This window comes from Bradyrhizobium brasilense (assembly GCF_029714345.1).
Taxonomy (GTDB): domain Bacteria; phylum Pseudomonadota; class Alphaproteobacteria; order Rhizobiales; family Xanthobacteraceae; genus Bradyrhizobium; species Bradyrhizobium australafricanum.
On record NZ_CP121669.1, the window covers coordinates 1,254,852 to 1,337,500 of the forward strand.

Genomic DNA, 82,649 nt, shown 5'->3' on the forward strand with positions numbered 1-82,649 from the left:
CAGACGGCGCGCATCCGACAGCCAGCTCCTGATGCGGCCGCCGACCGCCGGCGCGACGCTGCGGGGAAACACCACCGTCGACACCAGGCTCGCACAGATGATGCCGAGCGAGATCTCCTCGACCCGTGCCAGCGCTACATCGAAGATGCTGCCCGGCTCGGCCACCGACGGAAAGCCGATCAGTGCGACGGTATATCCGCCCAGCATGAAGACATAGCTGCGCGGCGTGCCGTCGAGCAGCGACAGATAAAGGCAGAGTCCGACCCAGAGCGCGATCGCGAGGCACAGCAGCTCCGGCGCGTTGACGAGGTTCGGCACCATGGCGACCGTGACGCTCGCGCCGACCAGCGTACCGATCACGCGGAAGAACGCCTTCGAGCTGGTCGCGCCGGCCAGCGGCTGCGAGGTGATGTAGACCGTCGCCATCGCCCAATAGGGACGCGGCAGATCGATCGCCAGGGCGATGACAAGCGCCAGCATCGACGCCGCGAACGTCTTCAACGCGAAGATGAGATCCGCGTGGCGGACCAGGAACGGCTCTTCCGCGCGCATGACTATTTCGCCTCTGGAGCAGTCCTGGCTGGCGCAGTCCTGGCGTCCTGCAGGCGGCTCGCCCGCTGCTCGATGAGCTGCAGCGTCTCGAAGGTTACCGCAAGTTCCGCGCTGCCGATATCCTTCAGCAGGCTGGCCCGTACGCGACGCAGCACCCGGTTGATCTCCTCGACCTTGGCTCCGCCGGCCGCGGTGAGATGCAGCGTCTTGGCGCGCCGGTCGGTCGGGTCCTCGCGACGCTCGACCAGGCCTTCGGACTGCAGCAGATCGATCAGCCGCACCAGTGAAGGCCCTTCGATCCCCAGTTCATCGGCCAGCACGCCTTGCCGGACGTTCTCTCCCTGGCGCGACAACACCAGCAGCGGAATCGCCGTCGCGTAGGACAGTCCGTGGTCGGACAAGGCCTGATCCGACTCGCGGCGCCAGATCCGGGCCAGCCTGGTCACCAGGCGGCCGATCTCGGCGTGGATATGGGGCTGCGAAGGCGGCATGCAAATTAGATAGGATGCGAACTATTAGGATGCAATGATATACTGCGAACATCGCGGACGATCACGCGAATGCGATCCTGCGTGAGGAAGCGTCAATACTGCTGCGGATCGACCTCGATGCGCTGGTTATGCTCGGTTGCGGGCGGACCTTGAGCGCGGCGGGTTAGGAACACATCGGGATACAGATGCTTCTGTCCTTGAGGAGATTGTCATGAACAGAAAGCCTGTAACGCAGGATTCCGGACGCTCGAGCGACTGGGGTTCCCACGCGCAAACCGACAAGCCGTGGAAGGGAAACCCGGAGAAGGAGCAGCGCTCTGGGGATGCGAAGCGCTCAGGAGACGCGAAGCGCTCCGGAGACGAGAAGCCGGACCTGGAAAAGTGGCATGAATCGAACACGCATTGATGCGCGGAGATAGTGAATGTCCGCCTTTCACTTCGCGATCGTGAATGATGAGCGTGTGATCGATGCAACCGGTCAGCCGGTTACCGACCGCGATGAAGCCATTGCCGTCGCCAAGCGGCTCGCCATCGACCTTGCCGAGACGCGACAGGAATATCTGGGACGCGGCTACTTCATCTCGGTGATCGGCAGCGACGCGCGCGAAATTCACCGCGAAAGCATCGACAGCGCCGCGAAGAGCGGATGAACGATGCCGCCCCGGCGGGCGGCAAGAGAGCAAGGCTTTAAGAGCAAGGCTTTGAGAACAAGGCTTGGAGAGACCGAATGGATATGGGCCTTGAAATCATCTACGGCATCGGAGCGCTCGTGCTGCTGACCGCTTTGATCTTCGGCGTGCTTCAACACCATTTTCGCAGCAGGCGCGCGGTGCAGGCCGGCGAGGATGTCGTCCGCGACAGATACAAGCGGAACGAGACCTGACGCGGCGCCGCCAGCGTAAGGAGGAGACGATGGGATTGGCTCAATATGCGGTGATTGCGGCCGGCGAGGAATGGGGCGTCCTGCACGACGGCAATCTCAACGGCGGATACGCCACCAAGGAAGCTGCATTCGAATCGGCGGCGGCCGCCGCAGCATTGGCGATCAGGATGGGGCACGAGGTCCACGTCAGCGTTCCCGGACGCGAGGAGGGCGAGGCAGCCCTCACCAAGCGACCCGCCTGATCCAAATCACAGCCGTACGGCTTGCATTCGGTGGAAGGACGGCGCGCGCCAGCGCGCTCTACGGATCGAGCTCAGTATCCCAGTAGAGATAATCGAGCCAGCTCTCGTGCAGATAGTTCGGCGGAAACAGCCGGCCGTTGCGATGCAGCTGATGCACGGTCGGGGCGTAGGGCGTCTGCTTCGGAAACATCTTGGCCTGCTGCGGCGTCAGATTGCCCTTGCGCAAATTGCAGGGCGAGCAGGCGGCGACGACGTTTTCCCAGGTGGTCTGGCCACCCTTGCTGCGCGGAATGATGTGATCGAAGGTGAGATCGTCGCCCGACAGGCAATACTGGCAGCTGAATCGGTCGCGCAGGAAAACGTTGAACCGGGTGAAGGCGGGGTGGGTGGTCGGCTTGACGAAGGACTTGAGGGATACGACGCTCGGCAGCTGGATTTCGAAGGAAGGACTTCGTACCGCCCGGTCGTAATATTCGACGATGTTGACACGATCGAGGAACACCGCCTTGATCGCGTCCTGCCAGGACCAGAGCGACAGCGGGTAATAACTCAGCGGCCGGAAGTCCGCATTCAAGACCAGCACCGGCCAACCGCCTTGCGAGACATGTGCGTTCAAATAACGCTCCTGACTCCCATTAGCTGCGAAGCAGCATGCACTCACATACTACAGGCAGCGTGACGGGATTGTGAAGAGCAATGAGCGGCTTATCCGCCGCGCCCTGCCATGTTCCTGCCCCGATTGCCTCCCGCCCGCGAGGCCCGTAAAGGGAGCCGCAAGGCCCTGTCGGCCAGTGACGGACCCTGCCGATGACCACGACCTCAAGCTATCTCGAGGCGCCGCGCCGGTTGCGCGCGTTCGTGCGCGCGCACGAGACGAGCCTTGTGGTGCTGGCGGTGCTGATCGGCGCCATTGGCGGCCTCGTGGTGGCGGTCATGAGCGGCCTCGTCACGGTGCTGCATTCGGTGCTGTTCAATCTGCCGCTCGGCGACCGGTTGTCGAGCCAGCCCAGCATCGATCCCGTGCGCGCGCTCGTGGTTCCCACGATCGGCGGCCTGCTGCTTGGATTTGCGTTCCTTCTGTTGCTCCGGGTCCGGCCGGCCCGCGAAATCGACCCGATCGAGGCCAACGCGCTTTATGGCGGGCGGATGTCGTTCCGCGGCAGCGTGATCGTGGCGCTGCAGACGATCTGGTCGAGCGGCGTCGGCGGCTCGGTCGGGCTCGAGGCCGGCTACACCCAGCTCTCCAGCGGCCTCGCCGCCTCGCTCGGGCGCGGCTTTCACCTCCGCCGCAACGACCAGCGAATCATGGTGGGCTGCGGTGCGGCGGCGGCGATCGCCGGCGCCTTCAGCGCGCCGCTTGCGGGTGCGTTCTACGCTTTCGAGCTTGTGATCGGCGGCTATACGCCGGCCAGCCTGACCCCGGTCGGCGTGGCGGCGGTGACCGGCTACTTCGTCGCTCATGCCTTCGAGCCGCTGCCGCTCGGCGTCGGCGTCGGAACCGTGGGCGATGTGCTCGGCCGGGATCTTGCGATTGCCGCGCTGCTCGGCATGGTCGCAGCCCTGACCGGCATTGCGATCATGCGCGGGGTGACGCTGTGCGAGGCGCTGCTGACCAAGAGCCGGCTCTGGCCGCCGCTGCGGCCGGCGCTCGGCGGGCTTGCGGTCGGCGCGATGGCGCTATTGACGCCGCAGGTGATGTCGTCGGGCCATGGCGCGCTGCGCTTCGCGGGCATCGTGGCGATGCCGCTTGCCTTCATCGCCGGCGTGTTCGCGCTGAAGGCGGTTGCCTCGATCATCTCGCTTGGCTCCGGCTTTCGCGGCGGATTGTTCTTCGCCACGCTGTTCATGGGCGCGCTCGGCGGCCGGCTGTTCGCCGCCGGCGTCGACATCGTGTGGCCGGGGCTGAACCTCGACCCCAACGCCTATGCGGTGATCGGCATGAGCGCGCTGTCGGCCTCGGTGATCGGCGGCCCGCTCACGATGTCGTTCATCGCGCTGGAATCCACCGGCAACCTCTGGCTCACCACCGCGGTGCTGGTCGCGGTCATCATCTCGACCACGATCACGCGCGAGCTGTTCGGCTATTCGTTCGCGACCTGGCGATTGCATCTGCGCGGCGAGACCATCCGCAGCGCCGCCGATATCGGCTGGATTCGCGATCTCACGGTCGGCAAGATGATGCGGCAGGACATGACGACGGTGAACGCCGCGATGCCGATCGAGGCGTTCCGCGAGGAATTCCCCCCGGGCTCGAAGACCCAGGTCGTCGCGGTCGACGGCGAGGGGCATTACGCCGGGCTCGCGCTGGTCGCCGAAGCGCATGCGCCCGATCTCGAGGCCGACAAGGGGCTTGCCGCGATTCTGCGCTACGCCGATGTGGTGCTGCATCCCGGCATGAACGTGCAGGAGGCGATCGCGGTGTTCGACGCGGCCGAAGCGGAATCGCTCGCCGTGGTCGAAGGCGACGGCGACCGCCGGCCGATCGGCCTGCTCACCGAAGCGCACGCCATGCGGCGCTACGCGGAAGAATCCGAGCAGCGCCGCCGCGAGGTGATCGGCGAGATTTGATTGCGCGGGAACGCTTTTCGACCCGTCATCCTGAGGAGCCGCGAAGCGGCGTCTCGAAGGATGCACGGCCACCAGCCGGGGGCCGTCGACCCTTCGAGACGCGCGCGATGCGCGCTCCTCAGGGTGACGGAGTTAGGTTATTCGACGCTACGTCCGAATCCGCTCCAGCTTCTGCAGGCATCGCGTCACGCGCACCGCGGCCGGCATCTCGGTGTCCGGAAAGCTGGTCTTCCAGTCGGTGACGCCGACCTCGCCGACATAGATGTCGCCGCGGGAATCCAGCGCGATGCCGTGCGGCGCCAGGAACTTTCCGGTCTCGACGCCGGGGCCTTGCTCGCCGCCGAGGCGCGCGATGCGCTTTCCGGTGTGATCCACGATCGACAGCCTCGGGCCGAGATTGGGCACCTTGCGATTCACCGCCATGCCGGGGCCGAGCTCGCCGATCACGAAGTTCGGCTGCTTGCCGCCGCCGCAGCAGCACAGCGCGCAGGGCCGATGCAAATTGTTCCATTGCGTCTCGTATTTGCCGTTGCCGTCGAACACCTGGACGCGGTGATTCTCGCGGTCGGCGACATAGACCCAGCCGTCGGCGTCGGTCGCGATGTTGTGCACGATGTTGAACTGGCCGGGGTCGGTGCCGGGCTCGCCCCAGGTTTTGATCAGCTTGCCATCCGGCGTGTATTTGTGGACGCAGGCATTGCCGTAGCCATCGGAGACATAGATCTCACCCTTCGGCGACAGCGCGGTATGGGTGCAGCGGTGGAATGGCTCGCCGCACATGAACGGCGCCGGCCTGTTCGGGATGCCGATCGTCAGCAGCACCTTGCCGTCGGTCGAGCATTTGCGCACGGTGTGGTCGCCGTCATCGGTGCAATAGAGATTGTCGTCGGCGTCGATATGCAGGCCGTGGGCGCGCGAGAACACGCCTTCGCCCCAGCTCTTCATAAAATTCCCCTCGCGGTCGAGCACCACCATCGGATGGTCGCCGCGGTTGAAAACGTAGACGCGGTCCTTGCTGTCGACCGCGACGGAGGCGACATCGGTCAGGCTCCAGCCGTCGGGCAGTTTTGCGAAGTTCTCCACCACGCGATAGCGATGTTCGCCGGTGCCGAGGGTGGTTGGCATAAGATGTCTCCCCAAGATCGTCATTCCGGGGCGATGCGCAGCATCGAACCCGGAATCTCGAGGTTCCGGGTCTGCGCTTCGCGCATCCCGGAACGACGGCAGGTTTCTACGAAAGATCCGCCCTTGGCCCGACGTCGCGCGGCAACAGGCCTTCCTCGATCGCCTTGATCTGCAATGCGAGATAGCGCGAGTTGATGCGGCATTGCGCGAGGCTGCCGGCGATGAACCACAGGCCGGGCTGCGGCGTGCGGGTGTACATGTTGCGCAGCTCCTGGCCGTCGCCAAAGCCCCAGATCGGGCCGACGCGCGCGGCCATCGCCTCGCCGAACAGTTTCTTGACCAGCTCTTCCTGCGGCCGGTAGCCGGTCGCGAGCACGATCAGGTCGGCCTCAACCGTCTCGCCGTTCTTCAGCCGCGCGCCCTCGCTGACCAAGGTGTCGATGTCGGTGAATTGCTGCAGGGCGACCGCGCCGCTCGCGACGAGATCGGAGCAGCCGACATTGAAGTAATAGCCGCCGCCGCGGGTCAGGTATTTGAACTGCCAGCCGGTGCCGCCATCGCCGAAATCGAGCTTGAAGCCCTTGCGCGCGAGGCCGTCGAGCAGCGGCTTGTCGAGCTGCTTCGACTGCTCGGTTATCAGCACATGGCTGCGTTTGGCGAGCGCGAGCGGCATCGAGGTCGCGATCAAATCGTTGTCCTCGAGCGTACCTTCATTGTAGGCGGCATAGGCCAGCTGCGCCGACGGCTCGATATTGGTGATCAGCGTCGAGGAGCGCTGTACCAGCGTGACCTCGGCGCCCGAGGAATGCAGGTCCTGTGCGATGTCGTGGCCGCTGTTGCCGGTGCCGATCACGAGCGCGCGCTTGCCGGTCCAGTTCTCGCCGTCCTCGTAGCGGCTGGAATGCATCACCTTGCCGCCAAAATCCTTCAAGCCGGGGACGTCGGGCAGATTGGGAATGCCGCTGACGCCGGTCGCCATCACGACATGGCGCGGCTGCATTGTCCGTGTCGTGCCGTCGGCGCGGCGCAGCTCGACGGTCCAACGCCCCGTTGCGTCGTCATAGCTGCCGCCGACAAATTCCGTGCCGGTCCAGAAGTTCAGCTCCATGGCGTCGACATAGGCTTCGAACCAGTTGGCGAGCTTGTCCTTCGGGATATAGGTCGGCCAGTTCGGCGGGAATGGCATGTAGGGCAAATGATTGACCTGTACCTGGTTGTGCAGGGTCAGCGCGTGATAGCGCTTGCGCCAATTGTCGCCGACGCGTGCTTCGCGGTCGACGATCAGCGCGTCGATCTTGAGCTGTTGCAGCCTCGCGGCGATCGCAAGCCCGGCCTGTCCGCCGCCGACCACCAGCACATCAGGGTCGCGGTCGGCATATTCGGCGGATGCCTTGCGCAGGTCGAGCCAGTTGGGGCCGCGGAAGTCGCGCGAATAGGACTTCCCGCGCGGCCTGGTGTGGCCCTGCTGCTCCTCAAAACCCTTCAGCTCCTCGAGCGCCGTCAGCAAGGTCCAGGCCTTCAGGCGATCGTCGTCGGCGGCATCAGGGATCAGCCGCACGATGCCGTGGCCGCGGCCAACCGCCGTCTCGAATTTGAAGATCGCCTCGATCGCATGGGTACCAGCGCGCGTCACCCGTCGGGGCGGGGCGCGATCGGCATCGATGCGGAAGTCATGCGGCGCGCTGTGACGCGCATGCGCCGGCAGCTCCTCGATGATTGCGAAGGCCCGGTTGACGGTCTGGATGTTCCAGCTCAGCGCCAGCACGTCGCGCCAGTAGCTGTCGGGATGGAACAGTGGCTTCAGCAGCACATCGTCGGGGCTGGCCAGCGCATCTTCGAACTGCACGAGCCAATTGTCGGCGGCGACCGAAATATCGTCCGTCTTGTCGAGCATTGAGCGTTTCTCGCCATCGGCCGCCTTGCTGATATTTTCGTGGCGGCGTTCCCTTTGCGCAAAGCCTATACCTATTCGAAGGCATGCAGAAAGGGCGCGACGGGATAGCGCCTATTCGGCCAGCGACAGGATCAGGCCTTGATCCGGCGGAACGCGGCCCTGCAGGGTATCGAGATAGGCCTCGCGCACCGCGGCCGGGCCGCGCAGCTCAACCACGTCAAGCCAATTCGGCAGATGCGGCACGAGCTCGGCCCAGGCGGCGCCAAAACGCTGGTCGATGCCGCCCGGTCCCCATTCCTTGGCGCGCTTGCGGATCTGGTCCGGGGCGAAGAACCACACCGGCTTGGCGCCGGGCAGCGTGGGTTCCTCCGGCTCGCTGGCGCGATGCGTCAGCCCGACCCGGCCGGAATAGACCATCTGCGCGCCGAAGTGCCGGTGCAGGGCCTCGCGCAGCGCACTGTTGCCGGCCATGTCGACATAGGCTGTAGGTTCGGCCGACGGGATCGCGGTGACCTGGTCATAGGTGACGACCTCGTCGTAGCAGCCGAGCGAGCTGACGAAATCGACATTGCCTCTGGAGGTCAGCCCGATCACCGGGATACCCCGTTTGTGCACGAGATGGGCTAGCCCGAACGCGGTCTTGCTCGAGGCCGATGACAGGATGACGCGGCGTGCGCCGTAGAACGCATTCTCGGCCAGGAAGTCGTCGACCAGGAACGACAGCATGAACAAGGGCAGCAGCAGCGCGCGGAAGTCGCCCTGCTGGCCCGCATAGGTCGGATCGCCGGAGACGCGGGCGTAAGCGTTGTAGACCGGCGAGACCTCCTGCCGGTGCGCGGCGCCGTCGCGCAGGCCGCGCTTGCTGACGTCGGTCGCCTCGATCACCAGATGGGTCGCCATCGGGAAATAGCCGAACAGCATTTCGCCGGCTGCGATCATCGGATGTTTCGATACCAGCACCTCGCCGAAGCCCCACACCGGGATGATGCCGTAGCCTTCGGGCGCCGGGAACAGCTGCCAGTATTTCAGCTGCTCGCCGATCACGGCGTAGGTGATGTTGTTGGCGGTGAAGGCGAAGCGGGTCACCTTCACCAGCAGCGCATCGGCCGGCAGCGCCGCTTCATCGGGCAACGGCGTCTCGATCACCTTGCACTGCTGCAGATCGTTGCGGATGACGATGAAGTCGGTCGAGTTCATGGCGATGATCCGGGCTCAGGATGCAGGCGCATCGTTGCGTCGATTGCCGGCCGTTTGCAACAGCAACTAAGTTTCAAACGCCGTTCGCTTCGCCGTCAGATCGTTCAGCCGAGCTGTCCTTCGCGGTAGAGGTCGCGCAGCTTGCGCTTGAAGATCTTGCCGGTGGCCTCCCGCGGCAGCGCGTCCATGAAGCGGATATCCTTGGGCACCTTAAAGTTGGCGAGCTTGCCGCGGAGAAAATCCTGGATCGCGCTGATCGACAGGGGCGCGTCGGCTTCCGGCTCGACGCAGGCGAACAGCCGCTCGCCGTACTCGTCGTCGGGGACGCCGAACACCGCGCAGTCGCGGACGCCTGCCATGCCGATCAGGGCGTTCTCGATCTCGGCGGGATAGATGTTGACGCCGCCCGAGATCACCATGTCGCGCTTGCGGTCGCACAGGAACAGATAGCCGTCCGCGTCGAGATAGCCGACATCGCCGACGCTGATCAGGCCGTCGTGATCGGCCTCGGCGCGCGCCTTGGCGTTGCCGTGGTAATCGAAATCCGAGGTCGCGGTCTGGCGCATGAAGATCTCGCCGGGCTCGCCGACGTCGCATGGCGTCCCGTCGGGCCGGAAGATCTTGACGATGCCGCCTTCGATCGCGCGGCCGACGGTGCCGGGCTTGGCCAGCGCTTCGGCTGACGAATGCCAGACCGGGATGCCGGTCTCGGTCGAGCCGAGATATTCGTTGATGACCGGTCCCCACCACTCGATCATCGCGCGCTTGACGTCGACAGGGCAGGGCGCCGCGCCGTGGACGATGAAGCGCAGCGACGACAGGTCGTAGCGGCGCCGCGTCTCCTCGGGCAGGCGCAGCAGCCGCACGAACATCGTCGGCACCATATGCATGTGGGTGACATGGTGGCGCTCGATCAGTTGCAGCAGATCCTCCGGATCGAAGCGCGGCTCGAGCACGATCACGCAGCCGTTGCGGAACGCGAGCATTCCATAGGAGTGCGGCGCCGAATGGTACATCGGGCCGTTCATCAGGATCACCTGATCCTCGTTCGGCTTGACGCCATAGGTGATGGCGCCGACCCGCGCGGCCGCCGCCTGCTGCTCGGGCCGCATCGGCTTGCGCTTGACGCCCTTCGGCAGTCCGGTGGTGCCCGACGTGTAGAACATCGGCGCCGCGCCGATCGGTGCGTCGGTCAGTGGTTGGTGCGTCTCCCGCCAGACGTCCCAGTCGGTCGTGCCGTCGGGCACGCGGGTGAGCGCCGGCGCCACGCCATAGGCCGCAGCGATCTCCGGCGGCGTCGTCACCACCAGCGGCTTGATTGCCGGCGGCAGGCCGTCGCGGATCTGCGGCAGCAGATCGGCGTGGCAGACCAGCGTGTCGGCGCCGCTGTCGGACAGGATGTAGGCGACCTCGTCGGCCTTCAGATGCCAGTTGATCGGTACCACCGGGCTGCCGAGCGCGGCCGAGGCTGCGACCACCTCGAACAGCGCGAAATCGTTGCGCAGCATCATGCCGACCGGTTTGCCGCCCTGCACGCCAAGCGCCCGGAAGCCGCTGGCCGCCCGCGCGATGCGGGTGTGAATGTCGCCGTAGCTGATCTGTCTGTCGCCGCTGATGATCATGTCGCGCCTCGTCTCCTAGCGATCGTCCAGGATCTCGCCGAAGCTGATCCAGCTCTTGCCGTTGAACCGGCGCAGCCGCAACTGCTGGAACGGCAGATAGTCGTCCGGCCCGGTCGACACCGTCATGCCCGGCAACAATAGCGGCAGCGGAACGTCGCGCAATGACGCCGCCTGGCGCATGATGTTTTCGCGGCTGAAATCGTTCTTGCAGGCCTTCAGCACGGCCATCAGCAGCGTCGCATAATGATAGCCCGCCGAGTAGTTCGAGTTGCTGAGGTCCGCATTGGGCAGGTACTGCTTCATGAAGGCAAGATAGTCCTTCACGGCGGGATCATCGGCCCATTGCGCGTCCATCGTGTCCTTCTGGTTGCTGGACGAGATCAGGCCGACCGCGTTCTCGAGCCCGGCGGGCTCCAGGAACGAGATCGACGACGCGGAGGTCGGTACGAAGAACAGGTCCGGCTTCCAGCCGATCTCGGCGACGCCCTTGATCATCTGCGGCGTGAACTTGCCGAGCACGACGCCGAACAGCACGTCGGCACCGGACGCTTTCAGGGTTGCGAGCTGCGAGCTGATGGTTGGCGCCGAGGTCTCGTAGCTCGCTTCCGCGACGATCATGCTCGCGGCCTTGCCGCCGAGCGCGCGCTTGAAGCCGGCGACATAGTCGCGGCCGAAATCGTCGTTCTGCGCAAGGATCGCGATCTTTGCGTCAGGCTTGGCCTGTAGCACGTACTTCGCATAGACCACGCCCTCGGATTCGTAGGACGCCATGCCCGGCATGGTCCACGGATAATTCTTCGGGTCGGCCCATTTGGTCGCGCCGCTCAGCACGAACAATTGCGGGATCTTCTTGCTGTTGAGATAGCGGTGCACGGCGTTGTTGGTGGCGGTTCCGAGCGAGCCGAACATCATCAGCACCTCCTCCTGCTCCACCAGCTTGCGGGTCTGCTCGACGGTCTTCGGCGGCGAATAGGCGTCGTCCAGCGTGATGAACTTCACCTGCCGGCCGTTGATGCCGCCCTCCGCGTTGACCTTCGCGAAAAACGCTTCCTGGGCGCGGCCGATGGTGCCGAAGCCGGAGACCGGTCCGCTATAGGGCAGCGTCTGGCCGATCCGGATCGCTTCGCTGCCGTTGTCGGCGGCGGCCGTGCTGGCGATCGCGCAGACCGCCAACGCGGCTGCCAGCGCGTGTTGCGCTCGTTTCATGGTTCGCTCCCGGACTTTGTGAAACAGCGTCAGGCGCTGGCGCGCAGGAAGTCGCTGCGCGCCGCGGCGAACTCGGACTTGAGCCGCGCCACCAGTTCGGCGACCGGCGGGGCGTCGGTGATCTGGCCGATGCCCTGGCCCGAGCCCCAGATGTCGCGCCAAGCCTTGGCCTTCATGTTGCCGCCGGAGCCGAAGTTCAAGCTGGATTTGTCGGCGACCGGCAGGTTGCCCGGATCGAGGCCTGCCGCCGCGATCGACGGTCCGAGATAGTTGCCGTGCACGCCGGTGAACAGGTTCGAATAGATGATGTCGTGCGCGGCGTATTCGGTCAGCGCCTGCTTGTACCTGATATCCGCGTTGGCTTCCGCGGTCGCGATGAAGCGGGTGCCGATATAGGCGAGGTCGGCGCCGAGCGCGAGCGCGGATGCGATGCTCCAGCCGTCGGAGATCGCGCCCGACAGCAGGATCGTGCCCTTGAACCATTGCTTGACCTCGCGCACCAGCGCGAACGGCGACAGCGTGCCGGCATGGCCGCCTGCGCCGGCGCAGACCAGGATCAGGCCGTCGACGCCCTGCTCGGCGGCCTTGCGCGCGTGCTTCACGTTGATGACGTCGTGGAACACCACGCCGCCATAGGAGTGCGCGGCCTCGACGATTTCGGACGGCGGGCGCAGCGAGGTGATGATCACGGGCACCTTGTGCTTCACGCAGGTTTCCATGTCGCGCATCAGGCGGTCGTTGGAGGCGTGGCAGATCTGGTTGACGGCGTAGGGCGCGACCTTCTTCTCCGGATGCAGCGCCTGGTACTCGCCGAGCTCGTTCTCGATCTGGGTCAGCCATTCGTCGAGCTTTTCGGCCGGACGGGCGTTCAGCGCAGGGAATGAGCCGACGATGCCGGCCTTGCACTGCGCGATCACGAGCTCGGGCCCCGAGACGATGAACAGCGGGGAGCCGACGACCGGCAGTTCAAGCCTGTTGGCGAGCGAAACGGGCAGCGTCATTTTCGGATCCTCCATGCGCGTCGCCCGGCCGGCAGCCGGGGCGGATCGCGATCGATTGTGATGGCTGGAGCGGTGGCGCTCTTGGCGCGGCAATATAAGGCTGGACGGTCCGGTCATGACGTTCAATATTGAACATCGGACCAACCAGAAATGAACGATGTCGCAGGGAGGGGAGCGGCATGGACTGGGAGCTTTGCAAGACATTCGTCGCGGTGGCGGAGACGCGCAGCCTTGCCGGGGCGGCACGGCGGCTGCGCATCAGCCATCCCACCGTTGGTCGCAACGTCGCGGCGCTCGAGCGGCAACTCGGGACCCGCCTGTTCGCGCGTTCCAATGACGGCCTGTCGCTGACGTCGCATGGCCGCAAATTCCGCGAGCACGCCGAAGCGATGGCCGCGGCGGCGCTCCGCGCGGAGGCGGCCGCGTCCGCCACCGGCGAGCAGGCGCGCGGCGTCGTGAAGCTGTCGATAGGCGCGACGCTGGCCGCGCACTGGCTGATGCCGCGCCTCGGCCCGTTCCTGCGCGATCACGCCAACATCCAGCTCGAGATCATCACCCATCCGTTCCCGGCCAGCGTGCGCCGCCGCGAGGCCGACGTGGTGCTACGGCCGGTCGATGCGGGCGAGGAGAACCTGATCGGGCGCAAGATCGGGCGGCTCGGCACCGGCTTCTACGCTTCCCGTGACTATGCGGCAGGGCGCAAGCTGCCGGAGCGGCGGGACGAGTGGCGGGGCCACCATGTGATCGGCTTTGCCGACCAGGCCTCGAACGCGCATCTGGCGCGCTGGAGCGACGTCATCACCCGGCAGGGCACGCTGGTGATGCGCTGTTCATCGCAGGGCGACATGCTCGCGGCGGCGCGGGCCGGGCTCGGGATTTGCGTGCTGTCCTGCCTGGTCGGGGCCGACTACCCCGATCTGGTGCGGGTCGCGCCGCAAAAGCTCTCGAGCCTCTCCGATCTCTGGCTGCTCGCCCATCCCGATCTGGTCGAACTTCCCGCGGTGCGCGCCGTCATCGGCTTCGTCACCGACTGCGCGCGCGAGGATCGCGTCAGGCTGCGCGGCTAGAGCGCGTTGTCAGGCACGCGCCCGCAACAGCGTCACTGCGAGCAGAAGGAAGGCCGCGCAGGTCCACAGCGACTGCCAGTTCTCCGCCCCTTCGTTGAATCCTGTGTAGATCGCCGTTGCAATGAAAATGCCGGCAAAGATCGACTCCGCCAGTGGTCGGATTCCCTTCGTGGGAGGATTGAGCAGCGTCACGGCAGCAAAGGGCACCGCCGCCATGGTGAGAGGCGCGAAGGGAAAGTCAATGAAGCGCGGGTCGAACACGAGGCCGATTGCGGTCGCCGTGCCGATCACGACGGTGATCATCAAGGCCAGTCCGTGCAGGGTCGCCAGCACCGATTCAGTGTGATGGCCCTTCGGACCCAACACTTCGAAAAAGCTGGGCGGTGCGCGGCCCGACATCAGGGCGTTGGCGCTCAACACGGGCGAAGCCGTGGCCGCCACCAGCAGCGAGCCCCAGACCAGCCAGCCTCCCGTTCCGTAGCTTTCATAGACCAATCTTTGCTCGGCGACGCCAAACAGGATTCCAGCCGTGGTCGCCGATAGCGCGACCGCAAGCCATGACGCGAATGCGGGCTTTCTCGGCTTGCGGCGCAAGGTCAGCCATGCCGCGCCGAATACCAGGATCGCCAGCGCCAATCCGCTGACCATTTGCAGCTTCCAGAGCGGAAAATTGCTGACCGGCTGGCCCGGCGGATATTTCGGCATGCGCTGCTCGGAATCGAACAGGCCCCAGGAGCCGCCGACCGTGCCCTCGATCTCCCGCTTCCATCCTTCATCATAGGCCTCGAACAGGTTGACGCGGAAATGCTCGCGCCGGGCAAGATCGAGGACCTCCGAAACCACTCGCGCCTGATTGATGCGGGACGGCAGCGCGGACTCGCGCATGCGCCCCTCGCTCGGCCAACCGATTTCCCCGATAAAGATTTCCTTGCCTGGAAAAGCCGCTGCGATCTGCCGGCGCATCTCGTCGGCATGAGCAGCGGCATCTTCCGCCCGGATTGGAACATTTTCCCAATACGGCAGGATGTGAACCGTGACGAAGTCGACGGCGTCGGAAAGCTCGCGATTGCTCAGCCAGAATTCCCAGACGTCGGCGTAAGTGACGGGCACGGAGACCTGCGCCTTGATCGAGCGGATCGTGGCGGCAAGGTCGGAAGCCGACATTTCCTTGCGCAGCAAGACCTCGTTGCCGACCACGAGCGCGATGATGGTTTCCGGATATTCCTGGGCGAGGCGGATCGCGGTGGCGACCTGCGTTGCATTCTTCTTGCGGTCCCGATCGAGGAAGATGCCCTGGATGACCTTCAGCCCCGCCTTGGCCGCGAGTGCGGGAATCTGATCGAGACCAAGATCGGTCGCATAGGTGCGGATGCAGTCGGATATCTTCGCGAGTTGCGCGAGGTCTTCCGCGATCTGTTCCGGCGAGACCTGCGTCGCCGGCGAAAGCGATGTCTGATTGTTACGGAACGGCGCGTACGAGATGCATTGCACCTTGTCGTTCGGATCGATCGGCGCCCGCGGCAGGTTGACCGGGATGCCGAGCCACCACCACGCCGCGGCGATCGCGCCCAGGGATAACGAGAGAAGCGTCAGCGGGATACGGAGAGAAATCAGGTCCGTCTCCTTGCAATAAGGACGTGCTGCGCGTGCAAAATGGGCGAGGCCGGCAAATTGAAAAACTATATGTCTGCTGATTCTATATCACGCGATCACGCAGTTGGTGTGTTTTTCTCCACGACTACTTTGCACCGGCGATCACGCCCTCGCGATTTCTGAGCACGCGATAATATGCCCACCACAGATGCGCTGCGGCGCCGCGCAGCGGACGCCACGGCTCCGCAAGCGGCGCCATCTGCTTCGGCGTCGGCCGCTCCTTCAAGCCGAGCCCGACCTTGACCGCTTCCTGTACGGCGAGGTCGCCCGCGGGCCAGGCATCGCCATGGCCGAGGCAGAACAGCAGATAGACATCGGCGGTCCACGGGCCGATTCCGGGTAGCGCGGTCAGCGTGTTGTGCGCCGCATCGGCCTCCTCATTGGCAAGGACGTCGAGGTTCAGCCGCTCCTCGGCGAGCTCGCGCGCGATGTGCTTCAGCGTCTTGATCTTGGCCGCCGACAGCCCGAGCCGGCCGAGCCGGTCGGCCCGCGCCTTGCGGATCGCGTCATGGTGGAACGGGTCGAACGCCGTGCTGACGCGCCCCCAGATCGCCGCCGCACTCGCGGTCGAGAGCTGCTGGCCGCAGATGATCGCGGCAAGCCCGGCAAATCCGGGCTCGCGCTGCCGGATCGCCGGCATGCCGGTCAGCTCCAGGATCGGGCGCAGGCGGCGGTCCTGGTCGACCAGTTTGTGGATCGCGTCGTCGAGGTCGGCCTGGGTTTCGAGGTGAATCAGCATTTGCGGGGTCTGCATCGGCTTGTCAGGCGCGGGCTTGACCCGCGCATCGATCTCCTATCGTAACAGAGTCTTGTCCGGGCGCATGAACCAGAGTCGCCGGGGCAAGTCCGGCAATGACGCGTGACCGATCACCATGCCACCCGTTTTCCGCTTCGCGCCGAGTCCGAACGGCTACCTGCATCTCGGCCACGCCTATTCGGCGCTGCTCAACCACGACCTCGCGCGGCAGTCGGGCGGACGCCTGCTGCTGCGGATCGAGGACATCGACGCGACGCGCTGCCGGCCGGAATTCGAGCAGGCGATTTATGAGGATCTGGCCTGGCTCGGCATCGCCTGGGAGACCCCGGTGCGGCGGCAGTCCGAGCATTTCGGCGCCTATGGCGCGGCGCTCGACCGCCTGTCGGCCCAGCCGCTGGTCTACCCGAGCTTCGAAAGCCGGGCCGAGATCGCGCGGCTGGTCGCGGAGCGCGAGGCCAGCGGCGCGTGGCCGCGCGATCCGGACGGCGCGCCGCTTTATCCGGGGCTAGCCAAATCGCTGTCGGCCGAGGCGCGCGACCGGCTGATCGGGCAGGGCGTGCCGTTCGCGTTGCGGCTCGACATGGCCTCAGCCCGCGCGCACGCCGGCGAGCTGCGCTGGCAGGAAGCGGGCGAGGGGCCGGCTGGCGAGAGCGGAGACGTCGTGGCCCGGCCTGAGGCCTGGGGCGACGTGATCCTAGCGCGCAAGGAGACCCCAACCAGCTACCATCTCTCGGTCGTGATCGATGACACCCTGCAGGGCGTTACCGATGTCGTCAGGGGCGTTGACCTGTTCTGGTCGACCAGCGTGCATCGGCTGTTGCAGGAACTGCTCGGCCTGCCCGTGCCAAACTACCGGCACCACCGGCTGATCCGAAACGCGGCCGGCCAAAAGCTGTCGAAATCGACCCAGGCGACCGGACTGCGCGAATTGCGGGCGGCTGGGGCGAGCCCGGCCGATATCCGCCGCTGGGTCGGCTTGCCGTAGATCTTGCAGTAGATTTTGGCCATTTGATCGCATCATGGCGTTTTGCGCGGGCGCGCCGTAAACGTCGCCGTGACTCCGGCCCGCCTGGCATGCCATGTTGTTGACCGGGGCGGGGATCACGGAGACCATGGCGTCAAAATCGCGCGCACGGCGCAGCAAGCGGCCATCCAAAGGGACGCCGCCGAAGACACGCGCCGCCAAAACGGGTGCTGCCAAGACATCGACTGCCAAGACACGAACGGCCAAGGCCCGCGCCGCCAAGGTGGCCGCCAGGCCGCGCCGCAAGCGGGCCGGGCCAAAGCCGGCCCCGAAGGCCGGTCCCGGCATGGTCGATACTGCACTTGCCGCCTTTGCCCATGAGGTGCGGACGCCGCTCACCGGAATCCTCGCGATCAGCAATCTGCTCGCGACATCCGATCTCGGCGAGCGCGAGCGGCGCTGGGTCGATACCATCAAGGCCGGCGCCGAGCATCTGGCGAGCCTTGCGACCCTGTTCGTCGACGCCGCCCGGAGCGAGGGGCCGGGGCTCGAGATCCGGCAGGATTTCTTCGACCTGCGCACGCTGGCGCGCCACGCAGCCGATTCGCTGGCCGGCCGCGCGGCAGCCAAGGGGCTGCAAGCTTCCGTCGAGGTCTCGGACCAGCTGCCTGCCTTCGCGGTCGGCGATCCCGTCCGCCTGCGCGCAGCGCTGGAAAATCTGATCGACAACGCGGTGAAGTTCACCGAGCAGGGCAGCATCGAGCTGCGTATCGCGCCGGTGGGCGCGGCCAAGGCAAGGTCGGGCGACAAGATCGGTGTCGCGTTCGCGATCTCCGACAGCGGCATCGGCCTGACGCTATCGGAGGTCAAGCGCCTGTTCCGGCCGTTCTCGCAGGCCAACGTCTCGATCGCCGCGCGGTTCGGCGGCGCCGGGCTCGGCCTGTCGTCCGTCAGGCAGCTCGCGCGCGCCATGGGCGGTGACATCGTCGCGGACCGGCGCGCCGGCGGGGGCACCACCTTCACGCTCAAGGTGGAGCTGGCGCCCGCCGAAGGGCTGGCCGGCACCGCCTCCGGCGAGAGCGCGGCGGCGCTGCTGTCGCAAGGGCTGCGGCTGCTCAGTGTCGAGGACAATCCGTTCGGCCGCGTCGTGCTCAACACGATCCTGACCGAGCTCGGCCACCACGCCGAATTCGTCGGTCAGGGCGAGGCCGCGCCCGACCGGCTCGTGCAGGGCGCCTTCGACGCCGTGCTGATGGACATGGTGCTGCCCGGCATCGGCGGCATCGAGGCGATCAAGCGCATCCGCGCGCTGCCGCCGCCGCACGGTCGCATCATGATTGTCGGGATTTCCGGCCGGGCCGAGGACGAAGCCGCTGCGCGCGCTGCCGGCGCAGACGGCTTCCTGGTCAAGCCTGTGTCCCCGCGGGCGCTCGCGACTGCGCTGCATGAAGCGACACGCCGTGCGGCAACCGCGACTTGATGATCGCCGCGTTCAACTCGCCGCCGAACACGAAGATCGCGGCGATGAAATACAGGAACACCAGTGCGATCACCACCGAGGCCAGCCCCGCATACATCGTGACGTAGTTGTTGGCGAAGCGCGCGAGGTACATGCCGAAGCCGATGCCCGAGAGCAGCGAGGCCACCATGGTGAAGATGATGCCAGGCAGGATTTGCGTGAAGCTGCGACGGCCCGCCGGCAGCCAGGCGTGCAGGATGAAAAGCGCGACGACCAGCGCCAGGATCGTGACGCCGTAACGGGCGGTGTTGAGCAGGCTCTCGTTCGATTCGACGAAGAACGGGATATAGCGCCGCGCCGCCTCGATGATCAGCGGTCCGAGCACGATCAGGAAAGCCATCGCGAGCGAGGTGAACGCCGCGACCAGCGTGTAGCCGATCGACTCCAGCCGCAGCCAGTACCAGCGCCGCGGCTCGATCACGGCATAGGCGCGGTTCAGCGCCACCCGCAGCGCCTCGACGCCGTTGGAGGCGAAGTAGACCGCGAGCACCGCGCCGATGGTCAGGATATCGCCGCGGGTGTTGGTCAGCACGTCGTGGATCTGGCCGGACAGCGCCTCGGCGACCTGCTGCGGCCAGACCTGCAGCATCAGCCCGACCGCCTGGTCGGCGAGTTGCTTGGAGCCGAAGAAGCCGGCCACCGAGGTCAGCACGATCAGGAACGGAAACAGCGCCATCAGCGTCGACAGCGCGATGTGGCTCGCGATCGCCCAGCCGTCGTCGGCGAGGAACGTGTAAAAGGCATCCATCACGACGTGGGTGACGTAACGAAGCTGCTTCACATTCCACCCGGCATTGTCGAAAACCGCTCGGCCCGAGAACCGACCCAGCATCTGATATTACGCGCTGAAAAGCCAGTTGGTTGCATGGCCGGGCTGTGTGGAAGTCCGCGTCCTGCGGTGTTATGTACCGCAAATGACATCTCTCCTCAGCACGATCATTCTTCCCATCGCCGTCGGCGCCGTCGCGCTGGTGCTCCTGCTCGGCCTCATCAATATGATGAAGGGCGGCTCGCCGAACACGTCGCAGAAGCTGATGCGGCTGCGCGTGCTGCTGCAGTTCGTCGCCATCGTCATCGCAATGCTCGCGGTCTGGGCGATGGGGCGCTAGGTGAGGTAGATTTGTCGGGCTATTCTCCACCTCTCCCGATCGGAGGGGTGGACTCGAACATCGAACACCGGAGCCTGCCATGGTTGTTCTCAATCGGATCTACACGCGCACCGGCGATGACGGCACCACCGCGCTCGGGTCCGGCGAGCGGCGGCCGAAATACGATCTGCGCATTGCCGCCTATGGCACGGTCGACGAGACCAATGCCGCGATCGGCGTGGTGCGGCTGCATCTTGCCGGCAGCCCCGCGGTCGATGCGATGCTGGGCCGGATCCAGAATGATCTGTTCGATCTCGGCGCCGACCTCGCGGTGCCCGAACGCGAGGGCAAGGCCGAACGTCTGCGGATGCTGGCAAGCCAGGTCGAGCGGCTCGAGCGCGATATCGACAGCCTGAACGACCAGCTCGCACCGCTGACCTCGTTCGTGCTGCCCGGCGGCGCGCCTGCTTCTGCCTATCTGCATCTCGCCCGGACGATATGTCGCCGCGCGGAACGGTTGATGGTGGAACTCGCCGCCCAACCCGATGAGCCGGTCAATCAGGCTGGCATCCAGTATATGAACCGCCTGTCGGATTTCCTATTCGTTGCCAGCCGCTTCCAGAACAATAAAGGAGCGGGAGACGTGTTGTGGGTGCCGGGCCAGAACCGCTAAACTGGTTCAAAACCGGGGGACGGTTTTTTGGCTTTGGCGCGTTGACCGGGAGAAACGGGACCTTTAGGTTCCGCGCCAGCCAACCGAAACCCATAAAATCAAAGCGAAAGAGGATCGATGAAGGTTCTTGTGCCGGTAAAGCGGGTCGTCGACTACAACGTCAAGGTCCGCGTCAAGAGTGACGGGACGGGCGTGGAACTCGCCAACGTCAAGATGTCGATGAACCCGTTCGACGAAATCGCCGTCGAGGAAGCGCTGCGGCTGAAGGAAGCCGGCAAGGCGACCGAAGTGGTGGTGGTGTCGATCGGACCCGCGCAGGCCTCCGAGACCATTCGCACCGGACTGGCGATGGGCGCCGACCGCGGAATCCTGGTCAAGGCCGAAGGCAATGTCGAACCGCTCGCGGTTGCCAAGATCCTGAAGGCGGTGGTTGAAGCGGAGCAGCCCGGCCTCGTCATTCTCGGCAAGCAGGCGATCGACGACGACTCGAACCAGACCGGCCAGATGCTGGCTGCGCTGCTCGGCTGGTCGCAGGCTACCTTCGCTTCCAAGCTCGAAGTCGAAGGATCCGACTTCAAGGTCACCCGCGAAGTCGACGGCGGCCTGCAGACCATCAAGCTCAAGGGCCCGGCGATCGTCACCACCGACCTCCGCCTCAACGAGCCGCGCTATGCGTCGCTGCCCAACATCATGAAGGCGAAGAAGAAGCCGATCGACGACAAGAGCGTCGCCGACTACGGCGTCGATGTGACGCCGCGTCTGGAAGTGCTGAAGACCGCGGAACCGGCAGGCCGCAAGGCGGGCGTCAAGGTCAAGGACGTCGCCGAACTCGTGAACAAGCTCAAGACCGAAGCCGGGGTTCTCTGATGACGACGCTGTTGATTGCTGAACACGACCACGAGACGCTGAAGGACGCGACCAACAAGGCGCTGACCGCGGCGAGCCAGCTCGGCGGCGATGTCCATGTGCTGGTTGCCGGTGGCGGTCAGGGCACCAAGGCGGCGGCGGAAGCAGCCGCCAAGCTTGCCGGCGTCACCAAGGTGCTGGTGGCCGAAGGCCCCGCCTACGAGCACGACCTTGCCGAGCCGCTGGCTGCGCTGATCGTCGCGCTGGCTCCCGGCTATGACGCGTTCGTCGCGCCCGCGACCTCGCGCTTCAAGAATGTGATGCCGCGCGTCGCGGCCTTGCTCGACGTCATGCAGGTCTCCGAGATCATCAAGGTCGTCGCCCCCGACACCTTCGAGCGGCCGATCTATGCCGGCAACGCGATCCAGACCGTGAAGTCGAAGGACGCCAAGAAGGTGATTACGGTGCGCACCTCGACCTTCGCCGCCGCAGGCGAAGGCGGCAGCGCTGCGATCGATAACGCCGCTGCGGCCGCCGATCCCGGCCTGTCGACGTTCGTCGGCGAGGAAGTCGCCAAGAGCGACCGTCCCGAGCTGACCTCGGCCAAGATCATCGTCTCGGGCGGCCGCGCCATGCAGAGCCGCGAGAACTTCGCCAAGTATATCGAGCCGCTCGCTGACAAGCTCGGGGCCGGCGTCGGCGCCTCGCGCGCCGCGGTCGATGCCGGCTATGCGCCGAACGACTGGCAGGTTGGCCAGACCGGCAAGGTGGTGGCCCCGGAACTTTATGTCGCGGTCGGCATCTCCGGCGCGATCCAGCATCTGGCCGGCATGAAGGACTCCAAGGTGATCGTCGCCATCAACAAGGATGAGGACGCGCCGATCTTCCAGGTCGCCGATTACGGCCTGGTCGCCGACCTCTACCAGGCGGTTCCGGAGCTCACCGAAGCGCTCGGCAAGCTCGGAAAGTAAGCGACAAGACACCGGCCGGGTGGGTAAGCTCCGGCCGGTGTTATTATTTTCGAGGCAATGATCCGGAAACGTTTTTCCGAAAGGATCATGCTCGACAGGGGAAAATGGGACCCGGGTGTGATGACCTGTCATCACATCATGGTCCCGGGAAACGTTTTCCGGCGGATTGGGCAACCCGGAAGGCTTTACTTCGGGTATCGTTGGAATTGGGCAGGCGCGATGTGCGCGCCGTTCCGGTGGATGACAAGATGACGGTGGCAATCAAAAAGGTCGGCGTGATCGGTTCGGGCCAGATGGGCAATGGCATTGCCCATGTGGCGGCGCTGGCCGGCTTCGACGTGGTGCTCAACGACGTGTCCGGCGACCGGCTGAAGTCGGCGCTGGCGACCATCAACGGCAATCTGACCCGCCAGGTCGCCAAGAAGGCGATCAGCGAGAGCGAGCGCAAGCAGGCGCTCGACCGCATCGCCTCCGCCGAGTCGCTCGACGCGCTCGCCGATTGCGATCTCGTGATCGAGACCGCGATCGAGAAGGAAGAGACCAAGCGCAAGATCTTCCACGAGGTCTGCGCGGTGCTGAAGCCGGAGGCGATCGTCGCGACCAACTCGTCGTCGATCTCGATCACAAGGCTCGCCGCCTCGACCGACCGCCCGGAGAAATTCATCGGCATTCATTTCATGAATCCGGTGCCGGCGATGGAACTGGTCGAGTTGATCCGCGGCATCGCCACCGACGACATGACCTTCGACACCGCCAAGTCGTTCGTCGCCAAGCTCGGCAAACAGGTCGCGGTGTCGGAAGATTTCCCCGCCTTCATCGTCAACCGCATCCTGTTGCCGATGATCAACGAGGCGATCTACACGCTGTATGAAGGCGTCGGTAACGTCGAGGCGATCGATGCCGCGATGAAGCTCGGCGCGCACCATCCGATGGGCCCGCTCGAGCTCGCCGATTTCATCGGCCTCGACACCTGCCTGTCGATCATGCAGGTGCTGCATGAGGGGCTGGCCGACTCCAAGTACCGGCCGTGTCCGCTGCTGGTGAAGTATGTCGAGGCCGGCTGGCTCGGACGCAAGAGCCAGCGCGGCTTCTACGACTATCGCGGCGACAAGCCGATCCCGACGCGGTAATCATCGCTTCTTCAGGTCAGTGCCCGCAGCAGCGCAAGCGCCGCGGGCACCAGACCGATAATCATCGTCACACCCGTTCCAAGTCCGAGCAGATGCGCCGCCAGTGCGAGGCGCTGGCTCTGCGCGTGAGACGTCATTGCAGCGCCGCGCAGGCGCGCTTCAGCCGTCTTGCGGCCTCCTCGATGGTCTGTGACGGGTTGGCGAAGCTGAGGCGGATATAGGGCGACAGCCCGAGATCCTCGCCGGGAAACACCACCACATCGGCCGCCTCGAGCAGATAGGCCGAGAAATCGCGGTCGGTCCGGATCACTCTGCCGTCGGGCGCGCGCTTGCCGATCGCACCGGCGCAGCCGACCAGCAGATAGAACGTGCCTTCCGGCGGCGTGCAGGACAGCCCGGCGCATTCGTTCACGAGTTCTGCAAAGCGGTCACGCTTGGCGTGAAGGATGGCGGCGCGCGGAAGCAGCACATCCTGCGCGCCGTCGAGCGCGGCAACCGCCGCGGCCTGGCTGATCGACGACGCGCCGGACGTGGTCTGCGACTGGATCGTGATCATCTCGCGGATCAGCGCCGCGGGTCCGGCGGCATAGCCGATGCGCCATCCCATCATTGCATAAGTCTTGGCGAGGCCGCTGACGGTCAGTGTCCGCGGCTTCAGGCGCGGCTCGATTTCCGCAAGCGTCGGCGCGGGTGCGCCATTGAACACGATGTGTTCGTAGAGCCCGTCGGCCAGCACCCAGATGTCCGGATGCCGTAGCAGGACCGTGGCGATCTCGGACAGATCATCACGCGAATACAGCGCGCCGGATGGGTTGACCGGATTGTTGACGATGATCCAGCGGGTTCGCGCCGAGATCGCCGCCTGCAAATCCTCCGCGCGCAGCTTGAAGCCGTTGTTCTGCGCACACAGCACCACCACCGGCGCCGCGCCGGCCAGCCGCACCTGATCGAGATAGGGCGCCCAATACGGCGCGGGGATGATCACCTCGTCGTCGGGCGCCAGGGTCGCCAGCAGCGCGTTGAACAGCGCCTGCGTCGAGCCGTTGGTGATGACGATCTCGTCCAGACCATAGTCGAGATGATGGTCGCGCAGCAGCGCGGCCTGCACCGCCCGCTTCAGCTCCGGCGTGCCGTCGACATCGGTGTAACGGGTTTCGCCGCGCAATGCTGCGTCATGCGCCGCCGCGATCACATGCTCCGGTGTCGGGAAGTCCAGATTGCCCGACGACAGCTCGATGATGTCGCGCCCGGCGGCGCGCAGTTCGCGGGCTCGGCGCCGCAGCACCGATGCGGGCGATGCCTTGATGTCGCTCATGCGCGGCGAGAGGGTCGGTGCAGCGGTCATCGGACGTACTGCGCCTCACCGTTGCCGAACGACCAGTTCTCGGGGAGCACCTCGACCAGGTTGATGAAGATGTCCTCGGCGCGCAGGCCGGGGCTTTCGGTCAGCCGTTCGGCGATCCGTCGATAGAGCTTCTGCTTCTGCGCCACCGGGCGCGTATTGCTGACAGTAATCTGGATGATGATCAGGTCAGCGCCGCGCCTGATGCCGAGATAGTCGGCGCCATAGATGAAATCGCCGTCGTCGTGCTCGGAGATCGTCATGAAACGATCGCCTTCCGGCACGTCGAAGGTCTCGCGCATGGCGCGATAAAGGCTTTCGAGAACGGCCTTGCGGTAGGCGGCGGGCTTGCCCCGTCGCAATGAAACGCGGGTCAGCGGCATGATGGTGGCTCTCCTGGTGGCGTCACGGGCCGCCGATCCTAGGGGCTCCTTGTTTATTGAAAAACGGTATGATAAAGCGTTTCAATGATTTCATACTTAAATTAATGACCGTGAAGGCACTCGACGTCGAGGCAGTCCAGGCCTTCGTCCTGGTGGCGGATCTCAGCAGCTTCACGCGCGCGGCGCAGGCGATGGAGACCACGCAGTCCGCGGTCAGCCTGAAGATCAAGCGTCTGGAAGACGGCCTCGGCCGACGGTTGCTGGAGCGAACGCCGCGGCTGGTTCGGCTGTCAGCTGAAGGTGCCGCCTTCCTCGGCGCCGCGCGCAATCTGGTGGCCGCGCATCAATCGGCGATCAGCTCGTTTGCCGTCGAGCATAGGCGGCTGGTCGTCGGCATCAGCCACCACATCGTCGGATCGGAGCTCGCCTCGCTTTTGAAGCGGATGAACAGCACCGATCCCGGGCTGGTGATCCAGCTGCACGTCGACACGTCGCGTTCGGTGCTCAGCGCATTCGACGACGGCAAGCTCGATGCTGCGATCGTGCTCCGCCACGACGCCAAGCGCCGCGATGGCGACGTGCTGTTCGAAGAGTCTTTCGGCTGGATGGCCGCGCCTTATTTTCACCATCGGCCGGGCGAGCCGTTGCGCCTCGCCACACAAGCCGAGCCGTGCAGCGTGCGTGCCATGGCGGTTGAAGCGCTCGACGTCGCCGGTATCGCCTGGACCGAGGCGTTCGTCGGCGGCGGGCTGTCGACGATCGGAGCTGCGATCTCCGCAGGCCTTGCGGTCGCAGCGCTGGCGCGCCGCGTCGCGCCCGCGGATACCGTCGACCTCGGGCCAAAGCTTGGCCTGCCGCCACTGCCGTCTCGCGACGTCATGCTTCACTCAAAACTGTCCGATGCGCGGACACGGCAGGCGCTGCGCACCCTCGGCGCGGCCTTCGCGGCGAACGCAGCCTGAGACGCGGATCATCGCGCTAGCGGGAGTTTCGAGGCCGATGCGTCAGCCTGACGCGGCCATCGATTACCCAAGCATTAACTTTCGCGCGTTACCTCAAACCCCAGTTTTGGGAGTGCCGCGTATGGACATGATGAGCATGGTCACCAGCATCCTGTCGATGCAGCAGGGTAATCTGCAGGGTGAGATCGCGACCCGCGTGACCAAGCAGAACCTCGACGCCGAGAAGTTCGCGGTTCAGACCCTGCTCGGCACGCCCTCCACCGCGAATTTGTCGCCTGGCATCGGCGACAACCTCAACGCCGTCGCCTGATCAGAACCCGGCTGCGGCTGGCTGCAGCGCGGCCTTCACCAGCTTGATCGCGTCGTCGCTCGCCCATTCGGCGGGACCGGCGATATTGGCGATTTCGCAGCCCTTGCCGTCGACCAGCACCGAGGTCGGCATGCCCAGCGCCTTGCCTATGTTCTTAAGGTCTTGAAAAACCTTGGCTTTCTGATCCGAAAAATAGCCGAGATTGGTCAGGTTGGCCTCTTTCAGGAAGTTTTTCGGCTTGTCCGGGTCGCGGGTGTCGATGTTGATCGCGACCACCTCGAAATCCTTGCCGCCGAGCTTGGTCTGCAGGCTGTCGAGCGCCGGCATTTCCTTGCGGCAGGGCACGCACCAGGTCGCCCACAAATTGACCAGCACGGTCTTGCCGCGCCAGTCCGAGAGCTTCTTCGGCTGGCCGTTGGCATCCTCGAAGGTGAGGTCGGGCAGCATCAAGGGGGTGGTCGCCATGGTTAGCGCCGCGACCTCGCCATGGGCAAGCGGGGCGATCTTCTTCGCAAGAGCCACCGCGCTGTTGCAGGCGATATCGCCGCCAGCGGGATGCTTGAGGCTGGAGACCCCGACATAGCCGATCACGGCCCCGGCCAGCACGGCGCCGATCACCAGCGGGATACGCCACTTGGCGGTCGGCCTGGCGGTCGGATTGGATGGGGTCGTCTCGGGCATATCGTTTGTCATCCTGGGTCGATGTGGCTAAGCAGTGCCGGGAATACGATCGGAACTGCGGTGCTGTTTCGCCGCCTCCGGCCATGAAACCGCAAGGCTGAAATACGAATTCGTGAGCGAGATGTCATGAGCAACAAGATGTGGGGCGGCCGGTTCTCGGAACGTCCCGACGCGATCATGGAGGAAATCAACGTCTCCATCGACGTCGATCGTCACCTTTATGCCCAGGACATTGCCGCGTCCAAGGCCCACGCCGCGATGCTCGCCGCGCAGGGCATCATCACGTCCGCTGATGCGAAAAATATCGGCAAAGGTCTAGACACGATTTTGTCAGAGATCGGCAAGGGCGATTTCGATTTCAAGCGCGCGCTCGAGGACATTCATATGAATGTCGAGTCGCGGCTGTCCGAATTGATCGGGCCCGCGGCGGGCCGGCTGCACACCGCGCGCTCCCGCAACGACCAGGTCGCGACCGATTTCCGGCTCTATGTCCGTGACACCATCGATGAGACCAATGCGGCGCTGGCCGCGTTCCAGCAGGCGCTGGTCGCCCGCGCGCTGGAGCATGCCGGCACTGTGATGCCGGGCTTCACCCATCTGCAGACCGCGCAGCCCGTGACCTTCGGTCATCATCTCCTGGCCTATGTCGAGATGGTCGGCCGCGACCGCGGCCGCTTCGCCGACGCGCGCAAGCGGCTGAACGAATCGCCGCTCGGAGCGGCCGCGCTCGCCGGCACCTCGTTTCCGATCGACCGCGCCGCGACCGCGAAGGCGCTTGGCTTCGACCGTCCGATGGCCAATTCGCTCGACGCGGTATCCGACCGCGATTTCGTGCTGGAGACGCTGTCGGCGGCCGCGATCTGCGCAGTGCATATGTCGCGCTTCGCCGAGGAGATCGTGATCTGGACCTCGCCCTTGGTGGGCCTCGTCAAGCTCAGCGACAAGTTCACCACCGGCTCCTCGATCATGCCGCAGAAGCGCAATCCGGACGCGGCCGAGTTGGTCCGCGCCAAGACCGGCCGCGTGATCGGCGCGCTCACCGCGCTCCTGATCGTGATGAAGGGCCTGCCGCTCGCCTATCAAAAGGACATGCAGGAGGACAAGCAGGGCGCGATGGAGGCTTTCGAGGCGCTGTCGCTGGCAATCCGCGCCATGACCGGCATGGTCGAGGACTTGGTGCCGGACGAGGCCAGGATGAAGGCCGCCGCCGGCGAGGGCTACGCCACCGCCACCGACCTCGCCGACTGGCTGGTGCGCACCCTGAAAATGCCGTTCCGTGACGCCCACCACGTTACCGGGCGCATCGTCGGCATGGCCTCGAAGCAGGGTGTGGCGCTGCACGAGCTGCCGCTCAAGGCCATGCAGGAGGTAGAGCCGAAGATCACGGCCGACGCGCTGAAAGTGCTCAGCGTCGAATCCTCGGTGCAGAGCCGGACCTCGTTTGGCGGCACGGCGCCGAAGAATGTGATGGCGCAGGCCAAGGCCTGGGCCAAGCGGCTGGAAAAAGAGCGAAAATTGGGCTGAACCGGAAAATTTGGCCGTGATTTCATGGCGCTCCGCCTCTCGCCAGAGCACGCCAATGTTTGTATGGTGCCGCCCGAATTGGGGAATTCGTCGTGATTAGCAAGAACCGCCTGACCCCCTCGGGATGGGCCATCATTGTGCTGGGCGTATCAGCGCTGGCGCTCGGCGGCTGCGGCCGCAAGGGACCGCTCGACCTGCCGCCGACCGCGAACGTCGCGCCGGGCGCGGCACCGAGCGACACCGAGAGCGAGCGGGCAGCGCAGCCCAGCGTGTTCAATCCGACCTATGGTTCGGAGGCCGCGCCAGCCGCGCCGCGAGGCAATAAACGGCCCTTCATCCTCGATCCGCTGCTCGGCAATTAGTATTTAAAAGCGTGTCATGAACCATTTCGACTATCGCAACGGCGTGCTGCATGCCGAGGCGGTCAATCTCATTGAGCTGGCGGAGGCCGTCGGCACGCCGTTCTATTGCTATTCGACCGCGACGCTGGAGCGCCACTACCGCGTCTTCACCGAAGCCTTCGCCGGTGAGAAGGCGCTGGTCTGCTACGCCATGAAGGCGAACTCCAATCAGTCGGTGCTGCGCACGCTGGCCAAGCTCGGCGCCGGCGCCGACGTGGTGTCCGGCGGCGAGTTGAAGCGAGCGCTGGCGGCCGGGATTCCGCCGTCGAAGATCGTGTTCTCCGGGGTCGGCAAGACCGAGGGCGAGCTGCGCGCCGCGCTTGCCACCGACATCCTCTGCATCAATATCGAGTCCGAGCCGGAGCTCGAGATGCTGTCGCGTCTCGCGGTCGAGATGAAAAAGACGGCCCGCATCTCGGTGCGGGTCAATCCCGATGTCGATGCCGGCACCCATGCCAAGATCTCGACCGGCAAGTCCGAGAACAAGTTCGGCATTCCGATCGCGCGCGCCCGCGAGGTCTATGCCCGCGCGGCAAAGCTGCCGGGCATCAAGGTCACCGGTACCGACGTGCATATCGGCAGCCAGATCACCGATCTCGGCCCGCTGGAGGTCGCTTTCCGGCTGCTCGCCGAATTCGTGCAGACGCTGCGCGCCGACGGCCACGACATCTCGCATATCGATTTCGGCGGCGGCCTCGGCATCCCCTACTACATGGATCGCGCCGCGCCGCCGGCGCCGGACGCCTATGCGGCGATGGTCAAGCGCGTCACGCACAATCTCGGCTGCACGCTGATGTTCGAGCCGGGCCGCATGATCGTCGGCAATGCCGGCATCCTCGTCGCCCGCGTGATCCATGTGAAGCCGGGCGATGCCAAGAACTTCGTCATCATCGACGCCGCGATGAACGATCTGATCCGGCCGACGCTGTATGAAGCGCATCACGACATTCTGCCGGTGCGCCAGCCCGCGCCCGGCACCCCGACCATGGTCGCGGATGTAGTCGGCCCGGTCTGCGAGACCGGCGATTACCTCGCGCTCGACCGCTCGCTGCCGCAGCCGAAGGCCGGCGATCTGCTGGCGATCATGACCGCCGGCGCCTACGGCGCGGTGCAGTCCGGCACCTACAACACGCGGCCTCTGGTGCCCGAAGTGCTGGTCAAGGACGACCAGTACGCCGTGGTCCGCCCGCGCATCGACGTCGACGCCCTGATCGCGATGGACAGGCCGGCGCCGTGGCTGTGATCTTGTAGGATGGGTAGAGCGCAGCGAAACCCATCATCTGCTGCGCGGACGCAATTGATGGGTTTCGCTTCGCTCTACCCATCCTACGCAGTCGTTACTTCGCGGCGTGCGCGCCGCCTTTACCGCCGCCGACGATCACGCCCGCGGCCTTCTCGATCGGCTTGATCGCCGCGGTGAAGTCCGACTCCGGTCCCTCGTCGCGGATGATGACTTCCCAGAGCCGGCCGACCGCTTCGGCGACTTCCATCGACAGCCCGAGCGAACGCATTTCCTCGACCGCAAGCCGCACGTCCTTCACCATCAGCCCGGTAGCGAAGCCGAAGTCGAAGCTGCGCGGCAACACCGAGCGCGGAAACTTGTCGCGGCTTGCAGTGTTCAGCCCGGAGCCGGCATTGATGACGTCGATCATCACGGCCGGATCGAGCCCGGACTTCACGCCCATCACAACGGCCTCCGAGGTCGCCACCATCGCGGTCGCCGACAGGAAGTTGTTGGCGAGCTTCATGGTCTGGCCGGAGCCCGGCTTGGTGCCGATGAAGAACACCTTGCCGATGACGTCGAGCGCGCCCTTCACCAGTTCGAAATCGGCGCGCGGGCCCGACACCATCACCGCGAGCGTGCCCTTCTCGGCGCCGGCGACGCCGCCGGAGACCGGGCTGTCGATCTGCACGATGTTCTTCTTGCCCAACAGCTCGTGGATCTTCACCGCCATCCGCGAGCCGACGGTGGAGAGGTCGACGAAGCGTTTGACGCGCGTGCCCTCGATCACGCCGCCCGCGCCGGTCGCCACCTCGAGCGAGGCCTGCAGCGAAGGCAGGCTCGCCATCACGGTCTCGACGCGGTCGGCGATGTCCTTGGGCGAGGTTGCGGCCACCGCGCCGAGTGCGACCAGCCTGTCGAGCGCGTCCTTGCTGGTGTCGAACACGGTGAGCTTGTGGCCTGCCTCGATCAGCCGGCGCGCCATCGGGAAGCCCATCTTCCCGAGGCCGATGAATCCGATTTCCATGAGTCGTTTCCTCTATGTCGTTATGTGCGATATGCGCGCCCACATTCGCTGTCGTCCCGGCGAAGGCCGGGACCCATTACCACCGCGGTTGATTGTTGTGCTCCGCTGGAGCCACAGCGTGTTCCCACCACGAAGGCCTGTGGTTATGGGTCCTGGCTTTCGCCAGGACGACATTGCGGGTGAGGCAGCAGCGTCTCACGCCTTGTTGTCGAGTTCGGCGAACACCTCGCGCGCGATGCGGAAGCTGTCGACGCCGGCCGGGATGCCGGCATAGATCGAGACCTGCATGAAGATCTCGCGGATTTCGTCGCGGGACACGCCGTTGGTCAGCGCGCCCTTGATGTGGGCCTTCAATTCGTGCGGCCGGTTCAGGATCGAGATCATGGCGAGGTTGAGCATGCTGCGGGTCTTGCGCGGCAATTCCTCGCGGCCCCAGACCGCGCCCCAGCAATATTCGGTGACGAGTTCCTGGAATGGCTTGTTGAAGCCGTCCGAATTCTTCAGCGCATTGTTGACATAGGCTTCGCCCAGCACCGCCTTGCGGATTTCGAGCCCCTTGTCGTGCGTTTTTTGGTCCATATCGCGTTCCTCATGCGTTAATGCGATGGTTCGGCCGGGACGTTACGGGGTCGAACCGCCGCAGTCACGCCTTCGTGTTATGCGTATTTCCCGGTGTGGGTTACTGCCTGGAACGGGTGCCTCAAAGCCGCCGCCGTGCTAGGCTGACCTGCCGGCTACCCCGGAGATTTTATTGAGCGGAGCCAACATCGACCCCTCTGACCCGTCACGCGCCGTCCGCGACAGCGATGCGATCGCGCGGCTGAAACTGACAGAGGCTCTGCAGCGGGCAAGGTTCGCGATTGGGTGGGAACGGGCCTGGCCGCATCTGGCCCGGTTCCTGACGGTCGCAGGATTGTTCCTGGTCGCGTCCTGGGCCGGGCTGTGGCTGGTGCTGCCGTTTGTCGCACGCGTGGCCGGCGCCGGCCTGTTCGCGATTGCCGCGCTCGCGGCGCTGTCGCCGCTGGTGCGCTTCCGCTGGCCGAGCCGCGAGGAGGGCCTGAGCCGGCTCGACCGCGGCGCCGGCATTCGCCATCGCCCGGCGACCACGCTCTCCGACACTCTCACCAATAAGGATCCGTTTGCGCTGGCGCTGTGGCAGGCGCAGCGCGAGCGCACGCTGGCCTCGATCAAGCGCATCCGCGCCGGGCTGCCGCGGCCGCGCGTGTCGCTGCACGACCCCTGGGCGCTGCGCGCGCTGGTCATCGTGATGCTGGTTGCGAGCTATGTCGCCGCCGGCGACGAGCGTGGCCTGCGGGTCGCCTCCGCATTCGACTGGAACGGCATCATGGCGCCGGCCAATGTCCGGGTCGATGCCTGGGTGACGCCGCCCAACTACACCGGCAAGCCGCCGATCATTCTGTCCAACGCCAACAAGGACGCCAACGCGGCGGACACCACCCCGCTCGCGGTTCCGGCCGGCAGCACGCTCCTGGTGCGCTCTAGCGGCGGCAGCATCGACGTCGTCGTCGGTGGCGGTGTTACCGAAGTAGCGTCGGACGGGCAGGCGCCCAAGGGCACCAACGAGCGGCATTTCAAGATCACCGGCGACGGCACCGCGCATGTCCGTGCGCCGGCCGGTCAGCCGCAGTGGAAATTCACCGCCACGCCGGACCGCCCGCCGTCGATTGCGCTCGCCAAGGATCCGGAGCGGCAGGCGCGCGGCGCGCTGCAGATGTCCTACCGGCTCGAGGACGACTACGGCGTCAGCGAAGCGCGCGCGCAATTCGCAGTGCGGCCGACCGATGCGCCGAAGGAGGCCGACGGCAAGAAGGATGCCGACGGCAAGGCGGCGCAGCCGCGACCGCTGTTCGAGCCGCCGCAATTCGCGCTGGTGCTGCCGAATGCGCGCACCCGCAACGGCGTCGGCCAGACCGTGAAGGACCTCAGTGAGGATCCCTATGCCGGCGCCGACGTGACCTTGACGCTGACGGCCAAGGACGAGGCCGGCAATGAGGGCAAGAGCGAGCCGTTCAACATGCGGCTGCCGGAGCGCCTGTTCACCAAGCCGCTGGCGCGCGCGCTGATCGAGCAGCGCCGTATCCTGGCGCTCGACGCCAACCAGAACGGCCAGGTGTTCGCCGCGCTCGAGGCGCTGATGATCGCGCCCGAAATGTTCATGCCGGAGACCGGCTATTACCTTGGCTTGCACACCGTGAGCCGGCAGCTCGAGGCGGCGCGCACCGACGACCAATTGCGCGAGGTGGTCGCCAGCCTGTGGTCGCTCGCCGTCACCATCGAGGACGGCAATATCTCGGACGTCGACAAGGCGCTGCGCGCGGCGCAGGACGCGCTCAAGCAGGCGCTCGAGCGCGGCGCGACCGACGAGGAGATCAAGAAGCTCACCGACAATCTGCGCGCCGCGCTGGACAATTTCCTGCGCCAGATGGTCGAGCAGTTCCGCAACAATCCGCAGCAGCTCGCCCGGCCGCTCGATCCCAATGCCAAGGTGCTGAGCCAGCAGGATCTCAAGAACATGCTCGATCGCATGGAGCGGCTGTCACGCTCCGGCGACAAGGATGCGGCGCGGCAGCTGCTCGAGCAGATGCAGCAGATGCTGGAAAACCTGCAAATGGCGCAGCCCAATCAGGGCGACGACGACATGCAGCAGTCGCTCAACGAGCTCGGCGACATGATCCGCAAGCAGCAGCAATTGCGCGACAAGACCTTCAAGCAGGGCCAGGATTCCCGCCGCGACCGCATGCGCGGCAAGCAGGGCGAGCAGTCGATGGGCGACCTGCAGCAGGACCAGCAGGCGCTGCGCGACCGCCTGAAGAAGCTGCAGGAAGAGCTCGCCAAGCGCGGCATGGGACCGGACCAGCGCGGCCAGAAGGGCCAGAAAGGTCAGGGTCAGAAGGGCGACCAGGCGCAGCAGGGCGATCAAGGCGGCGACCAGGGCGATGACGGCGATGATGGGCTCGACCAGGCCGATTCCGCGATGGGCGATGCCTCCGGGCGGCTCGGCGAGGGCAATGCCGACGGCGCGGTGGATTCGCAGGGCCGTGCGCTGGATGCGCTGCGCAAGGGCGCCCAGAGCCTCGCCGACGCGATGCAGCAGGGCGATGGCGACCAGCCGGGCGACAGCCCCGGCAACCGCGCCGGCCGCCAGCAGAGCGGCGGCAACCAGACCGATCCGCTCGGCCGCCCGTTGCATGGCCGGGAATTCGGCGACGACTACACGGTGAAGATCCCCGGCGAGATCGACGTGCAGCGCGTCCGCCGCATCCTCGAAGAGCTGCGCCGCCGCCTCGCCGATCCGTCGCGGCCGCAGATCGAGCTCGACTACATCGAGCGGCTGCTGAAGGATTATTGAGCGCCTCGTCCTTCGACTGTCGTCATCCGTGAAAGCTCGTGCCTACTCACGAGACATCGGCGCTTGAATCGAACGGCCACGGCGACCTGTATGCCGCGCTTCCACTGGAATGACGCGGAATCTGCACGACGGTCGTAAGCCTGCAGACGTCAGCTTCTGCGGGCTACGCGCCCCGCGTTCCAATCGGGTGCGATCGGGACCGGGCGTCGTCCGCCCGTTTCGCACAATTTTCCTAAAATTGTCGGGTTCCCGTTGGCGCGCATTTAAGTCGCTTGCGTCACCTTACTTCGGAAAATTGGCAAGCGTCTCAGGAGAGCACATGAGGCACAGCCGTTTATTCATTGCATCGTCATACCGGCCATTGGGTATTACTCGCCGGCACCAACATCAGACCAGCTTGGTTCGACAATTCGTTCGAGACCAGTCGGGCAGCTATGTGATCATTTCAGCGCTGCTCATGCCGGTCCTGGTCGGCACGGCAGGGCTCGGTACCGAAGTGGGATGGTGGTACTACAAACATAAGAACATGCAGAGTGCCGCCGACTCCGGCGCGGTAAGCGCCGCAACGGCGGCAAGTGCAGGCGCCGACCTTTTGTCCGAAGCCAACGCGGTCACGGCAAACTACGGTTACGCGAACGGGGCGCACAACGTCACGGTCACGGTGAATCAACCGCCGAAGACCGGCAGTCAGACGTCGAACCTGCAGGCGGTCGAAGTCATCGTGAGTCAACCGCAACAGCGGTTGCTGTCAGCCTTGTTCGGCTCGGCCCCGGTGCCGGTCACCGCGCGCGCGGTCGCCCTGCCGAATTCCGGGACGGGCTGCGTGCTTGCGCTCAACGCCAGCGCCAGTCCCGCGGTCAACGTGAGCGGCGGCAACCAGCTCAACCTGATCAAGTGCAACCTTTACAGCAACTCGGGTGCAAGCCCATCGCTCAACGTGGCCGGCAGCGCGACGGTCGCCGCCAATCAGGTCGGCGTCGTCGGCGACGTCTCCGGCACCAGCAACATCACCGCCACCAACGGCGTCAAGACGCATGTGAAGCCAATGGCTGACCCGTATGCGAACGTCTCTCCGCCGTCGAAGCCGAGCTGCACGAACGCCAAGATTACGGTCAATTCCAACGGAAAGACGAACTCCCTCAGCCCCGGCTGCTACTCGGGCAGCATTACGGTGAACGCCGGCGCAACGCTGAACCTCGATCCGGGCATCTATTACCTGGACGGCTCGAACCTGAGCGTCGCGGGCAACGCCACCATCACGGGCACCGGCGTGACCCTGGTCTTTACGGGCTCGGGAAGCAAGTGGGGCACGGCTTCGATCGGCAGCAACGCCATCATCGATCTGACGGCGCCGACCTCCGGCTCCACGAAGGGCATCGTCATGTATGGCGACCGCAACATGCCGGCCGGGACTACCTTTAATCTCACGGGTGGTGCGACCCAGAACTTCGGCGGCGCCATCTACCTGCCGAAGGCCGACCTCAGCTTCGGCGGTGGCAACGGTACAAGCACATCATGCACCAAGATCATCGCGGACACGCTGACGTTCAGCGGCACGTCGAACCTTCAGGTCAATTGTTCGGCGCTCGGCACCGCGACGATAGGCACGCAAACCGCGCAACTCATCGAGTGAGGTTGGCCCCGATGCAAAACCAGAGATCCTCATCCAACAGCCGTGGTCGATTGGTTTTCTCTCTGACGCGGCTTGTGCGCACCGCCGTTCACGACAGGGGCGGCGTCGCGGCCATCGAATTCGGCATCATGATCCCGTTGCTGTCCCTGATGGTCGTCTCGGTAACCGACATCGGACTTGCGCTCTATCGCAAGATGCAGGTCGAGAATGCCGCGCAGGCGGGAGCGCAATACGCCATCGTGCGCGGCTTTGACGAGACTGGCGTTACCGGCGCCGTGACAGCCGCCACGAATTCCACAGCCATCAGCGCTTCGCCCAAGCCGTACCAGTTTTGCGGGTGCCCGACGAGTGCGGGGGTTAACACCGTCAGTTGCGGCGCGGTCTGCCCCAGCGGCGCGCAGGCCGGAACATATGCCATGGTTTCGGCGCAAGGGACGTATTACACGCTGATCAATTATCAGATTGTGGCGGCCTCATACACCTATAGCGCCCAGTCCACTGCGAGGCTGCAGTGAAACTCACAACGCTATGGCAGGACAATCGCGGGGCTTCGGCGCTGGAATTCGCCCTGACCGCTCCCGTGTTCTTCCTGTTCATATTTGGCATCGTCGAATTCGGACTGCTGTTCTGGACCCAGCTCGGGCTGCAGCACGGCACCGAAATGGCGGCGCGGTGCGCGACCGTCAACAGCACGCTCTGTCCAAGCGGCAGCGCCATCACGAATTACGCCGCGCAGCAGGCGTTCGGCCTCACACTTCCGGCGCAGACATTCACCTATTCCACGTCAGCCTGCGGCAACGTGGTCAGCGCGAGTTATGCATTTCAATTTGCGCAATTTCTCAATCTGTCCCCGGTGACGCTGACCGCCCGGGCATGCTTTCCGAGTTGAGTTCGTAAACCCTAGCTGGCCTTCCGCGCCGCCAGCGCGTTCGCGACTGCGCCATTGATTCAGATCAACATCGCACCTTCCAGGGGCCCGCACAGTTTGCCGGATTGATCCTGCCAGAATTTAATATGCGCCGATTGGAGTCTCCATGAGCTGAAATTCATTACAGGAGGGTAAAATGAGCCGCGGAATGCCATCGATGACTGCGCTCCTTGGAATGCTTGCCCTTGCCGGCTATCAGAACCGGGACAAGCTGATGGAAATGTTGAACAACGCGACGGGTGCTTCGTCCAAGACGGGGGGCGGGCAGGCGCAGGCACAAGGCGATTTGTCGAGTGTCTTCAGCAGTATGCTGGGCGGTGGAGGCGTCGGGGGCCTTCTTGGTGGCGGTCTTAGCGAATTGCTCGATCAGTTCACGAAAAACGGACAGGGAGAAGCTGCCGAGTCATGGGTGGGGCCGGGCCCGAACAAAGAAATAGCACCTCCTCAGCTCAAGCAAGCGATAGGTCAGGATGTTCTGGCAATCCTGGTGAAGCAGACTGGACTGTCGCAAGAAGAGCTCCTTGCGCGACTTTCGCGCGAGCTGCCAGCAGCCGTCGATAAATATACGCCGGACGGTCGTTTGCCTCCCCGGGACGTTTGATCGCCGCGCACAGGAGGCAGCGAGATGAGCATCATCTGGACCATCATTGTTGGATTTCTGGCGGGTGTCGTTGCGAAGTTCATCATGCCCGGAGGTAATGAACCTTCGGGGTTCGTGTTGACGACTATCTTGGGTATCGTCGGGTCGATCCTGGCGTCTTATCTCGGACAGGCGCTCGGCTGGTATAAGGCGGGCGAAGGCGCGGGCTTCATTGGCGCCGTTGTCGGAGCGATCATCCTGTTAGCGATCTATGGTTTCTTTGCCGGAAAGCGAACTGCTTGATCTAATCAGCCATGGTGGCTCCGCAGATCCCGGATAAGCATGGGTTGCTTGACTTCGTTGCCAGCCCATTCGAGTTGCTGAAGGGTGCGCTTCGTCAGTTCTACGAGGGCGAATCTTCGGCGGCCGTGCGGTTCAGATACGGCTTGCTTGTGCTTGATGCCGTCACGGTGTTGTTTGTCATCGTGACGTCGTTCCTTCCTCGGGGCAGGGCTGTTGAATCGCTCGACCTGGTGTTAGGCGTCCTGATCCTTGCGGATTTCTCGGCGCGGTTGATTATCAGCCGGCATCCGTTGCGGGAATTCACCCGTCTGTCGACATGGACGGATATCGTCGTGGTAATTTCATTTCTTGCGCCGCTTGCCGGAGAAGCTGGCGGCTTCCTGCGCACACTTCGAACATTGAGATTGCTCCGCGACGTCCGGATGGCGGCGCGGCTTCGTGCTGACAGCTCCTTCTTCCGGCAAAACGAGGAAGTCGTGTTTGCCGTCGCCAACCTCGCCGTGTTCATTTTCGTGATGACCGGAATAGTCTACGAGACTCAGAAATCTCACCACAATCAGATCGCCAATTACGCCGATGCGCTTTACTTCACCGTCACGGCGCTGACCACGACCGGTTTCGGTGACATCACCTTACCCGGTACGACTGGCCGACTTATTACCGTTGTCATAATGATCTTTGGCGTGACGCTTTTTCTGAGTCTCGCCAAAGCCTTGTTGGCGCCGGCAAAGGTGCGGTTTTCGTGCCCGGTCTGCGGCCTGCAACGCCATGATATCGATGCCGTTCATTGCAAGGCATGTGGCACGGTATTGAATATTCCTGATGAAGGGGCCGGCTAGCCAGATGCAGCCGTGTACACGGTCGACCCACGTGCAGGACGGACTTGGTCTTTTGTCCGTTGCTGGCCCATCTCGGATCTTGGCCAGTGCCTTCTTCTGCGCCGCTGCTGAGAATCTGGCATACGTCACGCTTTTGACCAATACATGCCCTAGCTGGCCTTCCGCGCCGCCAGCGCGTCCGCGACCGCGCTGCGGATATCGGCCACCGAGAACGGTTTCGTCACCACGTCATGCACGATCGCCTCGAGGCCGGAGGCGCGCTCGCGCTGATGGGCGAAGCCGGTCATCAGCAGGATCTTCAACGCAGGGAAGTCACGCGCCGCGGTCAGCGCCAGTGCGATGCCGTCCATGACGGGCATCTGGATGTCGGTGAGCAGAAGGTCGAACGCGCCTTCGTCGCGCGTCAGTACCTCCAGCGCCTCGGCGCCGTCCTGCGCGGTCACGGTTTCGTGGCCGTCCATGGCGATGGCGCGCGCCACCAGCGAGCGCATCGAGTCTTCGTCGTCGGCGATCAGAACACGCGTCATGGTGATTGGTCGGTTCCCGATGGAGTTGACCGGCGGCTCACGCGCGGCTGCCGGTGAGATCACGCTTGTTGAAGAAGCGTACGTCGATATTGCGGCCTTCGGGCGGCGGCGAGGCGAGGCGCGACTTGAAGAAGGCCCGCTCGCCGGGATTGAGCACCGGCTGCTCCAGCACGGCGTTCCAGGCGTAGATTTCGGCGCCCTGCGCGTCGCGGACCGAGAAGCGCAGCCGCGGCAATTCGACCGGCTTCCTGGTCTGGCCGACGATCATGCCCTCGATCACCAGCACCGGCTTGCCGTCCACGGTCTCGTTGGTGATCTTGAGATCCTTGAAGGCGAGCCCGCGCAAATTCACGTCGAGCCCGGCCATCTTGTAGAACAGCGCGGTCTGCGGCAGCAGCCGCACCACGTCGTTGCGCCAGACGAACAGCGCGATGACCAGCGCGGCCATGGCGCCGCAGGTGGTCGGCAGGGCGCCGATCACGGGCATGAACGGAATTCGGGGCAGGGCGGGCAGTCGGAACAGGCGGGGAAGCCGGGGCAGGCGGAAGCGCCCACTGGTTCCGGCGTCCCCGGCGTCGGCATGGGCGGCGGCATCGGCCTCGGCCAGCGCCGGCCATTCCGTGACGGCGTCGCTGCCCTCGGCGGGCAAATCGGCCGAAATCGAGGGGCTCTCGACCACCGGGGTCGCGTCAGCCTCCTCCCGGCCCATGGCCTCCCATTCGGCGGCGAGATCGGAACCGGCGGACTGATAGGCCAAAGTGGGCGCGGTCGCCCCGATGGCGTCCTCCGGCCGGGCCAGCCAGACCTCCCGGCAGCGGGAACAACGGACGGTACGTCCGGCCTCGCCCAAGGTGGCCGGATTGATGGCGTAGGATGTTGTACAATGCGGGCAAACAATATGCATGGAGGCCGAATCTCCACCGTGTGGATGCCCGGATGCTACTTAGCGACCGTTAACGAATCGGAAACCATAACCGAAGCACAAGCTTTCTGTGCGGTTCGCGGACGCTCGGCCGAAGTTCGGGCCGTCTGCGCCGTCGGTGTGGGGTATTGGGCCATCGGCCCTCTCGAACGGAGCTAGCGCATTGGTTCGGTTCGAAAATGTCGGTCTGCGCTACGGGCTCGGCCCGGAGATTTTGCGCGACCTCTCGTTCATGATCCCGGCGCACTCGTTCCAGTTCCTCACCGGGCCGTCGGGCGCGGGCAAGACCTCGCTGCTGCGGCTCCTGTTCCTGTCGTTGCGGCCGACCCGCGGGCTGGTCAATCTGTTCGGCAAGGATGTCTCGCTGCTGAGCAAGGACCAGGTCGCCGACCTGCGCAAGCGGATCGGCATCGTGCTGCAGGATTTTCGCCTGCTCGATCACATGACCACCTATGAGAACGTCGCGCTGCCGTTCCGCGTGATGGGCCGCGAGGAATCGAGCTATCGCCGAGAGGTGATCGATCTTTTGAAATGGGTCGGCCTCGGCGAGCGCATGGATGCGCTGCCGCCGATCCTGTCGGGCGGCGAGAAGCAGCGCGCCGCGATCGCGCGCGCGGTGATCTCGCGGCCGCAACTGCTGTTGGCGGACGAGCCGACCGGCAGCGTCGATCCGACGCTCGGGCGCCGCCTGCTGCGGCTGTTCATCGAGCTCAACAAATCCGGCACCGCGGTCATCATCGCGACCCACGACATCACGTTGATGGATCAATACGAGGCGCGGCGGCTGGTGCTGCATCAGGGACGGCTGCACATCTATGAATAGAGGCGGCGACGAGAAAGTATCGTTGGTCGATCTCGGGCGCGAACGCCCGCAGGTCCCGGCCACCGCGCGCAACATGTCGCCGATCGTGCCGCGCGCCTCGATCTCGGGCCGTGCGCTGGTCGCGGTCGTCGCGATCATGACCTTCCTCGCCTCGCTGACAACGGGCACCGTGCTCTTGGTCAGCGCGTCAGCCGCCGAATGGCAGTCGGAAGTATCGAGCGAGATCACCATCCAGGTGCGCCCCTCGCCGGGCCGCGATCTCGATCGCGACGCGCAGGCCGCGGTGGAGGCGATGCGGGCGCAGCCCGGCATTCTCGAGGTCCGTCCGTTCAGCAGGGAGGAATCCGCCAAGCTGCTGGAGCCATGGCTCGGCAGCGGGCTCTCGATCGACGAACTGCCGGTGCCGCGCGTCATCGTGGCGCGGGTGCAGCCCGGCACCACGCTCGATCTTGCCGGCTTACGCGCGCGGGTGACCCAGGCGGCGCCGACCGCAAGCGTCGACGATCACCGCGCCTGGATCGAGCGAATGCGCTCGATGACCGGCGCCACGACGTTCGCCGGCGTCGGCATCCTCATCCTCGTGATCATCGCAACCATCATCTCGGTGTCGTTCGCGACCCGCGGCGCGATGGCCGCCAACCGCCCGATCGTCGAGGTGCTGCATTTCGTCGGCGCCGGCGACAGCTTCATCGCCAACCGCTTCCTGCGGCATTTCCTTCGGCTCGGCCTCGAAGGCGGGCTGATCGGTGGCGGTGCGGCGATGCTGGCGTTCGGCTTCTCCGAGTCGATCGCCAACTGGTTCTCCGGCACGCCGGTGGGCGACCAGTTCGCGGCCCTGCTCGGCACGTTCTCGCTGCGTCCGTCGGGCTATCTGGTGCTGGCGATGCAGGCGGTGCTGATCGCGGCGATCACCGCGTGGGCATCGCGGCGCACCCTGTTTGCCACGCTCGACGACATCGACTGACGGCGCCGCGAAACTCGAAATCATGGCGCCGCCTCGTGATTGCATTTCGTCGCCCAAGTGTGAATTCGCGCGCATGCACGCGGCTGGTCCCGGGGAAAACCGGTTTCCACTTTTCCGGATCATGCTTTAAAATCGCCCGGGGGGAAGGATAACCGCATCACATGAGTTTGCAGTCCGACGATACGTCGCCGAATGGCTTTGCCGCGCGCCCGCGCGGCTGGCTGCGCGCCGTTATCGTCGCGCCGCTGGCGCTTGCCTTCGTCGCCGCGGCGGTCGGCTTTGTCGGCTTCCTCTCGCAATTGCGCGGCGTCGAGACCGACCCGCCGCAAAATGCCGACGGCATCGTGGTGCTGACCGGCGGCTCGTCGCGGGTGTCCGACGCCATGGAACTGTTGGCCGCCGGCTACGGCAAGCGTTTGCTGATCTCGGGCGTACATCCGACCAACGACGCCAGCGACATTTCCCGCTCGGTGCCGGACAGCAAGGGGCTGATGAGCTGTTGCGTCGATCTCGACCGCTCGGCGCTCAACACCCGCAGCAACGCGGCGGAGACGCGGCGCTGGGCGCGCGAGCGCGGCTTCAAGTCGCTGATCGTGGTGACCTCGAACTACCACATGCCGCGGGCGATCGTGGAACTGTCACATGCAATGCCCGACGTGACGCTGATCCCGTTCGCCGTGGTCGGCGAGAAATGGCGCGACGAGCCGTGGTGGACGAGTGGCGCGACGTTCCGTCTCTTGCTATCGGAATACGCCAAATATGTCGCCGCGGAGATGCGGGTGCGGCTGGCCGATCTCGGCCTCGACCTGACCTCCGATCTCGCCGAGCCGGCTGCCGCGCCACGCCGCCCGGCGACGGCGCAGGCGAATTAGGACCAAGGGTGAAATGATTTTCCTGCGCTCGCTGATCTTCAACGTGCTGTTCTATCTGGTGCTGGTGGCGCTCTGCATCGTCGCGCTGCCGGCGCTGCTACTGCCGCGGGGGGCGTTGATGGCGCTCGAAGCCGCGTGGGCCAACATCAGCCTGTTCCTGATGCGCGTGATCTGCAACATCAGGATCGAGTTTCGCGGCATCGAGAAGATTCCGAGCGGGCCGCTGGTGGTCGCCTCGAAGCACCAGTCGTTCTGGGAGACGTTCGCGCTTGTGCGCTTCTTCGAGCATCCGTTGTTCATCCTGAAGCGCGAGCTGATGATGATCCCGGTGTTCGGCTGGTACCTCAAGAAAGTCGGCATGATCTCGGTCGAGCGCGGCGGCGGTCCGCGCTCGCTGATCAAGACGCTGAAGCGCGCCGCGGTCGAGGTGAAGCTCGGCCGGCAGCTTGTGATCTTCCCCGAGGGCACCCGCACCGCGCCCGGTGCGGCGCCGAACTACAAGGCCGGCGTCGCGCAGATCTATGCCGAGAGCGGCGTGCCGTGCCTGCCGATCGCGCTCAATTCCGGGCTGTTCTGGCCGCGCCGCACCTTCATGCGCTATCCCGGCACGCTGGTGGTCGAATTCCTCGATCCGCTGCCGCCGGGATTGCCGCGCGACGAGTTCATGACCCGCCTGCGCGACCAGATCGAAACCGCCACCACCCGCATCGTCGAGGCCGGCCGCGCCGAGCAGGCTAAATTGTTCGGCGGTGTGCCGAATGCGGCGAAGGGGTAGGACGCAGCACAAGCCCTGGTGCGGTTGCTGCCGCGATTTTCGTGCCCGCGTTTCGTCGGTGCTTACAGAAATCGTCATGCCCGGGCTTGTCCCGGGCATCCACGTTTTTGGTTCGGCCCGAAGCAAGACGTGGATGGCCGGGCATAGGCAAGCTGAAGCGACGCCGTCCTTCGGGCGGCTGCCCGGCCCATGACGATGCGGTGAATTACCGTATCGCGAATGGCGTCGCCACTACTGACCGGCCGCCGCGTCGGTGTTGAAGGTCTCGCCTTGCGGCACCCAACTCTTGCCGTCGAACGTTGCGATCTGCATCTGCGTGAACGGCGCATAGCGGTCCGGCCGCGTCGAGATGGCGATGCCGGGCAGCAGCAGCGGCGCGACCACCTTGTTGAGGTTGGTTGCCTGCTTCAGCAAATTCTCGCGCGTCAGATCGTCGCCGCACATCTCGATGACCTTCGCCGTCATATAGGCCGAGATGTAGCCGGTGACGTTGCTGCCGTCGGCGATGTCGCCTTGCGGATACCACTTCGCCAGGAATTCCTTGAACTCCTTCACGTCGGCGGCGTTCTCCCAGGTGGGATCGGTCGGCGTCTTGAACGCCAGCGCGGTCAATAATCCCTTCGAAGCTTCGATGCCGGCCGGCTCCATGACGCCCTTGATCGATGAGGAGACGCTGACCACGTAGTTCAGCGGTTTCCATCCGAGCTCGTAGACCTTGCGTATCGCCTGCGCGCCGAACTTGGGCGTCGCCATCGTGAACAGCGTGTCGGCGCCGGAGGCTTTCAGGGAAACGATCTGCGAATCGACCGTCGGATCGGAGACCTCGTAGGTCACTTCCTTGACGATCATCGTCTTCGCCTTGTCGCCGAGGCCATCCTTCAGCCCCTTGACGTAATCCTTTCCGGCATCATCGTTCTGGGAGAACACGCCGAGCTTCGCGTCGGGCTTGTTCTTCAACAGATATTTGGCGAAGATCATGCCCTCCATCTGGTAGGGCGGATAAAGCTGGGTGGTCCACGGGAAGTTCTTCGGGTCGTCCCATTTTGCCGCGCCCGTCGAAATGAAGATCTGCGGGACCTTCTTCTGGTTCAGATATTTCTGGATCGCTGAATTGGTCGGCGTGCCGATGGTGCCGATGATCGCCAGCACCTCGTCCTGTTCGACGAGGCGTCGCGTCTGCTCCACGGTCTTCGGCGGCGAATAGGCGTCGTCGAGTGAAATCAGCTTGATCTTTCGGCCGTTGACGCCGCCCTTCGCGTTGATCATCGCGTAGTAGGCTTCTTCCATGCGCCCCTGGGTGCCGTAGGCGGACGCCGGGCCGCTATAGGGCATGGTCTGGCCGATCTTCACCTCGGTATCAGTGACACCGGGGCCGTATTTCTTGTCGGCGAGGGCAGGTTGGGCGGCGGCGAGCATGAGCGCGCAGAACACTGCGCGCGAGTAACGAAACGTCATGGCGAATCTCCCCAAGTATCGGCCACGCTCTTCGGCGTGTGCCGTAGACGCTCATGATCGCTGCTCCACCCTGCACGTCAAGTGCGACAGCTCGGCGCGCGGGTGCCGTCGTACCTCTGTCCGTCCGAGAGCGGTGAAGCAAGCGATGTCAGTGCGGAAAACTCACCGCATCACGAACGGGTTCGCCGGCACGTCGGTCGCGGTCGAGATCCAGACGCTCTTGGTCTCCTGATATTCGCGGACCGCGTCGATGCCGCTTTCGCGGCCGACGCCGGAGTGCTTCATGCCGCCGAACGGCATCATGTAGCTGATGGCCCGGTAGGTGTTCACCCACACGGTGCCGGCGCGCAGCTGCTTCGGCACGCGGATGGCGCGCGCGAGATCCTTGGTCCAGATGCCGGCGGCGAGGCCGTAGATCGTGTCGTTGGCGATCCGGATGGCATCCTCCTCGGTGTCGAAGGAGATGATCGACAGCACCGGCCCGAACACCTCCTCGCGCGCGATCCGCATGGTGTTGTCGACGTCGGTGAAGATGGTCGGTTCGACGAACTGGCCGCCCTTGATGCCGTCGCCGGAGGCCGGCTTGCCGCCGAGCAGGCAGCGCGCGCCCTCGGCTTTCGCGATGTCGATATAGTCGAGCACCTTCTTGTACTGCGCCGGCGTCGTGATCGGGCCGACATTGGTGTCTGACTGCATCGGGTCGCCGATCTTGGCGGACTTTGCCAGCTCCAGCACCCGCGCGACGAATTTCTCCTTGATCGAGCTCTGCACCAGAAGGCGCGATCCGGCGATGCAGGTCTGCCCCGTGGCGGCGAAGATGCCGGAGATCGCGCCAGCCGCGGCGGCGGTGAGGTCGGCGTCCTCGAACACGATGTTGGGCGACTTGCCGCCGAGCTCGAGCGAGACGCGCTTCAGGCTCTTGGCCGCGGTCTCGTAGACCTTTGCGCCGGTCGTGTCGGATCCCGTGAAGGTGATCTTGGCGACGCCGGGATGGGCGATCAGCGCGGAGCCGGCCTCGGGACCGAAGCCGGTCACCACGTTGAAGATGCCGTCGGGAATTCCGGCTTCCTTGGTCAGCGCGGCGAATTCCAGCGTGCTGGCCGAGGTGAATTCCGACGGCTTGACGACCACGGCGCAACCGGCGGCGAGCGCGGCGGCGCATTTCCAGGCGACGAACAGCAGCGGCGAATTCCATGCGGTCAGCGCCGCGACCACCCCGACCGGCTCATGGGTCGTGTAGGCAAAGGTCTCCGCCTTGTCGATCGGCACCAGGCCTCCCTCGAGCTTGTCGACGAGCCCGCCGAAATACCACCACCACTCCGGATGGTAGCGCAGCTGGCCGAGCATCTCGGCCATCAGCTTGCCGTTGTCGCGCACCTCGATCTCGGCAAGGCGCTCGGCATTGGCCGCGACGAGGTCGCCGAGCTTGCGCATCACCTTGCCGCGTGCGGAGGCCGTCATCTTCGCCCAGGGGCCGCGCCACATCGCCTCATTGGCTGATTTCACCGCCTTGTCGGCGTCGGCGGCCGTGCCGCGCGGAATCTTCGCCCAGGCCTCGCCGCGATAGGGATCGATGCTCTCGAACCATTCGCCATTGGCGGGGTCGACATACTGGCCGTTGATGTAAAGCTGATAGGTTTTCATGACATCCTCCCGCAAGTCGATGGTTCTGGTTGGCGGAACGCTATCACGCATTGCGCGACGCCGTCATAACGCAGTCGCGTGAGCCGGGTTGCAGCCGGGGCGGGCCGCTATCGGTCATGCGGCGCGGCAAGCTCGGCCGCGATGATCGCGCCGAGCGCCATGTCGCTCTGCTGACCGAAGCCATGATGCACGATGTTGCCGTCGCGGCCGATTAGGATGCTGGTCGGCGTTCCCTGCATGCCGTAGCGCTGCATGGTGACCGGGATCGGCGTGCCTTCGCCGGCCTCGTCGACGCCGATCGGGAACGTCAGCCGGTACTCGTGGATGAAAGCTTCCAGCGACACCTCCGTCATCGCCGCATGGTGCTCGAATACGGTGTGCAGCCCGATCACCTGCAGGTCCGAATGCTTGAACAGCTCGAACGCGCGCTGGGTCTGCGGCGTGCCGTGCGCGACGCAGCCGGGGCACAGCATCTGGAACGCGTGCAGCAGCACCGGCCGGCCGCGCAGCGCGGCCAGGGTCAGGGGTTCGCTAGTGTTGAACCAGCGCGACGCGGCGATTTCAGGTGCGAGAGTCACGGCTGGGTTCCTTGCGTCTGCCACCTCGCGGCAGGGTGGCAAGATCGGCGCGGGTCTGTCAACGACCCGCGGCGCTTGATGCTGCCGCCCGGCGTGCGCGGCGCGCGGCGCGGCGGCGCTGGGTCCAGAGCCTGGCACGGTCAAGATAGAGGTAGACCACCGGCGTCGTGTAGAGCGTCAGGATCTGGCTCAGGATCAGGCCGCCGAAGATCGCGATGCCGAGCGGCTGGCGCAGTTCGCTGCCTTCGCCGAGGCCGATCATCAGCGGCACCGCGCCGAACAAGGCAGCCAGCGTCGTCATCATGATCGGTCGGAAGCGCATCAGGCAGGCCTCGTAGATCGCATCGCGCGACGACAGCCCGCGCTGGCGCTCGGCATCGAGCGCGAAGTCGATCATCATGATGGCGTTCTTCTTCACGATGCCGACCAAGAGGATCACCCCGATCATGCCGATGATGTCGAAATCGGTGTGCGACAGCATCAAGGCCGCCACCGCACCGACGCCGGCCGAGGGCAAAGTGGAGAGGATGGTCAGCGGGTGGATGTAGCTCTCGTAGAGCATGCCGAGCGAGATGTAGATCGTCGCCAGCGCGGCGAGGATCAGGAACAGCTCGTTCGCCAGCGCCTGCTGGAAGATTTTCGCGGAGCCCGCAAATCCGCCGGAAATGCCCGCCGGCATGCCGAGCGCGTGCATCGCGTTCTCGATCGTGGTGGTCGCCGTGCTCAGCGAGACGCCCGGCGGCAGGTTGAACGAGATGGTGCTGGAGACCAGGAGATCCTGGTGGTTGACGGAAAGCGGCGTCTCGCCGTGCTCGAAGCGCGCGACGCTGGACAGCGGGATCATGGTCTCCGCGCTGGTGGAGACCGCGGTACCGGTCGAGGCGACGCCCTTGCCGGTGGCGCCGATCGAATTGGTGGCCTGGTTGCGCACCACATTGGCGGCGACCGCGCTGACCGAGCTTTTTTGCGAGGACGAGGCCACCGTGCCGGCCACCGCATTGGTGCTCTGCGTGCCGCTCGCCGAGCCGCCCGAGGTCGAGATATAGACCTCCTTCAGGGTCTGCGGGTCCTGCGAGAAGCGCGGCGCGACCTCCATGATCACATGATACTGGTTGCGCGCGACGAAGATGGTCGAGACCTGGCGCTGCCCGAACGCGTCATAGAGCGTGTTGTCGAGCTGGCTGACCGTGATGCCGAGCCGGCAGGCGGCGTCGCGATCGATGATCAGATTGGCTTGCAGCGCCTTGTTCTGCTGGTCGCTGTTGACGTCGGCGAGCGTCGGCTCCTTCTGCAATGCCGCGACGAGCTTCGGCGTCCACTCGTTCAGTTCCTCGAAGGTCGAGCCCTTCAGCGTGTACTGATACGCCGCGTTGCCCGAGCGTCCGCCGGCGCCGAGGTCGCCGATCGATTGCAGGAACAGCGTGGCGCCCGCGACGCTTGCCAACGGCTCGCGCAGCCGCTCGATCACCTTGTCTGCGCGCAGCCGGCGCTCGTCCATCGGCTTCAGCGAGGCGAACACGGTGCCGGTGTTGGTGCCGCCGGGACCCACGCCGCCGCCGCCGGTGAAGCCGACCGCGGTGTCGACCGCCGGATCTGACTTCACGATGTCGATGAACTGGGTCAGCTTCTGCTGCATCAGCTGGAACGAGGTGCTCTGGTCGGCCTGGATCGAGCCGACCAGCAATCCGGTGTCCTGCTGCGGCACGAAGCCCTTGGGCACCACCTTGTAGAGATGGAAGTTCAAATAGAGCGTCGAGCCGAGGATCAGCATCACCAGGAGCGGATGGCGCAGCGCGAGGCCGAGCGTCGCGCGGTAGCCGGTCAGCATCAGCTCGAAGATGCGTTCGCTGATCCGGTAGATCCGGCCGTGCGGCCGGCCCTCCTCCTTGCGCAGCAGCACCGCGCACATCATCGGCGTCGTGGTCAGCGAGACCGCCAGCGAGATCACGATCGCGATCGTGATGGTCATGGCGAACTCGCGGAACAGGCGGCCGACCAGGCCGCCCATCAGCAGGATCGGCACGAACACCGCGATCAGCGACACGCTCATCGACAGCACCGTGAAGCCGACCTCGCGGGTGCCGACCAGCGTCGCCTCGAGCCGCGACAGCCCGGCGTCCATGTGGCGGGTGATGTTCTCCAGCACCACGATGGCGTCGTCGACCACGAAGCCGGTCGCCACCGTCAGCGCCATCAGCGAGAAGATGTCGAGCGTGTAGCCGAGCAAATACATCACGGCGAAGGTCGCGATCAGCGACACGCCGACCGCCACCACCGGGACGAGCGTCGCCCGCGCATTGCGCAGGAAGGCGAACACCACCAGGATCACCAGGGCCACCGCGATCAACAGCGTGATCTCGACGTCGTGCAGCGAGGCCCGAATCGTCTTCGAGCGGTCCATCGCGAGGGTGATGTCGACCGCGGGCGAGACCGAGGCCTTCAGCTGCGGCATCAGCCCTTTCACGGTGTCGACCATCTTGATGATGTTGGCGCCCGGCTGCCGGTACACGATCATCACGACGGCCGGCTTGCCGTTGGAAAGGCCGAGCGTGCGCACATTCTCGACGGAATCGATCACGTCGCCGACGTCGGTCAGGCGCACCGCCGCGCCGTTGCGGTAGGCGACGACCAGCGGCCTGTAGTCGGCCGCCTTGCGGGCCTGGTCGTTGGCGTAGATCTGGTAGCGCTGGTTGCCGACGTCGATGCCGCCCTTCGGGCTGTGCGCATTGGCGCTACTGAGCGCGGCGCGGACGTCCTCGAGCCCGATGCCGTATTTGTACAGCGCCGGCGGGATCAGCTCGACGCGCACCGCCGGCAGCGAGCCGCCGCCGACCGAGACTTCGCCGACGCCCTCGACCTGCGACAGCTTCTGCGCCAGCACGGTCGAGGCGGCGTCATAGAGCTCGGCCGGCGTCAGCGTGTCCGAGGTCAAGGTGTAGATCAGGATCGGAGCGGAGGCCGGATTGAACTTGCGGTAGGTCGGATTGGCGCGCAGGTTGGTCGGCAGGTCCGCCCGCGCCGCGTTGATCGCCGCCTGCACGTCGCGCGCGGCGCCGTTGATGTCGCGGTCGATATCGAACTGCAGTGTGATGCGGGCGGAGCCGAGCGAGGACACCGACGTCATTTCGGTGACGCTGGCGATCTGGCCGAGATGGCGCTCGAGCGGGCTTGCCACCGTGGAGGCGACGTCGGCCGGGCTGGCGCCGGGCAGCGTCGCCTGCACCATGATGGTCGGGATGTCGACGTCGGGCAGCGGCGACACCGGCAGCTTGAAGAACGCAATGATGCCCGCCACCACGAGGCCAAGCGACAGCAGCGTGGTGCCGACCGGCCGTCGGACAAAGGGGGCGGAGAGGTTCATCGAATTTGCGAGCGCTGTTTGCGGATCAGCTTCTATCCGTCCGTGCCGGGATGCAAAAGCCTAAATGTCACAGGGCGCCGCCATACCGCCGCCGCGATTTGCCGGATGCACCGCGCCGCACGCCGAAAAACGAGGATCTGGCAACAACCCGTTTACAAAGGCTGATCGATGATGGTGGCGAAGCGCAGTCGCAAGCACTGCGCAAAGGCCAAATGAAGAAGCTCAAGGCATTCCGCAAGTCGCCGGATAGTCCGCTCGGCGAGGTCGTTAAACGACGGCTGGCCAAGCGAACTAAGTAGAGCCTCGCGACGCAGCCTTACGCATCCCGGGCATCCTGCAGCGGGTGACGCGCCGCGTGGGCATCATGCAGCATCGTCGCGAGCTGGTGCAGCTGCGTGTCGCGAAAGCCCTGCTTCTCGATTGAGGCCACTGTCGAGAGCACATAGTCGCGGTTGTTGCCGGAGCGGCCGTGGCCCTGCAGCACCAGCCGATGCTGCTCGGCGAGCGACAGCCGCCCGGCATATTGCACATGGCCGCGATCGACCACATAGGCCAGCGCGCTGACGCGCTCGCGCGCCGCATTCTCCAGCCACACCGAGCGCATCACCTCGCGATAGACGTTGGTGGTCTGCTCGCGTCCGCGCAAATAGGCGATGGTGTCGTGGCGCAGGCGGGCGGCGACGCGGAACGCGATGCCGCGGCAGGCGCCGCCGCGGTCGAGCCCGAGCACCAGGCCCGGCTTCTCCGGCGTGCCGCGGTGGTCGAACGAATAGACGCAGAGTGCGCGATGCTCGCCGATCAGCCGCGCCGGCACCTGTTCCAGGAACTCGAAGCCCGGCTTCCACATCAGTGAGCCATAGCCGAACACCCAGAGGTCGCCGTCGGTTTCGGAATGGGGAGGATTTGCTGACATCGCGCTGATGGGCTAGCAGAACGGGCCGTCGAAGCGAAGCGGATTCCGTGAAGTTTCCAAGGCTTGCTGAAGGCTCGCTCAAGGGTTGCTTGGGGCTTGTTCAAGGCCCGCGGCCGCTTAGATTTTGACAAATTCGCCCGCCAAAGGACCTGCATGTCGGATCAGACCTCCGCCCCCCGCCGCCGCTCGCGCTTCGGCCTTTATGCCGTCCCCGTCGCGGTCCTGATCGCCGCGGTTGCGTGGAGCGGCTTCTGGTTCTTCGCCGCCTCGCAGGTCGGCGTGCAGGCCGATGCCTGGCGCGCGCAGGAGGCGAAGGCCGGCCGGGTCTATGATTGCGGCGACCGTTCGGTGGCGGGCTACCCGTTCCGGTTCGAGGTCCGCTGCACCGATCCGAGCGTGATGCTGGTCTCGCAGACCGCCTCGCCGCAGATGGCGTTCGTGGCGCGGCTCGCCGAGATCCTGGTCGTGGCGCAGGTCTACGATCCCAAGCTCGTGATCGCCGAATTCAAGGGCCCGGCCACGATCGCCGAGCGCGGCGCGCAGCCGACTCTGTCGGTGAGCTGGAGCAAGGCACGCAGCAGCGTCGTCGGCCTGCCGGCGCCGCCGCAGCGCGCCTCGCTGGTGTTCGACGATCTCGCCATCGACCGCACCGGCGGCGCGGCGCCGGCCCCGCTGGCGCGGGTCAATCACATCGAGCTGCACGGCAGGCAGGTCGACGGCTCGGCGCCGGACAGTCCCGCGATCGAGACCGTGCTGCAGATTGCCGGCGGCACCCTGCAGGAGGTGCATCCGCTGCTCGCCCAGCCGTTCAACGCCGACATCCATGCGCGGCTCAACGGCCTGAAGGATTTCTCGCCGAAGCCGTGGCCGGATCGCTTCCGCGAGATCCAGGCCGCCGGCGGCAGCGTCGAGATCCAGCAGTCGCGGATCGAGCAGGGCGATGTGCTGTCGGTCGCAGCCGGCACGCTGCGCCTCAACGCGCAGGGTCGCATCGAGGGCGAATTGCAGATGACAGTCGCTGGCCTCGAGCGCGTCATCCCCGCGCTCGGCATCGACAAGATGCTGGAGGAGGGCGTTCCGCAGTCAACGCTTGATCGCGTCGCGCCCGGCGTGAAGAGCCAGGACCTCAGCAATCTGTTCGGCGCGCTGGACCGCGCCATCCCCGGTCTCGGCAAGGTGATCAAGCAGAACGCCAATGCCGGCATTTCCGCCGGCATCAATTCGCTCGGCACCGAGGCTACCCTCGAAGGCAAGAAGGCGCGCAGCTTCCCGCTGCGCTTCGCCGACGGCGCGGTGTTCTTGGGGCCGCTAAAAGTCGCGCAGATCCCGCCGCTGTTCTGAGCCGCGGCGGATTGCGCTGACGCGAACTCGCCCACGCACCGTCAGGTGTGCTCAAACGGGCCGACCTCGCGGATCACCTTGCAGATCTGCAGGAAGCCGCTGGCGTAGAACTCGGCATGTCCCCGCTTCATGGTTTCGACATGGTCGGGATGATTGCGCCAGGCTTCGAGTGCTTGCTCCGAGGCAAAGCGAAACAGGGTGAGCTCCTCGCCATCCGCCGCCCTGAATGATTTCACCGACAGGAATCCCGGAAGGCGGCTGACAATGTCGTACATGCGTTCGCCGAGCCGGTTGTATTCGTCGAGCGGGGCGTTCTCCCGTAGCTTCAAGTCACCAACGACAATGACTTCACCGATCATGTTGCAGTCCTCCGTCGATCCAATGTCCGTGGCAGGTTGAAAACCATCGCCCGAACACAATTCGAAATCGCGGCCGGTGTTGTTACACTTCCACCCAGGGCGTTCCTCGCGCGCTATCGTCCGTCGCGGCAATCTATTCCCGCCGCCGCGATGAGAAAAACGTGACCGGAATAATGCGCCCCGGCGCGAATATCACTCCCCGAGTACCGCTCTCTCTCGCCTGAGGAAGCAACCTCGTGTGGAGGAGAAGCGATGCGAATTCTCGGGGGAATTCTGCTCGGCAGCATGCTGCTGTCGGCAGGTTCGGCGCTGGCGGAGGACGATGCGTCCGAGCTGCGTGCGCTGAAGGCACGGCTCAAGCAGCTCGAGCAGAAAATGGAGACGCAGGCGCGCAAGGAGGAGGCGCTGGCCGCAAGACAGAACGCAATTCAGAACGCGCAGATGACGGCGAAGGCGCCGGTGCCGTTCGATCCCTGCGCATCGGGCAAGCTCTGCTACAAGGGCGTCACCTTCACCTTCGGCGGCTGGGTCGATCTCACCGGCATCTATCGCAGCCGCAACCTCGCCTCCGATTCGGGCTCGGTCTACAACTTCATCCCGTTCCCGCAGAGCAAGAACTACAACACCGGCGAGTCGCGCTTCACCGCGCGCCAGACCCGCTTCTCGGTGCTCGCCGAAGCCAACGCCACGGAGAACATCCACGTCGCCGGCTATGGCGAGCTCGATTTCGAGGGCGCGGCGCAGACCGCCAATTCGGTCGCGACCAATTCGTTCAATCCGCGGCTGCGGCAGGCCAGCATCGAGATCGACCGCAGCGATCTCGGCCTGCATGTCCTGGCCGGCCAATCATGGTCGCTGAACACGCCGAGCAAGGCCGGCATCGATCCGCGAGGCGCCGATACGCCGGGCGTGATCGATTTCGAGCTGGTGCCGGGCTTTCTCGGCGCGCGCCAACCCGGCGTCCGGGTCTGGCAGGATATCGGGCCCGAGTTCAAGCTCGCGGTCTCGGCGGAGAACCCGCAGACATCCTTTTTCGGCGGCAACAACCCGCTGGTCGGCACGCCGGCGGTTGGCCCGCAGGGCGTGCTCAATCCGAATCTGCTGGTCAATCTCACCGGTCCGGGCGGCAGCTTCTTCAACAGCCTGAACAATGTCAGCCTCAACCACGTTCCGGATTTCACCGTGAAGGGCGCGTGGGATCCGCTGCTCGGGCCCTACAAGCTGCACGTCGAGGCGTGGGCGCTCTACCGCGATTTCTATGATCGCTTCAACTTCGCCAATCATGACGTCAACACGGTCAGCTTCGGCGGCCACCTCTCGGCCGAGATCGTGCCGAAGCTGCTCGAGGTGCAAGCCTCGGCCTCCTACGGCGCGCTGGGCCGCTTCACCGCAACGCCATTCCCGGATGCAACCGTGCGCCAGGACGGATCGATCCAGCCGCTGCCGATCACGGCCTTCCTGGTCGGCTCGGTCTGGCACACGACGCCGTCGCTCGATCTCTACGCCTATGCCGGGCTCGAAAAGACCAAGGCGACCTTCTCCAATGTCGGCACGGTGCCGTTCGGCTACGGCAATCCGCTCTACAACAATCTCGGCTGCAACATCGAGAACTCGCCGGCCGCGACCTGTAACGGCAACACTTCGGAGGTGAGGCAGTACACCGCGGGCTTCTACGACACGATCTTCAAGGGCTCCTACGGCACCATCAAGGCCGGCGCGCAATATTCCTACACCCAGCGCTTCGCCTTCCAGGGTGTCGGCGGCGCGCCCAAGACCGACGACCACATCGTCATGACCCAGATCCGCTACTACCCGTTCTAGGCGTGACGAGATCAGGTTGAGCTGGAGCGACAACGGCAGTTTCACCTCTCCCCGGCGGGGAGAGGTGAATCGAGTTTGCGGTGCCGTCTCAGTCTAGATTCATCACCAGCGAAGAGGGAGAGGTCAGATGAGGATCGTGACCAGACCGAAGCAGAGGGCCGTGATCGCGCGCGAATTGATGATGGTCAGCCGCGCCGCGCATGTGCTGCAGCGAACTGGCCTCGCGATGGCCGGTGCCATGGCCGGCACCTTCGTCGCCGCCCAGCTCGCCAAGGGCCATGTCGCTGTCTTCGGCACGCTGATCTTCATCGCAACGACGATCGTGATCGGCGCCGCCGGCTTCTATCTCGGAATCGATATTCCCAAGCCCGCGATGCGCGGCACGGGTCGCATCGATGCCGTCGAGCTCGTGAGCGCGGGCGGCATCTTCCTCGCCGCGCTGGCTGCGCTGGTGTCGGTCTACGGCATCGTGTTCGACGAGATTCCGCCGCGCGCCTGGGAGTTCGTGATCGGCTCCTGGTGGTTCGGCGGCGGCGTCATGCTGGCAACCGCTGGCCTCGTCGGCCGTCAGCGGCCGGCGCAGAAGGCCGCCGCGATGTCGACGGGGCCGATCCGGGATCAACGGCTGCGGCGGTGAGCACGGTCGCAGACCTCCGGCCCCGCTGCGCCAATCTGTCCCGTAGCTGCGACTGGCTGATGCGATACCCTCACCAAAAAATCGGGGAGGGACTTCAATGCCAGCGAAATTCACCCGCCGTCACGTCATCGCTGCCGGAACCGCGGCTGCTGCGATGCCCTTCCTGCCGCGCGGCGCCTCGGCGCAAGCCGCCTGGCCCTCGCGACAAATCCGTATGATCTGCAGCTACCCCGCCGGCGGACAGACCGATCTTTTGGCACGCGCCTTCGGCGAATTCATCGCAAGGCAAGTCGGGCAAACCGTCGTCATCGAGAACAAGGCGGGCGCCTCGGGCTCGATCGGCGCCGCCGAGGTGGCGCGCGCCGCGCCTGACGGTCACACCATCCTGTGCTCGATCTCGACCACCTACGTGATGAACCGCGCGATGATGAAGAACCCCGGCTACGACATGGACAAGGATCTGACGCTGGTCAGCGTGATCCCGGGCGCCGGGCTGCTGCTGGTCGCGAGCCCGAAATTGGGCGTCAAGACACTGGCGGAATTCATCGCCTATGCGCGCAGCAGCGGCAAGGTGAATTTCGGCACCTATAGCGCGGGCTCCGCGCCGCACATGACGATCAACGAGCTCAACAAGCAGTATGGCCTCACCATCGAGCCGATCCACTATCGCGGCGAGGCACCGATGTGGACCGGGCTCGCGGAAGGCACGCTCGATGTCGCGATGGGCAGCTACACCGCCGCGCAAACCGTCCTGCAGAGCGGTCGCGGCGTCGTCTTCGGGGTGCATTCGAAGAAGGTCGACGCGATTCCCGAGATCACGACGCTGCCCGAGCAGGGCGCGACGTCGAAGTTCTTCACCGTGAGCGGCTTCTCGGGCTGGGCGCTGCCGAAGGCGACGCCGCAGCCGATCGTCGATCGGCTGTCGGAGATTTGCGTCGCCGCCAATAGCGATCCGAAGGTGAAGGAGGTGCTCGCGACCTTCGTGCTGGAGCCCGCGATCGGCTTCAAGGACAGCAATGCGCTGTATCAGCGCGAATTGCCGGTCTGGATGGAGGCCGCGCAGTCACTCGGCCTGCCGCCGGCTTGAAGCGATCCGGAACTGAAGGATGGCTGGATCGACGGTCACCATTCGTCGTAGAACCACTCCCTCGGGATACGAGGCCGCGCTCTTGCGTAGGGCGGGATAGACGTCCGCTCGGGCTTGCGCGCGGCCGGCGCCGGCTGCGCCGGAGGCGGTGACGCCTTCGGCTCAGAAGCCTTCGCGAGCGCCCGTTTCATTTCTTCCTGGCTCGCCTTGAGTTCCTCAATGGCTTTGGAGCTCTCGCGGGCCATCTGTTGCTGGTTCGCCTTTAGTTGTTCGATATTTCGCTCAACATTTGCGAGGTCGCGCGCGATCGTTTGCAGCAGCTGCGTCTGATCGGGCAGGGCTGGGTTGGCTGTCGGCGCGGCGTCCTGCGGTGGTGCGGTCTGAGCCGATGGCGTCGCTTGGGGCGGAGCGGCGTCTGCCGCGGCGACCTGAACGGCAGGTGGAGCGGGCTGCGCCGGAGGCTGCGGATCATCCGGTGGCAATGCTGGAGTTGAAACGAGCTGCGGCGCCCAACGGGCGACAAGCAGCTTGGCTTCCCCGCCATATGACGACTGCAAAGCCAGGGCCGCGACAACGATACATGCTGCCACCGACAAGGCGGTGAGGGCTCGGAATACCGGTCTTCCGGGCGGCGATTGCGCGGCAGGTCCGGAAGAAGCAGGGCTGGGCCCGGGAGAAGCGGGGTTGGGTCCGACCGAGGGCGGGTTTGGCTGCGCCGATGGGCGGGGCGCGGCATCGCGCTCCATTCTCGCGAGCTGTTCACTCAAACGCGTGAGTTCTTCATCGGCGCGTGCAATCTGCTTTTGGGCCTCCGCGAGCCTTTCGTCGGCGCGCGCGCTCGGGCTATCGTTCGATCCAACTGGGTTCGGAGTGGGCGTGGAGTTCATTGACGTTTCCCTTTCCGTCCAATGTCACCCAAGAGTACCGACTCGGCTATCCGTCAGGGGCGATCAGCCTCCAGCACTCCCTTCAGTCTTGTCCAAAGAATGGCCGGATGATAGCGCGCCCGAGGTCTCGTGATAATGGGGCGGGATACCGGCCCGGGCTAGCGGGAGGCCGGGTCCACACGGGTCAAAGGCCGACATCATTCCGCGCCGCCGGGATGTGCGCCTTGGACCACAAGCTGACATCGGGGCAGCCTCGGGAGTTGCCCTTGGGGCAATGCAAGAGGCCCTGGCCAGCGTAGTCTCAGGCGTCCCGCTGGACCAACTCGAAGGTGATGCCCTCCGGGCCCTCGAACAGCCGGAGCTTCCGGCTGATGTAGTCCATCTCCTCGCTCAGCATGGTGACACCGTTGGCCACCAGGTGCGCGGTGGCCGCCTCGATGTCGTCGACGCGGAAGGCGAGGTGATTGAAGCCCAGCTTTCGCAGATTGGTCGGGTGCACCCCCGGATCGGTCCCCGGGGGCGGGTCGAACTGAAGCAGCTGGATTTCGAAATCCGCTCCTTCGAGTGCGAGGGTGATGTGCTGCGCTCTCATGGCCGGCATGCCCATGTACCGGGCGGGAACGCCGCCGTCGATGGTCGCGACGTGAGTCTCTTTGAAGCCAAGCAGTGCGAAGAAGGCGATCGCCGGGCCGGCATCTGCCACCGCGATAGTCACATGATCCGGACTGAGTATCATCTGATCGCTCCCTGTCATCAGCGACGCGCCGGCTTTCCTGCTGGAGGCTACCAGCTCGCTCCGTCCGCCGGTAGGCGGGTCGGCCCTGCGGCGACACAATCCGACGGGCAATCAGCGATTCATGTCGCGAGAATGCGGACGTGTGACCCACAAGCAGCGCAACACACTCGGTGTCGTCCCGGCGAAGGCCGGGACCCATAACCACAGCTGGTCATCGTTGCGCGATGCTGGGACGACGAGTCCCGTCAACCACACCCGCCGCGGAGTATGGGTCCCGGCTTTCGCCGGGACGACGAATGGAGAGAAGTCGTCCCGCTTACGTCTTCAAATTCGCATGCGGCCGGCCGAAGTCGGGCGCGGCGGAGTCCTGGCCGGTCTCGACAATGCCGCGGCGGATGGCACGGGTGCGGGTGAAGTGGTCGAACAGCGCTTCGCCGTCGCCGCGGCGGATCGCGCGGGTCAGCTTCGACAGATCCTCGTTGAAGGTGCCGAGCATCTCGAGCACGGCGTCCTTGTTGGCGAGGAACACGTCGCGCCACATCGTCGGGTCCGAGGCCGCGATGCGGGTGAAGTCGCGGAAGCCGCCGGCGGAGAATTTGATGACCTCGGATTCCGTCACCTGCGCCAGCTCGTCGGCGGTGCCGACGATGGTGTAGGCGATCAGATGCGGCAGATGGCTGGTGATCGCGAGCACGAGGTCATGATGGTCGGGCGTCATGATCTCGACCTTGGCGCCGAGCGCGGCCCAGAACGTGCGCAGCCGGTCGGTCGCCGCGGGATCGGTGCCTTCGGGCGGGGTGAGGATGCACCAGCGGTTGATGAACAGCTCGGCGAAGCCGGAATCCGGCCCCGAATGCTCGGTGCCGGCCACCGGATGCGCCGGGACGAAGTGGACGCCGTCAGGCAGATGCGGCGCCATGTCCCTGACGACGGCGCCCTTCACCGAGCCGACGTCGGAGATGATGGCGCCGGGCTTCAGATGCGGGGCGATCTCGGCGGCGACCGGGCCGCAGGCGCCGACCGGGATGCAGAGGATGACGAGGTCGGCATCCTTCACCGCCTCGATATTGGTCTCGACGACGCGATCGACGATGCCGAGTTCGGCGACGCGCGCACGCGTCTTCTCCGAGCGCGCGGTGGTCACGATCTCGCCGACCAGCCCTTGCGCGCGCGCGCCGCGCGCGATCGAGCCGCCGATCAGGCCGAAGCCGATCAGCGCGATGCGTTTGAAGAGCGGGGCGGTGGTCACGATGTCACTTTCCGGCCAGGAAGTCGCGCAGCCCCTCGACCACGAGGCGGTTGGCCTCCTCGGTGCCAATGGTCATGCGCAGCGCATGCGGCAGCTTGTAATTGTTGAGTGCGCGCAGCACGAGGCCGCGCCGCGTGAGATAGGCGTCGGCTTCCGCCGCGGTCTTGCCCTTGTCGGTCGGGAAATGGATCAGCACGAAGTTGGCGACGCTCGGCGTCACCTTCAGCCCGAGCTTGCCGATTTCCTCGGTCAGCCAGTTGCGCCATTGTTCGGTGTGGGTTCGCGACATCTGCACATGCGCCGTGTCCTCGATCGCCGCCACCGCCGCCAGCATCGCCGGCGTCGTGACGTTGAACGGACCGCGGATACGGTTGCAGGCATCGACGATATGCGCCGGCCCGAACATCCAGCCGATCCGCAGCGCCGCAAGGCCGTGGATCTTCGAGAAGGTGTGCGTCACCACCGTGTTGTCCGTGGTCGCGACCAGCTCGATGCCGAGCTCGTAGTCGTTGCGCGAGACGTAGTCGGCATAGGCGGCGTCGAGCACCAGCAGCACATGCGAGGGCAGCGCGGCGCGCAGCCGCTTGACCTCGTCGAACGGGATATAGGTGCCGGTCGGATTGTTCGGGTTGGCGAGCCACACCAGCTTGGTCTTCGGCGTCACCACCTTGAGAATGGCGTCGACGTCGGCGGTGAAGTTGGTCTCGGCCGCGATCACGTTCTTGGCGCCGTTCGCCATGGTGGCGATTGGGTAGACCAGGAAGCCATGGGTGGTGGAGATCGCCTCGTCGCCGGGCGCGAGATAAGTGTGCGCCAACAGATTGAGAATCTCGTCCGAGCCGGCGCCGCAGATGATGCGGTCGGGATCGAGCCCGTAGGCGCGGCCGATCGCCTCGCGCAGCACGCGCGAGGTGCCCTCCGGATAGTCCTCGAGATGGTCAGCCGCGGCCTTGTAGGCCGCGATCGCCTTCGGAGACGGACCGAACGGCGTCTCGTTGGCGGACAGCTTGAACACCTTGCGGCCCGGTTCCGGCACCGGGCTCTTGCCGGGCGTGTAGGGCGCAATATCGAGGATGCCGGGGTTCGGCACGGGGCGGGACATCATCAACTCCGAACAGAGCGTTTTCGAGCGAAGTGGATACCGGTTCGCGTGAAGAAAACGCGTCAAAACAAAAGCCTGGACAGATGGCTGGCCCTTACTTCAGGTCCTGGCCGATCCGTTAGAGGGCACCGTATAGCGCGTTGCGTGGCTGCCGACGAGGGCCGACGAGCGGACCGAGGCGCCGGCCTTGATCAGGGCGAGCTTGATGGCCTCGAAATCGTGTCCGGTGACCGAGACCAGGAGCGCCGCGCCGTCGAAAGCGGTGTCGGGGACCGCGACGATCTCGGCGAGCGGCGCAAGCGCCCGGGCGACATCGGCGTTCCAGCCGGAGACGCGCACGCTCCAGGTCTGCACTTCGGTGACCATGGCGTCGTCGGCGACCCGCGAGATCACAAACACCGGCAGCGCGGCGGGATGGTCGGCGCGTTCGAGGAACGGCAGCCGCGCGATGATCTTCGGCGCGCCACTGGCCTCGAGCGCATTCCACCACGGCGTACGGCTTGCGATCGCGGAGACCAGCGCGAGGTCGCCTTTCGACTTCGCCACCGCCTCGACCGCGGCCTGTGCGCTGAAATGCGACACGTAAGGCACCACGAAGCCGAAGTGAAACCGCGCCGAGTCGCGCATGGCCGACTCGCCGACCGAAACATCGGCATGCACCGCGAACGGCGCCTGCACATAGGTGAAGGTCGAGATGATGACGCGCCAGATGCTCTCGATGGTGTCGAGCGGCAGGATGCCGCGATGACGCCGCACCAGCTCACGCATCATGCTGGCCTCGCGCGCCGGGCGGAATGCCGAGCCGACCTCCTGGGTCTTCTTGACCTGGATCAGGCGATCGATGATGTCGCCGCGCGCCATCAACAGGCGGTGAACCTGCTCGTCGATCGCATCGATCTCCTTGCGCAGATCCTGCAGCGAGGGCGGCGACGGGGGTGGGTTGGACATGCTCTCAAACCTTGTCGTCAGGGCGGCCCGTTGCCGCGTCGGACAGGGTCCCTGATTAGGAAAGACGGGCAGCGAAAGCAAAGAGAAACGTCGCAGGCGTGCCTTGCGCATTCGGTTAACCAATTGGCCGTGGACAGGGCTGTCTTGACGGCGGGGGGCGTGGGGACTACGTTCCCTGCGTCCCGTGGTCATTTGAGCCGGCCGGCTTGCAGCCACGTTAAACAACTCGCTAAACAGGCCGGGGACCTTATCAGCTCCCGGCCGAACCTTTGTTCAGGCCGGGTTTTTTATTGGCCTGAGGTCCGTCGAGCCCTCCCGCGCGGAGGCAGGGTCGCCTAGATGAGCAACGTGCGTCCGATACCGAGCCCACAAACCCCGAGCGATGATCGCGCCCATGAGGCCGACCATCCGTCGTCACTGGTGGCGAAGTTCGGGATGGACCAGCCGCTCAAGCTCGATTGCGGCGTCGATCTCGCACCGTTCCAGATCGCCTACCAGACCTATGGCGAGCTCAATGCCGACCGCTCCAACGCGATCCTGGTCTGCCACGCGCTGACCGGCGATCAGCATGTCAACAACATCCATCCCGTCACCGGCAAGCCCGGCTGGTGGGAGACCATGGTCGGCATCGGCCGGCCGATCGATCCCGACAAATACTTCATCATCTGCTCCAATGTGATCGGCGGCTGCATGGGCTCGACCGGCCCTGCGTCGTTGAACCCCGCGACCGGCAAGGTGTGGGGACTCGATTTTCCGATCATCACCATCCCCGACATGGTGCGCGCGCAGGCGATGCTGATCGATCGTCTCGGCATCACGACGCTGTTCTGCGTGGTCGGCGGCTCGATGGGCGGCATGCAGGTCCTGCAATGGACCGCGGCCTATCCGGAGCGCGTGTTCTCGACGCTCGCGATCGCCTGCTCGACGCGCCACTCGGCGCAGAACATCGCGTTCCACGAGCTCGGCCGCCAGGCCGTGATGGCCGATCCGGACTGGCGCGGCGGCCGCTATGTCGACGAGGACACCCATCCGCATCGCGGGTTGGCGGTGGCGCGGATGGCCGCGCACATCACCTATCTCTCGGACGCCGCGCTGCATCGCAAGTTCGGACGACGGATGCAGGACCGCGAGCTGCCGACCTTCTCGTTCGATGCGGATTTCCAGGTCGAGAGCTATCTGCGCTACCAGGGCTCGTCCTTTGTCGAGCGCTTCGACGCCAACTCCTATCTCTATCTGACTCGCGCGATGGACTATTTCGACATCGCCGCCGACCACAACGGCGTGCTGGCGAAGGCGTTCACCGGCATCCAGACGCGGTTCTGCGTGGTGTCGTTCACCAGCGACTGGCTGTTTCCGACCTCGGAATCGCGCGCGCTGGTGCATGCGCTGAATGCGTCGAGCGCGCGGGTGTCGTTCGCCGAGATCGAGACCGACAAGGGCCACGACGCCTTCCTGCTCGACGTGCCCGAATTCCTCGAGATCTCCCGCGCCTTCCTGCTGGCCGCAGCCAAGGCGCGCGGACTGAAGGACGGCGGCCAGTCATGAGCATGCAGCAGACACTGCCCTTGCCGGGCATCGCGCCGGAGCGGACCGGCGGCTATCGCACCGATCATCTGCTGGTCGCCGACATGGTGCGGCCGGGCTCGCGCGTGCTCGATGTCGGCTGCGGCGACGGCGAGCTGTTGCAGCTCTTGGAAAGCCGCGGCATCGACGGCCGCGGCATCGAGCTGTCACGCGAGGGCGTCAATGGCTGCGTCGCCAAGGGGCTCGCCGTGGTGCAGGGCGATGCCGACACCGATCTCGTCAACTATCCCGACGATGCGTTCGACTACGTGATCCTGTCACAGACCTTGCAGGCGACGCGACAGCCCAAGGTGGTGCTGGAAAATCTGCTGCGCATCGGCCAGCGCGCCATCGTCTCGTTCCCGAATTTCGGGTTCTGGAAGATGCGGCTGCAGCTGTTGATCGGGGGCCACATGCCGCGCACCGAGAATTTGCCGGCGAGCTGGTACGACACCTCGAACATCCATTTCTGCACCATCAAGGATTTCGTGCAGCTCTGCGAGGAGATCAACGTCAAGATGGAGCGCGCGGTGGCGCTCGATCTCTACGGCCGTCCGGTGCCGCTCAACCTGCCGTGGTGGGTGTGGAACATGTTCGGCGAGCAGGGTGTGTTCCTGCTCAGCCGGGGTGGAGGGGGCGAGCGACAAGGCCAAGTGAAAGCCGTGTGAAGCGTCAACCCGTCGCCGCCACCTGCGACATCGGATCGCACACAGCACCGGCCAGTGGCCGGTGCTCGACCCTTCAAAGGAACACGTGGAATCTCCGCCGATGCAGATCGTCGGCGATGACAGGATTGGGTTGTCGATGTACAGCTTTCCTGTTCGCGCTCGCCGTGTAAAAGTGGCTCATGCGGATCAGAGATGATGGAATCAGTCGTGAACTGGTGGTCATCGGGCTGACGCGCAATGGTCACTTGCTGGGGAAGACAATGCGAACAGGTTTCTCGATTGCGCTATTGCTCGTCGTTGCACTGTCCGGGGTCTTGTGGGCCGCCAATATGTCCATCCCCGATGGGCATCAACTCGGACATCTGGCGCTGCTGAATGGAGGCTGCGACACGCATGCGTCCGGACATGCGGCAGATCACGTCCCCGACCTTGCTCGCCATCGAGAGCATTCCGCCGCGCTCGATCTGGTAGCCCTGTGCTCCGAGACCGATATCGCCGCATCGTCGGGCGATTGGAGTGCGCCGTCCACCTGGGTACAAGGGAAGCCGCCTGCCGACGGCGCGAAAGTCCGCATTCCATCCGGGCTGACCGTCAAGATCGACAAGGAGATCACGGCCAAAATCGACTGGATTCGCGTCGATGGGGCTCTCGTCTGGAGTACCGATCAGGCCACTTCCGTCAAGGTCGGAACGATTGTGGTGACGCCCGACGGCGCCCTCGAAATGGGGACCGTAGATCATCCCGTCTCGAAGACTGTCGTCGCAAAGCTCACCTTTGCCGCGCGGACGTTCCGAGACCGGGAGCACGACCCATTCGACATGGCCGGTGGCCTCATTTCGATGGGCGCCATCCGGATTCATGGCGCCGAAAAGACGGCCTGGAAGATACCGCAGAGCCAACTCGTGGCCGGGGTGGCAGTGTTCCAGTTCGATCGGCCTGCGTCGAACTGGTCGGCCGGAGATGAGCTGATCGTACCTGGGACCAGCGATCTAAATAGCGAGGACGAAACGCCAATTATCGTCAGCGTCGAGGGTGAGCGCATCGTCCTCGATAGGCCGCTCAAATATTCGCATCTGACGCCGGACGGGACCTCCGTCCCGATCGGCAACCTGACGAGAAATGTCAGGGTTAGCTCCGAGGCTGCGGCGTCCTTTTCGGCGCGCGGCCATATCATGTTCCTGCATCAGCAGACCGGTGTGAACATCGACGGCGCCGAGTTCAGGGATCTCGGCCGTACCGACACGAAACGGGCCCAGACCGCACCTGATCTCGACGAGACCGGAAAGCTGGTCCCTGGATCCGACGACAACACTATTGGTCGATACGCGCTTCATTTCCACGTCGTCTCAGGCGCGCGAATCGATATTCCGCCTCACGTGGTGCGCAACAGTGTCGTGAGGGGAAGTCCGAAGCATGGCATCGTCAACCATGGCGGTCATCTCCTGGCAGAAAACAATGTGACGTTCGCGATCGCCGGCTCGCATTTCCTGACGGAGAACGGCACGGAGATTGGATCGTTTCGGGGCAATCTCGCCATCCGATCGACCGGATCAGGCGAGGATATCGTCAGCCGAATGGGGATCTTCGACAATGGCCATCAGGGGCATGGCTTTTGGATGCAAAGCGCCGGCGTCCGGGTAACGGATAATTGGGCTTTTGGACACGCCGCGGGAGCCTACGTCGTGTTCGGTTATTCGTTCGCGGAAGGCGGCAACCGTACCTATTTCAACGCACGCAACACCGATAATCGAGTCAACGCCGATGTGGACGGCCGCATTTCGACGTCGGACGTCGATTTGTATTTCGCACGCAACCACGCCGCCGGCTCGACCGACGGGGTCGAGATCTGGAATCACAAGCTACTTGCGCCGCATCCTTCCCAGAGCCTCATCGAGGATATCACGGTCTGGAATGTCAGCCGGCACGCGCTGTTCATCCCCTACGTCCGGGACACGCTGATCCGCAACGTCTACGCCTATGGCGGCGAACGCCACATGGATACTGATTTTGCGATCGGGGGAAATTCCCAGACCGAGAACATTACCTTCCAGAATGTTACGGCGGAGCGGTTCCCCACTGGATTGGTGCTGCCGCGGCGCGGCATCAATGCCGTCGATGGCGCGTTCCTTCGCAACCGAACGAACACCATGATCGAATCGGCAAATCGCCCGTTCCGCGTGGTTACGCTCAGGAATATTCACGTTCCGTCCGAGGGAGCGACGACGAATTTCGATCTGAAGGATATGGCCGTGCCGGCGAATGGCGACGTCGCCATGCTCTTCGAGAACGACCGGATTTTCTGGAACGATTCCGCCGGCAAGACTTTCCGGCTGTATTTCGGGTCGCAGAACGAAAACTTTGTCCCCTTTGCGAATAGCGGGCCAACCGATCTCAAGGGACTGACCAGCGGGGAAATCAAGGCGCGGTTTGGCGTCGCGTTCGGCGGCCAGCTGGCGCCGGCCGATGCGAAGCCACTTCCGCGCAGCAATGCGACAATGGCCTTGGTCGATGCGGACAATCTGACGCCGACGTCGAAGGAAATGGAGTTTGCGCAAAATCCCTCGAACGAGCTCTATCCTTTGGCCGGACAGCATATCGTCAACACGGAGGACCAGGTCGCAAAAAGCCGCTGGATGTTCGCCCCCGGTTCCGAGCAGCCCAACTTTGTCTTCGTCAAGAAGACCAGCCCAAAGCTGATCGTGCATCCTTTGCTTCGCAAGCTGGAAATTCACCCTGACGACGTGCGCTACGGCTATCGGCTGGAGGGAATCGTCGCCGATATGGTCGGCAACCGCATCACCAAGATGGCGTTCATCCAAGATTTCCCGGTATTGCGGCCCGACGGGCAAGGCCATATCGCGCTCGATGTGAAGTTTCCCGATCCGGCGGGGGACATGACATCGCTGCCGTTGTCGCTCACCGTGACAAAACAGGCGGTCAGGCGCGGAAGGAACTACGAGTTCTACAAGCAGGCGCAGTACTGCGGGAAGTGCAATTTCGAACAGGAGATGGAAAGAGACATCCGCGCGACGTTCGCTCAGGCGACAAGCGGCGAATGATAGCGGCGCGTGCGCGAATTGCTCGCGCCCTTGTTGATTGCTGCGTGTCTGCGAAATCGCGCCGGTGCTATTCCAGGGAATAGCGCCAGAAGGTCATACGCTGATTGTAGTTGAGCTGCACCGGATTATACGTGTTGCCGGCGTTGAGAAACTCAAGCTTGCGCACCGAATGCATGCCATTCTTGTCGGGTTGCGCGACGAATATGCTGTATCCGGGACCGTAGGAGGTCGACAGATAGACCGGCTCGCAGAAGGTCTGGAGATCCTTCGACCAGATCACGCCGATCTTTGAGTAGGTCAACGCGGCGTCATCGTCGCGGGCGTTGGCGAAGATGACGAATTCTCCATTATCGAGACGGGTCATCGTCATGGCATGGATATGACAGGCGCTTTCTGGCCGGTAGCAGGGATGCTCCGGGTCGACAAAATATTGCGCGAAGTAGGGCGCAAGGTCGGGCACGACCAGGGTGCCGTCGCGATAGAGCTTGAATGTCCGTGAAAAGCGGGCGTTCGATCCCACCCTGTTCGTGGCGTCGACTCCATCGAGATTGGCGCTGCGGACGATCGAATAGATAGCGTGCGATTGCTTGTCCCAAAAATGCGCCAACGGATAACGGTCCGCTCCATAGAGGCAGCTGTCGCCGTGATTCGCCGGATCGGCCACGGTGTCGGCCGTAGCGTCGCTCCACCGCGCGACGAAAGGCTCGCCATAACGGCCCTCGAAGGCGATGACGTTCTTGTAGACCGAATACGTGACCTGATTCTCCGGACATGGCGTGTAGTTGGCGAGCACGGTCAAAATGCTGATGCTGCCATCGTCACGGATGGCGACATGAGGATATTCCGGCGCGTAGGCTGGAGAGGGATATTCGGCGATGAGCTGTTTCGGCATCCACGGGCCAGTGTAAGGCGGAACTATCCTGGTGAGTTCGAGCCGGTGGCTCCGCGCAGGTCCACCGGTCCCGTATCCAGCGATCACGATTTCGCCGGTGGGCCCCATCGCTCCTCCGAGATAGCTCAGAAGCTCGTCACCGGGGTTCTCGAGCCTCGACAATAGGGTCCATGGGGCGGGAGCGGAGGCTTTTGGATCGAGCGAAAGCAGTTGGATGATGGAACGGTGATCCTTGGCGCGGACCCAGTAAGCGACCAGCAGCCTGGTTCCGTCGGTAAACAACAGCGGAGGATGATAGGCGAGCTCGGCCTGAAAGCCGTCCGGCGCGAAGGCGTGCCCCATATCGAGCGGTTGCGCGAACCTCTCGCCGCTTCTCAGGATTTCGACGCAGTACAGGCCTGGATTGGCGGGATCGCAAGGCGCGAAAATGGGCGCGTACTGATCGTCGCCGATGACGACGATCATTGGGCTCATTACGGCCCAGCCGATCGGGATCGAAGGCTGTGGCTTCCCATCTAGGAGATAGGACGTGTTCGCTGCGGCGCCCGCGGCTTCCAGTTTCATTTCCTCAACGAAGCCTTCCGCGCAAACCGTCCTGGAGACGACCGCAAGCCCGATGGAAATAACGCAGAGCAGAAGAAGGTAACCTGCTCTCATAGTTCGCCCGGTGGCATCGGAACGTTGATGGATTTCCTTTGCCCATATTCCGGACGCAGACTGCGCGCGCTGTCTGCCTTTACCGCGCAGGCTCTGGCTGCGTCCTGCACCCCGCGACCGCGACGACACGGGACAATCACCCTGCCACCAGCGACCGCGGATCGCGCACCGGCCAGCGGCCGGCTTCGACCAGCGCGATGAAGCGCTCGACCATCTCGTTGAACAGCGCCGGCTCCTCGAGGTTGAGCACGTGACCCGACTTCGGGAAGAACGAGAGGCCGGCGGCCGGCAGATGCTGCTTCAGGAACATGCTGGGCGCGATGCAATTGTCGTCCTCGTCGCCGCACAGGATCAGCGCCGGCGTCGCGGCGCGCTTGATCGCGTCGGTCATGGTGTAGATCGAGGGTCTGCCGCCCTGGAAGCTGCGCATCGTGTTGGCGGAGCCCCTGGCGTCGTGGCGGGCGAGCGCGGTGTAGAAGTCGGCGTGGCCGCGCGGATCCTTGACCAGGAACGGAATCCGGCTCGGCGCCTCGCGCGTCACCTTGGCGACCTCGACCGCGCCGATGCTCTCATATTGCTCGGCATTGGCACGGCACTGCGCGCGGAAGGCATCGAGATGCTCGAGGCTGGAGCCGGAGCCGACGGCGGCCAGCGTCATCGACAGCGCGCGCTCCGGCGCGTTGAGCGCGACCTGCAGCGACGAATAGGAGCCCATCGAGAGCCCGACGAAATGCGCCTTGGTGATGCCGAGATGGTCGAGCACGGCGAGCGCGTCGGTATAGAAGTGCTGGTAGGTGTAGACGTCGGCACTCGCAGGCACGTCGGACGGCGTGTAACCGCGCGCCGAATAGGCGATGCAGCGGTGGCCGCGCGCGAAGTAGCGCATCTGCGGCTCCCAATTGGTGTGATCGGCGGCGAACTCGTGCAGGAAGATGATCGGGCTGCCGCTGCCGGCCTCTTCGAAGTGGAGGCGGACATGATCTTTCGTCGTGGCGTAGGGCATTGAAATTCTCCTCTCGTTGGCCGCCTCCAGATTTGCAGTTAATTTTCGAGGCCGCAATGCGGCAGTTCCGGTTCTTTTCTCGTCATCGAATCATCGCGGAATGACCCAGGAATTGTTCCCGCAGTGCCGCATGAAATCTTCCTCGCGCCATCCCGATTTTCAAAACCACCGCCGTGTTCCCCCGGGAACGCGACGGGGAATTGGGGGCGTTACAGAGGATCTAGTGAAGTATGGTTCAGTTGCTTGCGTGTCGCCGGTCGCTTCGTGTTTTGGCGCTGGCTCTGTGTTCGTTCACTCTCGCCGTGATCTCCGCCGCTCCGGCCTCCGCCCGTCCGCATCCTTCACGTCACGCGCATTCGGCCCATGCCGGCCATCACGCGCGTCACTATGCCCGTCACCACTACCGGCACGCCGCACGGCTGTCGCGCGCCGAGCGCCGCGCACTCGCGCAGCCGGGCGGGATCATCGAAACCAACGCGGCGCCGTTGCCCGGCAGCGCTGACGCCGTGCCCAACACCGGCGGTGTGATTGCGGCAAGCGGCTTCGGCTCGTCCGGCATCGTGGCCGAGGCGCGCCGCTATCTCGGTGGCAATCCGACCGACCGCTCCAGCCTGTGGTGCGCCCGCTTCATGAACATGGTGCTGCAGCACACCGGCCATCGCGGCACCGGCTCCGACATGGCGAGTTCGTTCGCCAAATACGGCACGCGCGTTTCGGGACCGCAGGTCGGCGCCATCGCCGTGATGAGCCGCCGCGGCGGCGGCCATGTCGGCATCATCACCGGCGTCGATGCCAAGGGCAATCCAACCATGATCTCGGGCAACAGCGGCCACCGCGTCCGCGAGACGCGGGTCTCGCGCGGCCGCATCTACGCCTATGTGATGCCGACCAACTGATCGCTCGAAAGCGGGGCAGGGCGCGCACGCGCCTTGCCCGGCCTACGACGCTACAGGTCCCTCGGCGGCAATCGTGTCGCCGACGGCGGCGCCGCCATCGCTGATGATCTCGGCATAGATGCCGCATTCATTATTGCCGAAGCGCTGCATCAGCGTGTTCGGCACCGAGAGGTCGCGCGCGCCGGTATCGGGATCGACATTGACCGCGGCGCAGCGGGTGATGCGCTTCACCACCGTGGCCCGGGCGCTGCCGATCGCAATGGTCTGGTCGAGCAGGCTGGCTTCATGCCAGGCCGGCCAGCCCTCGACATAGAGGTTGGCGCGGAAGCGCAGCGGATGCACCGGCGCCTGCACCATCTCCTCGATCGCCCGCAGGCTCGCCAGATTGATGATCGAGACCACCTTGCGCGGCACGTCGGAGAAGCTGTGCCCGGGGCTGACCAACACCTTGGGCGGGCCCTTGATCTGGCCGGTATGACGATCGGCGAAATAGTGCTCGATTGCCGCGCGGCCTTCCGCGGTCTCAAGGTCGCCCTGGGCCACCATCGCGCCATCCCGGCGCAGCGTCAGCACGTGGCTGTCATCGTCAAAATGGGCGCGCAGCGGCGCCAGCCACTCGTCCCGCTGCAGCATCAGGAAATGCGGCTTCGGCAGCCATTTAGGCACCGAGGGATCGAAACCGCTCGGGCCGTTCTCGATCGCATAGCGGCGATCGGAGCGAATCGTCTCGCCGGCCTTGAGCTCTGCGTGCGGCAGCGGCTCGGGCGTGAGACCCTTGACAGGATAGCGATAGATGCCGGTGATCCGGGCAGAGGAAGCGTGCGTGTTGTCCATTCGCCCGCTCTAGCCTGTTTGGCGTGCGAGGAGAACTGCCGCCCGCGGGAAGGTACTAGTCGGCGCGCGCCGCTCCAGGCATGTCCAGCAGGCGCTGCATGAACACGAGATCGAGCCAGCGGCCGAACTTGCGTCCGACCTCCGGCATCCGGGCGACCTCGACGAAGCCGGCCTGCGCGTGCAGCCGCAGCGAGGCGGGATTGCCACCGTCGATGCCGGCGATCATGACGTGCTTGCCGAGCGCGGTGGCCGCGGCGATCAGTTCGTCGACGATGATCCGGCCGAGGCCGCGGCCGCGATGCTCGGCATGGATATAGACGCTGTGCTCGACGCTGTAGCGGTAACCCGGGAAGGCCCGGAAATCGCCGAATGTGCCGTAGCCGAGCACCGTCGCTCCCTCGACGGCCACCAGCACGGGATAGCCCAGAGCCTGCCGCGCCGTCATCCAGGCCAGCCTCTCGGCGTCGGAATCCTGCTTCTCCGTCCAGATCGCGTTCGAGTTGGCGACCGCCTCGTTGAAGATCGCGGTGATCGCAGGGATGTCCTGCTCGGTGGCGGGGCGGATAATCATCGGTGGTTCCTTGACGGGCCTCTTGAATGGATCCCATCGTCTACTATATAAGACGTTATGTCAATTATAGAGGACAAGGCCGATGAGGCTCTCGGGCGGCGGGTTCGCGCCGAACGGGAGGGCCGCGGCTGGTCGCTGGCGGACCTCGCCGGGCGGGCCGGCGTGTCCAAGGCCATGCTGAGCAAGATCGAGCGGGCGGAGGCAAGCCCGACGGCGGCGACGCTGTCGCGGATCGCCACGGCCTACGGTCTGACCATGGCCGCGTTGTTCGAGGTTGCCTCACACAATTCCCGCCTGCAGCGGGCCAAGGATCAGCCGGTGTGGCGCGATCCGAAGGCGGCCTATCTGCGGCGGCAGGTGTTCCTGCATCCGGCCAATCCGCTGGAACTGGTGGAGATCGAGCTGCCTGCGAGGCAGGAAGCCGGCTTTCCCGCCAGCGCCTATCACCTGGTCCGCCAGGTGGTGTGGGTGATCAGCGGCCGCCTCACCTTGATGGAAGGGGCGGAGCGCCATGAGCTCGCTGCGGGCGACCGCGTCGAGCTCGGTCCGCCGTCGGACATCGTCTTCCGTAACGAAACGGCTCAGCCCTGCCGCTACCTTGTCGCCATCGTGCGGCGCTGAGCTTCATCGGGTGAAATCGCAGACTGTGGCTCTTCCGTTTTGGAACCAAGTGCCCACATCTGCGGCAAGCCTGAAAAATGATGGCGACGACCAGAGGCTGGTTGAGGAACGTCAACGCGGCCCGCGGAAACCCAATGAAGATGCCGTTGTCATGCCTGAATGGGTGACGATGGCAGGCCGAGGGAAAACGAATGAACATTGAGAAGTACACCGAGCGCGCGCGCGGATTCATCCAGTCTGCCCAGTCGCTCGCAATGCGCGACGGTCACCAGCAGTTCTCGCCGCTGCATCTCTTGAAGGTGCTGCTGGACGACAATGAGGGACTCGCCGGCGGTCTGATCGACCGTGCCGGCGGCAATTCCAGAGCAATCCTGAAAGCGACCGAAGAGGCGCTGAACAAGCTGCCGAAGGTCTCGGGCAATGGTGCCGGGCAGGTCTACCTGTCGCCGGAGCTGGCGCGCGCCTTCGATGCGGCGGAAAAGGCCGCCGACAAGGCCGGCGACAGTTTTGTCACCGTCGAGCGGCTGCTGCTCGGGCTCACGCTCGAGAAGGGCAGCGAGGCGGCCTCCATCCTGAACAAGGGCGGCGTGACGGCGCAGAACCTGAATGCGGCGATCGAAGCGCTGCGCAAGGGCCGCACCGCTGATAGCGCGACCGCCGAGAACGCTTACGACGCGCTGAAGAAATATGCCCGCGACCTGACCCAGGCTGCGCGCGACGGCAAGCTCGACCCGGTGATCGGCCGCGACGAGGAGATCCGCCGCACGATTCAAGTTCTGTCGCGGCGGACCAAGAACAATCCCGTCCTGATCGGTGAGCCCGGTGTAGGCAAGACCGCCATTGTCGAGGGCCTGGCGCTGCGCATCCTCAATGGCGACGTGCCGGAGAGCCTGAAGGACAAGAAGCTGCTGTCGCTCGACATGGGTGCCCTAATCGCCGGCGCGAAATATCGCGGCGAGTTCGAGGAGCGGCTGAAGTCGGTCCTGCAGGAGGTCTCGACCGCCGAGGGCGGCATCATCCTGTTCATCGACGAGATGCATACGCTGATCGGCGCCGGTAAGACCGACGGCGCGATGGACGCGTCCAACCTGTTGAAGCCTGCGCTCGCGCGCGGTGAGCTGCACTGTATCGGCGCGACCACGCTCGACGAGTACCGCAAGCATGTCGAGAAGGATGCCGCTCTGGCCCGCCGGTTCCAGCCGATCTATGTCAGCGAGCCGACGGTCGAGGACACCATCTCGATCCTGCGCGGCCTGAAGGACAAGTACGAGCAGCATCACGGCGTGCGCATCACCGACTCAGCGCTGGTGGCCGCGACCACGCTGTCGAACCGCTACATCACCGACCGCTTCCTGCCCGACAAGGCCATCGACCTGATGGACGAGGCGGCAGCGCGGCTGAAGATGCAGGTCGATTCCAAGCCGGAAGAGCTCGATTCGCTGGATCGCGACATCATCCGGCTGAAGATCGAGCAGGAGGCGCTGAAGAAGGAGAACGATGCCGGCTCCAAGAGCCGCTTGCAGACCCTGGAGAAGGAGCTCGCCGGGTTGGAGGAGCGGTCGACGGCGCTGACGGCGCGCTGGAGCGCGGAGAAGAACAAGCTCTCCAATGCCCAGAAGCTGAAGAGCGAACTCGATGCGCTCCGCGTCGAGCTTGCCAATGCGCAACGTCGCGGCGAATTCCAGAAGGCGGGCGAACTGGCCTATGGCCGGATTCCCGAGCTGGAAAAGAAGCTCGCCGACATCGAGGCCCGAGAAAACAGCAGGCCGAACGGCGGCGAGATGATGGAGGAGGCGGTCACCGCCAACCACATCGCGCAGGTCGTCTCGCGCTGGACCGGCGTTCCGGTCGACAAGATGCTGGAGGGCGAAAAGGACAAGCTCCTGAAAATGGAGGACAGTCTCGCCAAGCGCGTCGTCGGCCAGGCTGAAGCCGTGCGTGCGGTGGCCACCGCCGTGCGCCGTGCTCGCGCGGGCCTGCAGGATCCGAACCGGCCGACCGGCTCGTTCATGTTCTTGGGCCCCACCGGCGTCGGCAAGACCGAGCTGACCAAGGCGCTCGCCGCTGACCTGTTCAACGACGAGACCGCGATGGTCCGCCTCGACATGTCCGAATTCATGGAGAAGCACTCGGTCTCGCGGCTGATCGGCGCGCCTCCCGGCTATGTCGGCTACGACGAGGGCGGTGCCTTGACCGAAGCCGTGCGGCGCCGGCCCTACCAGGTCGTGCTGTTCGACGAGATCGAGAAGGCGCATCCCGACGTCTTCAACGTGCTGTTGCAGGTGCTCGACGACGGCCGCCTGACCGATGGTCAGGGCCGCACCGTCGACTTCCGCAACACGCTGATCATCATGACCTCGAATCTCGGTTCGGAGTTCCTGGTGAATCAGCCGGAAGGCGAGGACACCGCGGCGGTCCGCGATCAGGTGATGGGCGTCGTGCGGGCGCATTTCAGGCCGGAATTCCTGAACCGCATCGACGAGATCATCCTGTTCCACCGCCTGCAGAAGAGCGAAATGGGCCGCATCGTCGAGATCCAGTTCGCGCGGCTGACCAAGCTGCTCGAGGATCGCAAGATCGAGCTCACGCTGGACGCCAAGGCGCGGGACTGGCTCGCCGAGAAGGGCTGGGATCCGGCTTACGGCGCCCGCCCGTTGAAGCGGGTGATCCAGCGCAGCGTGCAGGATCCACTGGCCGAGATGATCCTCGCCGGCGAGGTCAAGGACGGCGATCATGTCGTGATCTCGGAGAAGGGCAACGTGCTGACCTTCAACGGTCAGGTGCCCAAGACCGCTGAGATCGTGCAGTTCGAGGCTCCGGTCTCGAAGCGCAAGCTGAACTGAGTGCAATAACGAAAACCCTCCCCGCATGCCGCGGGGAGGGCAAATTACTCCTGCGGGGCGATGGGCGGTGAGGGCTCATCGTCCTCGCTGGGCTCGAGGTCGGACAGGATGTCGACCAGCTCGCGGGCGCGGCCGGTGGCCAGCGGCTTGCCGGCATTGATCAGCGGCTCGTCATTGGCGAGCCAGGCCTGCGCCTCGGCAAGCTCGGCCAAGGTTGCTCCCGATGCGATGATCTTGGCAATCGTAACATCGTCAGCGTGGCTGACGGCTTTCAACACGTCGTCACGGGTGAGGCTGGTCATGCGTGCCTCCTCTGCAAGGGGAGTCCAGCCTGGACAAGCCGAATCGGGTGTGAATCGTTCCGTTCGGAACGGTTTTGGAAGGTTTCCGCGGTCAGACGCGGGGTGACGTCAGCGGTTGGTGGTGGAGCGCGTCTGCGACGTGGAACTGGTCGCGTCCGAGACGATTCGCGAGCTGCCGCGGCTGGACATCTGGGCCTCGATCCGGTCGCGCTCCTTCTCGAAGTTCGCCAGCATCGGGCCTTCGAGCGAACGGCCGCGCGGCAGCTTCACGCGCATCGGGTCGACGAATCGGCCGTTGACCAGGATTTCGTAGTGGACGTGCGGGCCGGTCGACTGGCCGGTCGAGCCGACGAAGCCGATCACCTGGCCCTGCCGCACCTTCTTGCCGATCTCCATGCCCTTGGCGAAGGCCGACATGTGGCCGTAGGCCGTCTCGTAGCCATTGGCATGCTTCATGCGGATGTATTTGCCGTAACCGCCCTCGTATCCGACCTTCTCGAGCACGCCGTTGCCGGAAGCGAAGATCGGCGTGCCGTAGGCGGTGGCCCAGTCGACGCCGGTGTGCATCTTCACATAGCCGAGGATCGGGTGGCGGCGGCCGCCGAAGCCCGAACGCATGATCGCGTTGTTGACCGGCTTGCGCACCAGGAACTTCTTCGCGCTCTTGCCGGTCTCGTCATAGTAGTCGACGAGGCCGTCGTCGGAGCTCTGGAATCGGTAGTATTTCTTGGTCTCGCCGCCCACAGTCAGCGCGGCGTAGAGCACTTCGGTTTTTTCGGTGCTGGTGACGCCCTCGTCCTCGCCGGCAAAGAACACGTCGAACGAGTCGCCCGGCTGGACCTTGCGCTGGAAATCGACGTCATAGGAGTAGATCTTGACCATGTCTTCGATGACGGTCGGCGGCACCTTGTTGCGCAGCGCGGTCTCATAAATGCTCTGGTAGAGCCGCACGCCGCTGCCATCATCCTCGTCATCGTCGCTGGAATTGTCGGCGGTCTCGGTGACGGTGTTCATGCTCTGCACGTCGACGGCAACGTATTTTCCGAGATCGGACAGCGCAGCGACGGCCTCGATGACCGATTCGTTGGCGACGATCACGCGATAGGGCTGCAGCCTGACATTCGGTCCAGGCGCGGCCGGCGCCATCAGGATTCGTACCTTCTGGCCTTCCTTCAGGCCGCCGTCGCGGCCGCGCGGACCGAGCGTTGCGGCGATCGCCTTCGCCTCCTCGGGCGTTGCGCCCTGATCGCGCAGGATCGAGGTGATGCTGTCGCCCTTCCTGACGACGTGAACCCGTTCGCCGACCGGATTGCCGCCGGTGACCTGCTCTTTGGTCTTCGGCAGCAGGGTGACGTTTTCCGGCACCACGCGGGTCTCGAAGCCGGCATAGGGATCGGAGGTGTTGCCCTCGGTGGCGTAGGCCATCCTCATGTCGGGGCCGGCACCACTTGCGTCAGCCGCGGCATTGGCGAGTGAAGCGTAGCGCACCGAGCCGCCGGAGCCGCGCCAGTTGGCGGCGTCGCGGACCCGCATCAGCACGTCGTCGAGCGCGACGACGGCGGCGAGCTTGGCCTTCGGCAGCACGGAGCCGAGATCCTTGGTGACGAACGAGACCTCGGCGTCGGGCTCGGCCGCAGCATTCGGATCCTCGGCCGCCGCCGGCGTGTCGGAGCCGACATCGGTCAGCAGACGCTGCGCGTTGAACGCGGGGATTTTTGCCGACAGGTCGCTCGTGGTCATCGAGAGATTGCCGGAAATTCGGATGAAGGGCCGCACCCGCATCACGTCGCGATTGCCGACGCGGGTCACGGTCGACACGCGCACCAGGCTGCGGGAGGCGGAAGATTCGCTGGGCGGCGGCAGGCGGTCGCCCTTGTGCAGGCTGACGACGCGATCGTTGCCGGTGAACGCGCCGCGGAGCGCGCCTTCGACACGCTCCGGCACCTTGGCGAAGGTCATCTCGCCGTCGAGCGACGCAAAAACGGCGCCGCCGATTAGGGCCGCGCCACATAGTCCAGTCAGAATGGTGCCGCTAAACCATTGAACGGAGACACGGCGGCGGTCGATCACCGCGGCCTCGGTGCCGTCGACTGAAAGCGGCGGTTCGTGACCGAGATCGATCATCCCGGTCTCGCGCCCAATGCCGCTTCCGCGTGACGCCCGTTGGCTCAACCCGATATCCCCCCAAATTCCAGCAACTGCGATCGACCTCAGCTCGTCCTCGTCCCCACCTTGATCCCCCGAAGAGGAATCTCGGCAGTGTGGCGAGCCACACGCATCGAATTCGAGAAGCCGATGGCCATTAGCTAGCCGCGATCTCGAACGTCAATGGTGTGCAGATCTCTCGATGTTGCTCGGCCGCGAAGGGAAGAGGCGACGGATTTTTGGAGAAAATCGCCTGGTCCCCCAGAAAAACCGCCCCAGCCCCCACAGGTTACGAGCGGTTCAATGCATTCGTTATAGCCAGAACGTCGCAGGATTGTGGCTCAAGTGCGGCATTTGAGGTGGAAAAGCTTCCCTGAAAGCAGGTCGATGCCCGCCGCCCGGCCCCGGGGCGGCTGGAACCCGTTTTGGAGGGCCTCACGGGCCCCCCGGCGACGAACTTTTTTTAAAGTTTTTTGCCGCGAGGGCTGGGTGACGAATTTTTACCTCCGACCTAAGCCACGGAAAGCACGAGAATTTCTTCGCACTGCACAAGCGATTTGGGCGTGCGACGATTTGTTGACAATGGCCGTTGACAATCCCGAGGGGTGCGGACTATAAACCAACCACTGAGCGCGGCGCCGCCGGGTCACTGACCAAGGCGAGCGAACGCGCCACTGATGCTCCTCACTTCGATGAGTGACACAACAGCCGACATAAATCGGTTGAAGTTCACCGTCGGCCGGTGAAGGGTAGAACCACCCTCTAAGGGTGTGGGGTCATCGGATCCCGGGCTGTTTGACAAGTGAAGATGAAGAAAGAGAAACGTGGACGGCGGAGTCCTTGCGTCTCTCGGGATACTTGAAAGCTTCGGCTTTTGACTTCTGAGAGTGGACGAAAGACTTCGGCGGTACACGTTTTAAAGGTTACACCATCGCTGCCAACGATGTGAATCGCAGGCGGCTCGTTGACTTCGGTCGACGAAGAATGGTGGGACCTCGTCAAACGTTGTGATCAGCCGGTTCAAGGTTTCAAGTCCAACTTGAGAGTTTGATCCTGGCTCAGAGCGAACGCTGGCGGCAGGCTTAACACATGCAAGTCGAGCGGGCATAGCAATATGTCAGCGGCAGACGGGTGAGTAACGCGTGGGAACGTACCTTTTGGTTCGGAACAACTGAGGGAAACTTCAGCTAATACCGGATAAGCCCTTACGGGGAAAGATTTATCGCCGAAAGATCGGCCCGCGTCTGATTAGCTAGTTGGTGAGGTAATGGCTCACCAAGGCGACGATCAGTAGCTGGTCTGAGAGGATGATCAGCCACATTGGGACTGAGACACGGCCCAAACTCCTACGGGAGGCAGCAGTGGGGAATATTGGACAATGGGCGCAAGCCTGATCCAGCCATGCCGCGTGAGTGATGAAGGCCCTAGGGTTGTAAAGCTCTTTTGTGCGGGAAGATAATGACGGTACCGCAAGAATAAGCCCCGGCTAACTTCGTGCCAGCAGCCGCGGTAATACGAAGGGGGCTAGCGTTGCTCGGAATCACTGGGCGTAAAGGGTGCGTAGGCGGGTCTTTAAGTCAGGGGTGAAATCCTGGAGCTCAACTCCAGAACTGCCTTTGATACTGAAGATCTTGAGTTCGGGAGAGGTGAGTGGAACTGCGAGTGTAGAGGTGAAATTCGTAGATATTCGCAAGAACACCAGTGGCGAAGGCGGCTCACTGGCCCGATACTGACGCTGAGGCACGAAAGCGTGGGGAGCAAACAGGATTAGATACCCTGGTAGTCCACGCCGTAAACGATGAATGCCAGCCGTTAGTGGGTTTACTCACTAGTGGCGCAGCTAACGCTTTAAGCATTCCGCCTGGGGAGTACGGTCGCAAGATTAAAACTCAAAGGAATTGACGGGGGCCCGCACAAGCGGTGGAGCATGTGGTTTAATTCGACGCAACGCGCAGAACCTTACCAGCCCTTGACATCCCGGTCGCGGACTCCAGAGACGGAGTTCTTCAGTTCGGCTGGACCGGAGACAGGTGCTGCATGGCTGTCGTCAGCTCGTGTCGTGAGATGTTGGGTTAAGTCCCGCAACGAGCGCAACCCCCGTCCTTAGTTGCTACCATTTAGTTGAGCACTCTAAGGAGACTGCCGGTGATAAGCCGCGAGGAAGGTGGGGATGACGTCAAGTCCTCATGGCCCTTACGGGCTGGGCTACACACGTGCTACAATGGCGGTGACAATGGGATGCTAAGGGGCGACCCTTCGCAAATCTCAAAAAGCCGTCTCAGTTCGGATTGGGCTCTGCAACTCGAGCCCATGAAGTTGGAATCGCTAGTAATCGTGGATCAGCACGCCACGGTGAATACGTTCCCGGGCCTTGTACACACCGCCCGTCACACCATGGGAGTTGGTTTTACCTGAAGACGGTGCGCTAACCGAAAGGGGGCAGCCGGCCACGGTAGGGTCAGCGACTGGGGTGAAGTCGTAACAAGGTAGCCGTAGGGGAACCTGCGGCTGGATCACCTCCTTTCTAAGGATGATCCTTCAGATCAGCTCACGCTATCTATCGGATCGTTTTAGAAACATTCAGGGGCCAACAGTTTCAGGATTGTTGAGCTCCATTGGCGGGATTTCGCCGTCTTCGTTTCTCTTTCTTCGCGGACGAACACGCGCCAGGGGCTGAGCGCTGTGCGATGCACCGACTTCAGGTCGAGTGCGCGCCGGCATGTCTCTTGTGTTAGGGGCTTGTAGCTCAGTTGGTTAGAGCGCGCGCTTGATAAGCGTGAGGTCGGAAGTTCAAGTCTTCCCAGGCCCACCAGCCTTCGCGCTTCGCTGCTTCGGCTAGGCAGGCCCTTCAAGATGAAGGCTGCTGCGCCGCAGCCTTGGCGAAGGCGAGCGGGTATCAACAATGCGCTTCGTCTTCTGGTACGGGGCCATAGCTCAGCTGGGAGAGCGCGTGCTTTGCAAGCATGAGGTCGTCGGTTCGATCCCGTCTGGCTCCACCAGATGGAATTGAAGCTCGATAATGCCTCGTTCATATCGTCCGCGAAACATCACTTCGCACTCATTGGTCCGGATGGACGGTGACGTGCGTGTTTTCTGACATCGTAAAGAGGAGATCGATCCGAGTTTGGATCAAGCGAAGCAATTCGCCTGAGCCATTCATTATCTCCGGGATCATTTCGGCGCTCGCTTTCAATCGCAAGATTGGATGCGGGTTGTAAATGATCCCTTTTAGCGAAGCTTGACCGCCTCGCTATCGGGCCGATCTTACGAAGCAAGCTGGTCTTTCTAGTCAATGTCCGGCTGTGCAATCGCATTCATCGAGGATGCGTGCCTGAGACTTCGGTCTTCGGGCAGTTGTGCAGACAACATTCTGCCGAGTGTGTGGACATTGATAATGAGAGCAATCAAGTGCCTTAAGGGTGTTCGGTGGATGCCTTGGCGCTGAGAGGCGATGAAGGACGTGCTACGCTGCGATAAGCCGTGGGGAGCTGCGAAGAAGCTTTGATCCGCGGATTTCCGAATGGGGAAACCCACCTTCGATAGCCGGAACTCCAAGACCTTGTGTGTTGGGGTTCGACCAGAAATGCGAGAAATCAGACCGCGAGGTTTTGGATTTCCGGTTATCAAGAGAAGGTATGAGACCTCCGAATAAAATAGGAGGTTTTAAGCAAACCCAGGGAACTGAAACATCTAAGTACCTGGAGGAAAGGACATCAATCGAGACTCCGTTAGTAGTGGCGAGCGAACGCGGACCAGGCCAGTGATACATCAAAGACAATCGGAACCTGTCAGGAAAGCAGGGCCTCAGAGGGTGATAGCCCCGTACGAGTAATGCGATGATGTATCCACGAGTAAGGCGGGACACGTGTAATCCTGTCTGAACACGGGGGGACCACCCTCCAAGCCTAAGTACTCCTCAGCGACCGATAGTGAACCAGTACCGTGAGGGAAAGGTGAAAAGCACCCCGACGAGGGGAGTGAAATAGACCTGAAACCGGACACCTACAAACAGACGGAGCCCAAGATACGTTCTGGGTGACGTCGTACCTTTTGTATTATGGGCCAGCGACTTAATTTAACGAGCAAGCTTAAGCCGATAGGCGAAGGCGTAGCGAAAGCGAGTCTGAATAGGGCGTCAAGTTCGTTGTATTAGACCCGAAACCTAGTGATCTAGCCATGAGCAGGTTGAAGGTGAGGTAACACTCACTGGAGGACCGAACGGGTGTCTGTTGAAAAAGACTCCGATGACTTGTGGTTAGGGGTGAAAGGCCAATCAAACTGGGAAATAGCTGGTTCTCCGCGAAAGATATTTAGGTATCGCCTCGGATGAATACCTCAGGGGGTAGAGCACTGGATGGGCTAGGGGGACTTACCGTCTTACCAAACCCAACCAAACTCCGAATACCTGAGAGTACTATCCGGGAGTCACACGGCGGGTGCTAACGTCCGTCGTGGAGAGGGAAACAACCCGGACCTACAGCTAAGGCCCCTAATTCGTGGCTAAGTGGGAAAGGATGTGGAAATCCCAAAACAACCAGGAGGTTGGCTTAGAAGCAGCCATCCTTTAAAGAAAGCGTAACAGCTCACTGGTCTAAATAAGGGTTTCTGCGCCGAAGATGTAACGGGGCTCAAGCCACGAG

Annotated in this window: 77 protein-coding genes, 2 tRNA genes, 2 rRNA genes and 1 riboswitch (2 of these 82 cut by a window edge); of the genes, 44 read left to right on the top strand and 37 right to left on the bottom strand. The window is 64.3% G+C overall.

The genetic code is table 11. The annotated features are described in order from the left end of the window. Positions 1 to 552: the beginning of an FUSC family protein gene (locus QA635_RS05645; RefSeq protein WP_283067659.1), read on the bottom strand. Its footprint begins 1,500 nt before the window's first position; only the first 552 of its 2,052 coding nucleotides appear in the window; it begins with the start codon at positions 550 to 552; its stop codon lies off the left edge, out of view. Between the two features lie 2 nt (positions 553 to 554). Then, positions 555 to 1,043 (bottom strand): MarR family winged helix-turn-helix transcriptional regulator, encoded by a 489-nt coding sequence (locus QA635_RS05650; protein WP_253606605.1) that lies wholly within the window; start codon positions 1,041 to 1,043, stop codon positions 555 to 557. Between the two features lie 211 nt (positions 1,044 to 1,254). Between QA635_RS05650 and QA635_RS05655 the strand changes: the two genes are divergently transcribed. The 4 genes from QA635_RS05655 to QA635_RS05670 all read left to right on the top strand — a co-directional run bounded on the left by QA635_RS05655 (position 1,255) and on the right by QA635_RS05670 (position 2,168). Next, entirely contained in the window at positions 1,255 to 1,449 is a 195-nt protein-coding gene (locus QA635_RS05655) for a hypothetical protein (protein ID WP_283067664.1), read from the top strand. Between the two features lie 16 nt (positions 1,450 to 1,465). Continuing rightward, positions 1,466 to 1,693 carry a DUF6894 family protein gene (locus tag QA635_RS05660; RefSeq protein ID WP_092080482.1) on the top strand — a complete coding sequence of 76 codons (228 nt, stop codon included), beginning with the start codon at positions 1,466 to 1,468 and terminating at the stop codon, positions 1,691 to 1,693. A 77-nt stretch (positions 1,694 to 1,770) separates the two neighbouring features. After that, positions 1,771 to 1,926, top strand: a complete 156-nt coding sequence (locus tag QA635_RS05665; RefSeq protein WP_283067668.1) for a hypothetical protein — start codon at positions 1,771 to 1,773, stop codon at positions 1,924 to 1,926. Positions 1,927 to 1,955: 29 nt separating this feature from the next. Beyond that, positions 1,956 to 2,168: a hypothetical protein gene (locus tag QA635_RS05670; RefSeq protein WP_028333636.1), complete on the top strand. Its 213-nt coding sequence runs from the start codon at positions 1,956 to 1,958 to the stop codon at positions 2,166 to 2,168. A 58-nt stretch (positions 2,169 to 2,226) separates the two neighbouring features. On the opposite strand, the gene QA635_RS05675 is transcribed toward QA635_RS05670, so the two are convergent. Further along, positions 2,227 to 2,784 (bottom strand): HNH endonuclease, encoded by a 558-nt coding sequence (locus QA635_RS05675; RefSeq protein WP_016845270.1) that lies wholly within the window; start codon positions 2,782 to 2,784, stop codon positions 2,227 to 2,229. Between the two features lie 191 nt (positions 2,785 to 2,975). Here QA635_RS05675 and QA635_RS05680 point away from each other — a divergent pair, with 191 nt between their 5' ends. Next, positions 2,976 to 4,736, top strand: coding sequence for a chloride channel protein (locus QA635_RS05680; RefSeq protein WP_283067672.1), 1,761 nt, complete (start codon positions 2,976 to 2,978; stop codon positions 4,734 to 4,736). 147 nt (positions 4,737 to 4,883) lie between these two features. Here the strand turns inward: QA635_RS05680 and QA635_RS05685 are convergent, their stop codons facing one another. The 6 genes from QA635_RS05685 to QA635_RS05710 form a co-directional block, all read right to left on the bottom strand. Continuing rightward, a complete protein-coding gene (locus QA635_RS05685) occupies positions 4,884 to 5,861 on the bottom strand; it encodes a peptidyl-alpha-hydroxyglycine alpha-amidating lyase family protein (protein WP_283067674.1) in 978 nt (325 codons plus the stop codon). 106 nt (positions 5,862 to 5,967) lie between these two features. Continuing rightward, the gene (locus tag QA635_RS05690) at positions 5,968 to 7,755 is read right to left on the bottom strand and encodes a flavin-containing monooxygenase (RefSeq protein WP_283067676.1); all 1,788 of its coding nucleotides are present in this window, start codon (positions 7,753 to 7,755) and stop codon (positions 5,968 to 5,970) included. A gap of 111 nt (positions 7,756 to 7,866) precedes the next feature. Continuing rightward, positions 7,867 to 8,952, bottom strand: a complete 1,086-nt coding sequence (locus tag QA635_RS05695) for a DUF2855 family protein (protein WP_283067677.1) — start codon at positions 8,950 to 8,952, stop codon at positions 7,867 to 7,869. A gap of 104 nt (positions 8,953 to 9,056) precedes the next feature. After that, entirely contained in the window at positions 9,057 to 10,574 is a 1,518-nt protein-coding gene (locus QA635_RS05700; RefSeq protein ID WP_283067679.1) for an acyl-CoA synthetase, read from the bottom strand. A gap of 15 nt (positions 10,575 to 10,589) precedes the next feature. Further along, the gene (locus tag QA635_RS05705) at positions 10,590 to 11,780 is read right to left on the bottom strand and encodes an ABC transporter substrate-binding protein (protein WP_283067681.1); all 1,191 of its coding nucleotides are present in this window, start codon (positions 11,778 to 11,780) and stop codon (positions 10,590 to 10,592) included. 29 nt (positions 11,781 to 11,809) lie between these two features. After that, positions 11,810 to 12,781, bottom strand: a complete 972-nt coding sequence (locus QA635_RS05710) for an NAD(P)H-dependent flavin oxidoreductase (RefSeq protein WP_283067683.1) — start codon at positions 12,779 to 12,781, stop codon at positions 11,810 to 11,812. A gap of 179 nt (positions 12,782 to 12,960) precedes the next feature. Between QA635_RS05710 and QA635_RS05715 the strand changes: the two genes are divergently transcribed. Then, positions 12,961 to 13,848 carry a LysR family transcriptional regulator gene (locus QA635_RS05715; RefSeq protein ID WP_283067685.1) on the top strand — a complete coding sequence of 296 codons (888 nt, stop codon included), beginning with the start codon at positions 12,961 to 12,963 and terminating at the stop codon, positions 13,846 to 13,848. A gap of 9 nt (positions 13,849 to 13,857) precedes the next feature. On the opposite strand, the gene QA635_RS05720 is transcribed toward QA635_RS05715, so the two are convergent. Together QA635_RS05720 and QA635_RS05725 are read right to left on the bottom strand one after the other, a co-directional pair. Next, positions 13,858 to 15,420, bottom strand: a complete 1,563-nt coding sequence (locus QA635_RS05720) for a glycoside hydrolase family 17 protein (protein ID WP_283071480.1) — start codon at positions 15,418 to 15,420, stop codon at positions 13,858 to 13,860. 166 nt (positions 15,421 to 15,586) lie between these two features. Next, complete coding sequence (locus QA635_RS05725; protein ID WP_028333626.1) at positions 15,587 to 16,240, bottom strand: DNA-3-methyladenine glycosylase family protein; 654 nt, start codon at positions 16,238 to 16,240, stop codon at positions 15,587 to 15,589. A 133-nt stretch (positions 16,241 to 16,373) separates the two neighbouring features. Here QA635_RS05725 and gluQRS point away from each other — a divergent pair, with 133 nt between their 5' ends. After that, positions 16,374 to 17,243, top strand: a complete 870-nt coding sequence (gene gluQRS / locus QA635_RS05730) for a tRNA glutamyl-Q(34) synthetase GluQRS (RefSeq protein WP_283067687.1) — start codon at positions 16,374 to 16,376, stop codon at positions 17,241 to 17,243. A gap of 127 nt (positions 17,244 to 17,370) precedes the next feature. Beyond that, complete coding sequence (locus QA635_RS05735) at positions 17,371 to 18,702, top strand: ATP-binding protein (RefSeq protein WP_283067689.1); 1,332 nt, start codon at positions 17,371 to 17,373, stop codon at positions 18,700 to 18,702. Here QA635_RS05735 and QA635_RS05740 read toward each other — a convergent pair. Continuing rightward, positions 18,629 to 19,489 carry a YihY/virulence factor BrkB family protein gene (locus tag QA635_RS05740; RefSeq protein ID WP_370143883.1) on the bottom strand — a complete coding sequence of 287 codons (861 nt, stop codon included), beginning with the start codon at positions 19,487 to 19,489 and terminating at the stop codon, positions 18,629 to 18,631. The genes QA635_RS05735 and QA635_RS05740 overlap by 74 nt on opposite strands. Positions 19,490 to 19,655: 166 nt before the next feature. Here QA635_RS05740 and QA635_RS05745 point away from each other — a divergent pair, with 166 nt between their 5' ends. The 5 genes from QA635_RS05745 (at position 19,656) to QA635_RS05765 (ending at position 23,449) form a co-directional block, all read left to right on the top strand. Continuing rightward, positions 19,656 to 19,850: a twin transmembrane helix small protein gene (locus tag QA635_RS05745; RefSeq protein WP_028340366.1), complete on the top strand. Its 195-nt coding sequence runs from the start codon at positions 19,656 to 19,658 to the stop codon at positions 19,848 to 19,850. Between the two features lie 79 nt (positions 19,851 to 19,929). Continuing rightward, positions 19,930 to 20,502, top strand: a complete 573-nt coding sequence (locus tag QA635_RS05750; protein WP_283067693.1) for a cob(I)yrinic acid a,c-diamide adenosyltransferase — start codon at positions 19,930 to 19,932, stop codon at positions 20,500 to 20,502. 117 nt (positions 20,503 to 20,619) lie between these two features. After that, positions 20,620 to 21,369 (top strand): electron transfer flavoprotein subunit beta/FixA family protein, encoded by a 750-nt coding sequence (locus tag QA635_RS05755; protein ID WP_016845285.1) that lies wholly within the window; start codon positions 20,620 to 20,622, stop codon positions 21,367 to 21,369. Beyond that, a complete protein-coding gene (locus QA635_RS05760; RefSeq protein WP_057017750.1) occupies positions 21,369 to 22,319 on the top strand; it encodes an electron transfer flavoprotein subunit alpha/FixB family protein in 951 nt (316 codons plus the stop codon). The genes QA635_RS05755 and QA635_RS05760 overlap by 1 nt, the downstream gene beginning before the upstream one ends. Before the next feature lie 248 nt (positions 22,320 to 22,567). Then, on the top strand, positions 22,568 to 23,449 hold the full coding sequence (locus QA635_RS05765; RefSeq protein ID WP_283067697.1) for a 3-hydroxybutyryl-CoA dehydrogenase: 882 nt from the start codon (positions 22,568 to 22,570) through the stop codon (positions 23,447 to 23,449). 11 nt (positions 23,450 to 23,460) lie between these two features. On the opposite strand, the gene QA635_RS05770 is transcribed toward QA635_RS05765, so the two are convergent. Genes QA635_RS05770 through QA635_RS05780 form a run of 3 tightly spaced genes read right to left on the bottom strand, consistent with a single transcriptional unit; the run spans position 23,461 to position 25,174 of the window. Next, the gene (locus tag QA635_RS05770) at positions 23,461 to 23,586 is read right to left on the bottom strand and encodes a hypothetical protein (protein WP_256521270.1); all 126 of its coding nucleotides are present in this window, start codon (positions 23,584 to 23,586) and stop codon (positions 23,461 to 23,463) included. Next, on the bottom strand, positions 23,583 to 24,794 hold the full coding sequence (locus QA635_RS05775; protein ID WP_283067705.1) for a pyridoxal phosphate-dependent aminotransferase: 1,212 nt from the start codon (positions 24,792 to 24,794) through the stop codon (positions 23,583 to 23,585). The genes QA635_RS05770 and QA635_RS05775 overlap by 4 nt, the downstream gene beginning before the upstream one ends. Then, entirely contained in the window at positions 24,791 to 25,174 is a 384-nt protein-coding gene (locus QA635_RS05780) for a tautomerase family protein (RefSeq protein ID WP_283067707.1), read from the bottom strand. Before QA635_RS05780 ends, QA635_RS05775 begins: the two co-directional genes overlap by 4 nt. Before the next feature lie 104 nt (positions 25,175 to 25,278). Here QA635_RS05780 and QA635_RS05785 point away from each other — a divergent pair, with 104 nt between their 5' ends. Both QA635_RS05785 and QA635_RS05790 read left to right on the top strand, forming a co-directional pair. After that, entirely contained in the window at positions 25,279 to 26,136 is an 858-nt protein-coding gene (locus tag QA635_RS05785; RefSeq protein WP_283067709.1) for a LysR family transcriptional regulator, read from the top strand. Positions 26,137 to 26,257: 121 nt separating this feature from the next. Beyond that, a complete protein-coding gene (locus QA635_RS05790; protein ID WP_069280209.1) occupies positions 26,258 to 26,446 on the top strand; it encodes a putative motility protein in 189 nt (62 codons plus the stop codon). Here the strand turns inward: QA635_RS05790 and tlpA are convergent, their stop codons facing one another. Further along, complete coding sequence (tlpA, locus tag QA635_RS05795) at positions 26,447 to 27,127, bottom strand: thiol:disulfide interchange protein TlpA (protein ID WP_225162776.1); 681 nt, start codon at positions 27,125 to 27,127, stop codon at positions 26,447 to 26,449. A 126-nt stretch (positions 27,128 to 27,253) separates the two neighbouring features. Here tlpA and argH point away from each other — a divergent pair, with 126 nt between their 5' ends. From argH to lysA, 3 genes are all read left to right on the top strand, one after another. Next, positions 27,254 to 28,651, top strand: a complete 1,398-nt coding sequence (argH, locus tag QA635_RS05800) for an argininosuccinate lyase (RefSeq protein ID WP_283067714.1) — start codon at positions 27,254 to 27,256, stop codon at positions 28,649 to 28,651. 92 nt (positions 28,652 to 28,743) lie between these two features. Then, a complete protein-coding gene (gene lptM, locus QA635_RS05805) occupies positions 28,744 to 29,013 on the top strand; it encodes an LPS translocon maturation chaperone LptM (protein WP_018268957.1) in 270 nt (89 codons plus the stop codon). Positions 29,014 to 29,029: 16 nt separating this feature from the next. Beyond that, positions 29,030 to 30,295 carry a diaminopimelate decarboxylase gene (gene lysA / locus QA635_RS05810; RefSeq protein WP_283067716.1) on the top strand — a complete coding sequence of 422 codons (1,266 nt, stop codon included), beginning with the start codon at positions 29,030 to 29,032 and terminating at the stop codon, positions 30,293 to 30,295. Positions 30,296 to 30,389: 94 nt separating this feature from the next. Here lysA and QA635_RS05815 read toward each other — a convergent pair whose 3' ends face one another. Together QA635_RS05815 and QA635_RS05820 are read right to left on the bottom strand one after the other, a co-directional pair. Then, positions 30,390 to 31,301: an NAD(P)-dependent oxidoreductase gene (locus QA635_RS05815; protein ID WP_283067718.1), complete on the bottom strand. Its 912-nt coding sequence runs from the start codon at positions 31,299 to 31,301 to the stop codon at positions 30,390 to 30,392. Between the two features lie 195 nt (positions 31,302 to 31,496). Next, a complete protein-coding gene (locus QA635_RS05820) occupies positions 31,497 to 31,880 on the bottom strand; it encodes a carboxymuconolactone decarboxylase family protein (RefSeq protein ID WP_225164606.1) in 384 nt (127 codons plus the stop codon). Positions 31,881 to 32,052: 172 nt separating this feature from the next. Here QA635_RS05820 and QA635_RS05825 point away from each other — a divergent pair, with 172 nt between their 5' ends. The 7 genes from QA635_RS05825 to QA635_RS05855 all read left to right on the top strand — a co-directional run bounded on the left by QA635_RS05825 (position 32,053) and on the right by QA635_RS05855 (position 38,954). Next, positions 32,053 to 34,671, top strand: a complete 2,619-nt coding sequence (locus QA635_RS05825) for a TIGR02302 family protein (RefSeq protein ID WP_283067721.1) — start codon at positions 32,053 to 32,055, stop codon at positions 34,669 to 34,671. 397 nt (positions 34,672 to 35,068) lie between these two features. Beyond that, entirely contained in the window at positions 35,069 to 36,304 is a 1,236-nt protein-coding gene (locus QA635_RS05830; RefSeq protein ID WP_283067723.1) for a pilus assembly protein TadG-related protein, read from the top strand. An 11-nt stretch (positions 36,305 to 36,315) separates the two neighbouring features. Continuing rightward, a complete protein-coding gene (locus tag QA635_RS05835) occupies positions 36,316 to 36,819 on the top strand; it encodes a TadE/TadG family type IV pilus assembly protein (RefSeq protein ID WP_283067725.1) in 504 nt (167 codons plus the stop codon). Beyond that, positions 36,816 to 37,193: a TadE/TadG family type IV pilus assembly protein gene (locus QA635_RS05840; protein ID WP_283067727.1), complete on the top strand. Its 378-nt coding sequence runs from the start codon at positions 36,816 to 36,818 to the stop codon at positions 37,191 to 37,193. The genes QA635_RS05835 and QA635_RS05840 overlap by 4 nt, the downstream gene beginning before the upstream one ends. 175 nt (positions 37,194 to 37,368) lie before the next feature. Beyond that, a complete protein-coding gene (locus QA635_RS05845) occupies positions 37,369 to 37,833 on the top strand; it encodes a YidB family protein (protein WP_283067729.1) in 465 nt (154 codons plus the stop codon). A gap of 24 nt (positions 37,834 to 37,857) precedes the next feature. Then, entirely contained in the window at positions 37,858 to 38,115 is a 258-nt protein-coding gene (locus tag QA635_RS05850; protein WP_283067731.1) for a GlsB/YeaQ/YmgE family stress response membrane protein, read from the top strand. 11 nt (positions 38,116 to 38,126) lie between these two features. Then, positions 38,127 to 38,954 carry a potassium channel family protein gene (locus QA635_RS05855; protein ID WP_283067733.1) on the top strand — a complete coding sequence of 276 codons (828 nt, stop codon included), beginning with the start codon at positions 38,127 to 38,129 and terminating at the stop codon, positions 38,952 to 38,954. Positions 38,955 to 39,103: 149 nt separating this feature from the next. On the opposite strand, the gene QA635_RS05860 is transcribed toward QA635_RS05855, so the two are convergent. Both QA635_RS05860 and QA635_RS05865 read right to left on the bottom strand, forming a co-directional pair. Then, positions 39,104 to 39,481 carry a response regulator gene (locus QA635_RS05860; RefSeq protein WP_283067735.1) on the bottom strand — a complete coding sequence of 126 codons (378 nt, stop codon included), beginning with the start codon at positions 39,479 to 39,481 and terminating at the stop codon, positions 39,104 to 39,106. Positions 39,482 to 39,518: 37 nt separating this feature from the next. After that, positions 39,519 to 40,385: an MJ0042-type zinc finger domain-containing protein gene (locus QA635_RS05865; RefSeq protein WP_283067737.1), complete on the bottom strand. Its 867-nt coding sequence runs from the start codon at positions 40,383 to 40,385 to the stop codon at positions 39,519 to 39,521. Positions 40,386 to 40,566: 181 nt separating this feature from the next. Between QA635_RS05865 and ftsE the strand changes: the two genes are divergently transcribed. From ftsE to QA635_RS05885, 4 genes are all read left to right on the top strand, one after another. Beyond that, complete coding sequence (gene ftsE / locus QA635_RS05870) at positions 40,567 to 41,226, top strand: cell division ATP-binding protein FtsE (protein ID WP_016845305.1); 660 nt, start codon at positions 40,567 to 40,569, stop codon at positions 41,224 to 41,226. Then, entirely contained in the window at positions 41,219 to 42,190 is a 972-nt protein-coding gene (locus QA635_RS05875; protein WP_283067740.1) for a cell division protein FtsX, read from the top strand. Before ftsE ends, QA635_RS05875 begins: the two co-directional genes overlap by 8 nt. Before the next feature lie 161 nt (positions 42,191 to 42,351). Next, positions 42,352 to 43,062 carry a YdcF family protein gene (locus tag QA635_RS05880; protein WP_283067742.1) on the top strand — a complete coding sequence of 237 codons (711 nt, stop codon included), beginning with the start codon at positions 42,352 to 42,354 and terminating at the stop codon, positions 43,060 to 43,062. 13 nt (positions 43,063 to 43,075) lie between these two features. After that, positions 43,076 to 43,837, top strand: a complete 762-nt coding sequence (locus QA635_RS05885) for a lysophospholipid acyltransferase family protein (RefSeq protein ID WP_283067744.1) — start codon at positions 43,076 to 43,078, stop codon at positions 43,835 to 43,837. Positions 43,838 to 44,068: 231 nt separating this feature from the next. On the opposite strand, the gene QA635_RS05890 is transcribed toward QA635_RS05885, so the two are convergent. From QA635_RS05890 to QA635_RS05905, 4 genes are all read right to left on the bottom strand, one after another. Further along, the gene (locus QA635_RS05890) at positions 44,069 to 45,292 is read right to left on the bottom strand and encodes an ABC transporter substrate-binding protein (protein ID WP_283067745.1); all 1,224 of its coding nucleotides are present in this window, start codon (positions 45,290 to 45,292) and stop codon (positions 44,069 to 44,071) included. A 162-nt stretch (positions 45,293 to 45,454) separates the two neighbouring features. Beyond that, the gene (locus QA635_RS05895) at positions 45,455 to 46,936 is read right to left on the bottom strand and encodes an aldehyde dehydrogenase (RefSeq protein WP_283067746.1); all 1,482 of its coding nucleotides are present in this window, start codon (positions 46,934 to 46,936) and stop codon (positions 45,455 to 45,457) included. A gap of 107 nt (positions 46,937 to 47,043) precedes the next feature. Beyond that, a complete protein-coding gene (locus QA635_RS05900) occupies positions 47,044 to 47,514 on the bottom strand; it encodes a peroxiredoxin family protein (RefSeq protein WP_283067747.1) in 471 nt (156 codons plus the stop codon). Positions 47,515 to 47,572: 58 nt separating this feature from the next. After that, positions 47,573 to 50,875, bottom strand: a complete 3,303-nt coding sequence (locus QA635_RS05905) for an efflux RND transporter permease subunit (protein ID WP_283067750.1) — start codon at positions 50,873 to 50,875, stop codon at positions 47,573 to 47,575. A 5-nt stretch (positions 50,876 to 50,880) separates the two neighbouring features. Here QA635_RS05905 and QA635_RS05910 point away from each other — a divergent pair, with 5 nt between their 5' ends. Next, positions 50,881 to 51,174 (top strand): hypothetical protein, encoded by a 294-nt coding sequence (locus QA635_RS05910; RefSeq protein WP_225160498.1) that lies wholly within the window; start codon positions 50,881 to 50,883, stop codon positions 51,172 to 51,174. A gap of 17 nt (positions 51,175 to 51,191) precedes the next feature. Here the strand turns inward: QA635_RS05910 and QA635_RS05915 are convergent, their stop codons facing one another. Then, positions 51,192 to 51,788: a gamma-glutamylcyclotransferase gene (locus tag QA635_RS05915; protein ID WP_283067755.1), complete on the bottom strand. Its 597-nt coding sequence runs from the start codon at positions 51,786 to 51,788 to the stop codon at positions 51,192 to 51,194. Between the two features lie 153 nt (positions 51,789 to 51,941). Here QA635_RS05915 and QA635_RS05920 point away from each other — a divergent pair, with 153 nt between their 5' ends. After that, the gene (locus tag QA635_RS05920) at positions 51,942 to 53,129 is read left to right on the top strand and encodes a DUF2125 domain-containing protein (protein WP_283067757.1); all 1,188 of its coding nucleotides are present in this window, start codon (positions 51,942 to 51,944) and stop codon (positions 53,127 to 53,129) included. A 41-nt stretch (positions 53,130 to 53,170) separates the two neighbouring features. Here QA635_RS05920 and QA635_RS05925 read toward each other — a convergent pair whose 3' ends face one another. Continuing rightward, the gene (locus QA635_RS05925; RefSeq protein ID WP_225160495.1) at positions 53,171 to 53,488 is read right to left on the bottom strand and encodes an antibiotic biosynthesis monooxygenase family protein; all 318 of its coding nucleotides are present in this window, start codon (positions 53,486 to 53,488) and stop codon (positions 53,171 to 53,173) included. Between the two features lie 252 nt (positions 53,489 to 53,740). On the opposite strand from QA635_RS05925, the gene QA635_RS05930 reads away from it, so the two are divergent. The 3 genes from QA635_RS05930 to QA635_RS05940 all read left to right on the top strand — a co-directional run bounded on the left by QA635_RS05930 (position 53,741) and on the right by QA635_RS05940 (position 57,033). Then, positions 53,741 to 55,309: a hypothetical protein gene (locus tag QA635_RS05930; RefSeq protein WP_283067759.1), complete on the top strand. Its 1,569-nt coding sequence runs from the start codon at positions 53,741 to 53,743 to the stop codon at positions 55,307 to 55,309. A gap of 127 nt (positions 55,310 to 55,436) precedes the next feature. After that, the gene (locus tag QA635_RS05935) at positions 55,437 to 55,946 is read left to right on the top strand and encodes a hypothetical protein (RefSeq protein WP_283067761.1); all 510 of its coding nucleotides are present in this window, start codon (positions 55,437 to 55,439) and stop codon (positions 55,944 to 55,946) included. A gap of 97 nt (positions 55,947 to 56,043) precedes the next feature. After that, positions 56,044 to 57,033, top strand: coding sequence for a Bug family tripartite tricarboxylate transporter substrate binding protein (locus QA635_RS05940; protein WP_283067763.1), 990 nt, complete (start codon positions 56,044 to 56,046; stop codon positions 57,031 to 57,033). A gap of 35 nt (positions 57,034 to 57,068) precedes the next feature. Here the strand turns inward: QA635_RS05940 and QA635_RS05945 are convergent, their stop codons facing one another. The 5 genes from QA635_RS05945 to QA635_RS05965 all read right to left on the bottom strand — a co-directional run bounded on the left by QA635_RS05945 (position 57,069) and on the right by QA635_RS05965 (position 61,955). Then, a complete protein-coding gene (locus tag QA635_RS05945) occupies positions 57,069 to 57,920 on the bottom strand; it encodes a hypothetical protein (RefSeq protein WP_283067765.1) in 852 nt (283 codons plus the stop codon). A gap of 301 nt (positions 57,921 to 58,221) precedes the next feature. Continuing rightward, positions 58,222 to 58,656, bottom strand: a complete 435-nt coding sequence (locus QA635_RS05950) for a VOC family protein (RefSeq protein WP_283067767.1) — start codon at positions 58,654 to 58,656, stop codon at positions 58,222 to 58,224. Between the two features lie 316 nt (positions 58,657 to 58,972). Next, the gene (locus QA635_RS05955; RefSeq protein ID WP_283067769.1) at positions 58,973 to 59,905 is read right to left on the bottom strand and encodes a prephenate/arogenate dehydrogenase family protein; all 933 of its coding nucleotides are present in this window, start codon (positions 59,903 to 59,905) and stop codon (positions 58,973 to 58,975) included. 4 nt (positions 59,906 to 59,909) lie between these two features. After that, positions 59,910 to 61,007 carry a histidinol-phosphate transaminase gene (gene hisC / locus QA635_RS05960; RefSeq protein WP_283071483.1) on the bottom strand — a complete coding sequence of 366 codons (1,098 nt, stop codon included), beginning with the start codon at positions 61,005 to 61,007 and terminating at the stop codon, positions 59,910 to 59,912. A 99-nt stretch (positions 61,008 to 61,106) separates the two neighbouring features. Then, positions 61,107 to 61,955, bottom strand: coding sequence for a chorismate mutase (locus tag QA635_RS05965; protein ID WP_038385298.1), 849 nt, complete (start codon positions 61,953 to 61,955; stop codon positions 61,107 to 61,109). 174 nt (positions 61,956 to 62,129) lie between these two features. Next, a riboswitch (SAM riboswitch) is annotated at positions 62,130 to 62,209 on the top strand. Between the two features lie 85 nt (positions 62,210 to 62,294). Here QA635_RS05965 and metX point away from each other — a divergent pair. The 3 genes from metX to QA635_RS05980 all read left to right on the top strand — a co-directional run bounded on the left by metX (position 62,295) and on the right by QA635_RS05980 (position 67,245). After that, positions 62,295 to 63,500, top strand: coding sequence for a homoserine O-acetyltransferase MetX (metX, locus tag QA635_RS05970; protein ID WP_283067773.1), 1,206 nt, complete (start codon positions 62,295 to 62,297; stop codon positions 63,498 to 63,500). Continuing rightward, positions 63,497 to 64,186, top strand: coding sequence for a methionine biosynthesis protein MetW (metW, locus tag QA635_RS05975; protein WP_225160486.1), 690 nt, complete (start codon positions 63,497 to 63,499; stop codon positions 64,184 to 64,186). Before metX ends, metW begins: the two co-directional genes overlap by 4 nt. Positions 64,187 to 64,365: 179 nt before the next feature. Beyond that, entirely contained in the window at positions 64,366 to 67,245 is a 2,880-nt protein-coding gene (locus tag QA635_RS05980; RefSeq protein ID WP_283067776.1) for a G8 domain-containing protein, read from the top strand. Positions 67,246 to 67,312: 67 nt separating this feature from the next. Here the strand turns inward: QA635_RS05980 and QA635_RS05985 are convergent, their stop codons facing one another. Further along, positions 67,313 to 68,794 carry a hypothetical protein gene (locus tag QA635_RS05985; RefSeq protein WP_283067778.1) on the bottom strand — a complete coding sequence of 494 codons (1,482 nt, stop codon included), beginning with the start codon at positions 68,792 to 68,794 and terminating at the stop codon, positions 67,313 to 67,315. A gap of 136 nt (positions 68,795 to 68,930) precedes the next feature. Continuing rightward, entirely contained in the window at positions 68,931 to 69,797 is an 867-nt protein-coding gene (locus QA635_RS05990; protein WP_283067780.1) for an alpha/beta fold hydrolase, read from the bottom strand. 230 nt (positions 69,798 to 70,027) lie between these two features. On the opposite strand from QA635_RS05990, the gene QA635_RS05995 reads away from it, so the two are divergent. Continuing rightward, positions 70,028 to 70,693 (top strand): TIGR02594 family protein, encoded by a 666-nt coding sequence (locus QA635_RS05995; RefSeq protein ID WP_283067782.1) that lies wholly within the window; start codon positions 70,028 to 70,030, stop codon positions 70,691 to 70,693. 42 nt (positions 70,694 to 70,735) lie between these two features. Here the strand turns inward: QA635_RS05995 and QA635_RS06000 are convergent, their stop codons facing one another. Further along, positions 70,736 to 71,527: an MOSC domain-containing protein gene (locus tag QA635_RS06000; RefSeq protein WP_283067784.1), complete on the bottom strand. Its 792-nt coding sequence runs from the start codon at positions 71,525 to 71,527 to the stop codon at positions 70,736 to 70,738. Between the two features lie 55 nt (positions 71,528 to 71,582). Continuing rightward, positions 71,583 to 72,098: a GNAT family N-acetyltransferase gene (locus QA635_RS06005; RefSeq protein ID WP_283067786.1), complete on the bottom strand. Its 516-nt coding sequence runs from the start codon at positions 72,096 to 72,098 to the stop codon at positions 71,583 to 71,585. A 57-nt stretch (positions 72,099 to 72,155) separates the two neighbouring features. On the opposite strand from QA635_RS06005, the gene QA635_RS06010 reads away from it, so the two are divergent. Beyond that, the gene (locus QA635_RS06010) at positions 72,156 to 72,719 is read left to right on the top strand and encodes a helix-turn-helix domain-containing protein (RefSeq protein WP_168858416.1); all 564 of its coding nucleotides are present in this window, start codon (positions 72,156 to 72,158) and stop codon (positions 72,717 to 72,719) included. A 191-nt stretch (positions 72,720 to 72,910) separates the two neighbouring features. Continuing rightward, positions 72,911 to 75,562: an ATP-dependent chaperone ClpB gene (gene clpB / locus QA635_RS06015; protein ID WP_283067789.1), complete on the top strand. Its 2,652-nt coding sequence runs from the start codon at positions 72,911 to 72,913 to the stop codon at positions 75,560 to 75,562. 44 nt (positions 75,563 to 75,606) lie between these two features. On the opposite strand, the gene QA635_RS06020 is transcribed toward clpB, so the two are convergent. Further along, on the bottom strand, positions 75,607 to 75,864 hold the full coding sequence (locus QA635_RS06020; protein WP_283067791.1) for a hypothetical protein: 258 nt from the start codon (positions 75,862 to 75,864) through the stop codon (positions 75,607 to 75,609). 108 nt (positions 75,865 to 75,972) lie between these two features. Next, positions 75,973 to 78,036: a M23 family metallopeptidase gene (locus QA635_RS06025; RefSeq protein ID WP_283067793.1), complete on the bottom strand. Its 2,064-nt coding sequence runs from the start codon at positions 78,034 to 78,036 to the stop codon at positions 75,973 to 75,975. A 1,008-nt stretch (positions 78,037 to 79,044) separates the two neighbouring features. Here QA635_RS06025 and QA635_RS06030 point away from each other — a divergent pair. The 4 genes from QA635_RS06030 to QA635_RS06045 form a co-directional block, all read left to right on the top strand. Then, positions 79,045 to 80,533 (top strand): 16S ribosomal RNA (locus tag QA635_RS06030). A 211-nt stretch (positions 80,534 to 80,744) separates the two neighbouring features. Beyond that, positions 80,745 to 80,821 (top strand) — tRNA-Ile (locus tag QA635_RS06035). Positions 80,822 to 80,932: 111 nt separating this feature from the next. Next, a tRNA-Ala gene (locus tag QA635_RS06040) sits at positions 80,933 to 81,008 on the top strand. 403 nt (positions 81,009 to 81,411) lie between these two features. Next, a 23S ribosomal RNA gene (locus QA635_RS06045) occupies positions 81,412 to 82,649 on the top strand (it continues 1,608 nt past the right edge of the window). Together the 16S and 23S rRNA genes with 2 tRNA genes alongside form the textbook arrangement of a ribosomal RNA operon.

Bases quoted from the DNA above. Each gene is read 5' to 3' on its own strand.
- QA635_RS05650 (WP_253606605.1), bottom strand. From the start codon at position 1,043: ATGCCGCCTTCGCAGCCCCATATCCACGCCGAGATCGGCCGCCTGGTG.
- QA635_RS05655 (WP_283067664.1), top strand. From the start codon at position 1,255: ATGAACAGAAAGCCTGTAACGCAGGATTCCGGACGCTCGAGCGACTGG.
- QA635_RS05660 (WP_092080482.1), top strand. From the start codon at position 1,466: ATGTCCGCCTTTCACTTCGCGATCGTGAATGATGAGCGTGTGATCGAT.
- QA635_RS05665 (WP_283067668.1), top strand. From the start codon at position 1,771: ATGGATATGGGCCTTGAAATCATCTACGGCATCGGAGCGCTCGTGCTG.
- QA635_RS05670 (WP_028333636.1), top strand. From the start codon at position 1,956: ATGGGATTGGCTCAATATGCGGTGATTGCGGCCGGCGAGGAATGGGGC.
- QA635_RS05680 (WP_283067672.1), top strand. From the start codon at position 2,976: ATGACCACGACCTCAAGCTATCTCGAGGCGCCGCGCCGGTTGCGCGCG.
- QA635_RS05685 (WP_283067674.1), bottom strand. From the start codon at position 5,861: ATGCCAACCACCCTCGGCACCGGCGAACATCGCTATCGCGTGGTGGAG.
- QA635_RS05690 (WP_283067676.1), bottom strand. From the start codon at position 7,755: ATGCTCGACAAGACGGACGATATTTCGGTCGCCGCCGACAATTGGCTC.
- QA635_RS05695 (WP_283067677.1), bottom strand. From the start codon at position 8,952: ATGAACTCGACCGACTTCATCGTCATCCGCAACGATCTGCAGCAGTGC.
- QA635_RS05700 (WP_283067679.1), bottom strand. From the start codon at position 10,574: ATGATCATCAGCGGCGACAGACAGATCAGCTACGGCGACATTCACACC.
- QA635_RS05705 (WP_283067681.1), bottom strand. From the start codon at position 11,780: ATGAAACGAGCGCAACACGCGCTGGCAGCCGCGTTGGCGGTCTGCGCG.
- QA635_RS05710 (WP_283067683.1), bottom strand. From the start codon at position 12,781: ATGACGCTGCCCGTTTCGCTCGCCAACAGGCTTGAACTGCCGGTCGTC.
- QA635_RS05715 (WP_283067685.1), top strand. From the start codon at position 12,961: ATGGACTGGGAGCTTTGCAAGACATTCGTCGCGGTGGCGGAGACGCGC.
- QA635_RS05725 (WP_028333626.1), bottom strand. From the start codon at position 16,240: ATGCTGATTCACCTCGAAACCCAGGCCGACCTCGACGACGCGATCCAC.
- gluQRS (WP_283067687.1), top strand. From the start codon at position 16,374: ATGCCACCCGTTTTCCGCTTCGCGCCGAGTCCGAACGGCTACCTGCAT.
- QA635_RS05735 (WP_283067689.1), top strand. From the start codon at position 17,371: ATGGCGTCAAAATCGCGCGCACGGCGCAGCAAGCGGCCATCCAAAGGG.
- QA635_RS05740 (WP_370143883.1), bottom strand. From the start codon at position 19,489: ATGGATGCCTTTTACACGTTCCTCGCCGACGACGGCTGGGCGATCGCG.
- QA635_RS05745 (WP_028340366.1), top strand. From the start codon at position 19,656: ATGACATCTCTCCTCAGCACGATCATTCTTCCCATCGCCGTCGGCGCC.
- QA635_RS05750 (WP_283067693.1), top strand. From the start codon at position 19,930: ATGGTTGTTCTCAATCGGATCTACACGCGCACCGGCGATGACGGCACC.
- QA635_RS05755 (WP_016845285.1), top strand. From the start codon at position 20,620: ATGAAGGTTCTTGTGCCGGTAAAGCGGGTCGTCGACTACAACGTCAAG.
- QA635_RS05760 (WP_057017750.1), top strand. From the start codon at position 21,369: ATGACGACGCTGTTGATTGCTGAACACGACCACGAGACGCTGAAGGAC.
- QA635_RS05765 (WP_283067697.1), top strand. From the start codon at position 22,568: ATGACGGTGGCAATCAAAAAGGTCGGCGTGATCGGTTCGGGCCAGATG.
- QA635_RS05770 (WP_256521270.1), bottom strand. From the start codon at position 23,586: ATGACGTCTCACGCGCAGAGCCAGCGCCTCGCACTGGCGGCGCATCTG.
- QA635_RS05775 (WP_283067705.1), bottom strand. From the start codon at position 24,794: ATGACCGCTGCACCGACCCTCTCGCCGCGCATGAGCGACATCAAGGCA.
- QA635_RS05780 (WP_283067707.1), bottom strand. From the start codon at position 25,174: ATGCCGCTGACCCGCGTTTCATTGCGACGGGGCAAGCCCGCCGCCTAC.
- QA635_RS05785 (WP_283067709.1), top strand. From the start codon at position 25,279: ATGACCGTGAAGGCACTCGACGTCGAGGCAGTCCAGGCCTTCGTCCTG.
- QA635_RS05790 (WP_069280209.1), top strand. From the start codon at position 26,258: ATGGACATGATGAGCATGGTCACCAGCATCCTGTCGATGCAGCAGGGT.
- tlpA (WP_225162776.1), bottom strand. From the start codon at position 27,127: ATGCCCGAGACGACCCCATCCAATCCGACCGCCAGGCCGACCGCCAAG.
- argH (WP_283067714.1), top strand. From the start codon at position 27,254: ATGAGCAACAAGATGTGGGGCGGCCGGTTCTCGGAACGTCCCGACGCG.
- lysA (WP_283067716.1), top strand. From the start codon at position 29,030: ATGAACCATTTCGACTATCGCAACGGCGTGCTGCATGCCGAGGCGGTC.
- QA635_RS05815 (WP_283067718.1), bottom strand. From the start codon at position 31,301: ATGGAAATCGGATTCATCGGCCTCGGGAAGATGGGCTTCCCGATGGCG.
- QA635_RS05820 (WP_225164606.1), bottom strand. From the start codon at position 31,880: ATGGACCAAAAAACGCACGACAAGGGGCTCGAAATCCGCAAGGCGGTG.
- QA635_RS05835 (WP_283067725.1), top strand. From the start codon at position 36,316: ATGCAAAACCAGAGATCCTCATCCAACAGCCGTGGTCGATTGGTTTTC.
- QA635_RS05845 (WP_283067729.1), top strand. From the start codon at position 37,369: ATGAGCCGCGGAATGCCATCGATGACTGCGCTCCTTGGAATGCTTGCC.
- QA635_RS05850 (WP_283067731.1), top strand. From the start codon at position 37,858: ATGAGCATCATCTGGACCATCATTGTTGGATTTCTGGCGGGTGTCGTT.
- QA635_RS05855 (WP_283067733.1), top strand. From the start codon at position 38,127: ATGGTGGCTCCGCAGATCCCGGATAAGCATGGGTTGCTTGACTTCGTT.
- QA635_RS05860 (WP_283067735.1), bottom strand. From the start codon at position 39,481: ATGACGCGTGTTCTGATCGCCGACGACGAAGACTCGATGCGCTCGCTG.
- QA635_RS05865 (WP_283067737.1), bottom strand. From the start codon at position 40,385: ATGCATATTGTTTGCCCGCATTGTACAACATCCTACGCCATCAATCCG.
- QA635_RS05875 (WP_283067740.1), top strand. From the start codon at position 41,219: ATGAATAGAGGCGGCGACGAGAAAGTATCGTTGGTCGATCTCGGGCGC.
- QA635_RS05880 (WP_283067742.1), top strand. From the start codon at position 42,352: ATGAGTTTGCAGTCCGACGATACGTCGCCGAATGGCTTTGCCGCGCGC.
- QA635_RS05885 (WP_283067744.1), top strand. From the start codon at position 43,076: ATGATTTTCCTGCGCTCGCTGATCTTCAACGTGCTGTTCTATCTGGTG.
- QA635_RS05890 (WP_283067745.1), bottom strand. From the start codon at position 45,292: ATGACGTTTCGTTACTCGCGCGCAGTGTTCTGCGCGCTCATGCTCGCC.
- QA635_RS05895 (WP_283067746.1), bottom strand. From the start codon at position 46,936: ATGAAAACCTATCAGCTTTACATCAACGGCCAGTATGTCGACCCCGCC.
- QA635_RS05905 (WP_283067750.1), bottom strand. From the start codon at position 50,875: ATGAACCTCTCCGCCCCCTTTGTCCGACGGCCGGTCGGCACCACGCTG.
- QA635_RS05915 (WP_283067755.1), bottom strand. From the start codon at position 51,788: ATGTCAGCAAATCCTCCCCATTCCGAAACCGACGGCGACCTCTGGGTG.
- QA635_RS05920 (WP_283067757.1), top strand. From the start codon at position 51,942: ATGTCGGATCAGACCTCCGCCCCCCGCCGCCGCTCGCGCTTCGGCCTT.
- QA635_RS05925 (WP_225160495.1), bottom strand. From the start codon at position 53,488: ATGATCGGTGAAGTCATTGTCGTTGGTGACTTGAAGCTACGGGAGAAC.
- QA635_RS05930 (WP_283067759.1), top strand. From the start codon at position 53,741: ATGCGAATTCTCGGGGGAATTCTGCTCGGCAGCATGCTGCTGTCGGCA.
- QA635_RS05935 (WP_283067761.1), top strand. From the start codon at position 55,437: ATGAGGATCGTGACCAGACCGAAGCAGAGGGCCGTGATCGCGCGCGAA.
- QA635_RS05940 (WP_283067763.1), top strand. From the start codon at position 56,044: ATGCCAGCGAAATTCACCCGCCGTCACGTCATCGCTGCCGGAACCGCG.
- QA635_RS05945 (WP_283067765.1), bottom strand. From the start codon at position 57,920: ATGAACTCCACGCCCACTCCGAACCCAGTTGGATCGAACGATAGCCCG.
- QA635_RS05950 (WP_283067767.1), bottom strand. From the start codon at position 58,656: ATGATACTCAGTCCGGATCATGTGACTATCGCGGTGGCAGATGCCGGC.
- hisC (WP_283071483.1), bottom strand. From the start codon at position 61,007: ATGTCCCGCCCCGTGCCGAACCCCGGCATCCTCGATATTGCGCCCTAC.
- QA635_RS05965 (WP_038385298.1), bottom strand. From the start codon at position 61,955: ATGTCCAACCCACCCCCGTCGCCGCCCTCGCTGCAGGATCTGCGCAAG.
- metX (WP_283067773.1), top strand. From the start codon at position 62,295: ATGAGCAACGTGCGTCCGATACCGAGCCCACAAACCCCGAGCGATGAT.
- metW (WP_225160486.1), top strand. From the start codon at position 63,497: ATGAGCATGCAGCAGACACTGCCCTTGCCGGGCATCGCGCCGGAGCGG.
- QA635_RS05980 (WP_283067776.1), top strand. From the start codon at position 64,366: ATGCGGATCAGAGATGATGGAATCAGTCGTGAACTGGTGGTCATCGGG.
- QA635_RS05985 (WP_283067778.1), bottom strand. From the start codon at position 68,794: ATGAGAGCAGGTTACCTTCTTCTGCTCTGCGTTATTTCCATCGGGCTT.
- QA635_RS05990 (WP_283067780.1), bottom strand. From the start codon at position 69,797: ATGCCCTACGCCACGACGAAAGATCATGTCCGCCTCCACTTCGAAGAG.
- QA635_RS05995 (WP_283067782.1), top strand. From the start codon at position 70,028: ATGGTTCAGTTGCTTGCGTGTCGCCGGTCGCTTCGTGTTTTGGCGCTG.
- QA635_RS06000 (WP_283067784.1), bottom strand. From the start codon at position 71,527: ATGGACAACACGCACGCTTCCTCTGCCCGGATCACCGGCATCTATCGC.
- QA635_RS06005 (WP_283067786.1), bottom strand. From the start codon at position 72,098: ATGATTATCCGCCCCGCCACCGAGCAGGACATCCCTGCGATCACCGCG.
- QA635_RS06010 (WP_168858416.1), top strand. From the start codon at position 72,156: ATGTCAATTATAGAGGACAAGGCCGATGAGGCTCTCGGGCGGCGGGTT.
- clpB (WP_283067789.1), top strand. From the start codon at position 72,911: ATGAACATTGAGAAGTACACCGAGCGCGCGCGCGGATTCATCCAGTCT.
- QA635_RS06020 (WP_283067791.1), bottom strand. From the start codon at position 75,864: ATGACCAGCCTCACCCGTGACGACGTGTTGAAAGCCGTCAGCCACGCT.